A 115,343-nucleotide genomic window follows, 5' to 3' on the forward strand; every position below is an offset into this window, starting at 1 on the left:
TGGGCGGTGAAGATCGCCGCCTGGTAGGTGCGGATGTCGCCGTCGGCGTCCGTGACGGTGATCCGGTTGCCTGCGGTCCGGTGCAGCCGGGTCACGGCGGGCCGCGGCTCGCCGTCGACGTGCAGGGACTTCAGGGACGTCCCGTACGGCCAGTGCACGATCTTCTCGGGCTCGCGCTCCCAGAGCCGCAGCGGGAGCTGCTGGCTGCCGCCGACGATGCCGCGGTGGTGGTCGTCGGCCTCGGTGTAGACGACCCGCAGGATCTCCAGGATCGAGTTCGGGAAGTCGGTGTCCCAGCCGCCCGTGCCGAAGCCGACCTGGCCGAAGATCTCGCGGTGCCGGAAGGACTTGAAGGCCTCGGAGTCGCAGAGGAAACCGTAGAAGGTCTGGTTGTCGAGCCGCTCGACGAGTTCGGCCCAGATCTCCCGGATGCGCGGTACGTCGCGCTCGCGCAGCGCCCGGTTCATGTCGGAGAAGTCGGCGCCCTCTTCGAGGCAGGCGTTCCAGGCGGCCGCGACGTCCCGGTAGACCTGCGGCAGGTCGTCGATCGTCTCGGCGTAGTGGGACTCGCCCTTGAGGTCGACCACGGTCGAGGGCGTGGCCTCGGCGAGGGGGTTGGGGAAGGGGCGGGTCTCCAGACCGGCGAGATCGATGTAGTGCTGGAGCGCGGTGGACGAGGGCGGGAAGCGCATCGCCCCCATCTCGGCGGTGAGCGAGGGGTCGCACCCGTCGAAGCCGACCGTCCGCAGGCGCCCGCCGATCCGGTCGGCCTCGTACACGACCGGCTTGAGCCCCATCTTCATCAGCTCGTACGCCGCCACGATGCCGGACAGACCGCCGCCGATCACCGCGACCTCGGTGCCGTGCTCGGTGGCCGGGATCTGCCCCAGGCCGGCCGGGTGGGCCAGGAAATCGTCGTACGCGTACGGGAAGTCCGGGCCGAACATGGTGATCGGCGGCTGGTGCTCGTCTGCGTGCTCGATGGCGTTGGGCACGGTGGACGTCATGGGGTACGGACTCCTAGCGGAAAAGGGGGTACGGGGGTCACCGGGGTGGGGCGGGTCTCAGACGAGGGAGCCGTAGAGGCCGGGGCGCCGGTCCTGGAGGTAGGGGTTCGCCGTGCGCGAGGCCGCGAGGAAGGCGGGGTCGGCGTCGGCGAGGACGAGGTCCTCCTCGCGGCCGGCGCGGGTGCGCGCGACCCCGTCGGGCCCGGCGAGCGTGGACAGCCCGACGAACTCGAACTCCCCTTCCCGGCCGACCCGGTTGACGTAGGCGACGTACATCTGGTTCTCGAAGGCACGCACCGGGATCATCGACTCGGCGACGAACTGGAACGGATGCATCTGGGCCGTCGGCACCACCAACAGATCGGTGCCGGCGAGGGCGTGGGCGCGGACGTTCTCGGGGAACTCCACGTCGTAGCAGATCAGGAGCCCGACGCGGAGTCCGTTCAGCTCGGCCTGGACGACGGACCGCTCGCCCGGCGTGAAGTGGTCGCGCTCGAAGCAGCCGAAGAGATGGGTCTTGCGGTAGTTGGCGAGCCGGACACCGTCGGCACGCACGAGCTGCGCCGAGTTGAAGACCGCGTCCCCGGCCCGCTCCGGATACCCGTACGTGATCGCGACCCCGTGCCGCCCCGCGATCTGGGCGACCGCGTCGGCCGACTCCCCGTCGGCCGGCTCGGCGAGCCGCGCGATGTCGTCGCCGATCGCGTACCCGGTGAGGAACATCTCCGGCGCCACCACCAGCCCCGCCCCGGCGGCCGCCGCCCGCCCCGCGGCCTCGTCGAGCACCTTCAGGTTCCCGACGACCGAGCCGGGCCGACCGGAGCTCTGGAGCAGGGCGGTACGCATGCGTGTTCCTCACCGGGACAAGGGGGATCGGGGGTCACCTAGACGGTACGGTCGGCGCGCCGAACCGGACAAGCGGCGGCCATTGCGCACCGGCGGGGCATTCGTTGCGTGTGACGCGGCGGGGACGGCGATTCGTTGCGTCGCAGGGAGGGGCCGCCCCCGTGCCTGCACGCACCCGGGGCCGCGCCCACACCCCGCCCCTGCACCCGCCTCGGGCTGTCGCACCCGCCGCGCCTCGGGCTGTCGGCCCCGCTCTACGCCCCCCTCCGCACCACCAGCACGGCCGCCGTCACCAGATACGGCACCGCGAACACGGCGAACGCGACCCCGTGCGCGGCGGACGCCCCGATCACGGCGTACGCGGCGAACACGGCCACCGTCGCCGCCTCCGTCCCCATGCTCGCCACGGACGTCAGCGTGGCCCGCCGAGCCCCCTCGATCCGGTCCTGCAGGCGCGCGTCGGCGAGCACGTCGGCCAGCTGGAAGCCACCGAAGGCGACGGCCACCAGCCCGATACCGACCGGCGTCCCCATCAGCGCCCCCACGGCCAGCGCGGTCGCCGAGCCCGCCAGCACCACCCCGAGCCCGGCCCTGCCCAAGCGCTCAGCCGCCCCGGTCAGCAGGCTGCCGATCGCCGGCCCCACCCAGACCACCAGCAGCAGATAGGGCACCGTCCCCTCGGCCACGCCCGTGTCCCGGACCAGCAACGGCGTGTACTCGTCGAGGGCGCCCCAGACCGCGCCGACGGCCGGGACGAGCAGCATCGCTCCCCGTACCGAACGGTCCCGGCGCACCTCGGCCAGCCCGGACCGCAGGGTGGTGAGGGTGGAGGCCGCCGTGTCCGTGCCCGGTGCCGCGGCCTTCCGGTGCTCGGGGAGCCGGACGGCCACCAGCGAGGTCAGCACACAGGCCAGGACGCTCGCCGCGCCCACGGCCGGATAGCCGCCCAGGTCGAGGACCGGTCCCGCCAGCCCCATCGCCGCCATCACGCCGACCATGCCCACCGCCCGGGCCCGGCCGATGACGCGTGCGTACCGGTCGGCCGCGCCGAGCCGGTCCAGTTCGTCGTAGACCAGCGCCTCCAGCGCGCCGGAGCCGAGGGCGCCGCGCACGCCCCACAGGACGAAGCCCGCGGCGAAGGCCCCGTACGACGGGACGGCCACCCACAGGGCGAAGCCGGCCGCGGTGAGCAGCGGGCCCAGCCAGAGCAGCAGCCGCCGGGAGACGGTGTCGGCCCAGGCGCCGGAGGGGACCTCCAGCAGGATCCCGGTGAGCGACCACAGGGCGAACAGGGAGGAGATCTGCCAGATCGACAGTCCGGCGTCGCTGAACAGCAGCGCGTACACCGGGTAGAGCAGCACGAAGTCGTCGAGGAACGCGTAGCCGTACAGCGTGGCCGTCAGCCGCCGGACACCGCTGGTCCGGGCATCGGGCGCACGCGTGGGTGAGAGAGTCATGAGGCCTTCCCGAGGGGGCGAATCGGACGTCGTCGCTGCGGCGTCCGGGGCGGCCCTCGGGAGGAGGCACGGCTGGTGGATCAATGTCGCCAGGTCATGGCACCGATGCTAGTCCGGCGGGCCCGTCCGGCCCACCGGATATCAGGAGGTCACGTCCTAGGGGGCGCGACCGGCGCGAAGGTGGTGATCACCGCCGCGTGGTCCGACGGCCAGTCGTTGTCCTCGACGTCCGGCCAGTGGCGGGGCGTGCCGCAGACGTGGGTCCGGGAGTCGAGGACCGCGAGGCCCCGGTGCAGGACGAAGTCGATGCGGTCCTGGGGCTCCGGCCGGCCGCTGCCGTCCTCGTGTACGAGGTGGATCGGCGACCAGGTGTGGCCCGGCTCCCGTACGGGGTCGGGGTGGGCCTCCCGGTAGGAGTCGCGCAGACCGGCCGTCTCGGCGGCGAGGGTGACCGGCCAGTCGACGTCCGGCCGGTCGAGGTGGGACGGGCTGTTGAAGTCGCCCACGAGGACGACCGGCACACTGCCGTCGATCCGGCGCAGGCAGTCCCGCAGCTGGGCGAGCCGCACCTCCTCGTGCGCGATCAGCTCGGCGGCCTCCAGCCCGTCGAAGGCGGCCTCGTAGGGCCCGTAGGGCGTGTAGTCCAGGTGGACCGTCCAGATGTCCACCTCGGAGCCGGAGTCGGTTCTGATACGGACGCCCGCCGCCCCGTAGAAGCCGACGTCGGGGTCGCCGAAGCGGGCCGTGATCGGGTGGCGGCTGATGATGCCGAGGTTGTCGCCGGCCCGGTGGTGGTGCCAGCCGAGGGCCTCGGCGAGTTCCTGGGCGGCGGTGCCGCGGGTCTCCTGGAGGCCGACCACGTCGGCGCCGGTCTCGGTGATGACCTTGAGCTGTTTGGCGCGGTGGTCGCGGACCCTGGTGCCGCCGTGCCAGAGGTTCCAGGTCATCACCCGCAGGGTCGGTCCGTCGGGGGCGACCAGCCGGCGCAGGCTCGCCGGGGTCTCGGACTCCAGGGACTCCCGTACGGTCCGCCCCGGGGCCTCGTCGATCGGGGCGAGCGAGGGCACGGCGAGGACCACGCAGCCCGCCGCCTCGGCCGAGGTGACTCCGGTGCCGGTGTCCTCGACGGCCACGCACGCGGCGGGCTCGACGCCGAGGGCCTGGCAGGCGGCGAGATAGGGGTCGGGGGCCGGCTTGGTGTGCTCGGTGTCGTCGGCGGTGACCGAGACGGCGAACAGGTCGCGGCCGAGGGCGTCGAGGACGGTGTCGGCGACCGCGCGCGACGAGGCCGTGACCAGGGCGGTGGGGACGCCCTCGCGGGCCAGGGCCCGCAGCAGTTCCAGCGCGCCCGGGCGGGGCACGATGCCGGTGCGGACCCGGGCGGCGAACTCCCGGTGCAGGTCGGCGGCGAGTCCGTCCGACGGTGCGCCGGTGATGCCCGCGAGCCAGGCGGCGGTGTGCTCGACCGGGCGGCCGAGGACGTCCGGCTGGTCGGCCTCGGTCAGCGCGCGACCGAGGCCGGCGGCCACCACCTCCACCGCGTCCCACCAGAGCCGCTCGGTGTCGACGAGCGTGCCGTCCATGTCGAACAGGGCGGCCTGGAGCGGCAGTCGGGACAAGGGTTTCTCTTTCCGTGGGGATGGCGGACGGTGCCCGGCCGTGGGGGCCGGGCGGGGGTGGTCAGCGGGGGGCACGGGCGGCGACCAGCACCGGCCGTTCGGGGAGGCTCACGGTGACGGCCGCGCCGGCGCCGAGGGTGGCCGCCTCGTGCGTGGGCAGGTCGGCCCTGACCTCGGTGCCGTCGGCGAGCTTCACGGTCAGGCGGGTGGCGGCGCCGAGGAACGCGGTGGCGACCACCCGGGCGTCACCGGTGTCGTCCGCACGCACCCCGACCGCCTCCGGCCGCAGGAGCACGTCCACCTCCGTGGCGGCCGGCGCCGCCCCGTCCACGGGCAGCCGCCGGCCCAGCACCTCGACCGTGGTACCGGCCAGCCGCCCCGGGATGCGGCTCATCGTGCCGACGAACTCGGCGACGAAGGCGGTGGCGGGGCGGCCGTACAACTCGACGGGAGCGGCGCACTGTTCGAGGCGTCCGGCGTGCATCACGGCGACCCGGTCGGCCATGGACAGCGCCTCCTCCTGGTCGTGCGTCACGAACAGGGTGGTGATGCCCAGCTCCTGCTGGAGCCGGCGGATCTCCTCCCGGAGCGTGAGCCGCACCTTGGCGTCGAGGGCGGAGAGCGGCTCGTCGAGCAGCAGCACCCGGGGCCGCAGGGCGAGCGCGCGGGCGAGGGCGACGCGCTGCTGCTGGCCGCCGGAGAGCTGGTGGGGGTACTGGGCGCCCTTGTCGGCGAGGCCCACGAGGTCGAGCAACTCGGCGGCCCGGGAGCGCCGTTCGGCCGTGCGCACCTTGCGCATGCGCAGTCCGAAGGCCACGTTGTCGAGGGCGCTGAGGTGCGGGAAGAGGCTGTACGACTGGAAGACCATGCCGGCGTCGCGCCGGTGGGCCGGGACGCGGGTGACGTCCTCGCCGTCGACCAGTACCTCGCCGGAGTCGGGGTGCTCGAAGCCGGCGAGCATCCGCAGTGCGGTGGTCTTGCCGCAGCCGGACGGGCCGAGCAGCGCGAGCAGTTCACCGGGCCGGACGGCCAGGTCGAGTCCGTCGAGGGCGACGGTGGCACCGAACTCCCGGCGCAGGCCCCGGAATTCGACGGTGGCGGCGGTGTCGGTCGCTGTTGTCTCAAGCACGGTCATCGTTCATCCCCGGGAGGCGGAAGCGGTTGGGGTGCGTCCGCCGAAGGAGGCGAGCGCGAGGAGCATGGCCCAGGTGACGAGCAGGCTGAGCACCGAGACGGCGACCGAGAGCTGGGCCTGCGAGCCGCTGACGTTGACGATCCACACGGCGAACGGCCTGAAGCCCAGCAGCTGGGCGACGGTGAACTCGCCGAGCACGAGCGCCAGGGTGAGGAACGCGGAGTTGAGCAGGGCCCCGCGCAGATTGGGCAGCACGGCCCGCACCAGTGCCTGCGGCCAGCTCGCCCCGCAGCTGCGCGCGGCCTCGACGAGGGTGGGGACGTCCATGGCGCGCAGGCCCGCGTCCAGCGCCCGGTACACGAAGGGCAGCGCCATCACGACGTAGGCGAGGACCAGCACCACGGGGAAGTCGGGGTTCTGGACCGCCACGAAGGTCTGGAACAGCGGGGTCCTGGAGAGGTGTTCGGGTCCCCACTTGAGCACGGTGCCGAGCCCGGCGACGAACGCGATCGGCGGCACCACCAGCGGCAGGGAGCACACGACCTCCACCACGGGCCGCAGCCTCGGCGCGCCGAGCCGCAGCGCGACCATGGCGGGCACCATCAGCAGCAGGACGACGGCGATGGTCGCGGCGGCCAGCTCCAGCGAGAGCAGCAGGCTGGACATGAAGCCGTCGGTGCCGAGGATCTGGCCGTAGGCGTCGAAGGTGATCCCCTCGCCCGGCACGTCGACCGTGAAGACCACGGACGCGGCGAGCGGGACGAGGAAGTACAGCCCGGCGAGGGCGAGGACGAGCGGACGCCACAGGGCGGCGCGCCGCGCGGCCGGGCGCCCGGGGTTCAGGCCAGCCATCGCGCACTCCGTCGTTGCAGGGGCAGGTAGACGGCCATGACCAGCCCGGCGATCAGGACCATGTCGAGGCTGAGGGCGAGTGCCACGTTCTCCTGGCCGACCAGGACGTTGCCGGAGATGGCGTCGGCGATCTGCAGGGTGACCAGCGGGATGGAGCTGCCCACCATGGCCGCGGCGGTGGCGTACGCGGCGAAGGCGCTGCCGAACAGCAGCACGAGTCCGCCGAGCAGCGAGGGCGCGAGCACGGGCAGGGCGACGTGGATCCAGTACTGCGGGCCGGTGGCGCCGTTGTTCTGCGCGGCCTCCCGCCACTGGACGCGCAGTCCGTCGAGGGCGGGGGTGATGGTGAGGACCATGAGGGGGATGAGGAAGTACAGGTAGACGATGACCAGGCCCCAGAAGCTGTAGAGGTCCCAGCCCTTGTCGGTCAGACCCAGCCGCCTGGTCAGGACACCGGCGTTGCCGAGGGTGGCGACGAAGGCGAAGGCGAGCGGGACACCGCCGAAGTTGGCGAGCACCCCGGAGGCGGTGAGGACCGCCTCGCGCAGTGCCGGGAAGCGGGAGGTCACCACGGCCTGGGCGAGCGGCAGCCCGAGGAGGGCCGCGAGGCCTGCCGAGACGGCGGACAGCTTCACGCTGCCGAGCATGGCCGTGAGGTAGGCCCCCTGCACGGAGGCCGTCATGTTCGCCGTGGTGTACGAGGTGGCGCCGGTCGCCTGGTCCTTGACGGTGAACGCGCCGTTCAGCATGGCGACCGCGGGCAGCCCGAAGGCGACCGCGACGAAGACCAGCAGCGGCAGCACGGCGAGCCAGCCGCCGGGGCGGGGCCGCCGCTTCACGGAAGCGGCGGCCACCAGTGCCGTGTCGGCCTCGGTGACGACGGCGGTCACCCGGAGACCGCCTTGGCCCAGCCCTGTCCGAGCGCGTCCTTGGCCTTGGTCTGCTGGTCCTCGGTCGGGAACTCGGGCGTGCCGGACACCTTCGGCAGCTTGGCCGCGGCCGCCGCGTCCAGCGTGCCGGCCTTCTCCATGGCCGGCATCAGGGCCGGGCGGGCGTATCCGGCGAGCCACAGGTTCTGGCCCTCGGCGCTGTAGAGGTACTCCTGCCAGAGGCGGGCGGCGGCCGGGTGGGGCGCGTCCTTGTTGATGGCCTGGGAGTAGTACTGGGAGAACTTGCCGTCCTCGGGAACGACCACCTTCCAGTCGACGCCCTTGGACTTGAACTCGTCGGCGTACCCGGCGTTCAGGTAGTCCCAGTCGATGCTGATGGGCGTCTCGCCCTTCTCGACGGTGGCCGGCGTCGACTCGACGGGCGTGTAGTTGCCGTTCTTCTTCAGCTTGGCGAAGAAGTCGAGGCCGGGCTGGATGTCGTCGAACGATCCGCCGCTCGCCAGCGAGGCCGCCCAGACGCCGCCGAAGGCGGAACCGGACTTGGTGGGGTTGCCGTTGAGGGCGACCTGTCCCTTGTACTGCGGCTTCAGCAGGTCGGCGAAGGTCTGCGGGCACGCCTTCACGCGCTTGGCGTCGCAGCCGATGGAGATGTAGCCGCCGTAGTCGTTGTACCACTGGGCCTTCGGGTCCTTCTGGCCCTCGGGGATGTCGGCGAAGGAGGCCACCTCGTACGGCGCGAGCAGCCCCTGCTGGGCGGCGCTCAGCGCGAAGGAGCTGCCCAGGTCGAGCACGTCGGGCGCCCGGTCCTGGCCCTTGCGCGAGGTGACGGCGTTGATCTCGTCCTGGCTGGCCCCGTCCGGGTTCTCGACCTCGATCTTGATCCCGTACTTCTTCTGGAACCCGTCGATCAGGGCGCCGTAGTTGGCCCAGTCGCGGGGCAGGGCGATCGCGTTGAGCTTGCCCTCCTTCTTGGCCGCCGCGACCAGCGCGTCCAGGCCGCCGAAGTCCTTGGCCGAGGTCGCGGTGGCCGCGTTGACGCCGTCGCCGGTGGTCTCGGCCTCGGGGGCCGCGCCGCAGGCGCTGAGGGTGAGTGCGGCGGCGACGGCGAGGCCGCCGCCGATCACGGCGGATCTTGTCAGGAAGAGGGTCACGAGCTCTCCAGGGGTACGCGCAGCGGGACGATCTGGGTGGAGCACTTGTCTGAACAAGTTGGCCTCATTACGTCCGCGCTTCATATCACGCAGGTAAACTCCGGCGAAATACTCGTGCACGTTTTCCCGCACAATCACCGGCCGCGCGCGGGGTTCGCCGGTTTCTCCCAAGGCTCGCTAGGCTGGGCGCGCTGTGCACAGAGAGCGGCCGGACGAGCGGAGGGGGCGCATGGCGGCGCGACACGAGGAGATCGCCGAGGAGCTGCGGCGGGCGATCGACCGTGAGGACTACACGGTGGGGAGTCTGCTGCCGCCGGAGACCGAACTAGCGGCCCGCTACGGCGTCTCGCGCGGCACCGTCCGGCAGGCGGTGGCGACCCTGACCGCCGAGGGCCTCATCGGCTCGCGCCAGGGCGCCCGGCGGGTGGTCCTGGCCGGCCGCCGCAGCCAGAGCTTCGCGGAGCTGCGCAGCTTCGCCCAGTGGGCGCGCGCGATGGGCCGCGAGGCGACGGGCCGGGTGGTTCTCCAGGAGTACCGGACCGCCACCGCCGAGGACCGCGTCCGCCTCCAGGTCGCCCCGGGCGCCCGCCTCCTGCACGTCCTGCGTCTGCGCGGGCTCGACGGGCGGCCCGTCCTGCTGGAGCGCACGGTCTACGCCGACTGGATCTCCCCCGCCGTCGAGCCGATCGAGGCCGACTGCCCCTCGGTCACCCAGCGCCTGCTCGACGACACGGGTCTGGTCTTCGCCTACGGCGAGCACGTCATCGACGCCGTGGCCGCCGGCGCCCACGACGCCGAGTTCCTGGCCGTGCGCCGGACGAGCCCCCTCCTGCGGGTCCGGCGCGTCACCACCACCCGGGAGGGCCGGCCGGTGGAGTGGTCCGACGACCGCTACCGCCCGGACGCGGTGAGCTTCAGCGTGCACAACTCGATAGGGAACAACGCGCTGGCACGGAAGACCGCGGCCCCCTGAGGGGCCCGGCCTCTCAGGCGGGCGACCCGGAGGAGAACCGCCGCAGCAGGGGCGACAGCACGAGCACGGACTTGGTCCGCTCGACGAACGGCTCCCCGGCGATCCGCTCCAGCACCCGCTCGAAGTGCCGCATGTCGGAGGCGAAGACCTGCACCACGGCATCGGCCTCACCGGTGACGGTCGACGCGGCGACGACCTCCTGATACCGCTCCAGCCCCCGCTGGATCGTCTCCGGCGAGGTGTTCCGACGGCAGTAGATCTCGACGAACCCCTCGGTCTCCCAGCCGAGCGCGGCGGGGTCGACCCGGACCGTGAAGCCGGTGATCGCCCCGGTCGCCCGGAGCCGGTCCACCCGCCGTTTGACCGCGGGCGCGGACAGCCCGACGAGCTGGCCGATGTCGGAGTAGGAACGGCGGGCGTCCTCGGCGAGGGCGTGCACGATGCGTTCGTCGAGAGGGTTCAGCACTGCGGGTGGATCACTTCTCTGGAGTCGACGGGGACGAGGGAGCCGATGGGGACGGCGGAGTCGAAGGGGCCGGGGCCGCCGCGAGACGCGAGCGGCGGTAGCCGTAACTGAAGTAGAACACGAGCCCGGCGGCCATCCAGACGCCGAAGACGACCCAGGTGACGGTGTCGAGGCTGCCCATCATCCAGACGCAGAACGCCAGTCCCAGCGCGGGCAGCACCGGCGACAGCGGCACCCGGAACGTCCGGGGCATGTCCGGACGGGTCCGCCGCAGCACCACGACGGCCACGTTGACCAGCGCGAACGCGAACAACGTACCGATGCTCGTGGCATCCGCGAGCTGCCCCAGCGGAATGGCGGCGGCGAGCACACCGCAGAACAGCGACACGATCACGGTGTTGACGCGCGGCGTCCCGGTCCTCGGGTGCACACGGGAGAACACCCTGGGCACGAGCCCGTCCCGGGACATGGCGAACAGGATCCGGGTCTGCCCGTACAGCACGGTCAGCACCACGCTCGCGATGGCGATGACGGCCCCGGCCGCCAGCAGCGTCCCCCAGAACGCGTCCCCGGTGACGTCCTTCATGATCCCGGCGAGCGCGGCCTCCGACTCGCCGAACCCCTCCCAGGGCCGCGCGCCGATCGCGACGGCGGCGACCAGCACGTACAGCGCGGTGACGATGAGCAGCGACAGCATGATCGCGCGCGGCAGGTCCCGCTGTGCGTTCTTCGCCTCCTCACCGGCGGTAGAGGCCGCGTCGAACCCGATGTACGAGAAGAACAGCGTCGCCCCGGCCGCGCTGACGCCCGCCATGCCGAGCGGCATGAAGTTCTCGTAGTTGCCGGACCGGAAGCCCTGCACGCCGATGACGCAGAACAGCAGCAGGGCGGCGATCTTCACCACGACCATGATCGTGTTGGCGCGGGCGGACTCCCGGGCCCCGCCCAGCAGGAACGCCATCGCGAGCAGGACGACGATCAGCGCGGGCAGGTTGAAGACGCCCCCGTCCCCGGGCGGCGCGGACAGCGCGTCCGGGATGGTCACGCCGACCGTCCCGTCCAGCAGCTCGTTGAGGTACTCGCCCCAGCCGACCGCGACGGCCGCCACCGACACCCCGTACTCCAGCACCAGACACCAGCCGCAGACCCAGGCCACCAGCTCGCCCATCGTTGCGTACGTGTACGAGTACGAGGATCCGGAGACCGGGATCGTGCCGGCCAGCTCCGCGTACGACAGGGCGGAGAACAGTGCGGTGAGCCCGGCTATCACGAAGGAGAGGGTGACGGCGGGCCCGGCCTTGGGGACGGCCTCGCCGAGGACGACGAAGATGCCGGTGCCGAGCGTGGCACCGATGCTGATCATCGTCAGCTGCCACAGTCCGAGCGACCGCCGCAGCGACCCGCCCTCACCCTGCCCGCCCTCCGCGACCAGGCGTTCCACGGGCTTGCGGCGCATCAGCCGCGCCCCGACGCCACCGGACGGCGGGGCCGGCTGATTCTCATGCTGCGGGGGTGCGCCTTGGTCGAGCACGCGTGGCTCCTTCGTCGCTGCCGGTCAGGGCGGGTGAGGACCGCCGGCACCGAACAGCAGGGGGCCACCGAGCAGGAGTCCCCGCCACGCCACGTACAGCGCTCGACCCTATGAGCCAGACCTTCACGAGCGTAATGCGGCAACCTTGCGCGCCGACGCAAGATCGTTGCGTTACCGGCGGGTGCGCGAAGCTTCGTTGCACGGCCGGTTCCGACTCCCGCGCGCCTTCCGGATCAGGCGCCCCGGAGGCTAGCTCCAGCTGGCGTGCAGCGGCTTGCCCTCCGCGTACCCGGCCGCGCTCTGGATGCCCACCACGGCCCGCTCCGCGAACTCCTCCAGGGAGTCGGCCCCCGCGTACGTGCACGAGGACCGCACCCCCGCGATCACCGAGTCGATCAGGTCCTCGACCCCCGGCCGCGCCGGGTCCAGGAACATCCGCGACGTCGAGATGCCCTCCTCGAACAGCGCCTTGCGCGCCCGGTCGTACGCCGACTCCTCGCTGGTGCGGTTGCGCACGGCCCGCGCGGACGCCATCCCGAAGGACTCCTTGTAGAGCCGCCCGCTCGCGTCCTGCTGCAGGTCGCCCGGCGACTCGTACGTGCCCGCGAACCACGACCCGATCATCACGTTCGACGCACCGGCCGCCAGCGCCATGGCGACATCGCGGGGGTGGCGCACCCCGCCGTCGGCCCACACGTGCTTGCCGTACTTCTTCGCCTCGGCCGCGCACTCCAGGACGGCGGAGAACTGCGGCCGTCCGACCCCGGTCATCATGCGGGTGGTGCACATCGCGCCGGGTCCGACACCGACCTTGACGATGTCCGCGCCCGCCTCGATCAGGTCGCGCACCCCCTCGGCGGCGACGATGTTGCCGGCCACGATCGGCACCCGGGGGTCGAGGTCGCGCACCAGCTTGATCGCGTTGATCATCGACTCCTGGTGGCCGTGCGCGGTGTCGATGACGAGCGTGTCGACGCCCGCGTCGAGCAGCTGCTTGGCCTTGCCCACGAAGTCGCCGTTGACCCCGACGGCGGCGGCGACGCGCAGCTTGCCGTGCGCGTCGACGGCCGGGGTGTACAGGGTGGCGCGGAGCGCGCCCTTGCGGGTGAGGATGCCGGCGAGACGCCCGTCCCGGTCGACGGCGGGCGCGTAGCGGCGGTTGGCGGCGTCGAGCCGGTTGAAGGCCTCACGCGGGTCGATGTCGGCGTCGAGGAGCAGCAGGTCCCGGGACATGACGACTTCGAGCTGGGTGAAGCGGTCCACGGCGGTCAGATCCGCGTCGGTGACGACACCGACGGGCCGCAGCGCCTCGTCGACGACGACGCCCGCGTTGTGCGCCCGCTTCGGCAGCAGGGACAGCGCGTCGGCGACCGTCTGGTGCGGGTTCAGCACGATGGGGGTGTCGAGGACGAGGTGGCGGCTCTTGACCCAGGAGATGACGTCGGTGACGACCTCGTTGGGGATGTCCTGCGGGACGACCACCAGGCCACCGCGGCGGGCCACGGTCTCGGCCATGCGACGGCCGGCGATGGCGGTCATGTTGGCGACGACGAGCGGGATGGTGGTGCCGGTGCCGTCCGGGGAGGCCAGGTCCACTCCCTGCCGTGATCCGACGGCGCTGCGGCTCGGGACCATGAAGACGTCGTCGTACGTCAGGTCGTACGGGGGCTGGATGTCATTGAGGAAACGCACGTGCCGCACATCCCGGTCGATCAGAGGTGACCCCCTGACAGGACCGTCAGGGGGAAGAGCACGTACCTCATTGTCCCATGTCGGCGGATGCGAACGGCCCCGACGGATCGTCCAGAGGGACGGTGGGCAGCCTGGGAGGATCCTCCGAGAGCACGCACGATCGCCGGATCGTCACGGGTGCCGCCGCGGTGCCGGCGGCGCGGCGGGCATCTCTCGCGTTCGACCCCCACCCGGCCCGCCGGGCCGGGTCGCACCCCGGAGACACGCGATCGACCGCCGCGTACCTCCGGCCGCGCGCCCACCGGAGCCCGGCGGCGCGCACCACCCCACGGGCATCCGCGGGGCGCCCCGTCAGACCCCGTCGGGGTCCGCCCGGTTGAGTGCCGGCCGGGGTGTCTGCCCGGCCGTCAGCAGGTAGTCCGCCGCCGAGGTGTCGGTGACGAGGCTGGTCACCAGCCCCGACCGCAGCACCGCGTCGATCGCGGCCGCCTTGCGCTGCCCGCCCGCGATCGCGACGACCTCGGGGATACGGCGGAGCTGGTCGGCCTTGACCGTGATGCACCGCTCGCCCAGGTCGCGCCCGACACGGCGGCCCTCCGCGTCGAAGAGATGCGCGGACATCTCGGCGGCGACACCGAGGGAGGCGTAGTGGCCGCGCTCCTCGTCGCTGAGCATGTCGTGCACCGTGGAGATGCCCGCCTCCCACGAGCCGATGGAGACACAGGCGACGGTGACCTTGTCGAAGTACTCGAAGGCCCGCGCGATGCCGGTCTGGTGGCGCAGCGCGCTGGCGGTCGCCGCGTCCGGCAGCAGCATCGGCGCGTAGATGGGGTGGGCGTCGCCGCCCGACACCTGCGCGGCCCGCCGGACCGCCTCGACCGAACCGCGCTCGGCCGTCCCGGCGTCGTAGACCCCCGTCAGCTGCACCACCGTGCAGGGCGGCAGCCGGTCGAGGGCGGCCGCCATGTGGATGGTGGAGCGGCCCCAGGCGAGGCCGAGGATGGCGCCCTCGTCCACCAGCTCGCCGAGCAGGTCCGCGGCGACCTCGCCGAGGTTCTCGGGGTCGGTCGTCTCCTCGGCCTCCGCCGGGGACTCGACGACCACGGCGTGCCGCAGGCCGTAGCGGGCGCGCAGCGCGTCGGAGCGCTCCGCGTCCAGCTCCGCGGGGACGCGGATCTCGATGCGTACGAGATCCCGTTCGAGGGCGGTCTCCAGGACCCGGGCCACCTTGAAGCGGCTCACGCCGAACTCCTCGGCGATCTGGATCTTGGACTTCCCCTCTAGGTAGAAACGGCGTGCCATGGCCGCCGCCTGAACCAGCTCAGCGGGTCCCATCCGCATGGCTGACCGGCCCGCCGACATACCCGACACGGTCATCTCCTCACTGCTCTTCACACATGGATACGCCGTTCATCCTTGCAGATCCGACGTTTTCGATCAGCCCGAAGGAATGTCGTTCACGTTCCCTTGGCCCTCTATACGCACGACATGCCATACCCGCCTCGACGTTCGCACGGCCGCGCGATCGTGATTCAGTGGCCGCAGGCCCAGCCCGCGGTCGCCGTCGTGGCCTCCGCCTGCGCCCGCAGCGCGCGCACCGCCTCGGCCGGGTCGTCCGCCCCGTACACCGCGGAACCGGCGACGAAGACGTCGGCGCCCGCCTCGGCGCAGCGCTCGATGGTGGACGCGGAGACACCGCCGTCGACCTGAAGCCACAGGTCGAGCCCGTGCTTGCTGATCAACTCGCGGGTCCGGCGAATCTTGGGGAGCATGATGTCGAGAAAGGCCTGGCCTCCGAAGCCCGGTTCGACCGTCATGATCAGCACCATGTCGAGTTCGGGCAGCAGGTCCTCGAACGGCTCGATCGGCGTCGCGGGCCTGAGCGCCATGGAGGCCCTGGCTCCCTTGGCCCGGATCTCGCGGGCGAGCCGCACCGGTGCGGCGGCCGCCTCGGCGTGGAAGGTGACGGAACCCGCACCCGCTTCCACGTACTGGGGCGCCCACCGATCGGGGGCCTCGATCATCAGATGACAGTCCAGCGGCGTCTCCGTCGCACGGGCCAGGGACTCTACGACCGGCACACCGAGCGTGAGGTTCGGCACGAAATGGTTGTCCATCACGTCCACATGGAGCCAGTCGGCGCCTTCGACCGCCTTCGCCTCGTCGGCGAGACGGGCGAAGTCGGCGGACAGGATGCTGGGGTTGATCTGCGCGGCCATGGGCCAAGCCTGCCATGCCCTCCGGGGGTTGCGGGCATCGGTCCGTCCTGGAGACCGTTGTTCTTCGGCTGCCGGCCGTCTTCGGCTGAGCGCGCAGTTCCCCGCGCCCCTCACGGAGCGCGGTCCTGGAGGTCGGCATGACAGGAAACCGGGGCATCGGGCATCTCGTGTGTGGGCGGCGGGCCAAGTGGGTCGTGCTGGGACTGTGGCTGGTGGTGCTGTTCGTGGTGGCGCCGTTCGCCACGAAGCTCACCGACGCGCAGGACAACGACGCGGCCTCGTGGCTGCCGGGCTCGGCCGAATCGACACAGGTCCTGGAGATCTCCGAGGGCTTCCGGCCCGAACAGATCCCGGCGGTCGTCGTCTACGCCCGGGAGAGCGGCCTGACCGCCGAGGACCGGGCGGTGATCGAGGCGGACGTGCGGGACCTCAAGCAGCTCACCGCCCACGGGATCATCGGCGAACAGACCCGGGGGCCCGTCTACGACCGTGCCGCCGACCCGCGGGCGGCCCAGGTCTTCGTACCGATCACGATGGACGAGAAGGGCTGGGAGCGGATCGCGCCCGCGGTCGACTCGATCCGGGACGGCGTGGGCGAGGGCGGTGACGGGCTCGCCGTGCACATCACGGGTCCGGGCGGTACGTCCGCCGACTTCTCCGAGGCGTTCGAGGGCATCGACTCCACCCTGCTGATGTCGGCGATGGCCGTCGTCATCGTGATGCTGCTGCTCACCTACCGCAGTCCGACCCTCATCCTGGTCCCCCTGATCGGGGTCATCGCCGCCCTGTTCACGGCCCAGGCCCTGATCTACCTGCTGGCGGAACACACCGGCCTGACCGTGAACGGCCAGAGCGCCGGCATCCTCACCGTCCTCGTCTTCGGCGCGGGCACCGACTACGCCCTGCTGCTGGTGGCCCGCTACCGCGAGGAGCTGCGCCGTCACGAGGACCGCCACGAGGCGATGGCCCTCGCCCTGCACCGGGCGGGCCCGGCGGTGCTGGCGTCCGGCGCGACGGTCGTCCTGAGCATGCTGGTGCTGCTGGCCGCCGAGATGAACTCCACGAGCGGGCTGGGCCCGGTGGCGGCCATCGGCGTGGCGGTCGCCCTCCTCGCGATGATGACGCTGTTCCCCGCCCTGCTGGTGATCTTCGGCCGCTGGATCTTCTGGCCGGTGATCCCGCACCTCGGCAGCGCCGACCCGACCGAGCACGGCGTGTGGGCCCGCATGGGCCGCCGTTTCTCCCGTCGGCCCCGCACGGTCTGGGTCGCCACGGCGGCCGCCCTGGCCCTGTGCTCGCTGGGTCTGCTCCAGCTGCGCGCGGAAGGCATCGGCAACGCGGACGCCTTCACCGGGAAACCGGACTCGATCGTCGGCCAGGAGGTCTCGGCACGCTACTTCCCGGCCGGCAGCGGCGACCCGCTCGTGATCGTCAGCAACCAGGCGCAGGCCCGGGAGGTGGGCCGCGCGGTCGCCGACACCGAGGGCGTCGTGGCCGACTCCCTCGGCCTGCCCCCCGGCACGAAACCCGCCCACGAGGGCCGGGTCCTCTTCGAGGCCACCATGTCCGACCCCGCCGACAGCGAGGCCGCGAAGCAGACCGTGGAACGGGTCCGCGACGCCGTCCACGAGGTGCCGGACGCCGACGCCCAGGTCGGCGGCGGCACGGCCGCTCTGCTGGACATGGACGAGGCGACGACCCACGACAACATCCTGATCATCCCGCTGGTGCTGGTCGTGGTCCTGCTGATCCTCTGTGGCCTGCTCCGCGCCCTGGTCGCACCACTGCTGCTGATCGGGACGGTGATCCTGTCCTTCGCCGCCGCGCTGGGCATCAGCGCGCTCGCGTTCAGATACCTGTTCGACTACGCGGGTGAGTCGACCGACTTCCCGCTGTTCGTCTTCGTGTTCCTGGTCGCCCTGGGCATCGACTACAACATCTTCCTGACCACCCGTATCCGCGAGGAGGCCGCCCACCAGGGCACCCGCAAGGGGGTCGTGACGGGCCTGGCGGCGACCGGCGCGGTGATCACCTCGGCCGGCCTGGTGCTCGCCGGCACCTTCGCCGCCCTCGGCACCCTCCCCATGGTCGCCTTCGCCGAGATCGGCTTCGCGGTGGCCCTGGGTGTCCTCCTGGACACCTTCATCGTGCGGTCCGTGCTGGTCACAGCCCTGTTCCTGGACGTGGGCCCCAAGGTGTGGTGGCCCCACCGGCTGGCCCACGAGGACGGCGCCGCGACACCCCCGCCGAAGGAACCGACGGGCAGCACCGCGGGGCCGCCGGGCGGCTGACGGGTGACCGACGGACGCGGCTGGGGTGACCGACGGGCGCGGCTGGGGTGACCGACGGGCGCGCTGACGGGAGAGGTGTTACGAGACCCGCCGGATGAGCGCCAGATACATGGCGTCCGTCCCGTGCAGATGCGGCCACAGCTGCATGTCCGGGCCCTCGCCCAGCGCCGGCACGCCCGCCAGCAGGGGCCGGGCGTCGAGAAGGTCGGCCGCGCCGCCGTACTGCTTGAGCACGTCGTCGACGACCGCACGGGTCTCGGCGAGATGGGGCGAGCAGGTCGCGTAGCCGACGACCCCGCCGACCCGTACGGACTCCAGCGCGGTCCGCAGCAGCGCGCGCTGGAGCGGGGCGAACCCCTGCAGGTCCTCGGGCCGGCGCCGCCACCGCGCCTCGGGCCGCCGCCGCAGGGCCCCCAGCCCCGTACAGGGCACGTCCATCAGCACCCGGTCGAACGAGCCGGGCCGCCAGGGCGGACGGGTGCCGTCGGCGGCGATCACCTGGTACGGGCCCGGGTTGCCGTGCAGCGCCTTCGCGACCAGCCCCGCCCGGTGCGGCTGCTTCTCGGAGGCGAGCAGCACGGCCCCGCGCTCGGCGGCGAGGGCGGCGAGCAGCGCGGCCTTGCCGCCGGGCCCCGCGCAACCGTCGAGCCACGCCTTGTCGGGTCCCTCCAGCGGGGCGTGGGCGAGGGCGAGCGCCACGAGCTGGCTGCCCTCGTCCTGCACACCCGCGCGGCCCTCCCGTACGGCGTCCACGGCACCCGGTTCCCCGCCCTCGGAGAGCCGCACGGCGTACGGCGACCAGCGCCCCGCCACCGCGGCCTCCTCCCGGAGCAGTTCCTCGGTGGTGGCCCGGCCGGGCCGTGCGACCAGGGTGACCTCGGGCCGCTCGTTGTCGGCCTCCAACAGATCCTCGATGCCGGCGCGCCCGCCGCCGAGGGAGTCCCAGAGCGCGGAGACGACCCAGCGGGGGTGCGAGTGCACGACGGCGAGGTGGTCCTCCGGATCGTCCTCGTAGGGCGGTGCGACCCGCTCCAGCCAGCCGTCGAGGTCGTGCTGGGCGATCTTGCGCAGCACGGCGTTCACGAACTTGGCCCGCCCGTCCCCGAGCACGACCCGCGCGAGGTCCACCGAGGCGGACACCGCGGCGTGGGTGGGAATCCGCGTGCCCAGCAGCTGATGCGCGCCGAGGCTCAGCACGTCGAGCACCGGCGGGTCGACCTCGCGCAGCGGCCGGTCCACGCACTGCGCGATGACCGCGTCGTACGTGCCCTGGCGGCGCAGCGTCCCGTAGACCAGCTCGGTCGCGAGCGCCGCGTCCCGCCCGTCGAACTTGTCGGGCCCCTCCTTCTCCCGCGCCCGGCGCAGCAGCGGCGGCAGAACGAGGTTCGCGTACGCGTCCCGTTCGTCGACCGCCCTGAGCGCCTCGAAGGCGAGCATGCGGACGGGGTCCTTGTGGGGACGGCGGTAGGGCTTGCCCGGCTTGCCCGGACGACGGGACTGCTCACTCACGAAAAAGGTGCTCCGGATGTGGGTCGAGATGCCGGGCCCAGCGTACGCCGCGGGGACGGATCGTCGGACGTCGGCCGGGGATGGCGGCCTGCGGGCGGGATGATGACGGGCTCGACGCCTCAGTCGCCGACGGACTCTGCGGCGTCGATCCGCGCCCCGCGCGCCCAGTCCGCGGCCCGCATCGGCTTCTTGCCCTGCGCCTGTACCCAGAGCAGCTCCACCGCGTACGACCCGGTGCCGACATGGACGCTGTTCTTGCCGATGTCGAGCGCGCCCGGGGCCAGACCGGTCCGCTCGGGCACCGGCGCCACCTGGATGAGCTTCAGCCGCTCACCGCGGAACGTCGTCCAGGCGCCGGGCGCGGGCGTGCAGCCGCGGACGACCCGGTCGACGCGCAGCGCGGGCGCGGCCCAGTCGATCCGGGCGTCCTCCACGGTGATCTTCGGCGCGAGGGTGATCCCGTCGGCGGGCTGCGGCACGGCCTTGAGGGCGCCGTCCTCGATCCCGTCCATCGTGGCCGCGAGCAGCCCGGATCCGGCGAAGGCCAGCCGGGTCAGCAGGTCACCGCTCGTGTCCGTCGGCCGGATCTCCTCGGTGACCGTGCCGTACACCGGCCCGGAGTCGAGCCCCTCCTCGATCAGGAAGGTGGAGGCCCCGGTGATCTCGTCCCCCGCCATGATCGAGTGCTGCACGGGTGCGGCACCCCGCCAGGCCGGCAGCAGGGAGAAGTGCAGGTTGACCCACCCGTGGGCGGGCACGTCGAGGGCGACCCGGGGCAGCAGGGCCCCGTAGGCGACGACGGGGCAGCAGTCGGGCGCGATCTCCCGGAGCCGCGCGAGGAACGCCTCGTCCCGGGGTCGGTTCGGCTTCAGCACCTCGATGCCCGCCTCCTCCGCCCGCTGCGCCACCGGGCTCGCGACCAGCCGCCGTCCCCGCCCCGCGGGCGCGTCCGGCCGCGTCACGACGGCGGCCACCTCATGCCTCCCCGACGCGAGCAGGGCGTCCAACGCGGGAACGGCGACCTCTGGGGTACCAGCGAAGACAAGCTTCATGGATGACTGACGGCCTCTCGCACGGAAGTTCGTAGGCCCCACATGCGACGACGCGGGACAACAGCCCAGTCTATGTTCCTCACCGGGCCCGACGACTGCCCGTGGCAGCAGGGGCGCACCCCCACCCACGCGCCCCACGCATATGCCCCCACGCCCCCACCCCGTTACCAGCGGAGCGAATTCGCGTTGGTCAAGAAAGAGTTGACCACTACGCGCCGCATTCGCGGCACCGCCCCTTTTCAACGCCGGTTCGAGAGGCTTGTTCATGGCCGACCACGCAACCCACGACGCCCAGGCTCGGGCCAGCCTGCACTTGCTGGTGCGGGACATCGAGCGGGTCCGCCGGCAGGTGGACGCACTGCGCACCCTCACCGCCCAGTTGGGCAACGTCTACCGCCCGCGCCGCTCCGGACCCTCCACGGGCTTCGTCGTCTACGGACGCGCCCCCGCCCCGACCGTCCGCCTCGCCCAGGAGCTGCGGGACAGCGTCGAGACCCTGGTCACGGCCGCCGTGGACTTCGACCGCTCGCTCGGTTTCTCCTGGGACGCGGTGGGCTCGGCCCTCGGGGTCACCAAACAGGCCGTACACCGCCGTTACGGCGCCCGCCGCGCGGCCGCCCAGGCCGCGGCGGAAGCGGAGCGGACGGGCGATCCCCAGGGCTCCCGCACCGTCAACGTCGCCTCCGGCATCCCCACGGTCCCCGCGGCCCGCTCGATGGCGACTCCGATCCCGGCCCCTGTGCCCGCGCACATGCCCACCCAGCCGACAGCGGGCAGTCCCACCCTCCGCGAGGACGTCAGACCCACGGCCTTCCCCGGCCCGCGCAACGGCTGACCGAACGGCTGTCCGCCCCCCTGCCTCCCGGTGTCTGCCGGGAGGCAGTGCCATGCCGCCGGTCGCATGCCGCGCTGCGCCCTGGCCCCACCACCCCAGGGCGGCTCACCCGATGTCCGGCGGATCCACCCGAATCCGCACCCGCGCGCTCTCGCTCACCCCACGCGCCATCCGCGCCGCCTGCGCGGTCTTGAGCGCGGCGGCCAGCGCCGCCCCGCTCCCCGGCGGCACCCGGATCAGCGCCCGCTCCCACCGCTCCCCCGTCGGCGGCACCCCCGTCCGCCGCGCCCTCCCCGCCTCCGCACCCGCGGCTGCCCCGGCCCCGGAGGGCGGAACGGCCATCGGGACGGGTCCCAACACCTCGGCATCCGAGGGCAGTTCGACCGCACCCAGGAAATCGGTCACGGACTCGGCGACCCCCGACACGGCCGCCATCCGGGACACCGGCGGGAACCCCAGCTCGGCCCGCTCGGCGAGTTCCCGCACCGCGTGCCCCACCGGATCCCACCGCACGAGCGCCTGCACGGGCCGCAGGGTCGGCTCGGCGACCACGACGACCGTGCCGCCCGCCCCCTGGTTCCGTACGAGCGCCGCCGCACCGATCCACCGCCGCAGCGCGTCCTCCCCGGCCCGCAGATCGGGCCGTCCGAGCATGGCCCACCCGTCGAGCAGCAGAGCGGCCGCGTACCCGCCCTCGGCGACCGGCTCGGCCCCCGGCGTGCTCACGACCAGCGCGGGCGACCCCGGCACGGTGTCCAGCACGTGTTCCCGCCCGGAGGTCCGTACGGGCACGGCCGGAAAGGCGCGCCCCAGTTCCTCGGCGGTCCGCCGCGCCCCCACGACCTGCGCCCGGAGCCGGTGGCCCCCGCACTCGGGGCAGTGCCAGCCGGCCTCGTCACGCCCGCACCACCCGCACACCAGGGCCCCGGCGCCGTCCCGCGCCTCCAGCGGCCCCGCACAGTGCCGGCACCGCGCGGGCTCCCGGCACCGCGCGCAGGCCATCCGCGGCACATAGCCCCGCCGAGGGACCTGGACGAGCACGGGTCCGTCCCTGAGGCCGTCCCGCGCGACCTGCCAGGCCAGGCTGGGCAGCCGCGCCGCCCGGGCCGCCTCGTCCCGCGCGAGATCGCCGTCCCCCACGGTCCGCACCAGCGGCGCGGCGGCCCGCACCTGTTCCCGCCCGGCCACGATCGGCGCGGCCCACCCGCTCTCGACGAGCTGGGCGGCCTCGACCGTGCAGGTCCAACCGCCCAGCAGGAAGGCGCACTTGTCCCGCGTGGCCCGCAGCTCCAGGACTTCGCGCACATGCGGGAAGGGGGCGTTGTCGTCACTGTGCGCGGCGTCGCCGTCGTCCCAGACGACGACCAGTCCCAGGTCCCGCACCGGCGCGAACATGGCCGCCCGGGTCCCGACCACCGCCCGTACGGCCCCGCGCCGCACGGCCAGCCACTCCCGGTACCGCCGCTCCTGTCCGGCGTCGGCGGTCAGCAGGGCGTGCCGCCCCTCCCCCAGCAACTCCCCCAGCGCCTCGTCCACCCGGGTGGCCGGCCGCCCCGCCGGTACGACGACGAGGGCCCCCCGTCCGGAGGCCAGCGTCGCCTGTACGGCCCGCGCGATCTCCTCGGCCCACTCCGGCCCCGGCAGCGCGGTCCACACCGCCCGGGGCGAACCCCCGTCGGCCAGCGCCCGGAGGAATCCCTCACCGCGTCCGTACCGCAGCCACGACCCGGGCTCGGGCGCGGCCGGAGGCGGCGGCGGTTCGCCCGTCTCCGCGGCCTCGGCCCGAGCGTGCCGGGGCGGCACGGCCAGCTGCAGCACATCCGCGAGGCTTCCCGCGTACCGGTCCGCGACGGCCCGCGCCAGCCCCAGCAGCTCGGGGCCCAGTACCGGCTCCGGCGAGACGACCTGCGCGAGCGCGGCCAGGGCTCCGGGGTAGTCCGACTCGGCGACCCGCTCGACCAGGAAACCGTCGATCAGCGAGCCGCCTTCGCGCCGCCCCTGTCGGACATTGCGCCCCCCGGCCCCGAACCGCACCCGGACCCGGACCCCGGGCCGGGCGACCTCGTCCAGCTCCTCGGGCACCGCGTAGTCGAAGTACCGGTCGAGATGCAGCACTCCCTTGTCGACCAGCACGCGGGCGACCGGCAGCTCCTTCGCCAGCGCCGCCCCCCGCCAGGTCCGCGGCTTGGCGCGCGGCACCTCGGCCTTGCGCACCGCCTCCCGGACCAGCGCGAGCTGCTCCGGCCCCGCGCCCCCCGGCGCGCCGCCGTCCCTGGTCCCGTCCTCGCCGCTCACACCCGCATTCTCCCAAACGCCACTGACAACCGACGCCGCCCACGATCACCGGAGCGCGCTCACGCAACGGCGAGGCCCGGCATCCCCGAAGGGACACCGGGCCTCGCCGGGAAGCGGAGGAGCCGTAGGGCCTAGAGCCCCGCGGCCTTGCGCAGCGCATCGACCCGGTCCGTGCGCTCCCAGGTGAAGTCGGGCAGCTCACGGCCGAAGTGACCGTACGCGGCGGTCTGGCCGTAGATCGGGCGGAGGAGGTCGAGGTCGCGGATGATGGCGGCCGGGCGAAGGTCGAAGACCTCGTCGATGGCCTTCTCGATCCGGTCGGTGTCGACCTTGGCCGTGCCGAAGGTCTCGACGAAGAGACCGACGGGCTCGGCCTTGCCGATGGCGTAGGCCACCTGGACCTCGCAGCGGGAGGCGAGGCCCGCCGCGACGACGTTCTTGGCGACCCAGCGCATCGCGTACGCGGCGGAACGGTCGACCTTGGACGGGTCCTTGCCGGAGAAGGCGCCGCCGCCGTGGCGGGCCATGCCGCCGTAGGTGTCGATGATGATCTTGCGGCCGGTGAGGCCGGCGTCGCCCATGGGGCCGCCGATCTCGAAGCGACCGGTGGGGTTGACCAGCAGGCGGTAGCCCTCGGTGTCGAGCTTGATGCCGTCGTCCAGGAGGGCCTTCAGCTCGGGCTCCACCACGAACTCGCGGATGTCGGGCGCGAGGAGGGACTCCAGGTCGATGTCGCTCGCGTGCTGCGAGGAGACGACGACCGTGTCCAGACGGACCGCCTTGTCACCGTCGTACTCGATGGTGACCTGGGTCTTTCCGTCGGGGCGGAGGTAGGGGATCGTGCCGTTCTTGCGGACTTCGGACAGGCGCTTCGACAGTCGGTGCGCCAGGAAGATCGGCAGCGGCATCAGCGTCGGCGTCTCGTCCGTCGCGTAACCGAACATCAGGCCCTGGTCGCCGGCGCCCTGACGGTCCAGCTCGTCCTCGTCACCCTCGACCCGGTTCTCGTAGGCCGTGTCCACACCCTGCGCGATGTCGGGGGACTGCGAACCGATCGACACCGACACACCGCAGGAGGCGCCGTCGAAGCCCTTCTTCGACGAGTCGTAGCCGATGTCCAGGATGGTGTCGCGCACCAGCTGGGCGATCGGCGCGTACGCCTTGGTCGTGACCTCGCCGGCCACGTGGACCAGGCCGGTCGTGATGAGCGTCTCCACCGCTACACGGGACGTGGGGTCCTCGCGCAGCAGCGCATCGAGAATGGCATCGCTGATCTGGTCAGCGATCTTGTCGGGGTGGCCCTCGGTCACAGACTCCGAGGTGAACAGACGACGGGACACAACGCTCCCTGGGGTTGCAGCGGCTGCTGGCTGATCATTGGCGGACGTGCTCGGGGGCTGCGCCCGGCGTCGTCCGAGAACAGTTTATCGGTCGGTCTCGTCCGCCGGCCCACCCGTCTCGCCTCTCGGGAGCCTTGTGACCTGCGGCACGTGCATTCTGCCCAATGGCCGTCACTGTCCGCCAGGGTCGCCACGCCCCAATGTGCGAGGTTCGGGGCGGACGTGACGCGAATGGCACTGTCACCCGAGGCGGACCGTGACCAGGTCCCACACCGTTTCGGCCAGAGCCTCCTTCGGGCCGTACGGCACCGGGGTCTCACCGCCGTCGGCTCCCAGCACCACGGCCTCGTTCTCCTCGGAGCCGAAGGTCTTGCGCTCCCCCACCTCGTTGACCACCAGCAGGTCGCACCCCTTGCGTGCCAGCTTGGCGCGGCCGTTGGCGAGGACGTCGTCGGTCTCCGCGGCGAAACCGACGATCACCTGGCCGGGGCGGGGGCGGTCCGCCGAGATCTCCGCGAGGATGTCCGGATTACGCACCAGGACGAGGGGCGCGGGCTCCTGGCCGTCCTTCTTCTTGATCTTCCCGGCGGCGTAGGTGTCGGGGCGGAAGTCCGCCACCGCCGCGGCCATCACCACGACGTCGGCGTCCGGCGCCGCCTTGAGCACCGCCTCGCGCAGCTGGACGGCCGTGCCGATCCGTACGACGTCCACGCCCGCGGGGTCCGGCAGTCCGGTGTTGGCCTCGATCAGGGTGACGCGGGCACCTCGCGCGGCGGCCGTACGGGCGAGGGCGTAGCCCTGCTTGCCGGAGGAGCGGTTGCCGAGGAACCGGACCGGGTCGAGGGGCTCGCGGGTGCCCCCGGCGGTGACGACGACGTGCCGGCCGACGAGGTCCGGCTCGGTGACGCCCCGGGCCAGCACCCGGCGGCAGACCTCGAAGATCTCCGCGGGGTCGGGGAGCCGGCCCTTGCCCGTGTCGACGCCGGTCAGCCGGCCCACGGCGGGGTCGATGACGAGGGCGCCCCGGCGGCGCAGCGTCGCCACGTTCTCCTGGGTGGCCGGGTGTTCCCACATCTCGGTGTGCATGGCCGGAGCGAAGACGACGGGACAGCGGGCGGTGAGGAGGGTGTTGGTGAGGAGGTCGTCGGCGAGGCCGTGGGCGGCCTTGGCCAGCATGTCGGCGGTCGCCGGAGCCACGACCACCAGGTCGGCCGCCTGCCCGATACGGACGTGCGGCACCTCGTGGACGCTCTCCCAGACCTCGGTGGAGACCGGGTTGCCGGAGAGCGCGGACCACGTGGCGGCGCCGACGAAGTGCAGTGCGGAGTCGGTCGGTACGACCCGGACGTCATGTCCGGACTCGGTCAGCCGGCGCAGCAGCTCGCACGCCTTGTAGGCGGCGATTCCCCCACTGACCCCCAGAACGACCTTCGGCTTGCCCACCGTGCCTCCCCGCACTCGGATGTGTACGCCTCTGCGTGACGCCTCAATGACACACCACAGGCCCGGCAGTCGCACTGCCGGGCCTGTGGATAAAGCTACTGCGATCTGCCGATATGACTTACGCGGGGCCTTCGACGGCCTCGGAGGTCAGCAGACCCGCGTTGATCTCGCGCAGGGCGATCGAGAGCGGCTTCTCGTGCACGTGGGTGTCGACGAGCGGACCGACGTATTCGAGGAGACCCTCGCCGAGCTGCGAGTAGTACGCGTTGATCTGGCGAGCACGCTTGGCCGCGTAGATCACGAGGCTGTACTTCGAGTCGGTTGCCTCGAGGAGCTCGTCGATCGGCGGGTTGATGATGCCCTCGGGCGCGGAGATGGAAGAGGACACGCTCTACCTTCCGATGGATGGGAAAAGATCGGTCGTGATCACAGAAAACGGACAGAGCCCGTGATCACACAACATCCATCAAGGCTAGCAGCTCGCGGGCCACGTCCTCGACGGAGGTGTTGACCAGGGTCACGTCGAACTCCGGCTCGGCCGCCAGCTCGATCTTGGCCGCCTCCAGGCGGCGTTCGATCACGTCGGGCGGCTCGGTGCCCCGCCCGGTGAGCCTGCGCACCAGCTCCTCCCAGGAAGGGGGAGCCAGGAACACCAGCTGGGCGTCCGGCATGGACTCGCGAACCTGTCGCGCGCCCTGGAGGTCGATCTCCAGCAGGACCGGCTCGCCCCGCTCCAGGCGTTCGAGCACGGCGGCCCGGGGGGTGCCGTAGCGGTTGCCGGCGAACTCGGCCCACTCCAGCAGTTCGCCGTTGGCGATCAGCTTGTCCATCTCGTCGTCGGTGACGAAGAAGTAGTGGACTCCGTGCTGCTCGCCGGGGCGCGGCTTGCGGGTCGTCGCCGACACCGAGAGCCACACCTCGGGGTGTGCCTTGCGCATATGGGCGACGACCGTGCTCTTGCCGACCCCTGAAGGGCCGGAGAGCACGGTCAGCCGCGGACGTACGTCCGGGGGCTCGGGGGTCGTCCCCCGGAATGTTGCAGCCATGCAGCGATTATTCCAGCAATCCCGGAGTGCCCGGGACTCCCTTCCCGTCAGTGCCCGGGATCAGGAACCGGTGCTGCCGAACTCACGCTCCAGGGAGGCGATCTGGTTGGAACCGAGGCCGCGTACACGACGGCTTTCGGAGATGCCCAGTCGCTCCATGATCTGCTTGGCGCGGACCTTGCCCACGCCCGGCAGGGACTCGAGCAGGGCGGAGACCTTCATCTTGCCGATGACGTCGTTCTCCTGGCCCTGCTTGATGACCTCGTGCAGGGAGGCGCCGGAGTGCTTGAGTCGATTCTTGACCTCGGCCCGCTCCCGGCGAGCCGCGGCGGCCTTTTCGAGCGCGGCTGCGCGCTGTTCAGGGGTAAGGGGCGGAAGAGCCACGCCTACGTCACCTCGGATGTCGAACTGTCGGATACGGACCGGTGAGGAACCTAGTCGCCCCTCACCTGGGGTGCCACGAGCAACACGCTCGCCCGTTGACCCTGCTCGGAGACTAGCGGCCAAGTCCGCCGGAGTCAGCGAGAACAGCGGAAAAGTCCTGGTCAGCCTCCATGGAGTCGGACATAAGCCGCATAATGCCCCGGATTTGAGAATGTATTCAGACTCAAGTCGTCCGGGAACCGACCCCCGGCACTCATCGGAGGTCTCAGGCGGTCGCCGTCGCGGAACGGATCTCGTCCGCGAAACGATCCGAGGCGTCACGCAGCGCGACGATGTCGGGACCGTGACGAAGAACACCTCGGCTGACGTTCGGGACCACCTGGCGCACAGCACTCCCGAAGACCGCCGGAAGATCGGCCGGAGTGGCTCCCTGGGCACCGATCCCGGGCGCGAGGAGAGGTCCACCGATGTTCAGGTCGTAGGACGAGAGGTCACCGAGCGTGGCGCCGACCACGGCACCGAAGGAGCCCAGGGGCTCCTCGCCGGCGTTCTCGGCCGCCAGGTGCGCCAGCATGGTCGCGCCGACGTTCCGTCCGTCGCCGCGCACCGCGTGCTGCACCTCGCCGCCCTCCGGGTTCGAGGTGAGCGCCAGCACGAACAGTCCGGACCCGTTCTCACGGGCCAGGGACACGGCGGGCTTCAGGGAGCCGTAGCCCAGGTACGGCGAGACCGTCAGCGCGTCCGAGAACAGCGGCGCGTCCTTGTGCAGGAAGGTCTCGGCGTACGCGGCCATGGTGGAGCCGATGTCACCGCGCTTGGCGTCCATGACGACCAGCGCGCCGGCGGCCCGTGCCTCCTGGACGGACTTCTCCAGTACGGCGACGCCACGCGACCCGAAGCGCTCGAAGAACGCGCTCTGCGGCTTGAGGACGGCGACCCGGTCCGCGAGTGCCGCAACGACCGTGCGGCTGAAGCGTTCCAGGCCCGCGACGTCGTCGTTCAGGCCCCAGTCGGCGAGCAGGGAGGCGTGCGGGTCGATGCCCACGCACAGCGCCCCGCGCTCGTCCATGGACCGGCGCAGCCGTGCGCCGAAGGGCTCGGTCATACCGTCTTCCTCACGTCGGCGCCGACCGCGTCGGCGAGGGTGGCGTACGGACTCGTACGCAGGCGGGCGGCCAGGCCCTTGTGAACGGCGCGGGCCCAGAAGGGGCCCTCGTAGACGAAGGCGCTGTAGCCCTGGACGAGCGTGGCACCCGCCAGGATGCGCTGCCAGGCGTCCTCGGCGTTCTCGACGCCGCCGACGCCCACCAGGGTGATCCGGTCGCCCACGCGCGCGTAGAGGCGCCGCAGCACCGCCAGGGAGCGGTCCTTGACGGGGGCTCCGGAGAGTCCGCCCGTCTCCTTCACCAGCGTGGGTTCGGATGTCAGACCGAGTCCCTCGCGGGCGATGGTGGTGTTCGTGGCGATGATCCCGTCCAGGCCCAGCTCCACGGCGAGGTCGGCGACCGCGTCGACGTCCTCGTCGGCGAGGTCCGGCGCGATCTTCACCAGCAGCGGCACCCGGCGGGTGCGGACCGTGCGGTCGGCGGCCTCGCGCACGGCGGTGAGCAGCGGCCGCAGCGCCTCCGTGGCCTGGAGGTTGCGCAGGCCGGGCGTGTTGGGCGAGGAGACGTTGACGACCAGGTAGTCGGCGTACGGCGCGAGGCGCTCGGCGGACTTCACGTAGTCCCCCGCGGCCTCCTCCTCCGGGACGACCTTGGTCTTGCCGATGTTGACGCCCACGACGGTCCTGAACACGGGCGTGCGGGAGGCCAGGCGCGCGGCGACGGCGAGCGAGCCGTCGTTGTTGAAGCCCATGCGGTTGATCAGGGCGCGGTCGGCGACCAGGCGGAACAGCCGTTGCTTGGGGTTGCCGGGCTGGGCCTCGCCCGTCACCGTGCCGATCTCGACGTGGTCGAAGCCGAGCATCGACATCCCGTCGATCGCGACGGCGTTCTTGTCGAAGCCGGCGGCCAGCCCGAACGGGCCGTGCATGCGCAGCCCGAACGCCTCGGTGCGCAGTTCCCGGTAGCGCGGCGCGAGGGCGGCGGCCACGAAGGTACGCAGGACGGGGACGCGGACGGCGAGACGGATCCAGCGGAAGGCCAGGTGGTGGGCCGCCTCCGGGTCCATCCGTGTGAAAACCAGACGGAAGAAGAGCTTGTACATGTTCATGTCCTCGCAGGAGCGCCTCACGAAGAGGTCTCACGAAGAGGGGGACACCGTTTCCGATGTCCCCCTCAGGGCTGCTAGTCGCGGGCCGCGATCAGGTGTTCGGCGTGTTCCTGGAGCGAGCGCACGCCCACGTCGCCGTGGTTGAGCGCGTCGATGCCCTGGACGGCGGCGGCGAGCGCCTGGACGGTCGTCAGGCAGGGCACGGACCGGGCCACGGCCGCCGTACGGATGTCGTAGCCGTCGAGGCGGCCGCCGGTGCCGTACGGGGTGTTGACGATGAGGTCGACCTCGCCGTCGTGGATGAGCTGGACGATGGTCTTCTCGCCGTTCGGACCGGTGCCCTCGGACTGCTTGCGGACGACGGTGGCGTTGATGCCGTTGCGTCGGAGCACCTCGGCCGTGCCGGACGTGGCGAGCAGTTCGAAGCCGTGGGCGACCAGCTCACGCGCCGGGAAGATCATCGAACGCTTGTCGCGGTTGGCGACCGAGATGAACGCGCGCCCCTTGGTGGGCAGCGGCCCGTAGGCGCCGGCCTGCGACTTGGCGTACGCCGTGCCGAAGACGGAGTCGATGCCCATGACCTCGCCGGTGGAACGCATCTCCGGGCCGAGGATCGTGTCGACGCCGCGCCCGTGGATGTCGCGGAATCGCGACCACGGCATGACCGCCTCCTTGACGGAGATCGGCGCGTCGAGCGGCAGCTCGCCGCCGTCGCCCTTGGCCGGGAGCAGACCCTCCGCCCGCAGTTCGGCGACGGTGGCGCCCAGCGAGATCCGGGCGGCGGCCTTGGCCAGCGGCACCGCGGTCGCCTTCGAGGTGAAGGGGACGGTGCGGGAGGCACGCGGGTTGGCCTCCAGGACGTAGAGGATGTCCCCGGCCATCGCGAACTGGATGTTGATGAGGCCGCGCACGCCGACACCCTTGGCGATGGCCTCGGTGGAGGCCCGCAGGCGCTTGATGTCGAAGCCGCCGAGGGTGATCGGGGGCAGGGCGCACGCCGAGTCGCCGGAGTGGATGCCGGCCTCCTCGATGTGCTCCATCACACCGCCGAGATACAGCTCGTGGCCGTCGTACAGCGCGTCGACGTCGATCTCGATCGCGTCGTCGAGGAAGCGGTCGACGAGGACCGGCCGGGAGGGGCTGATCTCGGTCGACTCGGCGATGTACGACTCCAGGCGGGCCTCGTCGTACACGATCTCCATGCCGCGTCCGCCGAGCACGTACGACGGCCGCACGAGGACCGGGTAGCCGATCTCGTCGGCGATGGCCTTGGCGCCGGCGAAGGTGGTCGCGGTGCCGTGCTTCGGCGCGGGCAGGCCGGCCTCGGCGAGGACCTGGCCGAAGGCGCCGCGGTCCTCGGCGGCGTGGATGGCCTCCGGGGGCGTGCCGACGATGGGTACGCCGTTGTCCTTGAGCGCCTGCGCCAGGCCCAGGGGGGTCTGGCCGCCGAGCTGGACGACGACGCCCGCGATCGGCCCGGCCAGCGACTCGGCGTGGACGATCTCCAGCACGTCCTCGAGCGTGAGCGGCTCGAAGTACAGACGGTCGGAGGTGTCGTAGTCCGTGGAGACGGTCTCGGGGTTGCAGTTGACCATCACGGTCTCGTAGCCCGCGTCGCTCAGCGCGAAGGAGGCGTGGACGCAGGAGTAGTCGAACTCGATGCCCTGGCCGATGCGGTTCGGGCCGGAACCGAGGATGATCACGGCCGGCTTCTCGCGCGGGGCCACCTCGGTCTCCTCGTCGTACGAGGAGTAGAAGTACGGCGTCCTCGCCGCGAACTCGGCGGCGCAGGTGTCGACCGTCTTGTACACCGGGCGCACGCCCAGCGCGTGCCGCACCTCGCGCACGACGTCCTCGCGCAGCCCGCGGATCTCGGCGATCTGCTGGTCTGAGAAGCCGTGCCGCTTGGCCTCCGCCAGCAGCTCCGGATCGAGCTTGTCGGCCTGGGCCAGCTCGTCGGCGATCTCCTTGATCAGGAAGAGCTGGTCGACGAACCAGGGGTCGATCTTCGTGGCCTCGAAGACCTCCTCGGGCGTGGCGCCCGCGCGGACGGCCTGCATGACCGTGTTGATACGGCCGTCGGTCGGCCGGACGGCCTCCTGGAGGAGGGCGTCCTTGTCGCCGGGCTCGCCGACGAACGTGAACTGGCTGCCCTTCTTCTCCAGCGACCGCAGGGCCTTCTGCAGCGCCTCGGTGAAGTTGCGGCCGATCGCCATGGCCTCGCCCACCGACTTCATGGTCGTGGTCAGGGAGGAGTCGGCGGACGGGAACTTCTCGAAGGCGAAGCGGGGGGCCTTCACGACGACGTAGTCGAGGGTCGGCTCGAAGGAGGCCGGGGTCTGCTCGGTGATGTCGTTCGGGATCTCGTCGAGCGTGTAGCCGACGGCGAGCTTGGCGGCGATCTTGGCGATCGGGAAACCGGTCGCCTTGGAGGCCAGGGCCGAGGACCGCGACACCCGCGGGTTCATCTCGATGACGATCACACGACCGTCCTCGGGGTTCACCGCGAACTGGATGTTGCAGCCGCCGGTGTCGACGCCGACCTCGCGGATGATCGCGATACCGACGTCACGCAGCACCTGGTACTCGCGGTCGGTCAGCGTCATCGCGGGCGCGACCGTGATCGAGTCGCCGGTGTGCACGCCCATGGGGTCGAAGTTCTCGATGGAGCAGACGACCACGACGTTGTCGTTCTTGTCGCGCATCAGCTCCAGCTCGTACTCCTTCCAGCCGAGGATGGACTCCTCCAGGAGCACCTCGGTGGTCGGCGAGAGGGTGAGGCCCTGGCCGGCGATGCGGCGCAGCTCCTCCTCGTCGTGCGCGAAGCCGGAGCCGGCGCCGCCCATGGTGAAGGAGGGACGGACGACGACGGGGTAGCCGCCGAGGGTCTCGACGCCGCCCAGCACGTCGTCCATGGAGTGGCAGATCACCGAGCGGGCGGACTCGCCGTGCCCGATCTTGGCGCGGACGGCCTCGACGACGTCCTTGAAGAGGTCGCGGTCCTCGCCCTTGTTGATGGCCTCGACGTTGGCGCCGATCAGCTCGACGCCGTACTTCTCCAGCGTCCCGGCCTCGTGCAGCGAGATGGCCGTGTTGAGGGCCGTCTGACCGCCGAGGGTCGGCAGGAGGGCGTCCGGACGCTCCTTGGCGATGATCTTCTCGACGAACTCCGGGGTGATCGGCTCGACGTACGTGGCGTCGGCGATCTCCGGGTCGGTCATGATCGTCGCCGGGTTGGAGTTGACGAGGATCACCCTGAGGCCCTCGGCCCGCAGGATGCGGCACGCCTGGGTGCCGGAGTAGTCGAACTCGGCGGCCTGGCCGATGACGATCGGGCCGGAGCCGATGACCAGGACGGACTGGATATCGGTGCGCTTAGGCACGCTGGCCCTCCATCAGGGATACGAAGCGGTCGAACAGGTAGGCGGCGTCGTGCGGGCCCGCTGCCGCTTCGGGGTGGTACTGGACGCTGAAGGCGGGGCGGTCGAGGAGCTGGAGCCCCTCCACCACGTTGTCGTTGAGGCACACGTGGGAGACCTCGGCGCGGCCGAAGGGGGTCTCGGAGACCTGGTCGAGCGGGGCGTCGACGGCGAAACCGTGGTTGTGCGCGGTGACCTCGACCTTGCCGGTCGTACGGTCCTGCACGGGCTGGTTGATGCCCCGGTGGCCGTACTTCAGCTTGTAGGTGCCGAAGCCGAGCGCGCGGCCGAGGATCTGGTTGCCGAAGCAGATGCCGAAGAGCGGGGTGCCGCGCTCCAGGACCGCCCGCATGACGGAGACCGGGTGGTCGGCGGTGGCCGGGTCACCGGGGCCGTTGGAGAAGAACACGCCGTCGGGGTTCACGGCGAACACGTCCTCGGCGCTCGCCGTGGCCGGGAGCACGTGCACCTCGATGCCGCGCTCGGCCATGCGGTGCGGGGTCATGCCCTTGATGCCGAGGTCGACGGCGGCGACGGTGAACTTCCTGGTGCCGATCGCCGGGACGACGTAGGTCTCCTTGGTGGCGACCTCCGCGGAGAGGTTCGCGCCCTTCATCTCCGGGGCCTCGCGGACCTCGGTGAGCATGACGCCCGCGTCGGGCAGCGCGTCGCCGGAGAAGATGCCGACGCGCATGGCGCCGCGCTCACGGAGGTGGCGGGTGAGGGCGCGGGTGTCGATGCCGGAGATCCCGACGACGCCCTGGGCGCGCAGTTCGTCGTCCAGGGAGCGCCGGGAGCGCCAGTTGGAGGGCACGCGCGCGGGGTCGCGGACGACGTATCCGGAGACCCAGATCTTCTTGGACTCGGGGTCCTCGTCGTTGACGCCGGTGTTGCCGACGTGCGGGGCGGTCATGACGACCACCTGGCGGTGGTACGACGGGTCGGTGAGGGTCTCCTGGTAGCCGGTCATCCCGGTGGAGAACACGGCCTCGCCGAAGGTCACCCCCACGGCCCCGTAGGCACGGCCGCGGAAGATCCGGCCGTCCTCCAGGACGAGTACGGCGGGAACCCTGGTGGCTCCCCGGGTGGAGGTCGTCATCGTGCGCCTTCCGTTTCCGTCTTGTTGATCATCTGGTTCAGGGTCTCGACCCACTCGTTGTGCTCGGCCGCGCGGTCGGAGCGGAACCCGGAGTCGAGCAGCCTGCCGCCGTGCTCCCAGGTGACGACCAGCAGCCCGCCCTCGGTGAGGACCTTGCCGGCGATGCCCTTGTCGAGCCGGGCCTCGCGCAGGGCGCCGACCGGCACGAAGAAGTCGGTCGCTCCGGGGCGTACGACGTCCAGTCCCGCGTCCGTCAGGGTCAGCTCGACCCGGCTGCGGGCGCCCAGGCCGTGCGCCACGATGCGGTCGAGCCACTGCCCGGCGGTGGTGGAGCCGTGGTAGCGGCCGCTCATGCCCAGTCTGGCCTCGCCCGGCTCGTCCGGCGCGGTGGGGAGGGCGGGCAGGTCGCTCTGGAGCGTGCCGCGCCACTTCCAGCCCTCGCGCATCAGCCAGTAGACGAGCGCGACGAAGAGGGCGAGTCCGACGACCCAGCCGATGCGCGCGGCCCAGTCGGTGACCTCGGCCGATTCCCTCTGCGCGGCCAGCAGAATTACAGGTGTCACGTGAGCTTCCCGTCGACGAGCGTGGCCTTGCCCCGCAGCCACGTGTGCGTGACACGGCCCGGCAGCTCGCGGCCCTCGTAGGGGGTGTTGCGGCTGCGCGAGGCGAAGCCCGCGGGATCCACCGACCCACGGTATGCCGTGTCGACGAGCGTGAGGTTGGCGGGCTCACCTGCCGAGACGGGACGTCCGTGACCGGCGGCCCGCCCGATCTTCGCGGGCTTGACCGACATACGGTCCGCGACGCCCGCCCAGTCGAGCAGACCGGTGGCGACCATCGTCTCCTGGACCACGGACAGCGCGGTCTCCAGGCCGACCATGCCCATGGCCGCCGCGGCCCACTCGCAGTCCTTGTCCTCGTGGGGGTGCGGGGCGTGGTCGGTGGCGACGATGTCGATCGTGCCGTCGGCGAGGGCCTCGCGCAGGGCCAGCACGTCGCGCTCGGTGCGCAGCGGCGGGTTGACCTTGTAGACCGGGTTGTAGGAGCGCACCAGCTCGTCGGTGAGGAGCAGGTGGTGCGGGGTGACCTCGGCGGTGACGTCGATGCCGCGGGACTTGGCCCAGCGGACGATCTCGACGGACCCGGCGGTCGACAGGTGGCAGATGTGGACGCGGGAGCCGACGTGCTCGGCGAGCAGGACGTCCCGGGCGATGATCGATTCTTCGGCCACCGCCGGCCAGCCCCCGAGGCCCAGCTCGGCGGAGACGACGCCCTCGTTCATCTGGGCGCCCTCGGTGAGGCGCGGCTCCTGCGCGTGCTGGGCGACGACTCCGCCGAAGGCCTTCACGTACTCCAGGGCCCGCCGCATGATCACCGCGTCGTCGACGCACTTGCCGTCGTCCGAGAAGACGGTGACCCCGGCGGCCGACTCGTGCATCGCGCCCAGCTCGGCGAGCTTCCTGCCCTCCAGGCCGACCGTGACGGCGCCGATGGGCTGCACGTCGCAGTAGCCGTGCTCCCGGCCCAGCCGGTAGACCTGCTCGACCACGCCGGCGGTGTCGGCGACGGGGAAGGTGTTGGCCATGGCGAAGACGGCCGTGTAGCCGCCGGAGGCCGCCGCGCGCGTGCCGGTGAGCACGGTCTCGGAGTCCTCGCGGCCGGGCTCGCGCAGGTGGGTGTGCAGGTCGACCAGGCCCGGCAGGAGCACCTTGCCCTCGGCCTCGACGACCTCGGCCCCCTCGGCGGACAGACCGGCTCCCACCTCGGCGATGGTCTCGCCGTCGATCAGTACGTCCTGCGGCTCGCCGCCCAGCACCTTCGCACCACGGATCAGGATCTTGCTCATGGTCTTACTTCTCCTCGGTGGTGCGGGTGTGGGTGACGGCGGGCTCGTTGCCGCCGAGCAGCAGGTACAGCACGGCCATCCGGATGGAGACACCGTTGGCGACCTGCTCGACGACGGTGCAGCGGTCGGAGTCCGCGACCTCGGCGGTGATCTCCATGCCGCGCACCATCGGGCCCGGGTGCATCACGATGGCGTGCTCGGGCATCCGCGCCATGCGGTCGCCGTCGAGGCCGTAGCGCCGGGAGTACTCGCGCTCGGTGGGGAAGAACGCCGCGTTCATCCGCTCCCGCTGCACGCGCAGCATCATCACCGCGTCGGACTTGGCGAGCGTGCTGTCGAGGTCGTAGGAGACCTCGCAGGGCCAGGCGTGGACGCCGACCGGCACCAGGGTGGGCGGGGCGACGAGGGTGACCTGGGCGCCGAGGGTGTGCAGCAGGTCGACGTTGGAGCGGGCGACACGGCTGTGCAGGACGTCACCGACGAGCGTGATGCGCTTGCCGGAGAGGTCCTGCCCGAGTCCGGCGTCCCGGCCGACGAGGCGGCGGCGCATGGTGAAGGCGTCCAGCAGGGCCTGGGTGGGGTGCTGATGGGTGCCGTCGCCCGCGTTGATGACGGCGGCGTCGATCCAGCCGGAGGTCGCCAGGCGGTACGGGGCCCCCGAGGCGCCGTGCCGGATGACCACGGCGTCGACGCCCATGGCTTCGAGGGTCTGGGCGGTGTCCTTCAGGGACTCGCCCTTGGAGACGCTCGACCCCTTGGCCGTGAAGTTGATGACGTCGGCGGACAGGCGCTTCTCGGCGGCCTCGAACGAGATCCGCGTCCGCGTCGAGTCCTCGAAGAAGAGGTTGACGATCGTGCGGCCGCGCAGGGTCGGCAGTTTCTTGATCGGCCGGTCCGCGACCCTGGCCATCTCCTCGGCGGTGTCGAGGATCAGGACGGCGTCGTCGCGGGTGAGGTCGGCGGCCGAGATGAGATGACGCTGCATCTTTCAGGCTCCGTAAGGCGGTTCGGGAGATTCCGGGCAGGCAGGGGCATCACGAGGTGACGTACGGCACGGGGCCGCACGCGCGCGTGCTACTGCTGGGCGGTCCGCTTCGCACCGAGCAGGACGGTGTCCCGACCGTCTTCCTCGGCGAGCTGGACCTTGACCGTCTCCCGCAGCGACGTGGGGAGGTTCTTGCCGACGTAGTCGGCGCGGATGGGCAGTTCGCGGTGGCCGCGGTCGACGAGGACCGCGAGCTGGACGGCGCGCGGACGGCCGATGTCGTTCAGCGCGTCGAGCGCCGCGCGGATCGTCCGGCCGGAGAAGAGCACGTCGTCGACGAGGACGACCAGGCGGCCGTCGATGCCGTCACCGGGGATCTCGGTGCGGGCCAGCGCGCGCGGCGGGTGCATGCGCAGGTCGTCGCGGTACATGGTGATGTCGAGCGAACCGACCGGGATCTTGCGGTCGGTGATCTCCTCCAGCTTGGCGGCGAGCCGCTGGGCGAGGAAGACACCCCGGGTCGGAATGCCGAGGAGCACCACGTCGTCGGCGCCCTTGGCGCGTTCGACGATCTCGTGGGCGATGCGGGTCAGTACGCGCGCGATGTCGGGGCCTTCGAGAACGGGCCTGGCATCGGACGCCTGCGCATCCCCGTGCGGGTCTCCTTGCGGAGTTTCTTGCGTGTCCATATGAAACGGACCTCCTTCTCCGCCTCACGGGACGGACCTTAAAGGACGTCGGAATTGCGCCGTCCACGTTAGCAGGCCCGACAACGCCCCTGATCACCCACCTGGCCCAATGGATCTCGGTTACCACGGAAGAGTCGGTACGGACCATTCGGCTTGACGGAGCAGAGTCACGCTGCGTAACCTCACAGTGAGTCACCAGCCTTCGTCCGGGGAGCTATATGTCCAGCGAATACGCCAAACAGCTCGGGGCCAAGCTCCGGGCCATCCGCACCCAGCAGGGCCTTTCCCTCCACGGTGTCGAGGAGAAGTCCCAGGGACGCTGGAAGGCGGTCGTGGTCGGTTCGTACGAGCGCGGCGACCGCGCCGTCACCGTGCAGCGCCTCGCGGAGCTGGCGGACTTCTACGGGGTCCCCGTGCAGGAACTGCTTCCCGGTACGACCCCGGGCGGCGCCGCCGAGCCGCCGCCGAAGCTCGTCCTGGACCTGGAGCGCCTGGCCCACGTGCCGGCCGAGAAGGCGGGCCCGCTGCAGCGTTACGCGGCGACGATCCAGTCCCAGCGCGGTGACTACAACGGCAAGGTGCTCTCGATCCGTCAGGACGACCTGCGCACACTCGCCGTCATCTACGACCAGTCCCCCTCGGTCCTCACCGAGCAGCTGATCAGCTGGGGCGTCCTGGACGCGGACGCGCGCCGCGCGGTCACCCACGAGGACGCCTGACACACCGGGCGGAATCCAGCAGAAACGTGCCGCCGGGGTGCCCCGAACCAGTTGGTTCGGGGCACCCCGGCGGTTTTTGTGCGTGTCGTACGGCGCGTGGCCACAGGGAAGCGGGACTGCGCCCCGCAAGAGGCGCGGGGAGCCGCGCGACCAGCCACGGACCACCCGCGGCCGGCTTCGCACAGCACCCCTGAGGCGCTCCCCGCCCGGCCGTCCGCTACGGGGCTTCCCGGCGGAGCGAGGGCTTGAGCTCCTTCAGCCGGCCCAGCAGACCGTTCACGAAGGACGGCGAGTCGTCCGTGGAGAACTCCTTCGCCAACTGCACCATCTCGTCCAGCACCACCGCGTCCGGAGTCGCGTCGACCCAGATCAGCTCGTACGCTCCGAGCCGCAGGATGTTGCGGTCCACGACCGGCATGCGGTCGAGGGTCCACCCCACCGAGTACTGCGCGATCAATTCGTCGATCCGCCTGGCGTGCTCCGCGTACCCCTCGACCAGCTGCATGGTGTACTCGCTGACCGGAGGCTGTCGGGTGTCGCTGTGGGCGTGCCGGATCCAGTCCGCGAGGACGGTCAGGACGTCGGCCCCGCGCTGGTCGCCCTCGAAGAGGATCTGGAAGGCACGCTTGCGGGCCGTGTTACGGGCAGCCACGGTTAGCTGTTCACCCGGCCGAGGTAGTCGCTCGTGCGGGTGTCGACCTTGATCTTCTCGCCCGTGGTGATGAACAGGGGCACCTGGATCTGGTGACCGGTCTCCAGGGTGGCGGGCTTGGTGCCACCGGTGGAGCGGTCGCCCTGGACACCCGGCTCGGTCTCCTGGATCACCAGCTCGACGGCGGCCGGCAGCTCGACGAAGAGCACCTCGCCCTCGTGCTGCGCGACGGTGGCGGTGAAGCCCTCGATCAGGAAGTTGGCGGCGTCGCCGACGGCCTTGCGGTCGACCATGAGCTGGTCGTAGGTCTCCATGTCCATGAAGACGAAGTACTCGCCGTCCATGTAGGAGAACTGCATGTCGCGCTTGTCGACAGTGGCCGTCTCGACCTTGACGCCGGCGTTGAACGTCTTGTCGACGACCTTGCCGGAAAGCACGTTCTTGAGCTTGGTGCGCACGAAGGCCGGGCCCTTGCCGGGCTTGACGTGCTGGAACTCGACGACGGACCAGAGCTGGCCCCCGTCGAGCTTGAGCACCAGGCCGTTCTTGAGGTCGTTCGTGGAAGCCACGGTTGCGGAATCTCCTGGACTGACGTGGACGACCCCGGGCCACGCGCACAGCCGATGAGCTAGAGCGCGAGCAGCTCCTTGGTCGTGATGGTGAGTAGCTCGGGTCCGCCGTCCGCCTCGGGGCGTACGACGAGCGTGTCATCGATCCGGACTCCGCCCCGGCCCGGGAGGTGGACCCCCGGTTCGACGGTGACCGGCACGCAAGCGTCCAGTTTACCCATGGCCGCGGGGGCCAACTGCGGGTCCTCGTCGATTTCGAGTCCGACCCCGTGCCCCATCATCACCGGCAGGCTCTCTCCGTACCCCGCGGAGTCCAGGACCTGGCGGGCCGCGCGGTCCACGGCCCGGTAGGCCGCACCGGGTGCCAGGGCCTCCCGTCCGGCGCGCTGGGCTGCGAAGACCAGGTCGTACAGCTCGATCTGCCAGTCGGCCGGCGAGGTGCCGATCACGAACGTACGGCCGATCTCGCACCGGTAGCCGCGATAGGTCGCGCCGAGACAGACGGAGAGGAAGTCGCCCTCCTCCACCCGGCGATCGGTCGGTCGGTGGCCGGGGCGGCCGGAGTTCGGGCCGGCGGCGACGGAGGTGGGGAAGGCCGGGCCGTCGGCGCCGTGGTCGACGAGGCGGCGCTCCAGCTCCAGGGCGAGGTGGCGCTCGGTGCGGCCGACGAGGATCGATTCGAGCAGTTCGCCCAGGGCCTGGTCGGCGATCTCCGCGCCGATCCGCAGACAGGAGATCTCCTCCTCGTCCTTGATCACCCTCAGCTGCTCCACGGCTCCACCGAGGTCGGCGAGCCGCAGCCGGGGCGCGACCGAGCGGATGGCTCTGCAGCGGGCCATGGTGAGGTGGTGCTCCTCCACGGCCAGGGACTCGGCACCGAGGGCCGTCACCAGATCGGCGGCCGCGACCGCCGGGTCGCCGCCGGGCCGTGGCAGCACCTGGACGCGTACGGCGTCGTCGGGCCGGCCCTCGCCGATCTCGCCGCTCGGCGGTGCGCCGCACAGCAGGACGTCCTCGCTCCTGCCCAGCAGCAGCACCGCGCCCCGCGGTGCCGCTCCCGCGAGGTAGCGGACGTTGGCCGGGCGGGTCACGAGTGCGGTGGGGCTGCCGCCGGCTTGGCAGCGTTCTCTCAGCCGGGCTCTGCGGGCCGCGTAGACCTCAGACATGTGCCGAGCGTATGAGCTTCGCTGGGCGGGCGCTGGTCGAGTGCGGCCGAGTGGGGGTGGGGTGTCGGGGATGGGTGTGTGCCGGGGGCGGGTGCGGGCCGGTGGGGGCTGGGCGCGCAGTTCCCCGCTCCGCTGGCGGGGCCGGGGCTGGGCGGACGTGAGTCACTGGCCGGGGGCAGGTCGGCGCGGGGCTGTCGGGGTGTGCGGTGTTGGTTACTCGGCTACCACTTCGGGGGGCTGGCGATCGAGCGGGCCAGGACCTCGTCCAGGACGCGGGCCGTGGCCGGGACGTCGAGCTGGGAGTTGTCGATGATCGGGAGGCCCGAGCCGTACCAGCCCGCCATTCGGCCGTGGATGCGGGCGACCTCCTCGTCGGTGAGCCGGCGGTTGCCCGAGCGCTCGGCGTTGCGCTCCAGGACAATCTCCAGGCCCGGCAGGAGGACGACCGGCAGCAGGCCGGGACCGACGTGCCGCTTCCAGCCGCCGAGGCCGACGACCGGGCGGTCGGGGAAGACGGCGTCGTCGAGGATGCAGGAGATGCCGTTGGCCAGGAAGTTCCGGGCGGAGAAGCCACAGGTGCGGCGGGCGAGGCGGTACTGCGCCTCGGAGTTGTCGTTCCAGCCGGACTGGGGGTCCGCGAAGCCCGAGCGCACCCACTCGCGCACGTCGTCCAGGCTGATGTGCGCGGTGGGCACCCGGCGGTGTTCCGCCCAGTACTTGGCGACGCTGGTCTTGCCGGCTCCGGCGGGACCGATGAGCAGGACCGCGAGCGTGGTGCTGGTGACGTCCGGCGCGCCGGTGGCGGCCGGCGGCATGGTGACGGGGCCGCCCGGCGGCAGTTGCACGTGTCCGGTGGTGTCCCGCGAGACCCCGCTCTGCGGCGGGACCGAGGCGTGCGGATGCCCGGGAGCGCCGGAGAAGCCCGGCGCGGCCGGTGCGGGCGGGGCCATGGGCGCGGGCGGAGGCGGAGGCGGCGGCACCGGGCCCGGGTGGCCGCCCGGGGGCACCGGGTGTCCTGGCGGGTGCGTGCCGGGCGCTCCCGGGTGATGGGGGGCCGGGTGCCCCTGCTGGTTCGCGGTCGGCGACCAGGGGGCCGCCGGGTCCTGCCCCGGCCGATGGGGCGGCGGCAGCGGAGCTCCCACTGCGTCCTGCATCCGGTGCCACTCCGTCTCGTACAGTCACATCGACACTGGCGGGCGGGGCCTTCCGACCCCGCCCTTACCGAACGGTACCGTCCCCGGCCACCGTTTGGTGCACGGCCGGGGGCAGCCCGAAGTGCCCAAGTGGCCAGGGACACAAGGCGAATCGGGCAAGAGCTGCCCGAGCGGGCGTTACTGGCCCACTTCGCCGTACGCGGCGAGGAGGATCGCCGGGTCGGGACCCTCCAGGACGGTGGGTTTGGCCAGGCCGTCCAGGACGATGAAGCGCAACAGGTCTCCCCGGGACTTCTTGTCGACCTTCATCGTCTCCAGGAGCTTCGGCCACTGGTCGTAGCGGTAGTGCAGCGGCAGACCGACCGCTTCGAGGACCGTGCGGTGGCGGTCGGCGGTCGCGTCGTCCAACCGGCCCGCCAGTCGGCCCAGTTCGGCCGCGAAGTGCATGCCCACGGACACGGCCGCGCCGTGCCGCCACTGGTAGCGCTCGTTCTTCTCGATCGCGTGGGCCAGCGTGTGCCCGTAGTTGAGGATCTCGCGGCGCCCGGACTCCTTCAGGTCGCCCGAGACGACCTCGGCCTTGACCCGGATCGACCGCTCGATCAGCTCCGAGGTGTGCGGCCCGGCCGGCGTGCGGGCCGCCTGCGGGTCGGCCTCGATCAGGTCCAGGATCACCGGGTCCGCGATGAACCCGGCCTTGATGATCTCGGCGAGCCCGGAGACGTAGTCGTTGACCGGCAGCGAGTCGAGCGCCGCCAGGTCGCACAGCACTCCGGCCGGCGGGTGGAAGGAACCCACGAGGTTCTTGCCCTCGGCCGTGTTGATCCCGGTCTTGCCGCCGACGGCCGCGTCGACCATGGCCAGGACGGTGGTGGGGATGGCGATCCAGCGGACCCCGCGCAGCCAGGTCGCCGCGACGAACCCGGCGAGGTCCGTGGTGGCCCCGCCGCCGACGCCGACGATGACGTCGGTGCGGGTGAACCCGGACTGGCCCAGCGCCTTCCAGCAGTACGCGGCGACCTCGGCGGTCTTGGCCTCCTCCGCGTTCGGCACCTGGATGGCCACGGCCTCGAAGCCCTGCCCTGCCAGATCGGCCCGCAGGGCCTCTCCGGTGCCCTCCAGCGCCTCGGGGTGGATCACGGCCACCCGCTTGGCCCGGTTGCCGATCAACCCGCCCAGCTCACCGAGGAGTTGACGCCCCACCAGCACTTCGTACGGCTCGGTGCCCGCCGTACCGCCGACCTGGATGCGGGTCACTGTCTCGCTCATGCTTCCTTCAACTCCAGTGCGTCCAGCGCCGCTCGGGTGACTTCCTCGGGCGTCCGGCCGTCGGTGGCGACGACGGCCGTGGCGACCTCCTCGTACAGATACCGCCGGGCGTCCATCAACTCCCGCCACTGCTTGCGGGGGTTGACGGCCAGCAGCGGGCGGGCGGCGTTGAGGCCGGTGCGCTTGACCGCCTCCTCGACGTCCATCGAGAGGTAGACGACCCGCTGTCCGGCCAGCAGCGCGCGTGTGCCGGCGTCGAGGATCGCGCCACCGCCGAGGGCGAGGACGCCGTCGTGCCCGGCCAGCGCGGCACGCACGGCCTCCTTCTCGATGGCACGGAAGGCGGCCTCGCCCTCGTCGACGAAGATCTCCGCGATGGTGCGGCCCTGCTCGGCGACGATGTCGTCGTCGGTGTCGCGGTAGGCGACGCCGAGCCGCTCGGCGAGCAGCTGCCCGACGGTGGACTTGCCGACACCCATGGGGCCGACGAGGACGACCAGAGGCACCGGGCTCATCGGATCGCGAGGTGGTCGAGGTAGGAACGGACGTTGCGGGCCGTCTCGGTGACGCTGTCGCCGCCGAACTTCTCCGCCACCGCGTCCGCCAGCACCAGGGCCACCATCGCCTCGGCGACGATGCCGGCGGCCGGCACGGCGGAGACGTCGGAGCGCTGGTGGTGGGCCTGCGTGGCCTCGCCGGTGGTCACGTCCACGGTCTGCAGGGCGCGCGGCACGGTCGCGATCGGCTTCATCGCCGCCCGGACCCGCAGCAGCTCACCGGTGGTGAGACCGCCCTCGGTACCACCGGAGCGGCCGGAGACGCGCCGGATGCCCTCGGGGGTGTTCACGATCTCGTCGTGCGCCTTGGAGCCCGGCACCCGCGCCAGCTCGAAACCGTCGCCGATCTCGACGCCCTTGATCGCCTGGATGCCCATCAGCGCGCCGGCGAGGCGGGCGTCCAGCTTGCGGTCCCAGTGGACGTGGGAGCCGAGGCCGACGGGCACGCCGTACGCCAGGATCTCGACGACGCCGCCGAGGGTGTCGCCGTCCTTGTGGGCCTGGTCGATCTCGGCGACCATCGCCTTGGACGCGTCGGCGTCGAGGCAGCGCACGGGGTCCGCGTCCAGCTTCTCCACGTCGGCGGGCGTCGGGTACACGCCCTGCGGGGCCTTCGCGGCCGCCAGCTCCACCACGTGGCTGACGATCTCGATGCCGGTCGTCTCCTTCAGGTACGACCGGGCGACCGCGCCGAGGGCGACCCTGGCGGCGGTCTCCCGGGCGGAGGCCCGCTCCAGGATCGGCCGGGCCTCGTCGAAGCCGTACTTCTGCATGCCCGCCAGGTCCGCGTGACCGGGCCGGGGCCGGGTCAGCGGGGCGTTGCGGGCCAGACCGGCGAGGATCTCCGGGTCGACCGGGTCGGCCGACATGACCTGCTCCCACTTCGGCCACTCGGTGTTGCCCACCATGATCGCCACCGGCGAGCCCATGGACAGACCGTGCCGGACACCACCGAGGAAGGTGACCTCGTCGCGCTCGAACTTCATCCGCGCACCACGTCCATAGCCGAGGCGCCGCCGGGCCAGGTGGTCCGCCACCATCTCCGTGGTGATCGGCACGCCGGCGGGAAGACCCTCCAGCGTCGCGACGAGTGCGGGACCGTGGGACTCCCCCGCGGTCAGCCAGCGCAACCTGCTCAACGGTGCTCCTATGCTCGCGTCCGGTACTGGATCCTGCCTGCGTGTACGCGGGTCCTCGCGTACGGCGACGGACACCGGGTGCGCGGCCCCGGCCCGCCGTCTCCGATCCTCCCACGTCCGGGGCGGGGCCCTGGTCGCAGGTCCATCAGGCGGACTGCCCGCACGGCGGTTCCTCGCCACCGGCCGCCCCCCTCGGACCGGCCCGACCGGAACACTCAGCCGCGTTCGGCCAGCGCCCGTTCCCCCGCCTGCCTCATCGCGCCGACGGGAGCCGTCTTGCACCCGGTCATCTGCTCGACCTGCAGCACGGCCTGGTGCACCAGCAGATCGAGCCCGCTGACCACCGCACCGCCGTGCGCGGACCATCGCGCGGCCAGCTCGGTGGGCCACGGGTGGTACAGCACGTCGAACAGCGTCGCCGGCATCTCCGGCACCGCACCGGACAGTACGTCCGTCGCCCCGGCCGGTGTCGTGGCGACGACGAGGGGGGCGCTCAGCCCACGCTCGGCCTCCGACCAGTCCGCCGTGCGCACCTCGACGCCCAGCCGCTCGCCCCACTGCCGCATCTCGGCGGCCCGGGCCGCACTGCGGACGTACGCCACGACCTCGCCGGTGCAGATCCGGGCGAGCGCGGCCAGCGCGGAGGAAGCGGTGGCTCCCGCGCCGAGGACGGCCGCCGACTCCACCTGCTCGATGCCGCGCTCGCGCAGCGCGGCGACCATCCCGGGGATGTCGGTGTTGTCGCCGACCCGTCGCCCGTCCTCCGTGAACACCAGGGTGTTCACGGTCTCGACCGAGGCCGCCGTCTCGCTGATCTCGTCCAGCAGCGGGATGACCGCCCGCTTCAGCGGCATCGTCAGCGACAGCCCGGCCCACTCCGGCCCGAGCCCCTCGACGAACCCGGGCAGCGCCTCCTCGTCGACCTCGAAACGGTCGTACGTCCAGTCGGTGAGCCCGAGTTCGGCGTACGCGGCCCGGTGCAGCACCGGGGACAGCGAGTGGGCGATCGGCGAACCGAGCACGGCGGCCCGGTGCTTGGTGGCGGTGCGGCTCATCTATCCGTTCTGCGCTTCCTGGTACTTCTTGCGGTTCCGGTTGTGCTCCGCGTTGGTGACCGCAAAGAGCGTCTCGTCCTTGCTGATTGACACGAAGTAGTACCAGTCGCCCTTGGCTGGCTTGAGAGCCCCCTCAATCGCCTCGTCACCGGGATTACCGATCGGCCCAGGCGGCAATCCATACACCTTGTACGTGTTGTACGGGTCGTCGATCTGCCGCAGCGAATCGACCGAGCCGGTGGCCAACTTGGATTCGCCGCGCAGGTAATTGACCGTCGAGTCGAAGTCGAGCAGACCAGCCGTCTCCGCATTGTTGGGCTCAAGTCGATTGTAGACGACCCGTGCGATCTTCTTGTAGTCCTTCTTGTTGTTTCCCTCGGCCTGTACGAGGCTTGCGACAGTGAGTACCTGAAGCGGATTCTCGAGCTTCAGCCCCTCGGCCTTTTGCTCCAGGCCGAATTCCTCGTACTTCGCGTTGGCGAGGTCGACCATTTCCTTCAGGACGGCTTCGGGCTTCATGCCCTTGGCGACCGGGTACGTGGACGGGTAGAGGAATCCTTCCAGCGGATCCTTGATGTCCTTGTTGTCGTTCGCCCAGCCGGGAAGGCCGAGGGTCTCCCATTTCTTCTCTGCGACCTCGGCCGTCGTCCCCTTGTCGACACCCAACTCCTTGTCGATCAAGGCGTAGACATCGCGGTTTCGCAGACCTTCCGTGACCGTGAAGTTGCTCTGACTCTTCGGATCGAGCATCAGAGCAATGGCATCTTTGGCGGACATCTCCTTCTTGAGGAGATAGACGCCCGCCTGAATGTCCCTCTTCTCGGGATTCTGCGCCAGTGCGTTCGTGAAGGCGTCCACACTCTTGACGACCCCGGCCGCCTTCAGCTTCTGCCCGATCACCGATCCGAACTCACCCTTGGCGACCGTGATCGTCACGGTCTCGTTCGTACCGTTCCCCTCATAGTCGGGGACATCGCCGAAGCGGCTCTGATAGAACTGGTAACCGAAGTAGCTGACGCCGGCGAAGCCGCCGCCGAAGACCATGACGACCACCAGGCAGGCACAGCCGCTGCGGCGCTTCTTACCGCCTTTGCCCGACTTACCGCCTTTGCCGGACTTACCGCCACGGCCTTTCCGGTCCGCCCGGCCCGAGCGCTCCCCGGCCTCGTCGTCATCGTCGTCGTCACCGCCACCGGCGAAGAACGCGTGCTCGCCCTGGTCCGGCCCGGGGTCCCAGTCGGTCCGCTCCGCTGCCGGCTGCTCCTCGGGTTCGGGCTCCGGAGCGGGCGCGGGGTCGGGTGCCGCTTCCGCGCCACGGCGTGAGGGCGGCTCCGGCGGCGGATACGCGTCCGGCGTGCCGTAGAAGTCCTGTTGGCCGCCGCCGTAAGCCATCGCCTGCTGCTGTCCCCCGTAGGGGTCGGTCGGGTCCGCGACGTAAGGGGCCTGCGTGTGCTGGTGAGTTCCGTCGTTCCAGCCGTTGTCGGTGTGGCCGTACTGCTGCTGGCCATGACCGGTGTACTGCTGCTGATGCTGGTTCTGGCCGGCGTACTGCTGCGCGGGGTCGCCGTACTCCTGCTGGTACTGCTGCTGGGCGTAGGCGTCCTGATGACCGTTGTTCCAGGCGCCGTTGCCGTCGTCGTACTGCTGCTGGTACTGCTGCTGCTCCGGGTAGTGCTGCTGTGGCTGGCCGCCGTAAGGGGACTGCCGGCCCTGGGCCTGCTGTCCGTCCCATCCGGCGTCCCCGTACAACGGGTCGTCCGGATGCCACGGTTCGGAGCCCGGGCCCCGGCCATACTCAGTCATCGATCCCCTAGAGCCGCGAGGCGGCGGTCACGCGGGGCCGGTGGCTCGGCGTTCGTCCCCGCCTCTTTTTGTGCGGTGGCTGTTCGAAGGCCACCGCATCGCGCGGAACGTTACCGTATCGCGATCAGATGACCACTTCGACGCCCTCGCCCGGAGCTTTACCTGACATCCGTTCGGATTCCAGCGCCTGTTGCAGGATGATCACGGCTGCTGCCTGGTCGATGACCGACCTGCCCTTTTTGGATTTCACACCCGAGGCACGCAGTCCTTGACCGGCCGTCACCGTGGTCATCCTCTCGTCGAGGAGTCTGACCGGGACCGGCGCGATCATGCGGGCCAGCTCCTGGGCGAATCCCCGTACCTTGACTGCCGCCGGTCCCTCGCCCCCCTTGAGGGAGCGCGGGAGTCCGACGATTACCTCTATGGGTACGTACTCGTCGACCAGTTGTCTCAATCGCCGCTGAGCTGCGGGGACATCCCGTCCGGGAACGGTCTCGACGGGTGTGGCGAGGATCCCGTCGGGGTCGCAGGAGGCGACCCCGATGCGGGCGTCCCCGACGTCGAGCGCGAGCCGACGGCCGCGGCGCATGGCCGGGCCGTCGTCTTCGCTCGTGCGATCCGTCGTGCTCACTTGGCCGTCTCGGCGACCAGGCGCTCGACCGCGTCCACGGCCTCGCCGATGGCGGCCGGGTTCTGGCCACCGCCCTGGGCGACGTCCGGCTTGCCGCCACCGCCGCCGCCGAGGGTCTTGGCGGCCGTGCGCACCAGGTCGCCGGCCTTCAGTCCGCGCTCGCGGGCGGCCTCGTTGGTGGCGATGACCGTCAGCGGCTTGCCGTTCACGGCGGTGAAGAGGGCGACCACCACGGCCCGGCCGCCCTGGATGCGTCCGCGCACGTCGAGCACCAGCTTGCGGAGGTCGTCGGCGGTGGTTCCGTCCGGGACCTGACCGGTCACCACGGCAACGCCGGACACGTCCCTGGCGGACTCGGCGAGACCGGCGGCGGCCTGCAGCACCTTCTCGGCGCGGAACTTCTCGATCTCCTTCTCGGCGTCCTTCAGCTTGCCGAGCATGGCGGAGACCTTCTCCGGAAGCTCCTCCGGACGGCCCTTGATCAGCTCCTGGAGCTGGGCGACGACCGTGTGCTCACGGGCGAGGAAGTTGTAGGCGTCGACGCCCACCAGCGCCTCGATACGGCGGACTCCGGAGCCGATGGACGACTCGCCGAGCAGCTTGACCAGGCCGAGCTGCGAGGTGTTGTGGACGTGTGTGCCGCCGCACAGCTCCTTGGAGAAGTCGCCGATGGTGACGACACGGACCCGCTCGCCGTACTTCTCGCCGAACTCGGCGATGGCGCCCTGCTTCTTGGCCTCGTCGAGGCTCAGGATCTCCGCGTGGACGTCCAGGTCACGGGAGAGCACCTCGTTGATCTTCTGCTCGACGTCGGTCATCACGGCCGTCGGAACGGCGGAGGGGGAACCGAAGTCGAAGCGGAAGCGGCCGGGCTGGTTCTCGGAACCGGCCTGGGCGGCCGTCGGTCCGAGGGCGTCCCGCAGGGCCTGGTGGGTGAGGTGCGTGGCGGAGTGGGCGCGGGCGATGGCCGTGCGGCGACGGCCGTCGATCGAGGCCTGGGCCTTGGCGCCGACGGTCACCTCGCCGACCTGGACGACGCCCTTGTGGACGTAGACGCCGGGGACCGGCTTCTGGCAGTCGCGGATCTCGATGACGGCCCCGGAGTCGATCCTGATCCTGCCGGTGTCACCGATCTGGCCACCGCCCTCGGCGTAGAACGGGGTGCGGTCGAGGACGATCTCGACCTCGTCGCCCTCGGTGGCGGCGGGCGAGGAGAGCCCGTCGACGAGGATGCCGACGACCGTCGACTCGCCCTCGGTGTCCGAGTAGCCGATGAACTCGGTCTCCCCGGCGGCGTCGGCGATCTCACGGTAGGCACCGAGGTCGGCGTGGCCGGTCTTCTTGGCGCGGGCGTCGGCCTTGGCGCGGTCCCGCTGCTCCTTCATCAGGCGGCGGAAGCCGTCCTCGTCCACGGACAGGCCCTGCTCGGCGGCCATCTCCAGGGTGAGGTCGATCGGGAAGCCCCAGGTGTCGTGGAGCAGGAACGCCTTGTCACCGGCGAGGACCTGGCCACCGCCGGCCTTGGTCTCCGTCACGGCGGTGTCGAGGATGTTGGTGCCGGCCTTCAGCGTCTTGAGGAAGGCGTTCTCCTCGGCGAGGGCGACCTTCTCGATGCGCTCGCGGTCGGTGATCAGCTCGGAGTACTGCTGCCCCATCATGGCGATGACGACGTCGATGAGGTCCTGGACGACCGGGCCGGTGGCGCCGAGGAGGCGCATGTTGCGGATGGCGCGGCGCATGATGCGGCGCAGGACGTACCCACGGCCCTCGTTGCCGGGGGTGACGCCGTCACCGATGAGCATCACGGCGGTGCGGATGTGGTCGGTGACCACGCGCAGGGAGACGTCGGACTCGTGGGCGTCGCCGTAGCGGACACCGGTGAGTTCGGTGGCCTTGTCGATGACGGCCATGGAGGTGTCGATCTCGTACATGTTCTGCACGCCCTGCAGAATCATGGCGAGGCGCTCCAGGCCGAGGCCCGTGTCGATGTTCTTGCTGGGCAGCTCGCCGAGGATCTCGAAGTCCTCCTTGGAGGTGCCCTCGCCGCGCTCGTACTGCATGAAGACCAGGTTCCAGATCTCCACGTACCGCTCGTCGTTGACGGCCGGGCCGCCCTCGACGCCGAACTCCGGGCCACGGTCGTAGTTGATCTCGGAACACGGGCCGCACGGGCCGGGGACGCCCATGGACCAGTAGTTGTCCTTCTTGCCGAGGCGCTGGATGCGCTCCTTGGGCACGCCCACCTGCTCGTGCCAGATGCGCTCGGCCTCGTCGTCGTCCTTGTAGACGGTGATCCAGAGCTTCTCCGGCTCCAGGCCGTAACCACCCTTGTCCTGGGGGCTGGTGAGCAGCTCCCAGGCGTACGTGATGGCGCCTTCCTTGAAGTAGTCGCCGAAGGAGAAGTTGCCGCACATCTGGAAGAACGTGCCGTGGCGGGTGGTCTTGCCCACCTCTTCGATGTCCGGCGTGCGCACGCACTTCTGCACACTGGTGGCGCGGGCGAAGGAGGGCTTGACCTCACCGAGGAAGTACGGCTTGAAAGGAACCATGCCGGCGTTGACCAGGAGCAGAGTCGGGTCGTCCGCGATGAGCGACGCCGAAGGGACAACGGTGTGACCGCGCTCCTCGAAGAAGCTCAACCAGCGGCGACGAATCTCGGCCGACTCCATCAATGGTCCTCATTCCGGTTGTACGGGTACGACGAGCTGTCGACGTACCTCGGATTCCTGCTGTACTTCGGGGTGTTGCTGTTCTCGATGGCGACGACACGCCTCGGGGCGGGCAGCTCCGGGTAGCTGTCGGGGTTGGCCTCGATGCCGAGCGCCTCGCCCAGTTCGGCCTCCCGCTGGGCCATGTGGTCGCGGACGTCGAGCGCGAAGCCGACCGCCCGGTCCTTGAGCTTGTGGCCCGCCTCGACCGCCTTGTGCGCGGCCTGGCCGGCGAGGTGCTCCGGGGTGAGCTGCTTCAGCTTGCGGTTGACCTTGGTGGTGGCCCACACGCCGGCGGCGACGCCTGTGGTGAACCAGAACGTACGACGGAACATCGCTCGGTCAGTCCTTCTTTCCACGGGTGTCACGCCTGCTCCGGCGGGTGCCCGGGACGGTGCGTCCCACGATCACGGTACGACGCCGCTCCTCGGCGGATTCGCCCTCCCGGCGGCCGCCCCCCATGGCCCGGCGTACGCCGTAGCCGAAGGCGGCGACCTTGACGAGGGGGCCGCCGAAGGTGGACGCGACGGTCGTGGAGAGCGCCGAGGCGTTCGACGTGACCTCCTGGACGTCCGACGCGATGGCGTCGACCCGCTCGATCTGGGTCTGCGCGGAGCGGACCGCGGTGGACGCGTCGGCGAGGAGGGGGACGGCCTGGTCGGTCACGTCCGCGACGAGCTTGGTGGTCGCCCTGAGCGTCTGGGCCAGCCTCGCCAGCGCGACGGCGAGGAAGGAGACCAGGATCGCCCAGAAGACGGCCACCAGGATCCCGGCCACCTCTCCACCGGACACTGTCTGCACCCGCTCCCTGGAACATGCCTGAACGTCGAAAAGTCGTGTCCCGAGCCTATCGCGCCCGAGCGATCGCCCAGTACCGCATTACTGCCTGCCGACCGCCACCTGTCGCCCCGCCCGCGGTGACGCCTGTCGCGGGAAGGCGAGAGCCCGCCGCCCCGCCCGCCACAAGGGCGGGGGGACGACGGGCTGACGCTCGGTGCGTGTGTGCTACGTCCGTCGAAAGACGATCAGCGGGCGTAGTACTCGACGACGAGCTGCTCGTCGCAGATGACCGGAACTTCCTTGCGGTTGGGCTCGCGGTCCAGGCGGAACGCCAGGGCCTTGAGGTTCACCTGCAGGTAGCGGGGGGTCTCACCGTCCGCGGCGAAGCCACCCTCGCGGGCGACCTCGAACAGCGGCTTCTGGCGGCTGCGCTCGCGGACCATGACGACGTCGTCCGGCTTGACGCGGAAGGACGGCTTGTCGACCTTGTGGCCGTTGACCTCGATGTGGCCGTGGACGACCATCTGGCGGGCCTGGTAGATCGTGCGGGCGATGCCCGAACGCAGGACCAGCGCGTCGAGACGGCGCTCGAGCTCGATGATCAGGGCCTCACCGGTCTTGCCCTGGACCTTGGAGGCACGCTCGTAGGCGCGGACGAGCTGACGCTCGGACACGTCGTACTGCGCGCGCAGACGCTGCTTCTCCAGCAGACGGACCTTGTAGTCCGAGTTCTGCTTGCGGCCACGGCCGTGCTCGCCCGGCGGGTAGGGGCGGGCCTCGAAGTACTTGACGGCCTTCGGGGTCAGCGCGATGCCGAGGGCACGCGACTTCTTGACCTTGGGGCGGGACTGGTTCGCCACTTCTTTTCCTTTTCCTCTTCGGCTGCCTCAGGGTTACGGGAGGTCGCATCCGCAGCCGGGGAATCCCGTCGGGTCCGCTGGGAACCTGTCGGGTAGCCGCTCCCCTGGTCTGGGCACATACGTGCAGCACACGAACGGCCCACCGACCGGTCCCGGAACTCCGAGTGGTGGTGGGCTGCCCGCGACACCTACGACGGTGCGCGACGCTCCTGGATCATGAAGATCCGGCTGGATGTCCCGCCTGAGGCGCCGACCGGAGCCGGACACGGGACGCAGCACTGGGGAGGAGTCTACAGGGGCTTCAGGACTGCTTCCGACCGAGGTTCTTCCTGGTCCACTCCACCGCGTCGGCGTACCGGGCCTCGGCGCCGTGCCTGGTGGGGGTGTAGTACTCCCGCCCCTGGATCTCGTCCGGCGCGTACTGCTGGGCGGCGATCCCCTCGGGGAGGTCGTGCGGGTACACATACCCCTGGGCGTGCCCGAGTTTGGCCGCGCCCTTGTAGTGCCCGTCCCGCAGGTGCGGGGGCACCGGGCCGGCCAGGCCCTTGCGCACGTCCTCCATGGCGGCGCCGATGGCGGTCGTCGCGGCGTTCGACTTCGGGGCCAGGGCGAGGGCGATCGTGGCGTGGCTGAGGGTGAGCGCGGCCTCCGGGAAGCCGATCATGGCGACGGCCTGGGCGGCGGCGACGGCTGTGGGCAGGGCGTTCGGATCGGCCAGCCCGATGTCCTCGCTGGCGGAGATCATCAGGCGGCGGGCGATGAACCGCGGGTCCTCCCCGGCCTCGATCATCCGCGCCAGATAGTGCAGCGCGGCGTCGACGTCGGAGCCGCGGATGGACTTGATGAGGGCGCTGGCCACGTCGTAGTGCTGGTCGCCGTCGCGGTCGTACTTCACGGCGGCGCGGTCGACGGTCTCCTCCAGCGTCTGGAGCGCGATCTCCTCCTCCCCCTTGTCGAGGGCGGCGCCGGCGGCGGCCTCCAGGGCGGTCAGCGCCCGGCGGGCGTCACCGCCGGCGATGCGCAGGAGGTGGCCCTCGGTGTCCTCGGGGAGAGTGACGGCGCCCTTGAGGCCGCGCTCGTCGGTCAGCGCGCGCCGCAGCAGGCCGCGCAGGTCGTCGTCGGTGAGGGGTTCGAGGGTGAGGAGGAGCGAGCGGGACAGCAGGGGGGAGATCACCGAGAAGTACGGGTTCTCCGTGGTCGCCGCGATCAGGGTGACCCAGCGGTTCTCTACGGCCGGGAGCAGGGAGTCCTGCTGGGCCTTGCTGAAGCGGTGGATCTCGTCGAGGAAGAGGACGGTCTCCTTGCCGTAGCCGCCGGTGGCGCGGCGGGCGCCCTCGATGACCGCGCGGACCTCCTTGACTCCGGCGGTGATCGCGGAGAGCTCCACGAAACGCTTGTTGGTGGCCTTGGAGACGACGTACGCCAGGGTGGTCTTGCCGGTGCCGGGCGGGCCCCAGAGGATCACCGAGGAGGGGCCGGCCGGTCCGCCGCCGGACTCGCCGACCAGTCGGCGCAGGGGCGAGCCGGGCTTCAGCAGATGCTGCTGGCCGACGACCTCGTCGAGGGTGCGCGGACGCATCCGTACGGCCAGGGGGCTGGCGGCCGGGTCCTTCTCCTGGCGTTCTTCGGCTGCGGCGGTGAACAGATCGGGCTCCACACCGAAAACCCTATGTCACGCCACCGACAGTCCGGCCGGGGCCGGGGACCCGGGACCCGCCTTGCGGCGGAAGCCGGTCAGCTGGTCCAGAAGTCCCACCAACGGGTCAGGATCAGCATGCCGATGATGCCGATGTGCATCACGGGCAGGACCCAGGTGAACTCGCCGAAGAAGCTCTTGAGCCAGCCGGGAGCCGGCAGGAGGCCGTTGCGGATGTTGGAGGACGTGACGTACCAGAACATCAGGATCGTGGCGACCCAGGCGAGGCAGCACCACAGGCAGAGCGAGTTGATGTTGTACAGCGACTGGTACTGCAGCCAGGTCACGAAGCCGACGCCGAAGGCGGTGCCCGCGTGGAAGGTCAGCCAGTACCAGCGCGGGTAGGTCGCGCGGGCGAGCAGGCTCACGCCGACGCAGATGACGATGCCGTACGCGACGAGGCCGAGCATCGGGTTGGGGAATCCGAAGACGGAGGCCTGGTCGCTCTTCATGATGTTGCCGCAGGAGACGACCGGGTTGAGGCTGCAGCCCGGTGTGAAGTTCGGGTCCTCCAGCAGCTTGAACTTGTCGATCGTGATGACCCAGGACGCGAGCAGTCCGGCCGCGCCGGTGATCAGCAGCAGGATGGCGAAGGCACGACTGCCGCCCACCGTGCGCGGGGCCTCGGTGTGTTCGCGATCGGTGGTCGAGACGTTGCTGACTGTCGTCTTGCTCATCACGTCGATTCCGTCGATTCCGTAGCGTCGAAGGGGCCACTGGGGCACGGTCATTGTGCCGTACACCCTCGCGCCGGGACCGTTCGCCGGACGTAAATGTCGCCCCTGCCACCCGTACAGGGCGGCAGGGGCGACAAGGGTTCGACTCAGCCGAGCCGGGCCTCCAGCTCGGCCACGATCTCGTTCACGCCGACGGCGACCTGCTCACCGGACTCCATGTCCTTGAGCTGGACCACGCCCTCGGCGAGGTCGCGCTCCCCGGCGACGACCGTGTAGCGCGCACCGCTGCGGTTGGCGTTCTTCATCGCGCCCTTGAGGCCCTTGCCGCCGTAGGCGAAGTCGGCCGCGATGCCCACCTTGCGCAGTTCGGTGACCTTGGCGAACAGCAGGCGGCGGGCCTCCTCGCCGAGCGGGACGGCGAACACGCTGGTGGTGGCGGGGAGTTCGAGTTCGACGCCCTCCGCCTCCAGGGCGAGGACCGTGCGGTCGACGCCGAGGGCCCAGCCGACGGACGGCAGGGCGGGGCCGCCGATCATCTCGGAGAGGCCGTCGTAGCGGCCGCCGCCGCCCACCGCGGACTGGGAGCCGAGACCGTCGTGGACGAACTCGAAGGTCGTACGGGTGTAGTAGTCGAGGCCGCGCACCAGCTTGAGGTCGTCCTCGAAGGCGACGCCCGCCGCGGTGATCAGCTCACGGACCTCCTCGTGGTACGCCTTGCAGGCGTCGCAGAGGTAGTCGCGCAGCAGCGGGGCGTCGGTGAGCTGCTTCTGGACGTCGCCGCGCTTGTCGTCGAGGACGCGCAGCGGGTTGATCTCCGCGCGGCGGAGGGTCTCCTCGTCCAGGTCCAGGCCGCGCAGGAACTCCTGCAGGGCTGCCCGGTAGACGGGACGGCACTCCTTGTCGCCCAGGCTGTTGAGGAGGATGCGGAAGTTCCTGAGGCCCAGCGAGCGGTACGCCTGGTCCGCAAGAATGATCAACTCGGCGTCCAGGGCCGGGTCCTCGGCCCCGATCGCCTCGGCGCCGACCTGGGAGAAGTGGCGGTACCGGCCCTTCTGGGGGCGCTCGTAGCGGTAGTACGAGCCGGAGTACCAGAGCTTGACCGGGAGGTTGCCCACCTTGTGGAGGTTGGCCTCCAGGGCGGCGCGCAGGACGGAGGCGGTGCCTTCGGGACGCAGGGCCAGCTGGTCGCCGCCCTTGGTCTCGAAGGCGTACATCTCCTTGGTCACGATGTCGGTGGACTCACCCACACCGCGTGCGAACAGCTCGACGTTCTCGAAGCCGGGTGTCTCGACGTAGCCGTAGCCGGAGTCGCGCAGCGGGGCGGCGATGGCCTCACGGACGGCCAGGTACGTGGCGCTGTCCGGGGGCAGCAGGTCGTACGTGCCCTTGGGGGCCTGAAAGGTGCTCACGGAAGGTCTCTCGTCACATTCCTCGTCGGGGAGGGGTCGTCGGACCCGCTCCCTGGCCGCCGGCCGCCACCTGCCGCAGATACGGGTTGGTGGCGCGCTCCTGGCCGATGGTCGTCTGGGGGCCGTGGCCGGACAGCACCACGGTCGAGTCGTCGAGCGGCAGGCACACGCGGGCCAGCGAGTCGAGCATCTCGGCCATGTCGCCGCCGGGCAGGTCGGTGCGTCCGATGGAGCCGGCGAACAGCAGATCCCCGGAGAAGAACACGGAAGGGATCTCCGTGTTCTCGGGCATCCGGAAGGTCACCGACCCCTTGGTATGGCCGGGCGCGTGCGAGACGGCCAGCTCCAGACCGGCCAGCTCCAGCTTCGCGCCGTCGGTCAGCTCCTTGACGTCACCCGGCTCCCCCACGGTCAGCTCGCCCATGAGCGGCATACCGATGGAACGGCCGAGCGCCTTCTCGGGGTCGCTCATCATGTACCGGTCCTCGGGGTGGATCCAGGCGGGTACGTCGTGCGCGCCGCACACCGGGACGACCGAGGCCACATGGTCGATGTGGCCGTGGGTGAGGACGACGGCGACGGGCTTGAGCCGATGCTTCTTCAGCGTCTCCTCGACTCCCTCGGTGGCCTGGTGGCCCGGGTCGATGATCACGCACTCCTCACCGGCGGCGGGGGCGACCAGATAACAGTTGGTCCCCCAGGCCCCGGCGGGGAACCCGGCAATGAGCACGATCGTCCTTCTTGTGGCGTACGAGGGTGGTGGGTTGCTGTGGATCAGAGCCTACCGGCGCTGCCGTTTCCCCAGCGAACCCATATACGGTACGGGTCACACGTAAACAGTCGACTCGACGGACGCGCGACGCACCTGTCGGCGGACGAGACGCATGAGGAGAGAACCCCGTGGTCAGCCAGGATCAGCGGCGGCGTCAGCTCGCCCGGGAGAAGTTCTTGCGGCAGCAGCAGCGGCGTACGTCCGCGCGGCGCAAGGCCCATGTCCGCAACGCCGTGATCGCCTCGGTGCTCGGTGTGATCCTGGTGGGCAGCGTGGCGCTGTACACGACCGACGTGCTCAAGGGTGACGACAAGAAGGACAACGCGGGCGCGGAGGTGTCGCCGAGCCCGTCGCCCAGTGCCAGCAAGGCGCCGGATCCGTGCGAGAAGCCGGCCGCGGGCAAGGTGGAGAAGCTCACCTACAAGAAGGAACCCGCGCTCACCATCGACAAGAGCGCGAAGTACACGATGGATCTGCGGACCACCTGCGGTTCCATCCCCATAACGATGGACGCGGCGAAGGCCCCGCACACGGTCAACTCGTTCGACTTCCTGGTGAACAAGGGCTACTTGGACCACACCAAGTGCCACCGTCTCACCACGCAGGGTATCTACGTGCTGCAGTGCGGCGACCCGCAGGGCACCGGCATGGGTGGTCCCGGCTACACGATCCCCGACGAGAACCTGAAGGACCCGCGCCTGAAGGGCGATGTGTACCCGGCGGGCACGGTCGCGATGGCGAACCAGTTCAACGGGCAGACGGGCGAGGGCAAGAACAGCGGCGGCAGCCAGTTCTTCCTCGTCTTCCAGGACAGTCCGCTGCCGGCCAACTACACACCGTTCGGCACGATCACCAAGGCGGGGATGAAGGTCCTGACGAAGATCGCCAAGGCCGGCGAGAGCACCGGCATGGGTGACGGAGCGCCCAACGCGACCGTCGTGATCAACAAGGCGACTGTCAAGAAGTCCTGACCCTCAACAGCGAAATTTCGGTCGCGCGGGATGCGGACAGGCAACCCGCCGGTCGCCTATGTTGGCCGTGACGAAACTGTGGACGATGCCCGGGGGCGCTGAGGCCCCTTGCAGGCATCATGTGGAGGAGGCGCTGTGAGCAGCGACCCGTGGGGCCGCGTCGACGAGACGGGGACCGTGTACGTGCGTACGGCCGACGGCGAGCAGGTCGTCGGTTCCTGGCAGGCCGGCTCCCCCGAGGAAGCGCTGGCCTACTTCGAGCGCAAGTACGAGGGCTTGGTCGTCGAAATCGGCCTCCTCGAGAAGCGGGTGAAGACCACCGACCTGTCCGCGAAGGACGCTCAGGTCGCGATCGACCACATTCGCGAGCAGGTGGACGCGCATCACGCGGTCGGTGATTTGGACGCGCTGAAGGTCCGGCTGGACAAGCTCGTCGAGACGGTCGACGCGCGCCGCGAGGAGCGCAAGCAGCAGCGGGCGAAGCAGTCCGACGAGGCCCGGCACGCCAAGGAGGCCCTGGTCACCGAGGCGGAGGAGCTGGCCCAGTCCGACCAGTGGCGGTCCGCCGGTGAGCGACTGCGGGCGCTGGTGGACACCTGGAAGGGTCTGCCCCGGCTGGACCGCAAGTCCGACGACGAGCTCTGGCACCGCTTCTCGCACGCCCGCTCGGCGTTCTCCAAGCGTCGCAAGGCCCACTTCGCGCAGCTCGACGCGCAGCGCGAGGACGCCCGCAAGGTCAAGGAGAAGCTGGTCGCGGAGGCCGAGGGTCTGTCCGCCTCGACCGACTGGGGCCCCACAGCCGCGCGCTACCGCGAGCTGATGGCCGACTGGAAGGCCGCGGGCCGCGCCCAGCGCGAGCACGAGGACGACCTGTGGAACCGCTTCCGCGGTGCCCAGGACGTCTTCTTCGCCGCCCGCAGTTCCGTGTTCGCCGAGCGTGACGCGGAGCAGTCGGAGAACCTCAAGCTCAAGGAGGAGCTGGCCGGGGAGGCGGAGAAGATCCTGCCGGTGACGGATCTGAAGTCGGCGCGTGCCGCCCTCCGCTCGCTCAACGAGCGCTGGGAGGCCATCGGCCACGTCCCGCGCGACGCCCGCCCGAAGGTGGAGGCCCGGATGCACGCCGTCGAGCGTGCCATCCAGGAGGCCGAGGAGGCGGAGTGGCGCCGGACCAACCCGGAGGCCCGCGCCCGTGCCGCCGGTCTCACGGGCCAGCTCCAGGCCGCCGTCGACAAGCTGGGCAGCCAGATCGAGGCCGCCCGCGCCCAGGGCAACAACGCCAAGGCCGACAAGCTCCAGCGGGAGCTGGACGGCCGTCAGGCCCTGCTGGACCAGGCCCTGAAGGGTCTGCAGGAGTTCGGCGGCTGACACCGACGGTACGGACGAGAGGGGCTCCCGCACGATTCGTGCGGGAGCCCCTCTCGTCCGTACCGGGCCGGGCCTACGGCCTGCGCGCCGAGGTCACCCGGTACACGTCGTAGACGCCCTCGACACCGCGTACGGCCTTCAGGACGTGGCCCAGGTGCTTCGGGTCACCCATCTCGAAGGTGAAACGGGAGGTGGCGACGCGGTCGCGGGAGGTCTGGACGGCGGCGGAGAGGATGTTGACGTGCTGGTCGGACAGGACGCGGGTGACGTCCGACAGCAGCCGGCTGCGGTCCAGGGCCTCGACCTGTATGGCCACGAGGAAGACCGACGACTGGGTGGGCGCCCACTCGACGGCGAGGATCCGCTCGGGTTCGCGTGAGAGCGACTCGACGTTGACGCAGTCGTTGCGGTGGACCGACACGCCGCTGCCGCGGGTGACGAAGCCGATGATGGGGTCGCCGGGGACGGGGGTGCAACAGCGGGCGAGCTTGACCCAGACGTCGTCGACGCCCTTGACCACGACACCGGGGTCGTTGCTGCCGCGGCGCTTGCGGCTGCGGCCGTGGGTGGGCGGTACGGACTCGTCGATCTCCTCGGTGGCCGCCTCCTCGCCGCCGAGCGCCTGGACGAGCTTCTGCACGACGCTCTGCGCGGAGACATGGCCCTCGCCGATGGCCGCGTAGAGGGCGGAGATGTCCGGGTAGCGCATCTCATGGGCGAGGGTGACGAGCGAGTCGCCGGTGAGGATGCGCTGGATCGGCAGGTTCTGCTTGCGCATGGCGCGGACGATGGCGTCCTTGCCCTGCTCGATGGCCTCGTCGCGCCGCTCCTTGGAGAACCAGCCGCGGATCTTGTTGCGGGCCCTCGGGGACTTGACGAAGTTCAGCCAGTCCCGGGACGGTCCGGCTCCGGCCGCCTTGGACGTGAAGACCTCCACGAGGTCGCCGTTGTCCAGGGTCGATTCCAGCGGGACGAGACGGCCGTTGACGCGGGCCCCTATGGTGCGGTGGCCCACCTCGGTGTGCACCGCGTACGAGAAGTCCACCGGTGTCGCGCCGGCCGGCAGCGCTATCACATCACCCTTCGGCGTGAAGACGAAGACCTCGTTGCGGGACAGGTCGAAGCGCAGGGACTCCAGGAACTCGCCGGGGTCCTCGGTCTCCTTCTGCCAGTCCAGCAGCTGACGCAGCCAGGCCATGTCGTTGAGGTGGTCGTCCTTGCCGGTGGTCCGCGGCTGGTCCGAGCGCACCTTGGAGGCGCCGGCGACGGCCTCCTGCTTGTACTTCCAGTGCGCGGCGATGCCGTACTCGGCGCGGCGGTGCATGTCGAACGTCCGGATCTGGAGTTCGACCGGCTTGCCGTTGGGCCCGATGACCGTCGTGTGCAGCGACTGGTACATGTTGAACTTGGGCATCGCGATGTAGTCCTTGAACCGCCCCGGAACCGGGTTCCAGCGGGCGTGGACCGTGCCCAGGGCCGCGTAGCAGTCGCGGACCGTGTCCACCAGGACGCGGATGCCGACCAGGTCGTAGATCTCCGCGAAGTCACGGCCGCGGACGATCATCTTCTGGTAGACGCTGTAGTAGTGCTTCGGGCGGCCGGTGACGGTCGCCTTGATGCGGGCGGCCCGCAGGTCCTGCTGGACCTCGTCGGTCACTATGGCCAGGTACTCGTCGCGCTTCGGTGCCCGCTCGGCCACCAGGCGGACGATCTCGTCGTACATCTTGGGGTAGAGGATCGCGAAGGCGAGGTCCTCCAGCTCCCACTTGATGGTGTTCATGCCCAGGCGGTGGGCGAGGGGCGCGTAGATCTCCAGGGTCTCGCGCGCCTTCTTCTCCTGCTTCTCGCGCTTGAGGTAGCGCATGGTGCGCATGTTGTGCAGGCGGTCGGCGAGCTTGATGACCAGGACGCGCGGGTCCTTGGCCATGGCGACGACCATCTTGCGCACGGTCTCGGCCTGGGCGGCCTCGCCGAACTTGACCTTGTCCAGCTTGGTGACGCCGTCGACGAGGAGGCCTACGGAGTCGCCGAAGTCGCGGCGGAGCTGGTCGAGGCCGTACTCGGTGTCCTCGACCGTGTCGTGCAGCAGACCGGCCATCAGGGTGGCCGGATCCATACCCAGCTCGGCGAGGATCGTGGTCACCGCGAGGGGGTGCGTGATGTACGGGTCGCCGCTCTTGCGCTTCTGGCCGCGGTGCCAGCGCTCGGCGACCTGGTAGGCCTTCTCGATCTGGCGCAGCGTCGCCGTCTCGATCTTCGGGTCGTTGCCGCGCACGATCCGCAGCAGCGGCTCCAGGACCGGGTTGTAGGGGTTGGAGCGCTGCACGCCGAGGCGGGCGAGGCGGGCGCGCACGCGGTTGGAGGAGCCGGAGCGCGCGGGCTGGCCGGTGGCCGCGGGGCGGGGTGCGGGCGCCGGGGCGGGGCTGTCGGCCGGGTCCGGCTTGGGGCGCGAGGAGTCGGGGGCCTTGTCGGCGGGCGCGGACTGGGCGTGCTCGACCGGGCTCTGCGCGGACCGCGCCGTCGCGGGGTTCGCGGGCTTGGTCGCGTCCTGCGCGGGCTTGGCCGCGGGGCCCGAGGCGGACTCGGGCTTGGCGGCGGTCAGGTGCTGGGCCTCGTCTGCCAAGAGGGCTCCTCGTGCGCGATCCGGGTCCCCCGGTCAGGCTCCGGAGCACCCATGGTAGCGATCCCGCGTCCCAGGATCGCCTTCAGGCCACCGGGAGGGCTGTGTACTGGTGAAACACCAGAGGCGGGCCCCTGATTCCTCGGGGACCCGCCTCGGTGCGGTGCCGGGGTCGTCACGGGTACCGGCCGGGCCCGACGGGCCCGGTGGCGACGACCGTGTCACCCTGCACCCCCGCCGCTCAGGCGACGGTGTCGTCCTCCTTGCAGTTCTTCGGCGCGAACCCGGCCTTGGTGTTGCAGGCCTTGAGGGTCACCCGGGTCCCCTCCGCGAGGTTGCCGGTCACCCAGTCGCTGCAGTAGTCCGACGGGTTGCCGGCGGTCGTGGAGGTGCGGTCCCAGGTGCCGTTGCGGTTGACGTCCAGCCAGACCGTCACGCCCCACCGGTCAGCGGTGAAGTCACAGGCGCGGATGGCGTCGCCGGGGACGTCCTGGCTGCTGCCGGGGTGGTCCACCGGGTCCTGGTTGAAGTTGCCCCAGTCCTGGAAGTTGTTGATCTGCACGGCCAGGAGCAGCCCCGTGCCCGCTTGTGCGGGGCTCGTCGCGGCACCGACGAAGGTGGCGGCGGCGATCGCGGTGATGATCGGCAGAGTGCGCAGACGCATGGAGAATCCCCCTGTGTTCAGTCGCCACCAGTCCGTCGGGGGAGCACGAGGGCACGCCTCGTCGAGGCGCCCTGTACATGGTCGGCCATTCCCCCTGCGCCCGGACCAGTGGTCATGTGGTCGATGTGGCGCGTGATCATCCGACCTCAATGACCAGCGCATGTCAACCCTGATCGGAAGTGATCTCGGTCGGCGGCCGGGCACGCGCCGCGCGGGGAGCGGAAGGGAACACGGCGAACGGTGCCTCCCGCCGTGCGCCGCGATCGGCGCACGGCGGGAGGCACCGTGGACACGCTCTCGAACCCGTTCGGATCCAACGGGTGAGGGTCGCCCCCTGAGGATCGACTCCTGAGGATCGAACCCGTTCGTACGGATCCGGTTCAGACCTGGATCAGCGACTCCAGCGGGGCGCCGTCCAGTACGGCCTGCAGCCGTTGCCGGCCCGCCAGGAAGGACAGCTCCATCAGCACCGCCACGCCCGCGACCTCTGCGCCCGCCCGTCGGATGAGCTGCAGGGACGCCTCGGCCGTGCCGCCGGTCGCGAGGACGTCGTCGATGACCATCACCCGGTCGCCCTCGATCAGGTCCTCGGCGTGCACCTCGATCTCGGCGGAGCCGTACTCCAGGTCGTACGCCTGGCTGAGCGTGGCCCCGGGGAGCTTGCCGGCCTTGCGTACGGGGATGAAGCCGACGCCCGCGCGGACCGCGGCCGGGGCGCCCAGGATGAAGCCCCGGGCCTCCAGGCCGACGATCTTCGTGGCGCCGTGCCGGACGGTCAGCTCCGCCAGCGCGTCCGTCAGCGCGGTGAACGCCGCCGGGTCGGCGAGCAGCGGGGTGATGTCCTTGAACATCACCCCCGGCTCGGGGTGGTCGGCGACGTCACGGATACGGCTGAGCAGCAGCTCCTTGATATCGGTCATCGCCGCCTGCCGCCCCGGCCGCGACTGCGGCCCCCGGACTGGGTGCGCGGCCCGACCACCGCGGGGGTGGCCTCAGCCGGCTCGTCGTCGTACGGGCCGTCGTCCGCCGGCTCCGGGCCCTCGTGCCCGGCCTGGGCACGCTTGGCGAGGACGCGCTTCTTGAGGGCCTTCAGCTGCGGCTCGCGCTCCTTGAGGTCGGCGACGAGCGGCGTGGCGATGAAGATCGACGAGTACGCACCGGCCGCGAGGCCGACGAACAGGGACAGCGAGATGTCGTTGAGCATGCCCGCGCCGAGGACACCGCCACCGATGAACAGCAGACCGGCGACCGGCAGCAGCGCGACCACCGTGGTGTTGATCGACCGCACCAGGGTGCTGTTGATCGAACGGTTGGCGATCTCGGCGTACGTCCAGCGGGTCTGCTTGGTGATGTCCTTGGTCTGCTCCTTGAGGCTGTCGAAGACGACGACCGTGTCGTAGAGCGAGTAACCGAGGATCGTGAGCAGACCGATCACCGTGCCCGGCGTCACCTCGAAGCCGACGAGGGCGTAGATGCCGATCGTGATGGTGATGTCGTGGATCAGGGCGACGAACGCTGCGATGGCCATACGCCACTCGAAGGCGATCGCCAGATAGATCACCACGAGGACCAGGAAGATGGCCAGACCCTGCCAGGCCTTGGCGGCGATCTGGTCACCCCAGCTGGGGCCGACCAGTTCACCGGCGACCTCCTCCGGCTTCATGTCCAGGTCGTCGGCCAGCTGCGCGGAGACCTTGTCGGCCTGGGCCGTCTCGATGCCCGAGATCTGGATACGGAGGCTGCCGTTGCCGAGCTTCTGCACGATCGCGTCGTGGCCGGACGCCGACTCCGCGTACTCCTCGGCCTGGGCGACCGACACGCTCGTACTCGGCGTGGTGAAGACGGCACCGCCCTGGAACTCGATACCCATCGTCAGACCACGGATCGCCAGGCCGGCGATGGCCGCGATGGTGATCAGAATGGATACGCCGTACCAGATCTTGCGGTTGCCGACGAAGTCGTAACCGACCTCGCCGCGGTGGAGACGGGCTCCGAGGTCACCGAGCTTCGACATCTCAGGCCTCCTTCGGGTCGGCGGGGACAGCGGGACGGCGGGTACGGCGCAGCGGGGGCCGGGCGCCCAGTCGCTGCGGATCGAGGCCGGACCACTTGTGGCCGCCGCCGAAGAACTTCGTACGAGCCAGCAGTGTCAGCAGCGGCTTGGTGAAGAAGAAGACCACCACGACGTCGAGCAACGTGGTCAGGCCGAGGGTGAACGCGAAGCCCTGCACCTTGCCGACGGTGACCACGAAGAGCACCGCGGCGGAGAGGAACGACACGAAGTCGGAGACCAGGATGGTGCGCCGGGCACGCGGCCAGGCCCGCTCGACGGCGGGGCGCAGCGTGCGGCCTTCGCGGATCTCGTCCCGTACGCGTTCGAAGTACACGATGAACGAGTCCGCGGTGATACCGATGGCGACGATCGCGCCACAGACCGCGGGCAGGTTCAGCGCGAAGCCGATGGCCGGGCCGAGCAACGCCATGAGCACATAGGTCAGGGCCGCCGAGACGAGCAGGGAGGCGATGGCGATCAGCGACAGGCCGCGGTAGTAGACGATCAGGTAGATCATGACCAGGGCCAGACCGATCGCGCCGGCGATCAGGCCCGCGTGCAGCTGGTCACCGCCGAGCGCGGGGCTGACGGTGGTGACACTCGCCGTCTTGAAGGTGAGCGGGAGGGCACCGTACGACAGCATGTTCGCGAGGTTCTGGGCCTCCTCCTGCGTGAAGCTGCCGGAGATCTCGGCGTTGCCGCCGGTGACCGCCGCGCGCACGTAGGGGTGGGAGACGACCTCGTCGTCCAGGACGATCGCGAACTCGTTCTGCGGGGAGGTCTGGGTCGCCAGCCGGCCGGTGATGTCGGCGAACTTCTTCGCTCCCTTGGAGTTGAAGTCCATGACGACCTGCCAGCCGGTGCCGTTCTGCGTGTCGAGCAGCGCCTTGGCCTTGTCGACCTCGGTGCCGTCGACCCCGACCGGGCCGAGCACGAACTTGCTCCAGGCGCCGTTGTCCTGGCCGCAGGCCACGACGACGTCGGTGGTCTTGCCCTTGCCGGCCTTGGCGCGCTGCTTGGGGTCGTTGCAGTCGAGGGCGGTGAACTTGGCCTGGAGCGCCTGGGTCTCCGGGTCGACGCTCGGGCTCGCCGACGGCGAGGCGCTGCCGGTGGCCTTGGCGGACGCGGAGCCGCTGCCGGAGGGTGTGGGGTCGGCCTTCAGCGCGTCGGTGACCGCACGACCCTGGGACGTGGCGGAGGACGACGGACTGGCGGAGTCACCGGATCCGGGCTCGGTGGCCTCGTCCTTGCCGTCGGAGCCCGACGGGCTGGGCGATCCGCTGCTCTTGCCGCTGGGGCTCGCCGAGGTGCTCGGCTCCTGGGTCACGCCGGTGCCGACCTGGCTCTGCAGGACCGGACGGAAGTACAGCTTCGCGGTGGTGCCGACCTGGTCCCGGGCCTCCTCGGAGTTCGTGCCCTTGGGAATGTTGACGATGATGTTGCGATCGCCCTGGGTCTGGACCTCGGCCTCGGAGACACCCAGACCATTGACACGGCGGTTCATGATCTCGACCGCGGTGTCCATGTTGGTCTTGTTGATCGCCGATTCCTGGCCGCTCCTCGCCTCGAGCGTGATGCTCGTACCACCGGCGAGGTCGATGCCGAGACGCGGAGTGGTGTGTCCGGAGGCGAACATTCCCCCGGTGAGCGCCACAAGGGCGATCAGGATGAGGGCCAGCGCGCGCCCAGGCTTGCTCTGGGCACTCGCGCTCCGGCCCTTCTTCGGTGCTGCCACCTTCTCGTACTCCCTCTCGGGCCGCCGGGCGGGGTCAGCGCGGGGGCGGCCATGACTGGTGTCGGGGAATCCGGGCGAAAACGGCACGTTCCCGGGGCGCGGGCGGTTCTCGCTCGCACTCCCGGGACGTGACTACTTCGCGTCGGACTCGCCGTCGGTCTTCTTCGGCTCTGCTTCGACGGACTTGGTGTCGTCGTCCTTCGCCTCGGCGGTCTCGTCGGTCGCGTCGTCGGACGCGTCCTTCTTGCCGAGGTCGATGGGCTTGTCGTCGGAAGCGGCGGAAGCGTCGTCGGAGGGCTCGTCGGTCTCGGTGAGGGCGGAGGCGTCGTCGGGGACGACATCGGACTTCAGGTCGTGCTCGATGCCGTGGACGATCCGGTTGTACTCCTCGTCGCTGAGGACGGCACCGATGGCGTTCTTCGCGAACAGCAGCTCGACGCCCGGCCCGGCGTCGAGGAGGAGAGTGTCCTCGCTGACCTCCTTGACGGTCGCGTACATGCCCCCGATCGTGCGGACGCCGGAACCGGGCTGCAACTGGTTCCGCATGTCGACGGCCTGCTGCTGCTTCTTCTTGGCCGATCGGGTCATCAGGATCATGGCCCCGATGAGCACGATGAACGGGAGGAGGGTCACGAGACTCACGGGTCGGAACTTCCTTCACACGACCGCGATGGCGAGCGGCCTGATGGTTGGGGGTATGTGCGCTGCCGACAGGGGCGGCATCGGCGGAGTCTAAGCGAGTCCGCCGTGATGGAACAACGCACAGCATGTCACCGGGGTTCCATGCCGGGCGAGTACCGCGCCGTCACGAGAGGGTCACGCCCCGAACAGGTCCTGTTGTCCGTTTCCGCCGGTCGTGCCGCGTGGCGGGGTGAGTCCGAGGTGGGCCCAGGCGGCGGGGGTCGCCACCCGGCCGCGGGGGGTCCGGGCGAGCAGTCCCTCACGGACGAGGAAGGGCTCGGCGACCTCCTCGACGGTCTCGCGCTCCTCCCCCACGGCGACGGCGAGGGTGGACAGGCCGACGGGTCCGCCGCCGAACAGCTTGAGCAGGGCTTCGAGGACGCCCCGGTCGAGGCGGTCGAGGCCGCGGCCGTCCACCTCGTAGACGGCGAGGGCGGCCCCGGCGATGTCGCGCGTGATGAAGCCGTCCGCCTTGACCTGCGCGTAGTCCCGGACGCGGCGCAGCAGGCGGTTGGCGATACGGGGGGTGCCGCGCGAGCGGCCCGCGATCTCCGCGGCGCCGGCCGGGTCGATCTCGACGTCGAGGAGGCTCGCCGAGCGGTGGATGACCCGCTCCAGCTCGGCGGGCTCGTAGAACTCCATGTGCGCGGTGAAGCCGAAGCGGTCGCGCAGCGGGGGCGGCAGCAGTCCCGCGCGCGTGGTGGCGCCGACCAGGGTGAAGGGCGGCAGTTCGAGGGGGATCGCGGTGGCGCCGGGGCCCTTGCCGACGATCACGTCGACGCGGAAGTCCTCCATCGCCATGTACAGCATCTCCTCGGCGGGCCGGGACATGCGGTGGATCTCGTCGAGGAAGAGGACCTCGCCCTCCTGCAGGGAGGAGAGAATCGCGGCGAGGTCGCCCGCGTGCTGGATGGCGGGGCCGGAGGTGATCCGGATGGGGGCGCCCATCTCGGCCGCGATGATCATCGAGAGGGTGGTCTTGCCGAGGCCGGGGGCGCCGGAGAGCAGCACGTGGTCGGCGGTGGCCCCGCGCGCGCGTGCGGCTCGCAGGACGAGGTCGAGCTGTTCACGGACCTTCTCCTGACCGATGAACTCGTCCAGGTCCTTGGGGCGCAGGGCGGCCTCGACGGCCTGGTCCTCACGGTCGGCGACAGAGCCCACCAGCCGCTCGGCGGCGGTGTCGTCGGTCGTGTCGTCCCAGTTCATTGCGTGTGCCTCGCGGTCGCGGTCGGAGGGAGCGGGTGGGCCGTACCGGCCGTGCGGGACGGGTACGAGGCCTCGAACAGGCCGGTCAGCGTGCTCTGTTGAGGGTCTGGAGTGCGGCCTTCAGCAACTGGCCGACCGGGGGCGTGCCTTCGGCTGCCTCGGCCTGGGGGGCGACGGCCGCCACGGCCTCGTCGGCCTCGCGGGTGGCGTACCCGAGGCCGATCAGGGCGGCGTGCAGCTGGTCGCGCCAGCCCTGGGTGACCGGGGCGCCGATCGCGGGGGCGCCGAGGGGCTCGCCGAGGCGGTCCTTCAGTTCGAGCAGTAGCTTCTGGGCGCCCTTCCTGCCGATGCCGGGGACGGCGATCAGCGCCTTCTCGTCACCGGTGGCCACGGCTCGGCGCAGCGCGTCGGGGGTGTGCACCCCGAGCATCGCCTGGGCCAGCCGCGGGCCGACCCCGCTCGCGGTCTGCAGCAGCTGGAAGACCTGACGTTCGTCGTCGTCCACGAATCCGTACAGGGTGAGCGAGTCCTCCCGTACGACGAGGGAGGTGGCGAGCTTGGCCGGCTGACCGAGCCGCAGGGTGGACAGGGTGTTCGGCGTGCACTGCAGGGCCATGCCGACCCCGCCCACCTCGATCACGGCCGTGTCGGGGGCGAGTGCGGCGACCGTGCCGCTGACGAAGGCGATCATGCCGTACGGCCTTTCAGTGCGTTCGGTGCCGCCTTTGCCGCACGCGGCGGATTCGACGCGCTCGACGTCCTGGTCGCGTGCAGGGCGACGGCCTGCTGGAGACGGTTCTGTGCAGGGGCCCGCCAGATGTGGCAGATGGCGAGGGCGAGGGCGTCGGCGGCGTCCGCGGGCTTCGGGGGTGCGTCGAGCCGGAGGAGGCGGGTGACCATGGCCCCGACCTGGGCCTTGTCGGCGCGACCACTGCCGGTGACGGCGGCCTTGACCTCGCTCGGGGTGTGCAGGGCGACGGGGATGCCGCGGCGGGCGGCGCAGAGCATGGCGACGGCGCTGGCCTGGGCGGTGCCCATGACCGTGCGTACGTTGTGCTGGCTGAACACCCGTTCCACGGCGACGAATTCGGGGCGGTGCTCGTCGAGCCACTGCTCGATGCCCTGCTCGATCGCGACGAGACGGTGCCCCAACTCCGCGTCCGCGGGCGTACGGACGACACCGACGCCGAGCATGGTGAGCGGCCGTCCGGCGACGCCTTCCACGACCCCGACACCGCAACGGGTCAGCCCCGGGTCCACCCCCAGTACGCGCACGCGCCCCTCCCATCGACCACCTGTTTGTGCAGGCTATCGGGTGCCACTGACAACGGCCGACAGCACGACGGGCCGACGGGGTGTGTCCCGTCGGCCCGTCGAAGCCCTGTGGCCCCGGAGTTCGTCCGGCTCCTGGCGGAGACCTACGCGTCGACCTTGGCCATGACGTCGTCGCTCACGTCGAAGTTGGCGAAGACGTTCTGCACGTCGTCGCTGTCCTCCAGGGCGTCGATCAGCTTGAAGATCTTCCTGGCGCCCTCCTCGTCCAGCTCGACCTGCATGGTCGGGACGAAGTTGGCCTCGGCGGAGTCGTAGTCGATCCCGGCTTCCTGGAGGGAGGTGCGGACCGCGACCATGTCGGTGGCCTCGCTGAGCACCTCGAACGCCTCACCCAGGTCGTTGACCTCCTCGGCGCCCGCGTCGAGCACGACCTCCAGGACGTCGTCCTCGGACAGCTCGCCCTTGGGGACGATGACGACGCCCTTGCGGTTGAAGAGGTACGACACGGAGCCCGGGTCGGCCATCGAGCCGCCGTTGCGGGTCATGGCGACACGGACGTCGGAGGCGGCGCGGTTGCGGTTGTCGGTGAGGCACTCGATGAGCACCGCGACACCGTTCGGTCCGTAGCCCTCGTACATGATCGTCTCGTAGTCGGCGCCGCCGGCCTCGAGGCCGCCACCGCGCTTGACCGCGGAGTCGATGTTCTTGTTGGGGACCGACTGCTTCTTCGCCTTCTGGATGGCGTCGTACAGGGTCGGGTTGCCCTCGATGTCGACGCCGCCCATCCGGGCCGCGACCTCGATGTTCTTGATCAGCTTCGCGAAGAGCTTGCCGCGCTTGGCATCGATCACGGCCTTCTTGTGCTTCGTCGTAGCCCATTTAGAGTGGCCGGACATCTGCCTGTCTCCTTCGCGTAACCCATCTCTGCAACGAACCCCAGAGATCCTACAAGGACTCCGCCGCCCTGTTCGCGCGCACCATCTCGACGAACAGCGCGTGCAGCCGGTGGTCTCCGGTCAGCTCCGGGTGGAACGACGTGGCGAGGGCGTTGCCCTGGCGTACGGCGACGATGTGGCCCTCGTGCTCGGCCAGCACCTCCGTCCGGGCGCCCACGGACTCGACCCAGGGGGCCCGGATGAAGACACCCTCGACGGGGGCGCCCTCGACGCCCCTGACGTCGACCGCCGCCTCGAAGGACTCGTTCTGCCGGCCGAAGGCGTTGCGGCGCACGATCATGTCGATGCCGCCGATCGTCTCCTGGCCCGAGCGCGGGTCGAGGATCTTGTCGGCGAGCATGATCAGTCCGGCGCAGGTGCCGTAGACGGGCAGGCCGTCGCGCACGCGCGCGCGGAGGGGCTCCATCACGCCGAAGAGCACGGCCAGCTTGGAGATGGTGGTGGACTCGCCGCCGGGGATGACGAGGCCGTCCACCTCGGCGAGTTCCTCGGGGCGCCGCACCGGCCTGGCCACGGCGTCGGCCGCGGCCAGGGCGACGAGGTGCTCCCGTACGTCGCCCTGGAGGGCCAGGACGCCTATGACGGGGGTGTCGCTCATGGGTGCTTACCAGCCCCGGTTCGCGTAGCGCTCGGCCTCGGGGAGGGTGTCGCAGTTGATGCCGACCATGGCCTCGCCCAGGTTGCGGGAGGCGTCCGCGATGATCTTCGGGTCGTCGTAGAAGGTGGTGGCCTTCACGATGGCGGCGGCGCGCTTGGCCGGGTCGCCGGACTTGAAGATGCCGGAGCCGACGAAGACGCCCTCGGCACCGAGCTGGCGCATCAGCGCGGCGTCGGCGGGGGTCGCCACACCACCGGCGGAGAAGAGGACCACCGGGAGCTTGCCCAGCTCGGAGACCTCCTTGACCAGCTCGTACGGGGCGCGCAGCTCCTTGGCGGCGGCGTACAGCTCGTTGTTGTCGTAGCCGCGCAGGCGGGCGATCTCGTTCTTGATCTGACGCAGGTGGCGGACGGCCTCGACGACGTTGCCGGTGCCGGCCTCGCCCTTGGAGCGGATCATCGCGGCGCCCTCGGCGATGCGGCGCAGGGCCTCACCCAGGTTGGTGGCGCCGCAGACGAACGGGGTCGTGAACGCGAACTTGTCGCTGTGGTTGACCTCGTCGGCCGGGGTGAGGACCTCGGACTCGTCGATGTAGTCCACGCCGAGGGACTGCAGGACCTGGGCCTCGACGAAGTGGCCGATGCGGGACTTGGCCATGACCGGGATGGAGACGGCCTCGATGATGCCCTCGATCATGTCCGGGTCGGACATCCGGGCCACGCCGCCGTCCTTGCGGATGTCGGCGGGGACCCGCTCCAGGGCCATGACGGCGACGGCGCCCGCGTCCTCGGCGATCTTGGCCTGCTCGGGGGTGACGACGTCCATGATCACACCGCCCTTGAGCTGCTCGGCCATGCCGCGCTTCACGCGGGCGGTGCCGGTCTCGGGGGTCTGGGCGGAGGGGGAGAGGGTGCTGGACACGGGTTTGACCTCGCTCGGGGGAAGCTCGGGGAAGGAGGGTTTCTGCAATCACCGAGGAAACGCGAGGGGAACAGGCCACTGCAAGGGCCAATGGGGAGGCGGTGGCTCATTTTCGGCGGAGGACTCGTCCGCCCGCGGGCCGGTGGGGCTTCTCGCGCAGGTCTCCGCGCCCCTGAGAGCAGGGGCTGCGCCCCCTGCTTCTCAGGCCGCAGGGCCTGGTCTTTCAGGGCCGACCCGTAGGGCGCCCAGAAGTCAGGTCGTGGCCCGGTCGGCCAACGCCGTCGGCGGCTCGTCGTCCATCTCGAAGGCGAGCGGGAACGGGGCGTGCCCGGCGAGCCGGAACCACCGCACCGTGCGATGCCGCCGCAGCGCACGCGCCGCCCGCACCGCGTCGTTGTGGAAACGCCGGGCCATCGGCACCCGACGCACGGCCTGCGCCAGCTCGTTCGCGGCGTCCTCCCCGCCCGGCGCCGCCCGCACCACCTCCACCTGCTGCGCCTCCGCGAACACGGCCCGCAACGCCTGGCTCAGCTCGCTCTCGGCGACCTCGCGCTGCTCCTCCTCCGCCTGCCGCGCCGCGTGGGCCGCCTCGTAGAGGACGATCGAGGCGGCCGGGTCCAGCACCCCGGAGGTGGCCAGTTCCTGGGCGACCGACGCCCGGCGCAGCAGTTGCGCGTCGAGCGCGGCGCGGGCGGCGTCGATGCGCGCGTGCAGTCGGTCGAGGCGTCCCGCGGTCCAGCTCAGATAGAGACCGATCGCGAAGAGGACGACAGCGATCCAGATGAGTGTGGAAGTCACGGGCGGCAAGGCTACTACCGGTGCCCATCAACGCCGCATACGAGGTGAAAGCCGCCCGAGGGTCCCCGCGACCGCCGCGTACTCAGTCCCGGGCCAGCCCCAACCGGGCCCGCAGCCCCACCCGTTCGTCCGCCGCCACCGAGGCCGCCCCCTCCGTGACCGTCTCGTAGACGCCGAGGATGTCGGCGCCGACGGTCGACCAGTCGAAACGCCGGACGTGCGCGCTGCCACGGGCGCGGAGTTCGGCGCGCCGGTCCGGGTCGCCGAGCAGGCGTACGGCGGCCGTCGCGAGGGCGTCCGCGTCCTCGTTGGCGAACAGCTCGCCCGCGCTGCCCTGGTCGAGGACCTGGGCGAAGGCGTCGAGGTCGGAGGCGAGGACGGGGGCGCCCGCGGACATGGCCTCGACGAGGATGATGCCGAAGCTCTCGCCCCCGGTGTTGGGGGCGACGTAGAGGTCGACGCTGCGCAGGAAGCGGGCCTTGTCCTCGTCGCTGACCATGCCGAGGAACTCCACGCGGGAGCGCAGCTCCTTGGGCAGCGTCGCCACCGCCTCCTCCTCGTCACCGCGCCCGGCGACCAGCAGCCGGGTCCGGGGGCGCTCGGCGAAGATCCTGGGGAGGGCCTTCATCAGCACCGGCAGCCCCTTGCGGGGTTCGTCGATGCGGCCGACGAAGCCGAGGGTGTCGCCCTGCCAGTCGGGGTGGGGCTTGGCACGGGCGAAGAAGTCGACGTCGACGCCGTTCGGGATGACGACCGCGTCGCCGCCCAGGTGTTCGACCAGGGTGCGGCGGGCGTACTCGCTCACCGCGATCCGCGCGCTGATCTTCTCCAGCGCGGGCTGCAGGATCGGGTACGCCGCGATCATCGCCCGGGAGCGCGGGTTGGAGGTGTGGAAGGTGGCGACGATCGGCCCCTGGGCCGCCCAGCAGGCCAGCAGGCCGAGCGAGGGGGAGGCAGGCTCGTGGATGTGGATCACGTCGAACGTGCCCTCGTGCAGCCAGCGCCGTACCCGGGCCGCCGACAGGAAGCCGAAGTTCAGGCGGGCCACCGAGCCGTTGTAGGGCACCGGGACCGCGCGGCCCGCCGAGACGACGTACGGCGGCAGCGGCGTGTCGTCGTCCGCGGGGGCGAGCACCGAGACCTCGTGGCCGAGGCGGATGAGGTGGTCGGCCAGGTCGCGGATGTGGAACTGGACTCCCCCGGGCACGTCCCAGGAGTACGGGCAGACGATCCCGATCTTCACGCGCGTCCCTCCCCGGAACCGCTCTCCACGTCCGGCGCGGCGCCCCGCCCGGGGTCGGTCGCGGGACCCGGCGCGGGATCCGGCGACGCTTTCCCGGGGCCGTCGGGGCGTTTCGCGGGGTCCAGGTCCGCGAGCCACAAGCGCTGGAGCATGTGCCAGTCCTCCGGGTGGTCGGCGATGCCGGTGGCGAAGGCGTCCGCCAGCGCCTGTGTCATGACAGACGTCTTCTCGGCCCGGGTACCTGTCCCGGGTACCTCGATCGGGGCGTGCACGCGTCCCCGCATCACGGGCGAGTCGTCGTACCAGAGGGTCACCGGCAGCAGCAGCGCGCCGGTCTGCTGGGCGAGGAGGGCCGGTCCGGCGGGCATACGGGTGGGCTCGCCGAAGAAGTCGACCTCGACGCCGGACGCGGACAGGTCACGGTCGGCGACCAGGCAGACCAGGCCTCCGTCGCGCAGCCGCCGCGCGAGGGTGCCGAAGGCGGAGCCGCCGCTGTGCGGGAGAACCTCCATGCCGAGGCCCTCGCGGTAGGCGACGAAGCGGTCGTAGAGCGTCTCGGGCTTGAGACGCTCGGCCACCGTGGTGAACGGGGTCTTCAGCGCGGTGGTGACCCAGGCGCCGGCGAGGTCCCAGTTGGCCAGGTGCGGCAGGGCGAGGACGACGCCCCGGCCGGCGGCGAGGCCGTCGGTGAGATGGTGCAGGTCCTTGGCCGTGAAGCCGGTCCTGACGCGTTCCTCGCTCCAGGCGGGGAGACGGAAGGACTCCATCCAGTAGCGCAGGTAGGAGCGCATGCCCGCGCGGGACAGCTCGGCGAGGCGCTCGGGGCTCGCGCCCGGCACCACGCGCGCGTAGTTGGCCTCCAGACGGCGTACGAGGGGGCCGCGCCGCTTCCAGGTGGCGTCGGCGATCGTCCGGCCGAGGCGTACCGCGACGGGCTCCGGGAGTTTCTTGACGGTGGCCCAACCGAGGCCGTAGAGCCCGTCGGTCGCCCGCTCCCGCAGAGCGCTCACGGGGTCGCCTCGCTGTTCCGGGCGCTGTCCGGCGTCTCCTGCGCGGTCGCGGCGGCCGCCTCGGCCTCCGCCTCGGCCTCGGCGGACTCGCGACGGACGGTGACGACGCGCTGGATCAGGGTGACGAGACTGCCGACGGCGACGATCCACAGGGCGATCGGCAGCAGGACCTCGATGCCCGGCACGCCGAACGCGTGCAGACCGGAGAGACCGGCCGCCACCAGCGAGATCACCAGTCGCTCGGCACGCTCCACGAGTCCGTTGACCGCCACCGGCAGGCCGATCGACTCACCGCGCGCCTTGGTGTAGGACACGACCTGGCCGCTCGCCAGGCAGAAGATCGACACGGCGCACAGGGCGAGGTCGTCGCCCTTGCCCGCGTACCAGAGGGCGAAGCCGCCGAAGATCGCGCCGTCGGCGACCCGGTCGAGCGTGGAGTCGAGGAAGGCGCCCCACCGGCTGGAACGGCCCATCTGACGGGCCATGTTGCCGTCGACGAGGTCCGAGAAGACGAAGAGCGTGATGACGATCGTGCCCCAGAAGAACTCGCCCCGGGGGTAGAAGACCAACGCGCCCGCGATCACTCCGGCGGTGCCGATGAGGGTGACCGTGTCGGGGCTGACCCCCCTGCGGATCAGAAACGCGGCGAACGGTGTGAGGACACGCGTGAAGAATGCACGCGCGTACTTGTTCAGCATGGCCTTCCCGAGGGTCGGTGTCGCCGCGTGGCCCCTGCTGGCCATCCGGCTGGCCCATCGTAGCCACGCGCGCGCGTGTACGACCGTCGGGCACCAGCCCGCCGTGTCCCCGGGCCGTGGGGAGCGATCCCGTCCCTCGTATGGACGCGCGGTGACGCGAGTGGAAAGCTCGAAAGACACCGCGGGCGTCACCGGAGTCGACACCGCTGAGGGTCCCCCTGACGGGGAGGATCCGCGTGTCCGCGCCCACAGTGACCTCACCGTGCACGGGAGGCAGGACCATGGGCGACAAGGCGAACCCACATTCCGGAGCCGCCGGCAGGGCTACGGCGGCCGACCACCCCGCGTCCGTACGGAATGTGGTGCTGGTCGGCCACTCCGGATCGGGCAAGACGACCCTGGTGGAGGCTCTCGCGCTGACAGCGGGAGCGGTGAACCGGGCGGGCCGTGTGGAGGACGGCGGCACCGTCTCCGACTACGACGAGATCGAACACCGTCAGCAACGCTCGGTGCAGCTCTCCCTCGTCCCCGTCGAATGGGGCGGATACAAGATCAATCTGCTGGACACCCCCGGATACGCCGACTTCGTCGGGGAACTCAGGGCCGGTCTGCGAGCGGCGGACGCGGCCCTTTTCGTCGTCTCGGCCTCGGACGGCGTCGACGGCTCGACCCGCATGGTGTGGGAGGAGTGCGCGGCGGTCGGTATGCCCCGGGCGATCGTGGTGACGCACCTGGAGGCCGCGCGGGCGGACTTCGAGGAGATGACCCGCACGTGCGCGCAGACCTTCGGCGGGGACGACCCCGACGCCGTACTGCCGCTCTATCTGCCGCTGCGCGGCCCGCAGGGTCCGGACGGGCACGCCCCCGTGACCGGGCTGACCGGGCTGCTGTCGCAGAAGCTGTTCGACTACTCCTCCGGCGAGCGCAAGGAGTCCGAGCCGGGCCCCGAGCAGCTGCCGGCGATCGAGGAGGCCCGGAACAGGCTCATCGAGGGGATCATCGCGGAGAGCGAGGACGAGACCCTCATGGACCGCTATCTCGGCGGTGAGGAGATCGACGTCACGACCCTCGTCGACGACCTGGAACGGGCCGTCGCCCGCGGGGTCTTCCACCCCGTGCTGGCCGCCGCCCCCGCCGCCGACGGCGCGAAACAGGGCCTCGGCACGGTCGAGATCCTCGAACTGGTCACCGGCGGCTTCCCCACCCCCCTGGAGCGCGAGACGCCCGCCGTCACCACCCCCGAGGGCACGCCCCGCGAGATCAAGGCGACCTGCGACCCCGACGGACCGCTGGTCGCCGAGGTCGTCAAGACCGCCAGCGACCCCTACGTGGGCCGTATCTCGCTGGTACGGGTCTTCTCCGGCACCCTGCGACCCGACGCGACGGTGCACGTGTCCGGGCACGGCCTCGCCGACCGGGGGCACGAGGACCATGACGTGGACGAGCGGATCGGCGCCCTGTCCACGCCCTTCGGCAAGCAGCAGCGGACGCTCACGCACTGCATCGCGGGTGACCTGGCCTGTGTCGCGAAGCTGAGCCGCGCGGAGACCGGGGACACGCTTTCGGCCAAGGACGACCCGCTGCTCATGGAACCGTGGGAGATGCCCGACCCCCTGCTCCCCCTCGCCATCCAGGCGCACAGCAAGGCCGACGAGGACAAGCTCTCCCAGGGGCTGGCCCGGCTGGTCGCCGAGGACCCGACCATGCGGCTCGAACAGAACCAGGACACCCACCAGGTCGTCCTGTGGTGCCTGGGCGAGGCGCACGCGGACGTGGCCCTGGAACGGCTGCGCAGCCGGTACGGCGTCCAGGTCGACGTCGTTCCGCACCGGGTCTCCCTGCGCGAGACGTTCGCCGACCGGTCGGCCGGGCGCGGCCGGCATGTGAAGCAGTCCGGCGGGCACGGGCAGTACGCGATCTGCGAGATCGAGGTGGAGCCGCTGCCCGGCGGCTCCGGCATCGAGTTCGTCGACAAGGTCGTCGGCGGAGCCGTGCCGAGGCAGTTCATCCCGTCCGTCGAGAAGGGGGTGCGGGCCCAGGCCGCCAAGGGCGTCGCGGCCGGCTATCCGCTCATCGACGTACGGATCACGCTGCGGGACGGCAAGGCGCACTCGGTGGACTCCTCGGACGCCGCGTTCCAGACGGCGGGCGCGCTGGCGCTGCGCGAGGCCGCGACGGACGCGAAGATCCACCTCCTGGAGCCGGTGGCCGAGGTGTCGGTCCTGGTCGGCGACTCGTACGTGGGCCCCGTGATGAGCGATCTGTCCGGGCGGCGCGGCCGGGTCGTCGGGACCGAGCAGGCGGGCGGCGGGCGCACCCTGGTCCGCGCGGAGGTGCCGGAGATCGAGATCGACCGGTACGCCGTCGATCTGCGCTCCCTCTCCCACGGCACCGCACGCTTCGGCCGCCGGTACACACGGCACGAGCCGATGCCCTCCCATGTGGCCGACAAGGTCCGCGAACAGATCAAGGAGCACTGACGGTTCGGGGCCGGAGCGAGGTCCCGGCGCCCTGTCGGCGAACGGCACCGGCCGTTCGCCGAGGTGCCGCGGGTGGGGCAACGCCGTTCCACGGCCGGTGGGTTCCGTGAATGTCCGTTCTTCGCACCGCGCGGTGTCCACCGCTGCGGATACGCTGATCACCTGATCGACAATATGGCTCGATCGGGCCCGGATCGGGTTATGGCCTGATCAACAGGTGTGCGGAGCACGGAAGTCGGGAAGAGCCGCAGGAGCGAGTGTGCGGCGATGGGGGCGGCGGCGGTGGCGGACAATTTCGATTTCACTCCCGGGGCACAGGTGCCGCTCATGGGCACCGCGGGCCAGACGGCGGCGACGTACGCCCTGGCGTCCGCGGCCTACCGGGACAACGAGATCGCGGAGATCCTCAAGGCCAACAACGACTGGCACAAGTCGACGGTGAAACCCGGCCGCAAGTGGGCGACCATCTTCCGGCCGAACCTCGGGGAGGCGTTCTCCCTCGCGGTGCGGGACCGGATGGTCGGCGCGGGCCGCAAACCCCTCATCCAGTCCTTCGGCATGGAACCGCAGGTCGTCGTCGAGCACTGCCTCGCGGCGAACAACATCCGCCGGGAGCGCGACAACTGGCTCTCGGCGGTGATGGTCCTGTGCGGCCTGCTCTTCCTGCCCGGCCTGCTGCTGTGGCTGCTCGTCTTCCAGATCCGCACGACGGTCGCCAAGCGTGACAAGCGCGCCGGCGTCCTCGGCACCACACTGCTGTTCGCCGTGGGCGCCCTCGCCGTGATCTTCCTGCTCAGGATGCCGTTCGACGGCATCTGGGCCTGGTACGCACGCGCCTGCGTCGTGCTGCCCGTGGTCGGCTGGTTCTGGGCGAAGCAGATCTGTGAGCGCGCCGCCGCGGACCTGCGGGACCGCTGGTCCGGCCTGCTGGCCGGCGGTGGCGTCGGCGCCAAGATCCCCGAGGCCGTGCCCGGCAGCCCCAACGAGACCAAGGCCGAGCAACTGCGCAAGGAACTGGCCCGGCTCAGCGCGGAGCAGCGTTCCAACCTCGTCTTCTACGCCGGCCCCAAGGGCATCCTCGGCATGGGCACCCGCTGGGGCGCCTGGCAGCTCGCGGAGGACCTCGTGCCGGCCGAGGCGGGCAAGGAGATCCACCCGTTCCGCAGCTGGGACGTCATACGCGCCATCCACGACCAGCTGCGCATGCTGGAGCGCACCCCCCTCAACACCGGTGGTTTCACGGCGCCCTCCATCAAGCACTGGATCGTCAGCCCCATCGGCGAGGGCGCCGGCGCCGTGGCCCGCCCCGACAGCACCGACGTGGACGCCTACCAGTTCAAGTCGCACGCGATACAGGAGATCTGCAACAAGCAGCACTTCGGCAGCGGCAACCGGCACTACCTGGGGGTCCAGTGGACGCTCTGGGACGGCCAGTTGATCATCACCATGATGGTCACGGTCACCGTGCTGCACCAGACGCTCCGCATCGAGGTGACCGGACACGCCCTGGGCCCGGTGCACGGGCTGTTCACGACCGGGCCGGCGGCCAAGGAGAAGGAAGTCCAGAAGTCGCTGAGGTTCTGGGAGACCCGCAAGGTGAAGCTCCCCCTCGTCGACGCGGACGAGGTCGTACGCCTCGCCGCGCGTGCCCCGCTGACCTGGTACCCGCCGCTGCTCAACTGGCTCGGCGGTTCCATCGGCCTGCCCGAGCCGTTCGGTCTGCGGCACGCCTGGGCCGACCAGCCCTGGCGGCACCGCTTCATGGCCGACGACGCGCTGCGCGCCGCCACGCCCGTGCTCCGCGTGGTGCACAACGCCGCGATCAAGGTCCTCAAGGACAACGGCGTGGACACCGAGAAGTTCGGCTCCCGGGCCGGGTTCCTCAGCGGGGCGGTGCAGGACGTGTCGCCGCGGAAGGCGGACCTCTACGACGCGTGAGCGCTGCGCTCGGCTTGGGCGGGGGGTGCGTGGAGGGCGGGAGGCCGTGTTCGGGTGCGGGTGTGTGGGGGCTGGTCGCGCAGTTCCCCGCGCCCCTGAAAAGCAGGGGCTGCGCCCCTTGCTTTTCGGGTCCGCAGCACCGTCGCTTTTCAGGTCCGCAGGGCCTGGGTGTTCAGGGGCGCGGGGAACTGCGCGAGAACCCCCACACACCCGCGGACGAACAACGACCTGGCCCGGCGGTCACACCGTGGGCCACGCCTCCGCGAGCATTTTCCTCGTGTCGGCCAGGAGTTGGGGCAGGATCCGGGTGTGGCCGACGACCGGCATGAAGTTGGTGTCGCCGCCCCAGCGGGGGACGATGTGCTGGTGGAGGTGGGCCGCGATGCCGGCGCCCGCGACCGTGCCCTGGTTCATGCCGATGTTGAAGCCGTGCGCGCCGGAGGCGGCGCGCAGGGCGGTCATGGACTGCTTGGTCAGCTCGGCCAGCTCGGCGGTCTCCGGCCCGGTGAGGTCCGTGTAGTCGGCGACGTGCCGGTAGGGCACGACCATGAGGTGGCCGCCGTTGTACGGGTAGAGGTTGAGCACCGCGTAGACATGCTCGCCGCGCCTGATGACCAGGCCGTCCTCATCCGACTTCGCCGGGATCGAGCAGAACGGACAGCCGTCGCCGGCTCCGGGACCGGTCGGCTTGTTCTCACCCTGGATGTACGCCATCCGGTGGGGCGTCCACAGGCGCTGGAACGCGTCCTGCGTTCCCACTCCGATCTGCTGCTCCGGCTCACTCGTCATGCAGTGCAGCATATTGCTTCGCCCGTTCGCGGCGTGTCGGCGGGTACCCGGGCGGGACCGGCGGGCCCAAGCTGAGGCGATGGACCTCGACAGCCGCACGCTCCGCTGGGAGCGGCGCACCGGACGCGTCCTCGCCGGAGCGTCGGCCCTCTTCCTCGCCTCGTACGCGGTACGGGTGCTCGCCCATGGCCTCCCCCAGGTCTGGCTCGACCTCTGTCTCGCGGTGACCATGGTGTGCTGGGCGGTCTTCGTCCTCGACTACGCGGTGCGCTGGCGGCTGAGCGGACTGGGCGCGAAGTTCGTGCGCGTCCACTGGCTGGACACCATCGTGCTCGTGCTGCCGCTGCTGCGCCCCCTGCGGGTGGTGCAGATCCACGACGCCGTGCAGCGCCGCCACGAACGGCCCCGGCTCTCCCTGCACGCGCGCGTGGCCGTCTACGCGGGCCTGTCCGTGACCCTGCTCGGCTTCACCGGCGCCCTCGCCGTCTACCAGCAGGAACACGACGCACCGGACGCGACGATCCTGACGTTCGGGGACTCCGTGTGGTGGACCTGCGCCACGCTCGCCACGGTGGGGTACGGGGACGTCACGCCCGTGACGCCGATGGGCCGGACGATCGCCGTGTTCCTGATGGCCTGCGGTCTCGCCCTGCTCGGCACGGTGACGGGTTCGTTCGGGACGTGGCTGCTCCAGGTGTTCGCGCGGGAGGACGAGCAGAGGCCCCCGGAGAGCTGAACTCTCCGGGGGCCTCGCCTCGGCCTCGGCGCGGGTACGCCTCAGATCTGGACGCGGTCCTCCACGACCTGCGCGATCTTCGCGATGGCCTCCTCGACCGGGATGCCGTTCTCCTGCGAGCCGTCGCGGTAGCGGAAGGAGACGGCACCGGCCGCCATGTCCTCGTCACCGGCGATGACCATGAACGGCACCTTGGCCTTCTGGGCGTTGCGGATCTTCTTCTGCATACGGTCGGAGGAGGCGTCGACCTCGACGCGCAGCCCCTTCTTCTTCGCTTCGGCGGCGAACGTCTGCAGGTACTCCACGTGCGCGTCGCCGATCGGGATACCGACCGCCTGGACGGGCGCGAGCCAGGCCGGGAACGCGCCCGCGTAGTGCTCCAGGAGCACCGCGAAGAACCGCTCGATGGAGCCGAACAGCGCGCGGTGGATCATGACCGGGCGCTGCTTGGCACCGTCCGGACCGGTGTACTCCAGGTCGAAGCGCTCCGGCAGGTTGAAGTCGAGCTGCACCGTCGACATCTGCCAGGTACGGCCGATCGCGTCCTTGGTCTGGACGGAGATCTTCGGCCCGTAGAAGGCGGCGCCGCCCGGGTCCGGGACCAGCGGGAGGCCCTGCTTCTCGGCCACCTGCCGCAGCGTCTCGGTGGCCTCCTCCCACACCTCGTCGGAGCCGACGAACTTCTCCGGGTCCTTGGTGGACAGCTCCAGGTAGAAGTCGGTCAGACCGTAGTCGCGCAGCAGGTTCAGCACGAAGGTGAGCGTCTTGTCGAGCTCGTCCGCCATCTGCTCGCGGGTGCAGTAGATGTGCGCGTCGTCCTGGGTGAAACCGCGCGCGCGGGTCAGGCCGTGCACGACGCCCGACTTCTCGTACCGGTACACGGTCCCGAACTCGAAGAGACGCAGCGGCAGTTCGCGGTACGAGCGGCCGCGCGCGTCGAAGATCAGGTTGTGCATCGGGCAGTTCATGGGCTTGAGGTAGTAGTCCACGCCCTCGTCGAGCTGCATGGGCGGGTACATGCCGTCGGCGTACCAGTCCAGGTGGCCCGAGGTCTCGAAGAGCTTCCCCTTCGTCGCGTGCGGGGTGTAGACGAACTCGTAGCCCTCCTCCTCGTGGCGGCGGCGCGAGTAGTCCTCCATGACCCGGCGGACGACGCCGCCCTTGGGGTGGAAGACGGCGAGGCCGGAGCCGATCTGCTCCGGGATGGAGAACAGGTCCAGCTCGCTGCCCAGCTTGCGGTGGTCGCGCTTCTCGGCCTCGGCGAGGAAGTCGAGGTGCGCCTTCAGCTCCTCCTTCGAGGGCCAGGCGGTGCCGTAGATGCGCTGGAGCATGGGGTTCTTCTCGCTGCCGCGCCAGTACGCGGCCGCGTTGCGCATCAGCTTGAACGCCGGGATGTTGCGGGTGGTGGGCAGGTGGGGACCGCGGCAGAGGTCCTTCCAGCACAGGTCACCGGTCTTGGCGTCCAGGTTGTCGTAGATCGTCAGCTCGCCGGCGCCGACCTCGACGTCCGCGCCGTCGTCGGAGGAGGCCGAGCCCTTGAGGCCGATCAGCTCCAGCTTGTAGGGCTCGTCCGCCAGCTCCTCGCGGGCGGCCTCGTCGGTGACGACGCGGCGCGAGAAGCGCTGGCCGCGCTTCTGGATCTCCTGCATCTTCTTCTCGACGGCCTTGAGGTCCTCGGGCGTGAAGGGCTTCTCCACGTCGAAGTCGTAGTAGAAGCCGTCCCGCACCGGCGGGCCGATGCCCAGCTTGGCCTCCGGGAACAGCTCCTGCACCGCCTGCGCCATGACGTGCGCGGTGGAGTGGCGCAGGATGTCGAGGCCGTCCTCGGAGGAGATCTCCACGGCCTCGACGGTCTCGCCGTCGCGCACCTCGTACGCGAGGTCCTTCAGCTCCCCGGCCACGCGAGCGGCGACGACGGTGCGCTCGCCGGCGAAGAGGTCGGCGGCCGTAGTGCCCGTCGTCACCACGCGCTCGTCCCGCTCGGAATCGCGTTGGATGATCACACGGACGTCGGACACCGGTTTCTCCTACCTGAAGGGGCGGCCCGGTCGGTCTGCTGCGGCCAGGGCCTTTGGGAAGGATCGTACCGAGCCCGGGGTGCTCCTCGCGAAACAGATACCTCAGTCCCCTCCGCAGGCCTCCTCGAAGAAGGCCGTGATCTCCGCGGTCTCCTGCAGCGACTTCATCAGCCGGTCCCGCTCCGCCTCGTCGACCTGCACGGGCGCGATGCCGTCGGCGTCCGTGAGCCGCCGGAACCCGCCGCGGCTCTCCAGCCTCCCGCGCACCCGGACCGGCAGTCCCACGAGGTGGGCCTGGCCCGCGATCCGGTACGACTCCTCGTCCAGGGTCATGCGCACGTGCGGCACCTCGGCGCCGGCGAGGACCCGCAGCCGTACGGTGCCCTCGCCGCGCCCGGCGGACCGGCGCATCCGGACCACGACCCCGGTGATCCGCACCGGGATCGAGGGCTCCTCGCGCAGATACCGGGCGCCGGCCTCGCGCAGCACGGGCAGGTCGCCCGGGGAGAACTCGACGGGCTCGGCCGGCGCCGTGCCCCCCTCGGGGACCCCGGCGGCGGGTGCCCAGTCCACGGCGACCCGGGCGCCCTCGGTGCCGCGGACGAGGGCGACGAGCGCCTCGGTCAGCTCATGGCTGACCCCGGCCTCGACAGCGCCGTCGAAGGCCTCCATGCCGCCGGTGGCCCGCTGGTAGTCGATGGCCTCGCGGGCGGCGTAGAGGGCCTGGTGCAGGCGCAGGGCCAGGGGGCGGCCGCCGGCCACGGGGACGAAGGCGGTGAGGCGGCGGCCGCCGGGGGCGGCGCCGACGAGGACGCCGTCCAGACAGGCGGCGGCGGGCAGGCGGTGCCGGGCGCCGTAGTACCCGGCACGCGCGCGGGTGGCCAGTGCCGCCGCGAGGAGCATCTGACGGGCGGCCGAGCGCAGTTGGTCCTCGACGCCCCAGGAGGCGGTGCCCAGCGGGCCGGTGGGCACGTCCCGCCACCAGTGGATCTCGTCGCTGGGCACGGTGAGCGCGACCAACACGTCCCGCGCGGCGGGCGAGCCGCTCCGGGACAGGGCCGTGAGGGCTTCGCCGAGCAGGTCGTCGCTGTCGGGGAAGGCCCGGTTCTCGGGCACGAGCAGGCTCATGCCCCGCCCGGCCGGCCCCGGCGGGGTCCAGCGGCCGTACCGCCCGGTGGCTCCGCCGCGCCGCTGCCAGCCGTGCCGGCGCAGCAGGGTGCCGAGCACCGCGGGGTCGACCTGGTCGGGGTCGGGCGGCCGGGTCCAGGTGGGCTCGACGGGGTGGGACCGTACCGGGCGTACGGGCTCCCCGATGGGACGGCGTACGGCCGCGCCCTCCGCGTCGGGTCGCGGCGCCCGGCCGTCCTCGCCACCTGGACGGCTCGCCGTCCCGTCCTCGGCGTAGGGACGCCGGTCCGACGTGTCCGCACGTCGCGGGCGTCGGGCGGACGCGTCGTCGTAGGGCCGTCGGCCGGGTCCCTCGTCGTAGCGGCGCGTGCCGGAGCCGTCGTCGTCGATGGGGCCGTGGGTCACGGTCTGCCTCCCGTTCCGACCCGCGTCATGATCTCGCAGAGCGCTCGGTCGTCGAAGATGCGCGAGGTCGGTATGCGCACGGTGGTGCGGTGCCTACCGGTGATCGGGTGTCCGGCGAGGTTGATCCAGTAGCAGCAGTGCCGCAGGTCCAGTCGGTCGTGGCCGGCCCGCAGCCACTGCTCCTGCGAGCGGGGGACGATCATCACGACCAGGATCTTGTGCACCGAGACGGGGGTGCGGGCCAGCTTCGCCAGGTGCTGGTTGTCGAGGGTGAAGGAGAAGGACCGGCCGGCCGGGTTCGGCGCGAGCTGGTAGGTGGCCTTGAGCTGCACCTTGATGGTGACCTCGTCGTCGACCGTGTGACCGGGCGAGCCGTGGCTGACGTGCCAGTCGATGCCGTTGTCCGGAAAGGGCTGGGAGAGCGAGCAGCCGGCCGCGGCGGCCACCGCGTGCAGATAGCCCACCTGCAGGGTCTCCATGCAGGCGGTGGTGGCGAGGGAGCCGCGGAGCGGTGCCGCGTGCTCGGGCAGCAGCCCGCCCCGCTCGGGCTGCGCTATGGCCATGACCAACAGCCTTCCAGTGCTGGTGTTTCCCCGTACCGAGCCGCTGAACTGCGCAGACCCGTACTTCTGTTGTCTCCTTCCGGCGTACGGCGCAAACAGCCCGGGTATCACCAAACTGGCAGAAGACGGGACGTCAGCTGCCGTGGGTGAACGAGGAGTTGTGGACAGATGACGTGTTGGTACGAGGGGCCCTTGGCGGCGTTCGACACGGAGACCACGGGTGTGGACGTCGAGACCGACCGGATCGTGTCGGCGGCCGTGGTCGTCCAGGACGCGCCCGGTACCCGCCCCCGGGTGACCCGGTGGCTGGTGAACCCGGGCGTGCCGGTGCCCGCCGCGGCGACGGCGGTGCACGGGCTGACGGACGAGCAGCTGCAGCGCGACGGCCGCTGGCCGGCGCCGGTGATGGAGGAGATAGCCAGGGCGCTGGCGGAGCAGGCGGTGCGCGGCCGCCCGCTGGTCGTCATGAACGCGCCGTTCGATCTGACGCTGCTGGACCGTGAGTTGCGGCGGCATCGCGCCTCGTCGCTGGACCACTGGTTCGAGGCCACGCCGTTGCGGGTCCTGGACCCCCGGGTCCTGGACAAGCACCTGGACCGCTACCGCAAGGGCCGGCGCACGCTCACCGACCTGTGCGCGCACTACGAGGTCGTACTGGACGGCGCGCACGACGCGGGAGCCGACGCGCAGGCGGCGATGGACGTCGTCCGCGCGGTGGGGCGCCGTTTCGCCACCCGGCTGGCCCGTCTCTCCCCCGCCGAACTGCACACGCTGCAGGCCGTGTGGCACGCGGCGCAGGCGCGCGGCCTGCAGGCCTGGTTCGCGCGCAGCGGCACGGACGAGGCGGTGGACCCGGCGTGGCCGTTGCGTCCGGACATGCCCGCGGCGGCATGAAAGAAGCCGGTCCGCGTGTGCGGACCGGCTCTACCCGGTGGGCGATACTGGGTTCGAACCAGTGACCTCTTCGGTGTGAACGAAGCGCTCTCCCACTGAGCTAATCGCCCGGGAACGGACTGAACAATACAGGTCCCGACGGGTCTGGTTCAAACCGCTTGGCCAGGTTCCGTGAGGTACGCGAGGAGTCCTCGTCGTCCTGCCCGCATCATCAGGGCGTGGTTGGCGCGGAACACGGGCCGTCCCGGTACGGCCAGCCGTCTCAGCAGGGGCTTGGTGACGTCGACTTCCTGGTCGTAGCGGGCCAGCGCGCCGGGCCCGTCGGCGCCGACCGTCCAGCGGGCCCAGCCGTTCAGGTCACCGGTCATCTCGATCTCCAGGACGCCGGCCGCCGGGTCGCGCCGTACCGCCCGCGCGGTGAGCACGAGGTCGTACGGCACGACGGAGCGGATCCGGAGGGTGCCGGTGGTGTCGTCGATCGGGGTCACCTCGCGGACCTGCGGCCACCAGCGCGGATAGTCCTCCGGCCGCTGGAGCACGTCGTACACGGCGGCGGGCGGCGCGGGCAGGTTCCAGTGGCTGCGGAAACGGTAGTGGCACCAGTCCATGGTCGGATTGTGCCTGTACAGGGGCCCTTGGCGGGGGATCTGAGTACCCCCTTGAGTACGCGCACTCATGTCGGGCGGCGTGACGCCGACCACACTCCGTGACATGACGCACTTTCCGTCCCCGGCCGAGGAGTTGCGGGTCCTCGACGCCGAACTGCGGCAGCTCGACGCCCGCCGCATGTTCCTGCTGACGCGCCGCGCCTGGCTGGTCGCCGCCCTGTACGCGCCGGCGTCCGCACCCGGCACGCCCACCGCCGCGCCCGCGCGGCGCCCCGAGGCGACGGCGCCGAACGTGCAGAACGTGCTGCTGGTCCTCGGGGGCGTCCTGCTGACCGTCGCGGCGATCGCGTTCACCCTGGTCAGCTGGGGCCACATCGGAATCGGCGGCCGGGCCCTGGTGCTCGGCGTGGTGACCGTGGCGGCGCTGGGCGCGCCCTCGGTGCTCCTGCGCCGTGGCCTGCGCTCGACCGCCGAGGCGGTGTCGGGCCTCGGTCTCGCCCTGACCGTCCTGGACGCGTACGCCCTGCACGAGGTCGCGCTCACCGGGGCGGACGGCACGGGGTACGCGGCGGTCGCGGCGGCGGTGCTCGCGGTGGTGTGGGCGGCGTACGGTCTGGTCCTGCGCGCTCCGGCGGCCGACACCGGCGAGGCGCCCACCCGCGGCCCCCTCGTCCTGCCCCTCCCCCTCGCGCTGGTCGCCGCCCAACTCCCCCTACTCCTGTGGTCGTTCGCGGTGGACGCGGGCGTGGAGACGGTCACGGCCGTGCTACTGGTGACAGCGGCGGCCGACACCGCGATCGCGCTCCGGGTGCCCCTCAAGCCGGTACGGATCGTCGCCCTGGTGGGCGCGTTCGGCTGGGGTGCGTGGGGTGTACTGGCGGCCGGGTGGCTCTCGTGGGCCGCCGCCGGCCCGAGCGCCGCCGCCCGTGCGGCGGCGCTCCTCGCCCTCGGCGCGGCGATCGCCCTGACCACCGCCCGGGTCACGCCGCAGCGGGCCCTGGCCCTCGGGGCCGCGCTCACCGGCGGGCTCCTCGTGGTCGTCGGCGCCGGCGGCATGGCCCGCTCGGTCCTGCCCGAGGTGTGGACGGTCCCGGCCCATCTCCTGTGCGGACTCGCCCTGTCGGCGGCCGTACGCACGCGGGCCCCCGGGCCCGTACGCCGGGGCCTCGTGCACGCTTCCGCCGTGGTCCAGGGCCTCGCCGTGGCCACCGCGCTGCCGACCGTGGCCATCGCGCTGCTCGGCCCGGTCGGCCGGATCGAGCGGATCTGGTCGGGTGCGCCCGTGGACGCCCGCGCGGCGGTGACGCTCGACGCGCCCTGGCCGCCGAACACGGCCACCGTGCCGTTCGTGCTCGCCGTCGTCGCCGGCGTGCTGGCCGTGGCCGCGCGCACCGTGACATGGCGGACCCCGGCCCTGGTCGGCGCCCTCGTCCTCACCTGGGCGACGGTCCTGGTGCTCCCCCCGGTCCTCGAACTGCCGTTCACGGCCGGGCTGGTGGCGCAGGGCCTCCTGGTCGTGGCCGCACTGGGCTTCGCCGCGTTCGTGCGGCCGGCGGAACCCGGGCGCCTCCAGGCACCGCTGCCCCTCACCGGCGCCGTCCTGGCCCTCGTCACCGCCCTGGGCCTGGCCCTGCACTCCCTGGCCACCGAGCCGGCCACCCTCACCGTCCTCGCCGCCTCGACCGTCGTGTTCGCGGCGGCGGCCGCCCGACGCACCGACCTGGGTGCCCTCACCGCCCCCGTCTCCCTCGCCCACGCCACCGTCCTGACCTGCGCGATCGGCGCCTCCGCCGGCTGGGAGCCGCAGCACACGGCACTGCTCGTCCTCGCCGTGCCGGCCGTCGCGGCCCTGCTCGCGGCCCGCCTCGGCGACTCTCCCCTGACGATCCCCGTCGAGGCGACCGGCGCCGCGGCCGGCCTCCTGTCCCTCGCCCTCTGTGCCGCACACCCACCGCTGCTGGCCCTGGCCCTCGCGCTCTGCGGAGTCATCACCACGGGCACCGCCCTACGGCCGGACCGCCGTCGGCTCGGCTACGCGGCCACCGTCCTCTTCGTGCTGGCCTCCTGGGTACGGCTGGCCATCTGGGACGTCGGCTCCCCCGAGGCGTACACCCTGGCGGTGACCGTCCCGGCCCTGCTCGTCGGCCACCTGCGCCGGCGCCGGGACCTGACCGCCTCGTCCTGGACGGCGTACGGCCCGGGACTCGCCGTCACGCTCGTCCCGAGCCTCGTCGCGGCCTGGGGCGACGCGCACTGGCTCCGCCCCCTGCTGCTGGGCGCCGCCGCCCTGCTGATCACGCTCCTGGGCGCCCGCCACCGCCTCCAGGCTCCCCTGCTCCTCGGCGGTGGCACGCTCACCCTGGTCACCCTGCACGAACTGGCCCCCTACATCGCCCAGGCCGTGGACGCTCTCCCCCGCTGGGCGCCTCCCGCACTCGCGGGCCTGTTCCTGCTGGCGGCGGGCGCCACCTACGAACAGCGCCTGCGCGACGCACGACGAGTGCGGGACCTCCTGGGAAGGCTGAGCTGAGGCGCGCCCCGTCAGGGGCGCGGGGAACTGCGCGACCAGCCACGACGATCCCGCGGTTCCCCACCCACCCCAGCCACCCCGAGCCCCCCGCTCAACCCAGCGGAGCGCTACGGCATCTTGTCGCCCACCAACGCCAGGTTCTGGATCGCCGCCAGCCCGTACAGCGCGGTCGCGTTGGTCGACACCCACGCCGCCTCGCTGCCCGGCACGAGCGCCGTCGGCCCCTCGATCTTCTTGGTGGTCCAGTCGGTCGACTCCTTGTAGTCCCAGGTGTCGGCGCTGTTGTAGAACTGCCGCCACGCACGGGCCGCGAGCTTGTCGTCCTTCAACTGCACGGCGGCGTAGGCGTCCTGTCGCGAATGGCCCTGGAAGAGCAGCAGGCTGCCGAAATTGGAGCCGTAGCGCGCGGCCTGCTCCGCCTTCGTCGCGTTGAAGTAGCGGCAGTAGTCGAGCCAGGCCTCCTTGAACTTGGGCATCTCGATCTGGTCGAGTAGTTCCGCGCACATCTCGACCAGCCCGAACATGGCCGACAGATGCGAGACCCCGACCACCGGCTTGTCCGCGACGGCGAACTTCCCGGTGTCCAGGTCGTACAGTCCGGTGCCCTGGACGAAGCCGTTGGGCTGGGCGGCGATCGTCTCCATGGTCGACAGGACGCGCGCCCTGGCCTTCTCCCACTTGGGGCCGCGCCGCTCCCACTCGGTCAGCCACGCCGACACGAGCCCGGACCAGTCGGTGCCGAAGCCGATCGACAGCGCGTTGCGGTCGGGGGTGTAGGGCTCGGTGCGGATCTTGCGGATGGGGTCGAGGACGAGGAACGTCTCGTCGGAGTCGACGTTGGCGTGCATGAGGTCGCCGACGCGTTCGTCGGCGGTGAGGAAGTAGTAGTAGCGGCGGTAGGTGGTGTTGGCGATCCGCTGCTGCTTGGCGCTGTCGGCGTAGTGCTGGACGCCGTGCCGGGTGCCGAGGCCGGCCCATTTGCCGAGGTGGTAGACGTCGACCTCGCCGGTGTGGCGGGTCATGGCCTCCGCGAAGCGGAAGATGTCCGCGCGGCCGGAGCGCATGTAGGCGAACCAGAGCCACAGGTCCGGCGAGAGTTCGGAGTTGTCCCAGGCGTAGCCGCCGATGTCGTAGCACCACTGGTGACGGCTCGGGTCGTAGGTGTGCATGATGTCGCCGTAGTCCCAGAAGCCGTACCACCGGCGCATCTCCACCTGGTCCTTGTAGTAGGTGAAGAGGAAGTCCAGGTGGTTCTCGATCTTCGCCTTGGCGGCGGTGGAGCGGTCCGGCTCGGCGAACAGCCTGCCGAAGACGCCCGCCTTGACGAGCTGCTTGGGCGGGGCCGCGAGCTGCGGGGGCGTGCGGACGGCCTCGACCTGCTTGGCCATGTCCTCGGCGCCCGGGGTGGACTCATGGGCCCAGAAGAGGAGTTCGCTGGTGCGGGCGATGCCGTAGGGGGTGCCGAACCCGGGCTCGTAGTCCTCGTAGGTGATGTTGAGGCCTTCGAGCTGCTCGGGGAAGGTGTCCTGGCCCATGCCGTCGTGGTAGAAGCGCAGGTCCATGGGCCGTGCCTCGGGCGACCAGAGCCAGAGGGTGACCTCGGCGGTGTCGGTCTGCGCGTCGCGGATGTCGAGCTGGGCGGGGAACTTCTCCCAGAAGTCCCGCAGGCCGAAGGCGAACCCGCCGGACGCGCCACCGACGTAGCCGAAGCCGCTGGCCCGCCGGCCACCGCCGGCCGGGATCCAGCCGTGGCCCTTCTTGGTGCGCTTGCGGACACCGAAGCCGTCGGCGGACAGCTGCGAGAGCGTGTAGTCGCCCCACTCGGGGATGTACTGCAGGCGGGTCGTGACGCGCTGGTCCCAGGTGGACGGGTCGGGCAGCTTCTTCCCCTCGAACTGGGCGGTGCGCACCGCCGTCCCCGGGTCGCGCCGCAGGCCCGTGACACCCTTGACCGCCTCGCGCAGCAGACCCGTGCCCTCGCCGCCGATCCGGATGTGGCGGTCGTACGCGGCGTCGCGCATCGGTACCTCGAAGCGGACGCCGATGCCGCGGACGAAGTCGCCGCCGGCCTTTCCGGGCTCCTGGTTGCCGTCGAAGGTGATGGTGTGCACCATGCGGAACGACTCGGCGCCCGCGTAGAAGTAGAGGCGGATCGAGAAGGGCAGCCAGCTGTGGCTTCCCTTGCGGTGCTTGCCGTCGATGCGGACCACGGCACGCACCGGGCCCTCCTGCTCGACCTCGACCTCGTCGATGAGGCTCTCGTAGCGCTGGAACTTCTCGGTGCCCTGGTCGCCGTCCTCGATCTCGGGCTGGCGCAGCAGCACCAGATGGCCGTTGTGGGCGATCTCGGTGGAGCCGCGGAGCACGGACTTCACCAGCGTGGAGCCGGACTTGCCGATCTTGGCGGTGATGACACCGGTCGACACGTCGATGGTCGTGCCGCGCTTGTCGACGGTGACCTTCTTCTCCGGAGCGGCCGGTGTGCCCGCCGCGAGGGTGAGCTTGCCGGAGCCGGCCCCCGCGCCCACCGCGTGCGCGGTCCACTTCAGGGAGCCGTCGGGCCAGTAGCCGATCGGCCAGGACTGCACGGCCACGGCCCTGCCGTCACCGTCGGTCAAGGAAAACGACTGTTCTTTTTCGTACGCGCCCTTCGGCCACGGCACACCCACGGTCGAACCGGGGGCGGCTCCGAGCCCGCCGTCCTCCAGCCAGTCCAGGGTGACCGGATCCGCCTCCGCCGCTTCGGCCAGGGGCGCGGCCTGCGCGTTCGAACTCCCTAGAGCCCAGCTGACCTGCGCTGCGGCTCCTGCGACGGCGGCCGCCTTGAGAAGGGACCTGCGGTCGATGGGGGACATGGCCTTTCCTTTCCGTACGGGAAGTCTTGCGTGCTGATAGTCAGGGGCATGACAGAGAGAGGTACGACACCTCCGGGGCGTCGACCTGAACGGACGGCACCGCCCGCCGCGGTCAGCGGCGGCGGTACCGCTCCTCCACGGCGACGGCCGCCGCCGCGACGGCCCCGAGCACCGGGATCGCCAGCGGCGCGACGAACCAGGCGGAACAGACCACGACGGCCAGTCCGCCGACGAGCAGAAACGACCCGGCGGGGTCGAGCACGGTCCGCCGCCCGGCCGCGCCGAGCAGCGCCCGCCAGGTGACGCCGGGCCGCCAGACCGCCGCCGCGCGCAGTCCGGCGACCACGGCCCCGATCAGCGCGAGGACACCGACCGCGCCGACCGGCGTCCCGCCCGGAATCCCGGCGCGTACGGCCTGGACGTCCACCCACACCGCCGCGAGCGCCGCCCATCCGGCGAGTCCGACGAGCCAGCCGCCGCGCACCGCCGTACCGAAGTCGGCCCAGAACTCCCGCCAGCCGCCGCCCTCATGGGCCGTGCGGCGCCGCAGATGCCGGGAGCCGGCGGCGAACGCGGCCGGGTAGGTCACCAGCGGCAGCGAGGCCAGCGCGATCCACACGCCGGTGAGCAGACACTCGGCGAACAGCGCGAACCGTTCGGCGAGCACGGACTCCCCGCGGGGCGCGGCGGCCTTCGCACGGGCACGGGCCTGGGCCATGGTCAGCTCACCTCAGCCCTTCAGTCCCGAGGTGGCCATGCCGTCGATCAGGTAGCGCTGGAAGGCGAGGAAGAAGGCGAGCACCGGCAGCAGCGCCACCAGCGACATCGCGATCATGCCGCCGTAGTTGGCGACCCCGTCCTGGTCCACGAACATCTTCAGCCCGAGCGAGACCGTGTACTTGTCGGGCTCGTTCAGATAGATCAGCGGGCCCATGAAGTCGTTCCAGGAGTTGATGAACGTGAAGATCGCGCTGGTGATGAGCGCGGGCCGGCACAGCGGCAGCACGATCGACCAGTAGATCCGGAAGTGCCCGCAGCCGTCGAGCCGCGCCGCCTCGTCGAGCTCCTTGGGCAGGTTCCGCATGAACTGCACCATCAGGAAGACGAAGAACGCCTCCGTGGCCAGGTACTTCGGCAGCAGCAGCGGGGTGTAGGTGTTGATCAGTTCCATGTTGCGGAACAGCACGTACTGCGGGATCAGCAACACGTGGTACGGCAGCAGGAGTGTGCCGATCATCAGCGTGAAGAGCAGATTGCGTCCGGCGAACTTGATCTTCGAGAAGGCGTAGGCCGTCAGCGAGCAGGACACCAGGATCCCGACCACCGAACCCACGGCGAGCGTGAGCGAGTTGAGGAAGAAGGTCGAGATCGGGATGTCGGCGATGCCGTCGGAGAGCCGGGTGTAGTTCGCGATGATCGGATCGCTCGGCAGCAGGTCCAGACTGCCGACGATGTCCTCGCTCTTCTTGAACGAGCCGCCGACGACCCAGATCACCGGGTAGAGGATCACCGCGAGGATCGCGAGCGACCCGATGTGCCAGGCGAGCGAGCCGGGGAGCCTGCGACGCAGGGCACCCGTTCTCGCGGAGGGTCCCGGGGCCGGGGTGATCTCGGTGGCCTGTGCGCTCATCAGGCACCCTCCTCGTAGTGCACCCAGCGCTTCTGGGACCAGAACAGCACCGCCGTCACCAGGGCGACCGCGACCAGCAGCAGCCAGGCCATGGCGGAGGCCAGACCCATCCGGCTGTTCTCGAAGCCCTGGACGTACAGATAACAGGTGTAGACCATGGAGCCGTCGGCCGGACCGCAGGCATTGCCTCCGGCGCCGCCGCCGACGATGTACGCCGAGCTGAAGATCTGGAACGAGTGGATCGTCTCCAGCAGGACGTTGAAGAAGAGGACCGGGGAGATCATCGGCAGGGTGATGTTCCAGAAGCGCCGCCAGGGGCCCGCCCCGTCGACCTCGGCGGCCTCGTACAGCTCACGCGGGACCTGCTTGAGACCGGCGAGGAAGATGACCATGGGGGCGCCGAACTGCCAGACGGTGAGCGCCACCAGGCTGTAGATGATCATTTCCGGGTCGCCGGTCCAGCCACCGACGTCGATGCCGACGATCTGCTGCGTGCGGTCGACGATCGCGTCGTCGGAGAAGATCGCCTTCCAGACGATCGCGATGGAGACGCTGGCGCCGATCAGCGACGGCGCGTAGAAGGCGGCCCGGTAGAAGGCCTGTCCACGCCGTTTCTGGGCCAGGAGCAGCGCCACGCCGAGGGCCGCGATCAGCTTCAGGGGTGTGCCGACGACGACGTACCAGAGGGTGACCCGCACCGAGTGGCGCCAGCGCGGGTCGGCGAACATCTCGGAGAAGTTGTCGAGGCCGATCCACCTGGGCGCGTCGAACAGGTTGTAGTCGGTGAAGGCGAAGTAGAGCGAGGCGATCATCGGGCCTGCCGTGAGCAGCAGGAAACCGGCGATCCAGGGGGACATGAAGAGATAGCCGGCCAGGTTCTCCCGGCGGCCCCGCCGCTTGAGTGCGGCGGGGCGGGGAGCCTTGGCCGGACGGTGCCGCGGCTCGGAGTCCTTGGTCAGGTCCTCCGTCGCAGGGGCGTGTGTCACGGCGGTTCCCATCAGCTGCCGAGAGCCGTCTTCGACTCGGTGAAGAACTGCTTGACGGCGTCGTCCACCGAGCGCGTGCCCAGGCCGAGTTCCTCGCCGATGCGCAGGAACGCGGCCTCACAGATGTCCGCGCCGTTCGGGTGCGGGGTGATGGGCTCCAGGACACCGGAGGCGACGAGGGACTCCTCGTACGCGGCGATCGCCTTGTTGACCGGGTCGGTCGGCTTGAACGCGTCGTACTGGGCCTGGGTCGCCGGCACCCCGCGGTCGTATCCCATGATCTTGGCGACCTCGGGTTCGTGCACCATGAAGTCGATGAACTGGGCGACTTCCTTGGGGTGCTGGGTGCGCTTGGACGCGCTGAGCATGAGGGAGCCGAGGTACTGGCCGGTCTTCTTGCCGTCGGTGGTGGGGATGGGGGCCAGGCCGTACTCGCTCTTGCCCTCGGCGGAGTAACGGACGGTGAAGTTGTCCCAGGTGAACTCACCGGCGGCGAGTTCCGCGGCGACCGCCGACTTGGGCTTGATCTGGGCGACCTTCTTCGGGTCGGCGTAGAGGCCCTCCTCGATGCCCTTCCTGGCCTTCGACCACCACTGCTTCAGATCCGCCTCGGTGAAGCCGAGCCCGTCCTCGGTGAAGAACGCCTTGCCGTTCTGGCGCAGGTAGAGGTCGTAGAGGTACATGACGCCGTACATGCCGCTGTCGCCGGCGCGCCCCGTCTTGTCGCGGATCTTCTTCATCCCGGCGTCGAAGTCGTCCCAGGTCCAGCCCTGCTCCGGCTTCACCCCGGACTTGGTGTAGACGGGCTTGTCGATCACCAGGGCCATCGAGTTGGACCCGACCGGCACTCCGAGCAGCTTTCCGTCGACCTCGCCGAACTTCTCCAGGCCCGCTCTGAAACCCTCCAACGACAGGTGGCCCGCTTCGACCTGGGGGCCGAGATCGAGCAGCACATTCTTCGCGTCGTATTTCCGAAGGAAACCGATGGCATTCTGGAACACGTCCGGCGGATTTCCACCGGAGGCCTGGGTGTTGAACTTCTTCCAGAAGTCGGGATAGGGCTGGAAGTCGGTCTTGACCTTGATCTTCGGGTACTTCTTCTCGAAAAGCGCGATGGTCTTCTTGATGCGCTCCGCGCGGTCCTCGGCACCCCACCAGGCGTAACGGATCGTCACCGTCCCGTCTCCCGCGCCACTGCCGCCGCCGCAGGCCGTGGCGGTCGCCCCCAGCCCCGCGACGGCCAGTGAGGCTCCGGCCGCCTTGAGGACCGTCCGCCTCTCAACGTTCCTGTTCTGCTGCATGGTTGAGCCTCCCCGCGACGTTGCGTCCGCGCCATGAATCGTTTCAAGTAAGCGCTTGCTGGCACAAGGTACGGAGAGCCTCAGGAGACGTCAATGATTCGGACAGGAATTGATGGAAAGCGGTCTCACCCCCGCACCCGGGGCGCCGAGGTCGCAGGTGACGGTCGGTCAACCGTATGCGCAGGTCGGAGAGTTGCGATCGACGGGCCGAACGCGACGGACGTCGAGGAGCGGTGAACCGGAGAGACGGAAAGGAGTCAGTGGGGCACCCCCGGGCTTTTCTCGCCGAACCCACCCGGGACCATGGCGGACCAGCCGGGCACCGCCCCCGGCCGAGGGCGAGGAGGAACTGGATCCGGCCAAATTCGAACTCACCCGAGGGCGCCACCGCAGCCACCCGGAACCGTCGAGGGGCCCGGACCGGGCCTCGGGCCTCCACCATTCCTAAGGCTCGCGCAGGTGCCGACAGGCATGTGTACCGACGACGAAAAGCGGCCCGGTCCATGTTTCCATGGACCGGGCCGCCGTCATCCGGTGGGCGATACTGGGTTCGAACCAGTGACCTCTTCGGTGTGAACGAAGCGCTCTCCCACTGAGCTAATCGCCCGGACGCAGGAAGAACATTACCCCATGTCAGCGGGTGCCCCCGACCACGCTCGCCGCCATTGCGCCGGCCCGCCGCCGATCACTGGTCCTTGATGTTCCAGGGCATCTCGAAGCCGAACTTCCAGACATAGAAACCGACCAGCACGGCCACGATCACCAGGCCGATCGACGTCAGAATGATGTTGCGGCGCCGGACCCTGGGGTCGAGGGCGCGCTGGGTGGCCTCCGAGACCTTCCGCTTGGTCCAGCGGAGCACCAGCTGGGCCCAGACGAACTCCGTCGCCCAGATCGCCATGCCCCCGAAGATCACGAGCCAGCCGGGGCCGGGCAGCGGAAGCATGATCACTCCCGCGACGACCACCGCGAGGCCGACGACGAAGACAGCCACCTGCCAGCTCACGTGCAGCATCCGCCGCGCCTTGACGAATTCCGGCGCACGAGATCCGAGCGGCGCTTCGTTCTTGGCCACATCGGCCTCACAGTTCGCTACGTCCGTGTCACTCTTCGTTCCGTCGGCCGCCACACCGACCTCCCCCGTTCCGTGACTCCCCGTGTCCATACGGCCAAACCCTACCGGAGAGAAACCGGTCACCGGAATGGTCGTACCCACCGAAGACGGTCTCGGCCGGATGAGCTACCAAAAGCAACGCAAAACTCCCAGAGGGGTTTACAACGGCACCGTAGGTGGCATGTCGATTTCGCCGACGTGCGAATCCCCGAGCGCACACTGAGCGAAAGGCCTTGGCGCTTATGAACACCACGGTCAGCTGCGAGCTGCACCTGCGCCTCGTTGTGTCGAGCGAGTCCTCACTGCCTGTTCCCGCGGGACTGCGGTATGACACGGCCGATCCCTACGCCGTGCACGCCACCTTCCACACCGGAGCAGAGGAAACGGTCGAATGGGTGTTCGCCCGCGACCTCCTCGCCGAGGGCCTGCACCGGCCCACCGGCACCGGCGACGTCCGTGTCTGGCCGTCCCGCAGCCACGGCCAGGGCGTCGTGTGCATCGCCCTGAGCTCCCCGGAGGGCGAAGCCCTCCTCGAAGCCCCGGCGCGAGCCCTGGAGTCCTTCCTGAAGCGCACAGACGCCGCCGTGCCACCCGGCACGGAGCACCGGCACTTCGACCTCGATCAGGAGCTCTCGCACATCCTGGCCGAAAGCTAGGGCGAGGCCCCCACAGAGCCGCCCGGCGCCGTCCACTCGGGGAGACGGCTCGGGCCAAGACAACCGAATACGGCTTCAGGCCGACCCAACGACGCCGTCGTCGCGGACCTCCGCGCGGCGGCGTCCTGGTGCCGTCACCGAATGTGACGAGAGCCGGGCACCAAGCGGGTCCCTGGCCCGTTCCGCTCGTGCCGGGGTGCTCCGGGCCGGTTCGCACCGGCCCACCGCCTCGCCGAGCGATTACCATCGGCCAGCATCGGCGGGCGCCCGCCCGACCCACGCAGGCCAGGGAGCGAAACGTGCTGATCACCCACGACACCCGGTGTTCCCTCGATGCCGTGGTGGATCTGGTGAACACCGCGCCGGACGACGAGACGGCGACCGACGAGCTCGCGACCGTCGCGGCGCTCGCCGACTTCGTACAAAAGCACGACATCAGCGATGTCGGGGTGCTGTCCGAGTTCGACCTCGCGGCCGTGCGCCGGGTCCGCGGCCGGTTCGCGGAGATCTTCGCGGCAGCCGAGCCGGCCTCGGCCGCCTCGGTCATCAACGAGCTGATCGCCGCGGCGGGCACCACCCCCCGCCTCACCGACCACGACGGCTACGACTGGCATGTGCACTACTTCGCGCCCGGCGCGTCGCTCGCCGACCACCTCTCCGCCGACTGCGGCATGGCGCTGGCCTTCTTCGTGGTCGCCGGGGAGCAGGAGCGGCTGCGTCGCTGTGAGGCCCCCGACTGCCGGCGCGCCTTCGTCGACCTCTCGCGCAATCGCTCGCGCCGCTACTGCGACAGTCGCACCTGCGGAAACCGCCTGCACGTGGCCGCCTACCGGGCTCGCCGCAAGGAGGCGGCCGGCTGAGCCGTCGGTCGGCCCCGAACGCTGAGATCGACACGGGCTCCGGGGTCGAGCACGGGGACGGAGACTGACGGAGCCCTCGACGGATGACGCCAGGGGCTCCGTTTACGGATCAGAGCATCAGCAGATCGTGCAGTGACGCCATGAGCAGCAGGCAGCCGATCACCGCTAGGAAGATCATCAGCGGTGGCTGGGAGAGCGCGAAGAGACAACCTCGCCGCTCCTTGGATGGGGCGACGGTGTCGCTCTGTGTTGTGTCCAGCATCTCGCCGCGATGATGACGCAGCGGAGACCCTCCGCGCGATCAACCCACCCGGAATGACGGAGAGTTCGCCAATATCCACAACGTACGGAGCGAACGTGATCACTTCGGGGTCGCCGCCCGACCTACTGTGTCGTTTCAGTCCGGAGCCCCCCGGTTCCCTGCGGAGCCCCTTCGGTGGCCGGACCTCGCCCTCCCCCGGGTCAGATGCCGTGCTTCTTCAGGATCGCCTCGATGTCGCTGAAGTCGTCCCCCGCCGCCGCACCCGAGCCACCGGCCCGGGGCGCCGCCGCGGGACGGGCCGCCGGCCGTGACCCCTGCCCCAGCGAGGGCGCCGAGGCCGCCGGGGCTATCGCACCCGTGCGGGACGCCTTGGCCTCCTTGCGGTCCTTCCCGGAAGCCTGGCGGCGGCGCTCCACTGCGCGGGTGGTCATGAACAGGAACCAGGCGGCCCCGAGCACTCCGAAACCGGCCCACGCGGTCGGGCTGAACGCGGTGTCGGCCAGCCACTCGACGACACCGGTCATCACCAGACCGAGGGGCACGAGGGAGTAGGCGGCGATACGGGCCGCCCTGAGGAAACGCTTCCGGTACGCCGTGATCGCGGCGATGCCCAGGCCTGCCGCGGAGACGGCGGCACAGACGGTCTCGGCAATCATCCGGTCCTCCAGGCGGTGCGCGGTCGGTCGGTCTCGTTGCGTCCCTTCCATCCTGCACCGCCACGCGTCCGATATGCCATGGTCCGGGGAGACCTCAGGGACATCTCCGGGTCCCCTCGGGGTCGGCCCCGGCTCCGGGCAGCTGGAAGACTGATCTCCATGAGCGACTCCTCCCCCCTGCCGACCGCCGTCGTCCTGGACGTCTGGTGCGAACTCCAGTGTTCCGACTGCCGCGGCGCCCTCGACGACATCCGCGCGCTGCGGGCCCGCTACGGCGACCGGCTGGACGTGCGGCTGCGGCACTTCCCGCTGGAGAAGCACAAGCACGCCTTCGCAGCCGCCCAGGCCGCCGAGGAGGCCGCGGAGCAGGGGCGGGCGTGGCCGTACGTCGAGGCCGTGCTCGGGCGGGTCGAGGAGCTGGACCGGACCGGAGAGCCGTTCCTCGTCGAGGTCGCCCGGGAACTCGGTCTGGACGCCGAGGAGTTCGACACCGCGCTCATCGACGGCCGGCACATCCTGATCGTCGACGCCGACCAGGCCGAGGGCAAGGCGATCGGTGTGACGGGCACCCCCACGTACGTCATCGGCGGCGAGCGCCTCGACGGCGGCAAGAGCCAGACCGGGCTGCGCGAGCGGATCGAGGAGATCGCCGACCGACTGCTGGCCGGAGACGCCTGACACCGGCCAGCCGCGAGGGCCCCGCGAGGATCCGCGGCGCCCTTCCGTGTCCGCCGCCCCCTACCGCCACGCCCCCGCCGCCACGCGCCCGCACCTCACCGCCGTCAGAGCAGGGGCTTGGACAGATGGTGGGCCGTCGTCTCGTAGCCGAGGGAGTCGTACAGGCACTCGGCCCGGGCGTTGCCCGCGAAGACGTTGAGTGCGATGGCGGTCTTCCCGGCCGCCACGGCCTGGGCCTCGGCCAGCAGCATGAGCGAGCGGCCGTGGCCGCGACCCCGGTGCGCGGCGTCCGCCTCCACGTCGTAGACGAAGGCGGCGTCGTCGGCCAGCGACAGCCACAGCGTGCCGACCCTCGTGCCCTCGTGCTCCAGCACGCTGCACAGGTTGTGAGCGGAGGCCACTCCGCGCGGCAGGCACCGCACGTAGTCGTCGGCTGCCCTGGCGTACGCCTCCGCATCGGGCACACCACGGGTGATCAGGTCCTGGGCGTAGCCCTCCAGCCCGGCCTCCTTCCAGAGTTCGTACTCGGCCTCGGTCATGGGCCGGCCCCGGCTGCCCTCGGGCAGTGCGGGCGGGGTGCCGTCGAGGGGCTTGCGCATGCTGCGGTTGCGCAGGACGTAGCCGAGCGCCTGGGTCAGGCGCAGCGCGGGCTCGGCGTCCGCCGGGACGGACGCCTCGATCCGCCGGCAGCCCCAGCCCCGGGCCACCTCCTCGGCGGCGAGCGCGGCCACCGTGGCCCGGCCGCGCCGCCGGTCGGGTTCGTCGATGCGCAGATTTAGGATCCGGGCGGCCGAGGAACCGGGTCCGGGGCGCGTACCGAGGTGGATCTCGCCTGCGGGACGGCTGTTCACGCACACCTGGTAGCGGCGCGAACGGACTCCGTCGGCGGCGTGCTGAAGCGGCTCGATGGGCCGCAGGGTGGTGGTCATCAGGGGTGTTCTACCCGCCACGGTGCGTGGAGTCTGCCGAATATCCGCGGCCGTCACGGATCGAGGTCGTCGCCGGACCGTTCGTCGAAGACCCGCATCGCCTTGGCCGTCACCGGGCCCGGGGTGCGGGAGAGTTCACGGGCGTCGACGCGGTGCACGGACTGCACGTCGCGCAGGCTCGACGTCAGGAACACCTCGTCGGCGCGGTCCAGGACGTCCAGCGGCAGGTCGGTCTCGCGGGCGCCGGTCCACTCGACGACGAGGGCGCGGGTGATGCCCGCCAGACAGCCGGAGGCGACCGGCGGGGTGTGGATCTCACCGTCGAGGACGACGAAGACGTTGGAGCCCGTGCCCTCGCAGAGCCGGCCCACCGTGTTGGCGAACAGCGCCTCGGTCGCGCCCTGTTCGTGGGCGCGGGCCAGGGCGACGACGTTCTCCGCGTACGAGGTGGTCTTCAGGCCGGTGAGGGCGCCGCGCTCGTTGCGGGTCCAGGGGACGGTGATCACGGCGGTGGAGTCGGCGCGCCGGGCGGTCTCGGCGAGGGCCACGACGAGGGTCGGGCCGTGGTCGCCCCGGTCGGAGCCGAGCGGCGAGACACCGCCGGTGTAGGTGATGCGGAGCCGGCCGAGCGCCACGGGGTTGGCCTCGATCACGGCCGAGCAGGCGCGGCGCACCTCGTCGAGGTCGGGCTCGGGCAGACCGAGTCCGCGGGCCGAGAGGGCCAGGCGGTCGAGATGGCGGGTCAGCGCGAACGGCCGGCCGTCGACCGTCTTCGCGGTCTCGAAGACGCCGTCGCCCACGGTCAGTCCGTGGTCGAGGACGGAGACACGGGCGGAGTCGATGTCCTGCAGTCCGCCGTCGAGCCAGATCTTCACGTAAGGGTCCTCCCACTCGCCTCGTACGTTCCCGACGCTACCGCGAGCAGTCTGGCGGCCTTCAGCTCGGTCTCCCGCCACTCGGCCTCGGGGTCCGACCCCCAGGTGATGCCCGCGCCCGTGCCGAAGCGCAGTTCGCCCGCGGCCCGGTCGATCCAGAAGGTACGGATCCCGACCGCCAGCTCGCCCGTGCCCCGGTCGGCGTCGACCCAGCCGATGCCGCCGGTGTAGGGGCCGCGCGGCGCGGTCTCCAGGGCGTCGATGATGCGCAGGGCGCTCGACTTCGGCGCGCCGGTGACGGAGCCGGGCGGGAAGGCGGCGGCGAGCAGCTCCGGCCAGCCGGCGCCGTCGCGCAGTTCGCCGCGCACCATCGACACCAGGTGCACGAGCCCCGGATGCTTCTCGACGACGCACAGGTCGGGCACGGTCACCGACCCGGTGGCGCAGACCTGCCCGATGTCGTTGCGGACCAGGTCGACGATCATGACGTTCTCCGCGTAGTCCTTCTCCAGGAGGTCCGCCTCGGTGCGGCCGGTGCCCTTGATCGGGCCCGACTCGACGACCCGGCCGTCGCGGCGCAGGAAGAGTTCGGGCGAGGCGGTGGCGATCTCGACGCCGTGCCCCGGGAGGCGAATCGTTCCTGCAAAAGGTGCCGGATTGCCGCGGGCCAGCAGCGCGGTCAGGGCGTCCACGTCGGCGTCGGGTGCGACGGGGGCGGACAGCACCCGGCAGAGGTTCGCCTGGTACACCTCGCCGGCGGCGATGTGCTCGCGGATGCGGCGGACGCCCGCCGTGTACCCGGCGCGGTCGAGGGACGACGTCCAGTCGCCGACGCCCGGCCCGTGCCACTCCCCCGGCACCGGGGCGGGCGCGGGCTCGCGACGTACGTCACTGAAGCGCGCGCACACCGGATCACCCTCGTAGTCCGCGCACACGGCCCAGAAACCGGAGGAGTCCAGGGCGGCGGCGTCGCTGGTCACATCGGTGAGACCGGTGGCGACGAGGTTGCCGAAGCGGGCGAGGGGAGGGAGGTCGGGCACACGGTCGAGTCTAGGACGGGCGCCCCGCGGGCGGACCCGGACGGGTCTCGGACTGGACGCAACGCAGCACGCTGCACAAACGCGTTTTTGTGCTGGCCCCGGAATCCGCTAGAGTTCAACTCGTCGCCGGGTCGCGCAAGCGGGCCGGAACCGACAAGCGGACGTAGCTCAGTTGGTAGAGCGCAACCTTGCCAAGGTTGAGGTCGCCAGTTCGAACCTGGTCGTCCGCTCGCAGCAACGTGGGGGATCTTCCCGAACCCCCGCACTCCTGGTGGAGTGGCCGAGAGGCGAGGCAACGGCCTGCAAAGCCGTCTACACGGGTTCAAATCCCGTCTCCACCTCCAAGGACGATTAGCTCAGCGGGAGAGCGCTTCCCTGACACGGAAGAGGTCACTGGTTCAATCCCAGTATCGTCCACTGAGGCCTGAGGGCTTCCGGAGCCGCGAGGTTTCGACCCCGCGCGATTAGCTCAGCGGGAGAGCGCTTCCCTGACACGGAAGAGGTCACTGGTTCAATCCCAGTATCGCGCACGCAGGATCAGCACCCGTGGTGCTGTGATCCCGAGGACGATTAGCTCAGCGGGAGAGCGCTTCCCTGACACGGAAGAGGTCACTGGTTCAATCCCAGTATCGTCCACACGCACCGAGCCCCCGGCCGTCTCGTACGGCCGGGGGCTTCGTCGTGCGCAGGGCGCGGACGCACCCCGCGCGGGGCTCAGCTGGAGAACAGCATGTGACCGAAGCCGCGGTTGTGGTGGCCGTGACCCCCGTGGTGGCCGCCGTGGTGACCCCCGTGCTGAGCGCCCCAGGCGGGAGCGTTGTGACCGCCGCCCGAGGGGTACTGCGGAGCAGCCGGCGGCGGGGGAACGGCCGGGCCGCCGCCCCACTGGCCCTCCATGCGGGTCAGTGCCTCCAGCTCGCCGTAGTCGAGGAAGATCCCCCGGCAGCCGCTGCACTGCTCGATCTGGACGCCACTGCGGTTGTAGGTGTGCATCGGCGCATGGCACTTGGGACACTGCATGTGCATGGTTCGGATCAACTCCTCGGCGTTCGGTCCTGCTTCGCGTTACGCCTGGACAGACACTGTCCGGCCGCGGTCGGTTGCACCCTACTTCGGGAAAGGGCCGTCCAACTCCGGCGGGATGCCACTCATTCGGTCACATGCGTCCACAACGGACCGCTGCGCGTCGTCGAGGGGCCGGCCGGCCGCCGTGGACTTCGCGAGCGCCAGGGCCGCGGTCTGCACGGTGAGTGCCCGGGCCGGCACGTCCAGTACCGGCCAGGGGTCGCCGTGCGCGGGGACCGCGGGGCCGCCGGCCCCCCGGTAGGCGCTCAGGAAGCGGGTCCACTCCTCGGGCAGGAGGAGGCCGCAGGCGTACCAGGCGGCGGGGCGGGCGAGGTCCCAGGCGGGGACGCCCACGCCCAGGTCGTCGACGTCGATGAGCCGCCAGGGGCCTGTGCCCGCCGGATGCCGGACGAGCTGGCCGAGGTGCAGATCGCCGTGGCAGAGGGTGCCCGTGCCGGGCATGGGGGCCTCGGCCCTGGCCCAGGCGGGAAGGGTGCGCCAGGCGCGCAGTACCGAGGGCGTGGCGGGGTGGTGGGGTGCGGTGGCTTCGAGGCGGGCGACGGCCTGGGCGGCCTTGGCCGGGCCGCGCATGGGCGGCAGGCCCGGCGGCGGCTGCTGCCGGTGGAGGCGGGCGAGGAGGGTGGCCGCCGCCTCCCAGGGAGCGGCCTCCGGGGCCTCGGGGTCGACCGGGGTGCCGTACGGCCAGAACGTGACGAGACGGTCGTGGAGGGCTGCCGGGGTCGGGCGGAGCGGGGCGAGCAGGGTGTCCGGGTGGGCCGCGGCGACGGTCAGGCGGAGGGTCAGGTGGGCGGGGTCGGTGCCGGGGGCGTGCGCCTTGGCCACGGTGTCGGCGTGACGGACGACCGTGCCGTCGGGGCGTTCCGCGAGGACCGAGTCCGGGTGGGAACAGGGGGCGGAACCGGGGTGGGCCGTGCCGCGCACCCTGGCCCTGAGGGCGGGGAGCACGCCGGCGTCGGCTGTGGTCGTCATGGGGTCCCCCTGCTCGGCTACGGCGCTGCACCTGAGCCTACGGTCCCGGTGCGCCCGGCCGGAGGGCCCGGGAGAGGATTCCGGGCCCGGTGGTCACGAGAAGCCGTCGTGCCCGCCCTCCCTCGTCGGCACGAGTGCCCTCGGCGGGGATCCGGAAAAGACAACGCCCGCGCAGCTCCCCAGCTGCGCGGGCGTCTTTTGCCGTCCGCCGCACCCCCGTCCCCACGGGGTTTCATGGATGGATGTCCCCGCCCGGACCGCTCTTCCGGGCCTGGGGTCGCCGCTCAGCGCCCCAGCATCACACCCACGGACGACGCTTGTGTGACCACTGCTTCCCAGCCGCCGAAGGCGTACACGAGCAGGGCCGCCAGAGGGAGGACCATCGCGGTCGCCACCAAGGGGTGACGACGGCCCGGACGGCGGTCGGCGGTGAACGTCCTGCGCTCCCGTGTGCGGATCGCGGTCCGCGGTGCCGTGTGGGCCATGGTCCCTCCTCTGACCTTCTTGTCGGTGGTGCTTGCCGTTGGCAGCGGCGGGTGTCTGACCTCGGGGGACGAGTGCTGCACCCGCCGCTTGACCTCAAATCTAGGCGGGTGGCGGATCGGGGTCGTCATGCCCTCGTACCGATTGCCGGGCCTCCCGGAGGATGAGCGAGGACCCTCGGTGTACTCCCCAGGGTGGAGACGGGGTCCCAGGTCTCGGGGTCTTCCCGGAGGGGACGCCCGGTCTGCCCCATCTGCTACCCGTTCCGCTCCGAGCCGTCCTCGCGGGGCACCGGCTGCTCGACCAGCGCGAGGACCCGGTTCGCCATGAACCGGGCCGTCCGCACCACGGAGCCGTTCCGGGTGACTTCGCTCACTTCCACCACGCCCCGTCGCACCGCCGTCTCCACCCGGCGGCCCGCCCTGCTCGCGATCACCTCGTACGTGCGCGTCGTGTCCCCGGCGTCCACGACGATCTCCACTCGGTCACCCTTCACGGGTTCAATCCCCCTTCTGCGGTGGCTGGTTGGGATCAAGGGGAGCCCAACAACGCCCCGAACTCCTGTTCCCTGACTCCTCTTCAAGTTTCTCATTCGGCACTGACAATCCGTCGGGTCGTGAGGGCGCGGCCTCTGCGCACGCCCGGCCGTGGAAACGTAAGCTGTGGCTCGTCAGACGGAACGGGCAGCGGGGATGAACATGGCGATGATGCGCCTGAGGCGCGAGGACCCGCGCGTCGTCGGCTCGTTCAGGATCCACAGACGGCTCGGCGCGGGGGGAATGGGCGTCGTCTACCTGGGCTCCGACCGGCGCGGACAGCGAGTCGCGCTCAAGGTCATCCGGCCGGACCTGGCGGAGGATCAGGAGTTCCGGTCCCGGTTCGCGCGCGAGGTGTCGGCGGCGCGGCGGATCAGGGGCGGGTGCACGGCCCGGCTGGTCGCCGCCGATCTGGACGCGGACCGGCCGTGGTTCGCCACGCAGTACGTGCCGGGGCCCTCGCTGCACGACAAGGTCGCCGATGAGGGGCCCATGTCGGCCGCCGACGTGGCCTCCGTCGGCGCCGCCCTCTCCGAGGGGCTCGTGGCCGTGCACGAGGCCGGTGTCGTACACCGTGATCTCAAGCCCTCCAACATCCTGCTGTCCCCCAAGGGGCCGCGGATCATCGACTTCGGCATCGCGTGGGCGACCGGGGCCTCGACCCTGACCCATGTCGGTACGGCCGTGGGGTCGCCCGGCTTCCTGGCGCCCGAACAGGTGCGCGGGGCAGCCGTCACGCCGGCCACCGACGTCTTCTCCCTCGGCGCCACGCTCGCCTACGCGGCGACCGCCGACTCGCCCTTCGGACACGGCAGTTCGGAGGTCATGCTCTACCGGGTGGTGCACGAGGAGGCGCAGCTGCGCGGGGTGCCCGACGCGCTCGCCCCCCTCGTCCGCGCCTGTCTGGCGAAGGACCCGGAGGAGCGGCCCAGCACGCTGCAACTGTCGCTGCGGCTCAAGGAGATCGCCGCCCGCGAGGCACAGGGCCTGTCCGACATGCGACCGCCCGCGCCGCGCACGGATCCGGACCGTTCCTCGGGGCGGCTCGCGGAGCAGTACGTCGAACAGCGCACCCTGCGCCAGCCGCCGGAGCCGCGGGGGACACAGCCCGGCAGGCCGGGCACGGCCGGTACACCGGTTCCCCGGACCGGGGGCGGCCCCCGGACGGGTGGGAGCGGGGCGCGGACGGGGGCCGGCGGTGCGCGTTCGGGGGCTCGCCCCCTGCCACCGCGCAACACCACGGGCTCCGGGAAGCGGCCCGCTGCGCGCAGTGGCGCGGCACGGCCGGGGCCCCGGACCAACGGGACCGGGCGACGGCCCGCCAATCCGCGGCTGCTGCGGCAGCGGCTCTTCGTGTTCGTCGTGGTGACGTTGCTCGCCGCACTCGGGATCGCCACGGCGCAGGGATGCCAGGGGCCGTCCCGGGGACTCGGTGACGGCGTCCGCCAGGAGCAGCCGGTCGTGGAGCGGGACGCCGGGGGTTCGGCGGGGTCGGCCCCGGTCCCCTAGGACCCGGGCCGGGGCGCTAGTTCTGCGGCCGTCCCGTCGCCACCGCGTAGAAGGCCACGGCCGCCGCCGCGCCCACGTTGAGGGAGTCGACTCCGTGGGCCATGGGGATGCGGACCCATTCGTCGGCGGACATGAGGGCCTTGGTGGAGAGGCCGTCTCCCTCGGCGCCGAGCATCAGGGCGACGCGGTCCATGCGGTGCGGGGCGGTCTCGTCGAGGGACTTCGCCTTCTCGTCCGGGGTGAGGGCGAGCAGGGTGAAGCCGGCGTCGCGGACCGCGTCGAGACCCTTGGGCCAGGCGTCCAGGCGGGCGTAGGGCACGGAGAAGACCGCGCCCATGGAGACCTTGACGCTGCGGCGGTAGAGCGGGTCGGCGCAGTCCGGGGAGAGCAGGACCGCGTCCATGCCGAGGGCGGCGGCCGAGCGGAAGATCGCGCCGATGTTGGTGTGGTCGTTGACCGACTCCATGATGACGACCCGGCGGGCGGCGCCGAGGAGTTGGTCGGCCGTCGGCAGGGGCCTGCGCTGCATCGAGGCGAGGGCGCCCCGGTGCACGTGGTACCCGGTGACCTGTTCGGCGAGTTCGGGGCTGACCGCGTAGACGGGGGCCGGGAGTTCGTCGATGACGTCGCGCATGAGGTCGACCCACTTGGCGGAGAGCAGCATGGAGCGCATCTCGTAGCCGGCTTCCTTGGCCCGTCTGATGACCTTCTCGCCCTCGGCGATGAACAGGCCCTCGGCGGGCTCGCGCCGTCGGCGCAGCTCCACGTCGGTCAGGCCGGTGTAGTCGCGCAGGCGCGGGTCGTCGGGGTCGTCAACGGTGATGAGATCGGCCACAGGGTGATACTGCCTTGTCCTGGGTGTGGTGCCAACGGCTGGGGACGGGTCGGGTTACCGGTGGTTACGGTTCCGCTCCCGCACGGTCCGGGGTCGTCGCCCGGGTGTCACGCGTCCGTCCCGGGCCCCACCTTCACGACCTCGCCGATCACGATGACGGCCGGCGGCTTGACCCCTTGCGTACGCACCGTCTCGGCGACCGTGGCGAGGGTGGCGTCCACCCGGCGCTGGGCGGCCGTGGTGCCCTCCTGGACCAGGGCGACCGGGGTGTCCGGGGACTTCCCGTGCGCCACCAGGGTCTCGGCGATCCGGCCGATCTTGTCGACGCCCATGAGGATCACCAGGGTGCCGGTCAGCCGGGCGAGGGCGGGCCAGTCGACGAGGGAGCGCTCGTCGTCGGGGGCCACATGGCCGCTGACCACGGTGAACTCGTGAGCGACACCCCGGTGGGTGACCGGGATGCCGGCCGCGCTCGGGACGGAGATCGAACTGGAGATGCCGGGGACGACCGTGCACGGGATGCCGGCCTCGGCGAGCGCGTGCAGTTCCTCCATGCCGCGGCCGAACACGTACGGGTCGCCGCCCTTGAGGCGCACGACCGACTTGCCCTGCTTGGCGTGCTCGATCAGCGCGTTGTTGATGGCCTCCTGGGCCATGAAGCGGCCGTACGGGATCTTCGCCGCGTCGATCACCTCGACGTGCGGCGGGAGTTCGGCGAGGAGGTCGCGGGGGCCGAGGCGGTCGGCGATGACGACGTCGGCCTCGGCGAGGAGGCGGCGGCCGCGGACGGTGATCAGATCCGGGTCGCCGGGGCCGCCGCCGACGAGGGAGACACCGGGGGTGCGGGTGCGGTGGTGGGGGGCCACGAGGGTGCCGTCCCGCAGGCCCTCGACGACCGCGTCGCGGATCGCGGCGGTGTGACGGGGGTCGCGCTCCTGGGCGTTGGCGGTGAGCACGGCGACCGTGACGCCCTCGCTGTGGCCGGTCGCCGGGGTCCAGGCGGTGGCCTCCTCCGCGCTGTCGGAGCGGACGCACCAGATGCGGTGGCGCTCCGCCTCGGCGGACGCGCGGGCGTTCGCCACCGGGTCGCCGGTGGCGATCAGGACGTACCAGGCCTCGGCGAGGTCGCCCTCCGCGTACCTGCGCCGCTCCCAGGTCAGCTCGCCCGCGTCCGCCATCGCCTCCACGGAAGGGGTGGCGCTCGGGGACACGAGGACGATGTCGGCGCCGGCCGCGATGAGGGCGGGGAGGCGGCGTTGGGCGACCTGGCCGCCGCCGATGACGACCACTCGGCGGCCGGTGAGGCGGAGGCCTACGGGGTAGGCGGGGTGTTCGGCCATGAGGGTGCGGCTCCTCGGGCTGGCGGCGTGCGAGGCGGGCCACTGCGGCTTTGGAGTGTGCCCTGACGTGCGGATTCTAAGGGGCGGACGGGGAGTGGGGCTCAGCAGGTCCACCGGCCGAGCCCCCGGAGCGGGATGCGGGCCGGTGGGCGCGACCGCCCCCGGGCCGGTGGCGCGCCCGGCGCCCGCCTCCCCTGCTACTTCTCGGTCACCCCCGCCGAGTCGAACGTCGCCACCTCGTGCATCGCCCTGGCCGCGCTCTGCACGACCGGGAGGGCGAGGAGCGCGCCGGTGCCCTCGCCGAGGCGGAGGTCGAGGTCGACCAGCGGGCGCAGGCCCAGTTTCTGCAGGGCGGCCACATGGCCGGGCTCGGCACTGCGGTGGCCGGCGATGCAGGCGGCGAGGACCTCGGGGGCGATGGCGCGGGCCACCAGCGCGGCGGCACCGGCGCTGACGCCGTCGAGGATCACCGGCGTACGCAGGGAGGCGCCGCCGAGGAGGAGACCGACGATGGCGGCGTGTTCGAAGCCGCCGATCGCCGCCAGGACGCCGATGGGGTCGGCCGGGTCGGGCTCGTGCAGTTCGATGGCACGGCGTACGACCTCGGTCTTGCGGGCGAGGGTCTCGTCGTTGATGCCCGTACCCCGGCCGGTGACCTCGGAGGGGTCGGCGCCGGTGAAGACGGAGATCAGGGCGGCGGAGGCGGTGGTGTTGGCGATGCCCATCTCGCCCGTGAGGAGCGCCTTGTTGCCGGCCGCGACCAGGTCGCGGGCCGTCTCGATGCCCACCTCGATGGCCTGCTTGGCCTCTTCGCGGGTCATCGCGGGACCGGTGGTCATGTCGGACGTGCCGGCGCGGATCTTGCGCGGAAGCAGCCCCGGGGTGGCCGGGAGGTCGCTCGCCACGCCGACGTCCACGACGCAGACCTCGGCGCCCACCTGGGCGGCGAAGGCGTTGCAGACGGCTCCCCCGCCCAGGAAGTTGGCGACCATCTGGGCCGTCACCTCCTGGGGCCAAGGGGTGACGCCCTGGGCGTGGACGCCGTGGTCGCCCGCGAAGATCGCGACGGCCGCGGGCTCCGGGATGGGCGGCGGGCACTGCCGGGACAGGCCGGACAGCTGGGCGGAGATGATCTCCAGCATGCCGAGGGCGCCGGCCGGCTTGGTCATGCGCTTCTGGCGCTCCCACGCCTCGCCGAGCGCCTTGGCGTCCAGCGGTCGGATGCCGGCGACGGTCTCGGCGAGCAGGTCGTGCGGCTCGGCGCCGGGCAGGGCGCGGCGGCCGTACGTCTCCTCGTGGACGACCCAGGAGAGCGGGCGGCGCTTGGCCCAGCCCGCCTGCATCAGCTCGGGCTCCGCCGGGAACTCGTCGACGTACCCGACGCACAGGTACGCCACGACCTCCAGGTGCTCGGGCAGGCCGAGGGCGCGGACCATCTCGCGCTCGTCGAAGAAGCTGACCCAGCCGACGCCGAGGCCCTCGGCGCGGGCCGCGAGCCAGAGGTTCTCGACGGCGAGGGCGGAGGAGTACGGGGCCATCTGCGGCTGGGTGTGGCGGCCCAGGGTGTGCCGGCCGCCCCGGGTGGGGTCGGCGGTGACGACGATGTTGACCGGGGTGTCGAGGATCGCCTCGATCTTCAGTTCCTTGAACTGCTTCGCCCGGCCCTTCGGCAGCGACTTCGCGTACGCCTCGCGCTGGCGCTGGGCGAGTTCGTGCATCGTGCGGCGCGTCTCGGCGGACCGGATGACGACGAAGTCCCAGGGCTGCGAGTGGCCGACGGAGGGTGCCGTGTGGGCGGCCTCCAGGACGCGGAGCAGCACGTCGTGCGGGATCGGGTCGCTGCGGAAGCCGTTGCGGATGTCGCGGCGCTCGCGCATGACCTTGAGGACGGCCTCGCGTTCGGCGTCGTCGTAGGGCGGCGCGGCCGGGCCCGTGGGCTGCCGTGCCTCCTCCCGCACGTCCGTCGGTGCGTCTTCGGCTGTCTCGTCCACCGGGGCCGTGCTCTCTTCGGCTGTCGCGTCCACTTCTTCCGCTTCCGGCGCTTCGCCGTCCTCCTGGTCGGCGGCCCGGGTGGCCAGGTCCTCGGCGCTCTGGACGACGTCCGGGTTCACGCCGGTCGCCGCGTGCGGCTGCGCCACGAGCACCGTCTCGGCCTCGGAGTCCCGGGGCGTGGGGACCGCGGGCCCGGTCCCGGCCGGTTCCGTCTGGCCCTCGGCCGGCGGGAACTCGGCGGCGACGGGGGTCGGGCGGTCCTGCTCCGACAGCGGCGGGACCACCATTGCGTGGGGCGGGGTCGTGGCCGGGTGCGGGGCGGTCGGCACGGAGCCGAGGAGGGGCACGAACGGGGCCGGCGTACGCCCGGGACCGGTCCCGGGCGCGGGCTCCTCGGTGGTGCCGGCGAGCGGAGTGTCCGACGCGGGCTCGGCCGGGGGCTGGAGCACCGCGCCCTGAGGGGCGTCGATCGCGGCGGCCACGGGGATCGGGGCCTCGGCCGTGGAGGGCTCGGCGGCCGGGGGGTCCGCGATCTCGGGGGTCACGGCCACGGAGTCGGCCGCGGGGTCGGCCGGAGCTTCGACGGTCACCTCGTCCGAAGGGGCGGGATCCTGGGGATCCGTGGTGTCGGCCGGCCGGTCCGCTGCGTTCACCTCCGTGACCTCGGGCTCGACGACGGCTTCGGCGGGGACGGGTGACTGCGGGGTCTCCGGCTGCGGAACGGTGTCGGCGGCGGCCTGTTCGGCTGGCGACTGCTCCGCTTCCTCGTTCCGGTCCTGGTCGTCCTGCTCGCTGCGGTCCTGGGCCTCGGCCCGGTGCTCGGTCTGGTCCTGGTCCTGGTCCGCGACGAGTGCGACCGGCTCGGTGGCCTGCGGGTCCTGCGGTACGGACTCGGGCTCCGAATGTACGGGCTCCAGCGGCTGGGAGTCGTCCATGGCTCCGGTTTCGAGCGCGCCCCCCGTGGGGACGTCCGGCGTCGGGACCGCCGCGGTCTCCGTGAGCTGCTGGGGCTCCTCGGCGACGGGCGGCTCCGCCGCCTGCCGGGGCTCCTGCGCGGGGGCGGGCTCCGCAGCGGTGTCCGTGACGTCCTCGGCGGCGGGCTCCTGCGGGGAAGCGGGGGGCTCCTCGGCCGGCGTGGCGGGGGCCGTCTGGGCGTCGGCCGCGGTCGGCGCCTGCGGCCCGGGGGCGGCGGGCTGCTCGGCGTCCTGCGCCTCGATCACGTCCTCCGCCACGGCCTCGTCGGTCGGTACGGGCTCGTCGGTCGGTACGGGCGCTACGGACACCGCGGGCCCGGCGGGGTCCGCCTGCGGCAGCGTCTCCGCCTCGTCGAGCGCGGCCGGAGCGGACGCGTCGGCGGGCTCGGTGGCCGCCTCGGGCTCCTGCGGGACCTGCGGGACCTGAGGGAGGCCCTGGGGCTCGGCGACGGTCCGGGCCGGGGCCGGCTCGGAGTCCTGGGCGACCGGAGGGACGGCCGCCGCGTCCGGCATCTGCTCGGCCGGGTCGACGGGCGCGGCCTCCTCGAAGGCCTGCGTCTCGGGTGCCGCCTCCACCGGCTCGGTGGCCTGCGGAGCCACCTCTGGCGGAGCCACGGCCTGCGGGTGCTCGGCGCCGGACACGATCTCGGCGGCCTCGGGGGCCGGAGGCTCGTCGGCGGCCTCGGGGGCCGCCTCTTCCTGCACAGCAGCCGGCACCTCGGCCGGTTCCGGCACCTCGACCGCCTCCGCCACCTCGGTCTCGACGGGGGCCGGTGCTTCGGCCGCCTCCGGGGCGTGAGTCTGCGCCTCGGGCGCCTCTGAGACCTCGGCCTGCTCGGCGGCAGGCGCCTCGGCCTCACCGGGCAGCTGCTCCCCGGCGGCGACCGGCGCGTCCACGGCCTCCGGGACCTCCGGGGCCTGAGGCCGGGGCTCGACCGCCTCCGGGGCCCGGAACTGCGCGGCGACCGGCGTCCCCACGGCCTCCGGGTTGCG

General features: G+C 71.3%; 101 protein-coding genes and 7 tRNA genes (2 of these 108 only partly in view). 20 read left to right on the top strand and 88 right to left on the bottom strand.

What is annotated here, in order from left to right:
- The 8 genes from H4687_RS08730 to H4687_RS08765 form a co-directional block, all read right to left on the bottom strand.
- Positions 1-1,007, bottom strand: the 5' portion of a protein-coding gene (locus tag H4687_RS08730) for a flavin monoamine oxidase family protein (protein ID WP_046919978.1). Its footprint begins 691 nt before the window's first position; 1,007 of the gene's 1,698 nt are visible here — the first part of the coding sequence; it begins with the start codon at positions 1,005-1,007; its stop codon lies off the left edge, out of view.
- Between the two features lie 57 nt (positions 1,008-1,064).
- Positions 1,065-1,853 (bottom strand): carbon-nitrogen hydrolase family protein, encoded by a 789-nt coding sequence (locus H4687_RS08735; RefSeq protein ID WP_046919977.1) that lies wholly within the window; start codon positions 1,851-1,853, stop codon positions 1,065-1,067.
- 254 nt (positions 1,854-2,107) lie between these two features.
- On the bottom strand, positions 2,108-3,310 hold the full coding sequence (locus tag H4687_RS08740) for an MFS transporter (protein WP_046919896.1): 1,203 nt from the start codon (positions 3,308-3,310) through the stop codon (positions 2,108-2,110).
- Positions 3,311-3,459: 149 nt separating this feature from the next.
- A complete protein-coding gene (locus H4687_RS08745; RefSeq protein WP_046919895.1) occupies positions 3,460-4,929 on the bottom strand; it encodes an HAD-IA family hydrolase in 1,470 nt (489 codons plus the stop codon).
- A gap of 61 nt (positions 4,930-4,990) precedes the next feature.
- Positions 4,991-6,064, bottom strand: coding sequence for an ABC transporter ATP-binding protein (locus H4687_RS08750; RefSeq protein ID WP_050398535.1), 1,074 nt, complete (start codon positions 6,062-6,064; stop codon positions 4,991-4,993).
- A gap of 3 nt (positions 6,065-6,067) precedes the next feature.
- Positions 6,068-6,916, bottom strand: a complete 849-nt coding sequence (locus H4687_RS08755; protein WP_046915296.1) for an ABC transporter permease — start codon at positions 6,914-6,916, stop codon at positions 6,068-6,070.
- On the bottom strand, positions 6,904-7,806 hold the full coding sequence (locus H4687_RS08760; protein WP_046915295.1) for an ABC transporter permease: 903 nt from the start codon (positions 7,804-7,806) through the stop codon (positions 6,904-6,906). The genes H4687_RS08755 and H4687_RS08760 overlap by 13 nt, the downstream gene beginning before the upstream one ends.
- Entirely contained in the window at positions 7,803-8,957 is a 1,155-nt protein-coding gene (locus tag H4687_RS08765) for an ABC transporter substrate-binding protein (RefSeq protein ID WP_046915294.1), read from the bottom strand. Before H4687_RS08765 ends, H4687_RS08760 begins: the two co-directional genes overlap by 4 nt.
- A 229-nt stretch (positions 8,958-9,186) precedes the next feature.
- Here H4687_RS08765 and H4687_RS08770 point away from each other — a divergent pair, with 229 nt between their 5' ends.
- The gene (locus H4687_RS08770; RefSeq protein ID WP_046915293.1) at positions 9,187-9,930 is read left to right on the top strand and encodes a GntR family transcriptional regulator; all 744 of its coding nucleotides are present in this window, start codon (positions 9,187-9,189) and stop codon (positions 9,928-9,930) included.
- A 13-nt stretch (positions 9,931-9,943) separates the two neighbouring features.
- Here the strand turns inward: H4687_RS08770 and H4687_RS08775 are convergent, their stop codons facing one another.
- The 5 genes from H4687_RS08775 to rpe form a co-directional block, all read right to left on the bottom strand.
- Complete coding sequence (locus H4687_RS08775; protein WP_005485524.1) at positions 9,944-10,396, bottom strand: Lrp/AsnC family transcriptional regulator; 453 nt, start codon at positions 10,394-10,396, stop codon at positions 9,944-9,946.
- Between the two features lie 10 nt (positions 10,397-10,406).
- Entirely contained in the window at positions 10,407-11,927 is a 1,521-nt protein-coding gene (locus tag H4687_RS08780; RefSeq protein ID WP_046915292.1) for an amino acid permease, read from the bottom strand.
- A 249-nt stretch (positions 11,928-12,176) separates the two neighbouring features.
- Positions 12,177-13,619 (bottom strand): GuaB1 family IMP dehydrogenase-related protein, encoded by a 1,443-nt coding sequence (locus H4687_RS08785; protein WP_046915298.1) that lies wholly within the window; start codon positions 13,617-13,619, stop codon positions 12,177-12,179.
- A gap of 351 nt (positions 13,620-13,970) precedes the next feature.
- Complete coding sequence (locus tag H4687_RS08790; protein WP_046915291.1) at positions 13,971-15,014, bottom strand: sugar-binding transcriptional regulator; 1,044 nt, start codon at positions 15,012-15,014, stop codon at positions 13,971-13,973.
- A gap of 137 nt (positions 15,015-15,151) precedes the next feature.
- A complete protein-coding gene (gene rpe, locus H4687_RS08795; RefSeq protein WP_005485520.1) occupies positions 15,152-15,838 on the bottom strand; it encodes a ribulose-phosphate 3-epimerase in 687 nt (228 codons plus the stop codon).
- A 137-nt stretch (positions 15,839-15,975) separates the two neighbouring features.
- Between rpe and H4687_RS08800 the strand changes: the two genes are divergently transcribed.
- The gene (locus tag H4687_RS08800) at positions 15,976-18,129 is read left to right on the top strand and encodes an MMPL family transporter (RefSeq protein WP_046915290.1); all 2,154 of its coding nucleotides are present in this window, start codon (positions 15,976-15,978) and stop codon (positions 18,127-18,129) included.
- A 78-nt stretch (positions 18,130-18,207) separates the two neighbouring features.
- Here H4687_RS08800 and H4687_RS08805 read toward each other — a convergent pair whose 3' ends face one another.
- Both H4687_RS08805 and fmt read right to left on the bottom strand, forming a co-directional pair.
- Positions 18,208-19,638 (bottom strand): RsmB/NOP family class I SAM-dependent RNA methyltransferase, encoded by a 1,431-nt coding sequence (locus H4687_RS08805; RefSeq protein ID WP_046915289.1) that lies wholly within the window; start codon positions 19,636-19,638, stop codon positions 18,208-18,210.
- 119 nt (positions 19,639-19,757) lie between these two features.
- Positions 19,758-20,690 carry a methionyl-tRNA formyltransferase gene (gene fmt / locus H4687_RS08810; protein WP_046915288.1) on the bottom strand — a complete coding sequence of 311 codons (933 nt, stop codon included), beginning with the start codon at positions 20,688-20,690 and terminating at the stop codon, positions 19,758-19,760.
- A gap of 265 nt (positions 20,691-20,955) precedes the next feature.
- Here fmt and H4687_RS08815 point away from each other — a divergent pair, with 265 nt between their 5' ends.
- Entirely contained in the window at positions 20,956-21,525 is a 570-nt protein-coding gene (locus H4687_RS08815; RefSeq protein ID WP_020114461.1) for a hypothetical protein, read from the top strand.
- A 105-nt stretch (positions 21,526-21,630) separates the two neighbouring features.
- On the opposite strand, the gene H4687_RS08820 is transcribed toward H4687_RS08815, so the two are convergent.
- From H4687_RS08820 to pyrR, 14 genes are all read right to left on the bottom strand, one after another.
- Positions 21,631-23,820 carry a primosomal protein N' gene (locus tag H4687_RS08820; RefSeq protein WP_050398534.1) on the bottom strand — a complete coding sequence of 730 codons (2,190 nt, stop codon included), beginning with the start codon at positions 23,818-23,820 and terminating at the stop codon, positions 21,631-21,633.
- 131 nt (positions 23,821-23,951) lie between these two features.
- Positions 23,952-25,160 carry a methionine adenosyltransferase gene (gene metK / locus H4687_RS08825; protein WP_020114460.1) on the bottom strand — a complete coding sequence of 403 codons (1,209 nt, stop codon included), beginning with the start codon at positions 25,158-25,160 and terminating at the stop codon, positions 23,952-23,954.
- Between the two features lie 240 nt (positions 25,161-25,400).
- On the bottom strand, positions 25,401-26,603 hold the full coding sequence (coaBC, locus tag H4687_RS08830; RefSeq protein ID WP_046918265.1) for a bifunctional phosphopantothenoylcysteine decarboxylase/phosphopantothenate--cysteine ligase CoaBC: 1,203 nt from the start codon (positions 26,601-26,603) through the stop codon (positions 25,401-25,403).
- Between the two features lie 118 nt (positions 26,604-26,721).
- A complete protein-coding gene (rpoZ, locus tag H4687_RS08835; protein ID WP_005485492.1) occupies positions 26,722-26,991 on the bottom strand; it encodes a DNA-directed RNA polymerase subunit omega in 270 nt (89 codons plus the stop codon).
- A gap of 64 nt (positions 26,992-27,055) precedes the next feature.
- Positions 27,056-27,649, bottom strand: a complete 594-nt coding sequence (gene gmk / locus H4687_RS08840; RefSeq protein WP_028796686.1) for a guanylate kinase — start codon at positions 27,647-27,649, stop codon at positions 27,056-27,058.
- Positions 27,650-27,709: 60 nt separating this feature from the next.
- Complete coding sequence (locus H4687_RS08845; protein ID WP_003977346.1) at positions 27,710-28,033, bottom strand: integration host factor; 324 nt, start codon at positions 28,031-28,033, stop codon at positions 27,710-27,712.
- A 265-nt stretch (positions 28,034-28,298) separates the two neighbouring features.
- Positions 28,299-29,138, bottom strand: a complete 840-nt coding sequence (gene pyrF, locus H4687_RS08850; RefSeq protein ID WP_046918266.1) for an orotidine-5'-phosphate decarboxylase — start codon at positions 29,136-29,138, stop codon at positions 28,299-28,301.
- Complete coding sequence (locus H4687_RS08855; protein ID WP_046918267.1) at positions 29,135-30,241, bottom strand: quinone-dependent dihydroorotate dehydrogenase; 1,107 nt, start codon at positions 30,239-30,241, stop codon at positions 29,135-29,137. Before H4687_RS08855 ends, pyrF begins: the two co-directional genes overlap by 4 nt.
- 80 nt (positions 30,242-30,321) lie before the next feature.
- Positions 30,322-33,630 carry a carbamoyl-phosphate synthase large subunit gene (carB, locus tag H4687_RS08865; protein ID WP_046918268.1) on the bottom strand — a complete coding sequence of 1,103 codons (3,309 nt, stop codon included), beginning with the start codon at positions 33,628-33,630 and terminating at the stop codon, positions 30,322-30,324.
- Positions 33,623-34,765 carry a glutamine-hydrolyzing carbamoyl-phosphate synthase small subunit gene (gene carA / locus H4687_RS08870; protein WP_046918269.1) on the bottom strand — a complete coding sequence of 381 codons (1,143 nt, stop codon included), beginning with the start codon at positions 34,763-34,765 and terminating at the stop codon, positions 33,623-33,625. Before carA ends, carB begins: the two co-directional genes overlap by 8 nt.
- On the bottom strand, positions 34,762-35,328 hold the full coding sequence (locus H4687_RS08875; RefSeq protein WP_046918270.1) for a PH-like domain-containing protein: 567 nt from the start codon (positions 35,326-35,328) through the stop codon (positions 34,762-34,764). The genes carA and H4687_RS08875 overlap by 4 nt, the downstream gene beginning before the upstream one ends.
- A complete protein-coding gene (locus tag H4687_RS08880) occupies positions 35,325-36,611 on the bottom strand; it encodes a dihydroorotase (RefSeq protein ID WP_046918271.1) in 1,287 nt (428 codons plus the stop codon). Before H4687_RS08880 ends, H4687_RS08875 begins: the two co-directional genes overlap by 4 nt.
- Before the next feature lie 4 nt (positions 36,612-36,615).
- Positions 36,616-37,596 (bottom strand): aspartate carbamoyltransferase catalytic subunit, encoded by a 981-nt coding sequence (locus tag H4687_RS08885; protein WP_005485479.1) that lies wholly within the window; start codon positions 37,594-37,596, stop codon positions 36,616-36,618.
- Positions 37,597-37,685: 89 nt separating this feature from the next.
- On the bottom strand, positions 37,686-38,285 hold the full coding sequence (gene pyrR, locus H4687_RS08890; protein WP_046918272.1) for a bifunctional pyr operon transcriptional regulator/uracil phosphoribosyltransferase PyrR: 600 nt from the start codon (positions 38,283-38,285) through the stop codon (positions 37,686-37,688).
- A 218-nt stretch (positions 38,286-38,503) separates the two neighbouring features.
- Between pyrR and bldD the strand changes: the two genes are divergently transcribed.
- Positions 38,504-39,004: a transcriptional regulator BldD gene (gene bldD / locus H4687_RS08895; RefSeq protein ID WP_005485476.1), complete on the top strand. Its 501-nt coding sequence runs from the start codon at positions 38,504-38,506 to the stop codon at positions 39,002-39,004.
- A gap of 217 nt (positions 39,005-39,221) precedes the next feature.
- Here bldD and nusB read toward each other — a convergent pair whose 3' ends face one another.
- From nusB to H4687_RS08985, 18 genes are all read right to left on the bottom strand, one after another.
- Positions 39,222-39,656, bottom strand: a complete 435-nt coding sequence (gene nusB, locus H4687_RS08900; protein ID WP_046918273.1) for a transcription antitermination factor NusB — start codon at positions 39,654-39,656, stop codon at positions 39,222-39,224.
- Between the two features lie 2 nt (positions 39,657-39,658).
- Positions 39,659-40,225, bottom strand: coding sequence for an elongation factor P (gene efp, locus H4687_RS08905; RefSeq protein WP_005485474.1), 567 nt, complete (start codon positions 40,223-40,225; stop codon positions 39,659-39,661).
- 59 nt (positions 40,226-40,284) lie between these two features.
- A complete protein-coding gene (locus H4687_RS08910; protein WP_046918274.1) occupies positions 40,285-41,391 on the bottom strand; it encodes an aminopeptidase P family protein in 1,107 nt (368 codons plus the stop codon).
- Between the two features lie 221 nt (positions 41,392-41,612).
- On the bottom strand, positions 41,613-42,545 hold the full coding sequence (locus H4687_RS08915; RefSeq protein ID WP_078907276.1) for a Pro-rich N-terminal domain-containing protein: 933 nt from the start codon (positions 42,543-42,545) through the stop codon (positions 41,613-41,615).
- Positions 42,546-42,722: 177 nt separating this feature from the next.
- On the bottom strand, positions 42,723-43,814 hold the full coding sequence (aroB, locus tag H4687_RS08920) for a 3-dehydroquinate synthase (RefSeq protein WP_050398532.1): 1,092 nt from the start codon (positions 43,812-43,814) through the stop codon (positions 42,723-42,725).
- On the bottom strand, positions 43,811-44,329 hold the full coding sequence (locus H4687_RS08925) for a shikimate kinase (RefSeq protein ID WP_050398531.1): 519 nt from the start codon (positions 44,327-44,329) through the stop codon (positions 43,811-43,813). The genes aroB and H4687_RS08925 overlap by 4 nt, the downstream gene beginning before the upstream one ends.
- Positions 44,326-45,510, bottom strand: coding sequence for a chorismate synthase (gene aroC / locus H4687_RS08930; RefSeq protein WP_028796685.1), 1,185 nt, complete (start codon positions 45,508-45,510; stop codon positions 44,326-44,328). The genes H4687_RS08925 and aroC overlap by 4 nt, the downstream gene beginning before the upstream one ends.
- Positions 45,511-45,725: 215 nt before the next feature.
- A complete protein-coding gene (locus H4687_RS08935) occupies positions 45,726-46,565 on the bottom strand; it encodes a shikimate dehydrogenase (protein WP_046917496.1) in 840 nt (279 codons plus the stop codon).
- Positions 46,566-48,368, bottom strand: coding sequence for an endolytic transglycosylase MltG (gene mltG, locus H4687_RS08940; protein ID WP_078907275.1), 1,803 nt, complete (start codon positions 48,366-48,368; stop codon positions 46,566-46,568).
- A gap of 124 nt (positions 48,369-48,492) precedes the next feature.
- Entirely contained in the window at positions 48,493-48,957 is a 465-nt protein-coding gene (ruvX, locus tag H4687_RS08945) for a Holliday junction resolvase RuvX (RefSeq protein ID WP_202500049.1), read from the bottom strand.
- A gap of 38 nt (positions 48,958-48,995) precedes the next feature.
- Positions 48,996-51,668 carry an alanine--tRNA ligase gene (alaS, locus tag H4687_RS08950; RefSeq protein WP_046917493.1) on the bottom strand — a complete coding sequence of 891 codons (2,673 nt, stop codon included), beginning with the start codon at positions 51,666-51,668 and terminating at the stop codon, positions 48,996-48,998.
- Positions 51,668-52,042, bottom strand: coding sequence for a hypothetical protein (locus tag H4687_RS08955; protein WP_005485455.1), 375 nt, complete (start codon positions 52,040-52,042; stop codon positions 51,668-51,670). Before H4687_RS08955 ends, alaS begins: the two co-directional genes overlap by 1 nt.
- A gap of 7 nt (positions 52,043-52,049) precedes the next feature.
- Positions 52,050-52,499: a DUF948 domain-containing protein gene (locus tag H4687_RS08960; RefSeq protein ID WP_046917492.1), complete on the bottom strand. Its 450-nt coding sequence runs from the start codon at positions 52,497-52,499 to the stop codon at positions 52,050-52,052.
- A gap of 233 nt (positions 52,500-52,732) precedes the next feature.
- Positions 52,733-53,347 (bottom strand): 30S ribosomal protein S4, encoded by a 615-nt coding sequence (rpsD, locus tag H4687_RS08965; RefSeq protein WP_005485453.1) that lies wholly within the window; start codon positions 53,345-53,347, stop codon positions 52,733-52,735.
- A 301-nt stretch (positions 53,348-53,648) separates the two neighbouring features.
- Positions 53,649-55,004, bottom strand: coding sequence for a replication-associated recombination protein A (locus H4687_RS08970; RefSeq protein ID WP_046917491.1), 1,356 nt, complete (start codon positions 55,002-55,004; stop codon positions 53,649-53,651).
- Positions 55,005-55,081: 77 nt separating this feature from the next.
- Positions 55,082-55,720 carry a vitamin K epoxide reductase family protein gene (locus H4687_RS08975; RefSeq protein WP_046917490.1) on the bottom strand — a complete coding sequence of 213 codons (639 nt, stop codon included), beginning with the start codon at positions 55,718-55,720 and terminating at the stop codon, positions 55,082-55,084.
- A 146-nt stretch (positions 55,721-55,866) separates the two neighbouring features.
- On the bottom strand, positions 55,867-57,129 hold the full coding sequence (gene hisS, locus H4687_RS08980) for a histidine--tRNA ligase (protein ID WP_046917489.1): 1,263 nt from the start codon (positions 57,127-57,129) through the stop codon (positions 55,867-55,869).
- A 13-nt stretch (positions 57,130-57,142) separates the two neighbouring features.
- Positions 57,143-57,859 carry an MBL fold metallo-hydrolase gene (locus H4687_RS08985; RefSeq protein ID WP_045557230.1) on the bottom strand — a complete coding sequence of 239 codons (717 nt, stop codon included), beginning with the start codon at positions 57,857-57,859 and terminating at the stop codon, positions 57,143-57,145.
- A 170-nt stretch (positions 57,860-58,029) separates the two neighbouring features.
- Here H4687_RS08985 and H4687_RS08990 point away from each other — a divergent pair, with 170 nt between their 5' ends.
- Positions 58,030-58,872, top strand: coding sequence for a peptidylprolyl isomerase (locus tag H4687_RS08990; protein ID WP_046917488.1), 843 nt, complete (start codon positions 58,030-58,032; stop codon positions 58,870-58,872).
- 135 nt (positions 58,873-59,007) lie between these two features.
- Positions 59,008-60,237, top strand: coding sequence for a DUF349 domain-containing protein (locus H4687_RS08995; protein ID WP_046917487.1), 1,230 nt, complete (start codon positions 59,008-59,010; stop codon positions 60,235-60,237).
- A 73-nt stretch (positions 60,238-60,310) separates the two neighbouring features.
- Here H4687_RS08995 and H4687_RS09000 read toward each other — a convergent pair whose 3' ends face one another.
- The 16 genes from H4687_RS09000 to pgsA form a co-directional block, all read right to left on the bottom strand.
- A complete protein-coding gene (locus H4687_RS09000; protein WP_050398530.1) occupies positions 60,311-62,860 on the bottom strand; it encodes a RelA/SpoT family protein in 2,550 nt (849 codons plus the stop codon).
- A 238-nt stretch (positions 62,861-63,098) separates the two neighbouring features.
- The gene (locus H4687_RS09005) at positions 63,099-63,521 is read right to left on the bottom strand and encodes a hypothetical protein (RefSeq protein WP_050398529.1); all 423 of its coding nucleotides are present in this window, start codon (positions 63,519-63,521) and stop codon (positions 63,099-63,101) included.
- A gap of 380 nt (positions 63,522-63,901) precedes the next feature.
- On the bottom strand, positions 63,902-64,441 hold the full coding sequence (locus tag H4687_RS09010) for an adenine phosphoribosyltransferase (RefSeq protein WP_046919646.1): 540 nt from the start codon (positions 64,439-64,441) through the stop codon (positions 63,902-63,904).
- Complete coding sequence (gene secF / locus H4687_RS09015; RefSeq protein ID WP_046919645.1) at positions 64,438-65,535, bottom strand: protein translocase subunit SecF; 1,098 nt, start codon at positions 65,533-65,535, stop codon at positions 64,438-64,440. The genes H4687_RS09010 and secF overlap by 4 nt, the downstream gene beginning before the upstream one ends.
- Position 65,536: 1 nt before the next feature.
- On the bottom strand, positions 65,537-67,309 hold the full coding sequence (secD, locus tag H4687_RS09020) for a protein translocase subunit SecD (protein ID WP_046919644.1): 1,773 nt from the start codon (positions 67,307-67,309) through the stop codon (positions 65,537-65,539).
- A gap of 132 nt (positions 67,310-67,441) precedes the next feature.
- Entirely contained in the window at positions 67,442-67,951 is a 510-nt protein-coding gene (gene yajC, locus H4687_RS09025) for a preprotein translocase subunit YajC (protein ID WP_020114451.1), read from the bottom strand.
- A gap of 174 nt (positions 67,952-68,125) precedes the next feature.
- On the bottom strand, positions 68,126-69,196 hold the full coding sequence (ruvB, locus tag H4687_RS09030; RefSeq protein WP_005485433.1) for a Holliday junction branch migration DNA helicase RuvB: 1,071 nt from the start codon (positions 69,194-69,196) through the stop codon (positions 68,126-68,128).
- A gap of 85 nt (positions 69,197-69,281) precedes the next feature.
- Entirely contained in the window at positions 69,282-69,887 is a 606-nt protein-coding gene (ruvA, locus tag H4687_RS09035) for a Holliday junction branch migration protein RuvA (protein WP_046919643.1), read from the bottom strand.
- Positions 69,884-70,471 (bottom strand): crossover junction endodeoxyribonuclease RuvC, encoded by a 588-nt coding sequence (ruvC, locus tag H4687_RS09040; RefSeq protein WP_046919642.1) that lies wholly within the window; start codon positions 70,469-70,471, stop codon positions 69,884-69,886. Before ruvC ends, ruvA begins: the two co-directional genes overlap by 4 nt.
- A 143-nt stretch (positions 70,472-70,614) precedes the next feature.
- The gene (locus H4687_RS09045; protein WP_013005004.1) at positions 70,615-71,367 is read right to left on the bottom strand and encodes a YebC/PmpR family DNA-binding transcriptional regulator; all 753 of its coding nucleotides are present in this window, start codon (positions 71,365-71,367) and stop codon (positions 70,615-70,617) included.
- Between the two features lie 49 nt (positions 71,368-71,416).
- Positions 71,417-72,025 (bottom strand): pyridoxal 5'-phosphate synthase glutaminase subunit PdxT, encoded by a 609-nt coding sequence (gene pdxT, locus H4687_RS09050; protein WP_046919859.1) that lies wholly within the window; start codon positions 72,023-72,025, stop codon positions 71,417-71,419.
- A 6-nt stretch (positions 72,026-72,031) separates the two neighbouring features.
- Positions 72,032-72,946, bottom strand: coding sequence for a pyridoxal 5'-phosphate synthase lyase subunit PdxS (gene pdxS, locus H4687_RS09055; RefSeq protein ID WP_005485424.1), 915 nt, complete (start codon positions 72,944-72,946; stop codon positions 72,032-72,034).
- A gap of 252 nt (positions 72,947-73,198) precedes the next feature.
- The gene (locus H4687_RS09060) at positions 73,199-73,744 is read right to left on the bottom strand and encodes a LemA family protein (RefSeq protein WP_046919860.1); all 546 of its coding nucleotides are present in this window, start codon (positions 73,742-73,744) and stop codon (positions 73,199-73,201) included.
- Between the two features lie 82 nt (positions 73,745-73,826).
- Positions 73,827-74,987, bottom strand: a complete 1,161-nt coding sequence (locus H4687_RS09065) for a glycosyltransferase family 4 protein (protein ID WP_046919861.1) — start codon at positions 74,985-74,987, stop codon at positions 73,827-73,829.
- Entirely contained in the window at positions 74,984-75,997 is a 1,014-nt protein-coding gene (locus H4687_RS09070; RefSeq protein WP_046919862.1) for a phosphatidylinositol mannoside acyltransferase, read from the bottom strand. The genes H4687_RS09065 and H4687_RS09070 overlap by 4 nt, the downstream gene beginning before the upstream one ends.
- Positions 75,994-76,740 carry a phosphatidylinositol phosphate synthase gene (gene pgsA / locus H4687_RS09075; protein WP_050398528.1) on the bottom strand — a complete coding sequence of 249 codons (747 nt, stop codon included), beginning with the start codon at positions 76,738-76,740 and terminating at the stop codon, positions 75,994-75,996. The genes H4687_RS09070 and pgsA overlap by 4 nt, the downstream gene beginning before the upstream one ends.
- A 236-nt stretch (positions 76,741-76,976) precedes the next feature.
- Here pgsA and H4687_RS09080 point away from each other — a divergent pair, with 236 nt between their 5' ends.
- Both H4687_RS09080 and H4687_RS09085 read left to right on the top strand, forming a co-directional pair.
- Positions 76,977-79,175, top strand: a complete 2,199-nt coding sequence (locus tag H4687_RS09080) for an elongation factor G-like protein EF-G2 (RefSeq protein ID WP_046919864.1) — start codon at positions 76,977-76,979, stop codon at positions 79,173-79,175.
- 267 nt (positions 79,176-79,442) lie between these two features.
- A complete protein-coding gene (locus H4687_RS09085; protein WP_046919865.1) occupies positions 79,443-81,113 on the top strand; it encodes a hypothetical protein in 1,671 nt (556 codons plus the stop codon).
- 240 nt (positions 81,114-81,353) lie between these two features.
- Here H4687_RS09085 and H4687_RS09090 read toward each other — a convergent pair whose 3' ends face one another.
- The gene (locus tag H4687_RS09090) at positions 81,354-81,914 is read right to left on the bottom strand and encodes an HIT family protein (protein ID WP_046919866.1); all 561 of its coding nucleotides are present in this window, start codon (positions 81,912-81,914) and stop codon (positions 81,354-81,356) included.
- Positions 81,915-81,981: 67 nt separating this feature from the next.
- Here H4687_RS09090 and H4687_RS09095 point away from each other — a divergent pair, with 67 nt between their 5' ends.
- Entirely contained in the window at positions 81,982-82,638 is a 657-nt protein-coding gene (locus tag H4687_RS09095) for a potassium channel family protein (RefSeq protein ID WP_046919867.1), read from the top strand.
- A 41-nt stretch (positions 82,639-82,679) separates the two neighbouring features.
- On the opposite strand, the gene thrS is transcribed toward H4687_RS09095, so the two are convergent.
- The 3 genes from thrS to H4687_RS09110 form a co-directional block, all read right to left on the bottom strand.
- Positions 82,680-84,656 carry a threonine--tRNA ligase gene (gene thrS, locus H4687_RS09100; protein WP_046919868.1) on the bottom strand — a complete coding sequence of 659 codons (1,977 nt, stop codon included), beginning with the start codon at positions 84,654-84,656 and terminating at the stop codon, positions 82,680-82,682.
- 102 nt (positions 84,657-84,758) lie between these two features.
- Positions 84,759-86,189 carry a hypothetical protein gene (locus H4687_RS09105; protein ID WP_046919869.1) on the bottom strand — a complete coding sequence of 477 codons (1,431 nt, stop codon included), beginning with the start codon at positions 86,187-86,189 and terminating at the stop codon, positions 84,759-84,761.
- Positions 86,186-86,752, bottom strand: a complete 567-nt coding sequence (locus H4687_RS09110) for a DUF4365 domain-containing protein (RefSeq protein ID WP_020114449.1) — start codon at positions 86,750-86,752, stop codon at positions 86,186-86,188. Before H4687_RS09110 ends, H4687_RS09105 begins: the two co-directional genes overlap by 4 nt.
- A 168-nt stretch (positions 86,753-86,920) precedes the next feature.
- Here H4687_RS09110 and H4687_RS09115 point away from each other — a divergent pair, with 168 nt between their 5' ends.
- The gene (locus tag H4687_RS09115; protein ID WP_046919870.1) at positions 86,921-87,646 is read left to right on the top strand and encodes a 3'-5' exonuclease; all 726 of its coding nucleotides are present in this window, start codon (positions 86,921-86,923) and stop codon (positions 87,644-87,646) included.
- Between the two features lie 38 nt (positions 87,647-87,684).
- On the opposite strand, the gene H4687_RS09120 is transcribed toward H4687_RS09115, so the two are convergent.
- Both H4687_RS09120 and H4687_RS09125 read right to left on the bottom strand, forming a co-directional pair.
- Positions 87,685-87,756, bottom strand: a tRNA-Val gene (locus H4687_RS09120).
- A gap of 39 nt (positions 87,757-87,795) precedes the next feature.
- Complete coding sequence (locus H4687_RS09125; protein ID WP_046919871.1) at positions 87,796-88,254, bottom strand: SRPBCC family protein; 459 nt, start codon at positions 88,252-88,254, stop codon at positions 87,796-87,798.
- Positions 88,255-88,357: 103 nt separating this feature from the next.
- Here H4687_RS09125 and H4687_RS09130 point away from each other — a divergent pair, with 103 nt between their 5' ends.
- The gene (locus H4687_RS09130) at positions 88,358-90,784 is read left to right on the top strand and encodes an SCO7613 C-terminal domain-containing membrane protein (protein WP_050398545.1); all 2,427 of its coding nucleotides are present in this window, start codon (positions 88,358-88,360) and stop codon (positions 90,782-90,784) included.
- Positions 90,785-90,891: 107 nt separating this feature from the next.
- Here the strand turns inward: H4687_RS09130 and H4687_RS09135 are convergent, their stop codons facing one another.
- The 7 genes from H4687_RS09135 to H4687_RS09165 form a co-directional block, all read right to left on the bottom strand.
- Positions 90,892-93,639 carry an exo-rhamnogalacturonan lyase family protein gene (locus H4687_RS09135; RefSeq protein WP_046916962.1) on the bottom strand — a complete coding sequence of 916 codons (2,748 nt, stop codon included), beginning with the start codon at positions 93,637-93,639 and terminating at the stop codon, positions 90,892-90,894.
- 112 nt (positions 93,640-93,751) lie between these two features.
- On the bottom strand, positions 93,752-94,357 hold the full coding sequence (locus H4687_RS09140) for a hypothetical protein (protein ID WP_046916961.1): 606 nt from the start codon (positions 94,355-94,357) through the stop codon (positions 93,752-93,754).
- A 12-nt stretch (positions 94,358-94,369) separates the two neighbouring features.
- Positions 94,370-95,269, bottom strand: coding sequence for a carbohydrate ABC transporter permease (locus tag H4687_RS09145; RefSeq protein ID WP_005485401.1), 900 nt, complete (start codon positions 95,267-95,269; stop codon positions 94,370-94,372).
- Positions 95,269-96,267 carry a carbohydrate ABC transporter permease gene (locus H4687_RS09150; protein WP_046916960.1) on the bottom strand — a complete coding sequence of 333 codons (999 nt, stop codon included), beginning with the start codon at positions 96,265-96,267 and terminating at the stop codon, positions 95,269-95,271. Before H4687_RS09150 ends, H4687_RS09145 begins: the two co-directional genes overlap by 1 nt.
- Positions 96,267-97,556, bottom strand: coding sequence for an ABC transporter substrate-binding protein (locus H4687_RS09155; protein ID WP_046916959.1), 1,290 nt, complete (start codon positions 97,554-97,556; stop codon positions 96,267-96,269). Before H4687_RS09155 ends, H4687_RS09150 begins: the two co-directional genes overlap by 1 nt.
- A gap of 535 nt (positions 97,557-98,091) precedes the next feature.
- A tRNA-Val gene (locus H4687_RS09160) sits at positions 98,092-98,163 on the bottom strand.
- Between the two features lie 78 nt (positions 98,164-98,241).
- Entirely contained in the window at positions 98,242-98,721 is a 480-nt protein-coding gene (locus H4687_RS09165; protein WP_046916958.1) for a TIGR02611 family protein, read from the bottom strand.
- A gap of 191 nt (positions 98,722-98,912) precedes the next feature.
- Between H4687_RS09165 and H4687_RS09170 the strand changes: the two genes are divergently transcribed.
- Positions 98,913-99,326: an SsgA family sporulation/cell division regulator gene (locus tag H4687_RS09170; RefSeq protein WP_004002642.1), complete on the top strand. Its 414-nt coding sequence runs from the start codon at positions 98,913-98,915 to the stop codon at positions 99,324-99,326.
- Positions 99,327-99,625: 299 nt separating this feature from the next.
- The gene (locus tag H4687_RS09175) at positions 99,626-100,186 is read left to right on the top strand and encodes a CGNR zinc finger domain-containing protein (RefSeq protein ID WP_046916957.1); all 561 of its coding nucleotides are present in this window, start codon (positions 99,626-99,628) and stop codon (positions 100,184-100,186) included.
- 109 nt (positions 100,187-100,295) lie between these two features.
- On the opposite strand, the gene H4687_RS09180 is transcribed toward H4687_RS09175, so the two are convergent.
- Positions 100,296-100,448: a hypothetical protein gene (locus tag H4687_RS09180; protein ID WP_167358641.1), complete on the bottom strand. Its 153-nt coding sequence runs from the start codon at positions 100,446-100,448 to the stop codon at positions 100,296-100,298.
- A 200-nt stretch (positions 100,449-100,648) separates the two neighbouring features.
- A complete protein-coding gene (locus tag H4687_RS09185; RefSeq protein WP_046916956.1) occupies positions 100,649-101,104 on the bottom strand; it encodes a hypothetical protein in 456 nt (151 codons plus the stop codon).
- Between the two features lie 159 nt (positions 101,105-101,263).
- Between H4687_RS09185 and H4687_RS09190 the strand changes: the two genes are divergently transcribed.
- Positions 101,264-101,782, top strand: a complete 519-nt coding sequence (locus H4687_RS09190) for a DsbA family protein (RefSeq protein WP_046916955.1) — start codon at positions 101,264-101,266, stop codon at positions 101,780-101,782.
- Between the two features lie 104 nt (positions 101,783-101,886).
- Here the strand turns inward: H4687_RS09190 and H4687_RS09195 are convergent, their stop codons facing one another.
- Genes H4687_RS09195 through H4687_RS09205 form a run of 3 tightly spaced genes read right to left on the bottom strand, consistent with a single transcriptional unit; the run spans position 101,887 to position 104,626 of the window.
- A complete protein-coding gene (locus H4687_RS09195; RefSeq protein WP_046916954.1) occupies positions 101,887-102,711 on the bottom strand; it encodes a GNAT family N-acetyltransferase in 825 nt (274 codons plus the stop codon).
- A 53-nt stretch (positions 102,712-102,764) separates the two neighbouring features.
- Positions 102,765-103,586: an aminotransferase class IV gene (locus tag H4687_RS09200; protein WP_046916953.1), complete on the bottom strand. Its 822-nt coding sequence runs from the start codon at positions 103,584-103,586 to the stop codon at positions 102,765-102,767.
- The gene (locus H4687_RS09205; RefSeq protein ID WP_046916952.1) at positions 103,583-104,626 is read right to left on the bottom strand and encodes a chorismate-binding protein; all 1,044 of its coding nucleotides are present in this window, start codon (positions 104,624-104,626) and stop codon (positions 103,583-103,585) included. Before H4687_RS09205 ends, H4687_RS09200 begins: the two co-directional genes overlap by 4 nt.
- A 157-nt stretch (positions 104,627-104,783) precedes the next feature.
- Between H4687_RS09205 and H4687_RS09210 the strand changes: the two genes are divergently transcribed.
- The 5 genes from H4687_RS09210 to H4687_RS09230 all read left to right on the top strand — a co-directional run bounded on the left by H4687_RS09210 (position 104,784) and on the right by H4687_RS09230 (position 105,262).
- Positions 104,784-104,856: transfer RNA gene (locus tag H4687_RS09210), tRNA-Gly, on the top strand.
- Between the two features lie 40 nt (positions 104,857-104,896).
- Positions 104,897-104,970: transfer RNA gene (locus H4687_RS09215), tRNA-Cys, on the top strand.
- Position 104,971: 1 nt separating this feature from the next.
- Positions 104,972-105,043, top strand: a tRNA-Val gene (locus tag H4687_RS09220).
- A 41-nt stretch (positions 105,044-105,084) separates the two neighbouring features.
- Positions 105,085-105,156: transfer RNA gene (locus H4687_RS09225), tRNA-Val, on the top strand.
- Between the two features lie 34 nt (positions 105,157-105,190).
- Positions 105,191-105,262 (top strand) — tRNA-Val (locus tag H4687_RS09230).
- A gap of 78 nt (positions 105,263-105,340) precedes the next feature.
- On the opposite strand, the gene H4687_RS09235 is transcribed toward H4687_RS09230, so the two are convergent.
- The 4 genes from H4687_RS09235 to H4687_RS09250 form a co-directional block, all read right to left on the bottom strand.
- Positions 105,341-105,646 (bottom strand): TFIIB-type zinc ribbon-containing protein, encoded by a 306-nt coding sequence (locus H4687_RS09235; RefSeq protein WP_046916964.1) that lies wholly within the window; start codon positions 105,644-105,646, stop codon positions 105,341-105,343.
- Between the two features lie 87 nt (positions 105,647-105,733).
- The gene (locus H4687_RS09240; RefSeq protein ID WP_050398526.1) at positions 105,734-106,681 is read right to left on the bottom strand and encodes a phosphotransferase family protein; all 948 of its coding nucleotides are present in this window, start codon (positions 106,679-106,681) and stop codon (positions 105,734-105,736) included.
- Positions 106,682-106,965: 284 nt separating this feature from the next.
- Complete coding sequence (locus tag H4687_RS09245) at positions 106,966-107,166, bottom strand: hypothetical protein (protein ID WP_020114444.1); 201 nt, start codon at positions 107,164-107,166, stop codon at positions 106,966-106,968.
- A 254-nt stretch (positions 107,167-107,420) separates the two neighbouring features.
- The gene (locus H4687_RS09250; RefSeq protein WP_028796681.1) at positions 107,421-107,660 is read right to left on the bottom strand and encodes a hypothetical protein; all 240 of its coding nucleotides are present in this window, start codon (positions 107,658-107,660) and stop codon (positions 107,421-107,423) included.
- Positions 107,661-107,856: 196 nt separating this feature from the next.
- On the opposite strand from H4687_RS09250, the gene H4687_RS09255 reads away from it, so the two are divergent.
- A complete protein-coding gene (locus H4687_RS09255; RefSeq protein WP_046917957.1) occupies positions 107,857-109,209 on the top strand; it encodes a serine/threonine-protein kinase in 1,353 nt (450 codons plus the stop codon).
- Positions 109,210-109,225: 16 nt separating this feature from the next.
- Here H4687_RS09255 and H4687_RS09260 read toward each other — a convergent pair whose 3' ends face one another.
- The 3 genes from H4687_RS09260 to cobT all read right to left on the bottom strand — a co-directional run.
- On the bottom strand, positions 109,226-110,044 hold the full coding sequence (locus H4687_RS09260; protein WP_046917958.1) for a TrmH family RNA methyltransferase: 819 nt from the start codon (positions 110,042-110,044) through the stop codon (positions 109,226-109,228).
- A 107-nt stretch (positions 110,045-110,151) separates the two neighbouring features.
- On the bottom strand, positions 110,152-111,384 hold the full coding sequence (cobA, locus tag H4687_RS09265) for a uroporphyrinogen-III C-methyltransferase (protein WP_046917959.1): 1,233 nt from the start codon (positions 111,382-111,384) through the stop codon (positions 110,152-110,154).
- Between the two features lie 197 nt (positions 111,385-111,581).
- On the bottom strand, positions 111,582-115,343 hold the 3' portion of the coding sequence (cobT, locus tag H4687_RS09270) for a nicotinate-nucleotide--dimethylbenzimidazole phosphoribosyltransferase (RefSeq protein ID WP_050398525.1). It continues 729 nt past the right edge of the window; 3,762 of the gene's 4,491 nt are visible here — the last part of the coding sequence; the start codon falls outside the window, past its right edge; the stop codon is at positions 111,582-111,584.

Source organism: Streptomyces stelliscabiei, from assembly GCF_014873495.1.
Taxonomy (GTDB): Bacteria; Actinomycetota; Actinomycetes; order Streptomycetales; family Streptomycetaceae; genus Streptomyces; species Streptomyces bottropensis.

Coding starts and splice junctions, on each gene's coding strand:
- gmk (WP_028796686.1), bottom strand. CDS start 27,649: ATGGCTGCAACATTCCGGGGGACGACCCCCGAGCCCCCGGACGTACGT.
- H4687_RS08935 (WP_046917496.1), bottom strand. CDS start 46,565: ATGAGCCGCACCGCCACCAAGCACCGGGCCGCCGTGCTCGGTTCGCCG.
- H4687_RS09180 (WP_167358641.1), bottom strand. CDS start 100,448: ATGCTGGACACAACACAGAGCGACACCGTCGCCCCATCCAAGGAGCGG.
- rpe (WP_005485520.1), bottom strand. CDS start 15,838: ATGGCCGCGCAGATCAACCCCAGCATCCTGTCCGCCGACTTCGCCCGT.
- H4687_RS09145 (WP_005485401.1), bottom strand. CDS start 95,269: ATGAGCGCACAGGCCACCGAGATCACCCCGGCCCCGGGACCCTCCGCG.
- H4687_RS09155 (WP_046916959.1), bottom strand. CDS start 97,556: ATGCAGCAGAACAGGAACGTTGAGAGGCGGACGGTCCTCAAGGCGGCC.
- pyrF (WP_046918266.1), bottom strand. CDS start 29,138: ATGACCGAGCCCTTCGGCGCACGGCTGCGCCGGTCCATGGACGAGCGC.
- H4687_RS09115 (WP_046919870.1), top strand. CDS start 86,921: ATGACGTGTTGGTACGAGGGGCCCTTGGCGGCGTTCGACACGGAGACC.
- H4687_RS08975 (WP_046917490.1), bottom strand. CDS start 55,720: ATGAGCAAGACGACAGTCAGCAACGTCTCGACCACCGATCGCGAACAC.
- H4687_RS09245 (WP_020114444.1), bottom strand. CDS start 107,166: ATGGCCCACACGGCACCGCGGACCGCGATCCGCACACGGGAGCGCAGG.
- H4687_RS08880 (WP_046918271.1), bottom strand. CDS start 36,611: ATGAGCAAGATCCTGATCCGTGGTGCGAAGGTGCTGGGCGGCGAGCCG.
- H4687_RS09165 (WP_046916958.1), bottom strand. CDS start 98,721: ATGGACACGGGGAGTCACGGAACGGGGGAGGTCGGTGTGGCGGCCGAC.
- H4687_RS08915 (WP_078907276.1), bottom strand. CDS start 42,545: ATGCAGGACGCAGTGGGAGCTCCGCTGCCGCCGCCCCATCGGCCGGGG.
- H4687_RS09190 (WP_046916955.1), top strand. CDS start 101,264: ATGAGCGACTCCTCCCCCCTGCCGACCGCCGTCGTCCTGGACGTCTGG.
- H4687_RS08815 (WP_020114461.1), top strand. CDS start 20,956: ATGGCCGACCACGCAACCCACGACGCCCAGGCTCGGGCCAGCCTGCAC.
- H4687_RS09010 (WP_046919646.1), bottom strand. CDS start 64,441: ATGACCGATATCAAGGAGCTGCTGCTCAGCCGTATCCGTGACGTCGCC.
- H4687_RS09005 (WP_050398529.1), bottom strand. CDS start 63,521: ATGCGTCTGCGCACTCTGCCGATCATCACCGCGATCGCCGCCGCCACC.
- carA (WP_046918269.1), bottom strand. CDS start 34,765: ATGACGACCTCCACCCGGGGAGCCACCAGGGTTCCCGCCGTACTCGTC.
- H4687_RS08755 (WP_046915296.1), bottom strand. CDS start 6,916: ATGGCTGGCCTGAACCCCGGGCGCCCGGCCGCGCGGCGCGCCGCCCTG.
- ruvX (WP_202500049.1), bottom strand. CDS start 48,957: ATGCGCCGCGGCCGTCGGCTCGCGCTCGACGTCGGGGACGCCCGCATC.
- H4687_RS09090 (WP_046919866.1), bottom strand. CDS start 81,914: ATGCTGCACTGCATGACGAGTGAGCCGGAGCAGCAGATCGGAGTGGGA.
- mltG (WP_078907275.1), bottom strand. CDS start 48,368: ATGACTGAGTATGGCCGGGGCCCGGGCTCCGAACCGTGGCATCCGGAC.
- H4687_RS08885 (WP_005485479.1), bottom strand. CDS start 37,596: ATGCAGCGTCATCTCATCTCGGCCGCCGACCTCACCCGCGACGACGCC.
- H4687_RS08855 (WP_046918267.1), bottom strand. CDS start 30,241: ATGTACAAGCTCTTCTTCCGTCTGGTTTTCACACGGATGGACCCGGAG.
- H4687_RS08750 (WP_050398535.1), bottom strand. CDS start 6,064: ATGACCGTGCTTGAGACAACAGCGACCGACACCGCCGCCACCGTCGAA.
- cobA (WP_046917959.1), bottom strand. CDS start 111,384: ATGGCCGAACACCCCGCCTACCCCGTAGGCCTCCGCCTCACCGGCCGC.
- H4687_RS08955 (WP_005485455.1), bottom strand. CDS start 52,042: ATGTTCCGTCGTACGTTCTGGTTCACCACAGGCGTCGCCGCCGGCGTG.
- H4687_RS09235 (WP_046916964.1), bottom strand. CDS start 105,646: ATGCAGTGTCCCAAGTGCCATGCGCCGATGCACACCTACAACCGCAGT.
- H4687_RS08770 (WP_046915293.1), top strand. CDS start 9,187: ATGGCGGCGCGACACGAGGAGATCGCCGAGGAGCTGCGGCGGGCGATC.
- H4687_RS09255 (WP_046917957.1), top strand. CDS start 107,857: ATGAACATGGCGATGATGCGCCTGAGGCGCGAGGACCCGCGCGTCGTC.
- H4687_RS09110 (WP_020114449.1), bottom strand. CDS start 86,752: ATGGCCATAGCGCAGCCCGAGCGGGGCGGGCTGCTGCCCGAGCACGCG.
- H4687_RS08910 (WP_046918274.1), bottom strand. CDS start 41,391: ATGTCTGAGGTCTACGCGGCCCGCAGAGCCCGGCTGAGAGAACGCTGC.
- alaS (WP_046917493.1), bottom strand. CDS start 51,668: ATGGAGTCGGCCGAGATTCGTCGCCGCTGGTTGAGCTTCTTCGAGGAG.
- aroB (WP_050398532.1), bottom strand. CDS start 43,814: ATGAGCGAGACAGTGACCCGCATCCAGGTCGGCGGTACGGCGGGCACC.
- pgsA (WP_050398528.1), bottom strand. CDS start 76,740: ATGGCCAGCAGGGGCCACGCGGCGACACCGACCCTCGGGAAGGCCATG.
- H4687_RS09135 (WP_046916962.1), bottom strand. CDS start 93,639: ATGTCCCCCATCGACCGCAGGTCCCTTCTCAAGGCGGCCGCCGTCGCA.
- H4687_RS09085 (WP_046919865.1), top strand. CDS start 79,443: ATGGGGGCGGCGGCGGTGGCGGACAATTTCGATTTCACTCCCGGGGCA.
- secF (WP_046919645.1), bottom strand. CDS start 65,535: ATGTCGAAGCTCGGTGACCTCGGAGCCCGTCTCCACCGCGGCGAGGTC.
- pyrR (WP_046918272.1), bottom strand. CDS start 38,285: ATGGACACGCAAGAAACTCCGCAAGGAGACCCGCACGGGGATGCGCAG.
- H4687_RS08740 (WP_046919896.1), bottom strand. CDS start 3,310: ATGACTCTCTCACCCACGCGTGCGCCCGATGCCCGGACCAGCGGTGTC.
- H4687_RS09140 (WP_046916961.1), bottom strand. CDS start 94,357: ATGGCCCAGGCCCGTGCCCGTGCGAAGGCCGCCGCGCCCCGCGGGGAG.
- H4687_RS09080 (WP_046919864.1), top strand. CDS start 76,977: ATGGGCGACAAGGCGAACCCACATTCCGGAGCCGCCGGCAGGGCTACG.
- H4687_RS09130 (WP_050398545.1), top strand. CDS start 88,358: ATGACGCACTTTCCGTCCCCGGCCGAGGAGTTGCGGGTCCTCGACGCC.
- bldD (WP_005485476.1), top strand. CDS start 38,504: ATGTCCAGCGAATACGCCAAACAGCTCGGGGCCAAGCTCCGGGCCATC.
- H4687_RS09125 (WP_046919871.1), bottom strand. CDS start 88,254: ATGGACTGGTGCCACTACCGTTTCCGCAGCCACTGGAACCTGCCCGCG.
- H4687_RS09195 (WP_046916954.1), bottom strand. CDS start 102,711: ATGACCACCACCCTGCGGCCCATCGAGCCGCTTCAGCACGCCGCCGAC.
- H4687_RS08925 (WP_050398531.1), bottom strand. CDS start 44,329: ATGAGCCCGGTGCCTCTGGTCGTCCTCGTCGGCCCCATGGGTGTCGGC.
- fmt (WP_046915288.1), bottom strand. CDS start 20,690: ATGAAGCTTGTCTTCGCTGGTACCCCAGAGGTCGCCGTTCCCGCGTTG.
- ruvA (WP_046919643.1), bottom strand. CDS start 69,887: ATGATCGCCTTCGTCAGCGGCACGGTCGCCGCACTCGCCCCCGACACG.
- H4687_RS09170 (WP_004002642.1), top strand. CDS start 98,913: ATGAACACCACGGTCAGCTGCGAGCTGCACCTGCGCCTCGTTGTGTCG.
- H4687_RS09095 (WP_046919867.1), top strand. CDS start 81,982: ATGGACCTCGACAGCCGCACGCTCCGCTGGGAGCGGCGCACCGGACGC.
- H4687_RS09185 (WP_046916956.1), bottom strand. CDS start 101,104: ATGATTGCCGAGACCGTCTGTGCCGCCGTCTCCGCGGCAGGCCTGGGC.
- H4687_RS08800 (WP_046915290.1), top strand. CDS start 15,976: ATGACAGGAAACCGGGGCATCGGGCATCTCGTGTGTGGGCGGCGGGCC.
- H4687_RS09045 (WP_013005004.1), bottom strand. CDS start 71,367: ATGTCCGGCCACTCTAAATGGGCTACGACGAAGCACAAGAAGGCCGTG.
- pdxT (WP_046919859.1), bottom strand. CDS start 72,025: ATGAGCGACACCCCCGTCATAGGCGTCCTGGCCCTCCAGGGCGACGTA.
- H4687_RS09150 (WP_046916960.1), bottom strand. CDS start 96,267: ATGGGAACCGCCGTGACACACGCCCCTGCGACGGAGGACCTGACCAAG.
- ruvB (WP_005485433.1), bottom strand. CDS start 69,196: ATGAACTGGGACGACACGACCGACGACACCGCCGCCGAGCGGCTGGTG.
- H4687_RS08735 (WP_046919977.1), bottom strand. CDS start 1,853: ATGCGTACCGCCCTGCTCCAGAGCTCCGGTCGGCCCGGCTCGGTCGTC.
- H4687_RS09240 (WP_050398526.1), bottom strand. CDS start 106,681: ATGACGACCACAGCCGACGCCGGCGTGCTCCCCGCCCTCAGGGCCAGG.